The organism is Duganella caerulea (genome assembly GCF_040362985.1).
Taxonomy (GTDB): Bacteria; Pseudomonadota; Gammaproteobacteria; order Burkholderiales; family Burkholderiaceae_D; genus Rugamonas; species Rugamonas vulcania.
This window is the reverse complement of the sequence record NZ_BPWJ01000010.1, coordinates 165566-263781: the sequence shown is the minus strand read 5'-3', so window position 1 is coordinate 263781 and position 98216 is coordinate 165566. Positions and strand designations below refer to the sequence as shown.

Here is a 98216-nt window from a genome sequence, read left to right as displayed (position 1 = left end):
GCGGCGCCTCGGGCGTGCGGGGGACGGGCGGCGCGGTGCGCGCGGGGGCTTGCAGGCAGTCGAACAGGTCGCAGGCGCGCGGCGGCTTGATCAGCTGAAACGCGACGCCGGCTTCGCGCCGCTGGACGCCGTCGGCGGCGTTGCGTTCGGTGCTCAGCAGCAGCAGGCGGGCGCCGGCCAGCTCGGGCTCGGCGCGGATGGCGGCGGCCAGCGCCAGGCCGCTGGTGCGCGGCAGTTCCATGTCCAGCAGCACCACGTCGTAGGGATGGCCGGACGCCGCCGCCTGGCGCAGTCGCGGCAGGGCGTCGGTGGCGGTGGCGCTGGTGGAGGCGACGCGCCAGCTGGCCAGCAGCTGTTCCAGCTCACCTCGGCTGGAGGGGTTCTCATCGACAATCAAAGCGCGGCATTCCTGGGTGGCGTGGAAAGAAGGATCGTCGACATCGATGCGACGCTTATCAAAATTTACGGCAAACCAAAAGATCGATCCTTGAGTTAGCGCATGGTCGACGCCTATTGTGCCGCCCATCAGTTCCACCAATTGTTTCGAGATCGCCAGCCCCAGGCCGGTGCCGCCGTGCTTGCGGGTGGTGGAGCCGTCGGCCTGCGAGAAGGAGTCGAAGATGCGGGCGCGCGCGTCGTTGGAGACGCCGATGCCGGTGTCGTGCACCTCGAAGCGCAGGCCGACGGTTTGCGCGTCCTCCTGCACCACGTTGACCTTGACGGTGATCTTGCCGCTCTCGGTGAACTTGATCGCGTTGCCCAGCAGATTGAAGATGACCTGTCGCAGCCGGTTCGGATCGCCGCAGATCGCGACCGGGATGTCGTAGGCGATCGCCAGCTCCAGCTCGATGCCCTTGGCCTGGGCCTGCGGCGAGAAGACGTTGTCGATGTCGTCGAGCAGCTCGCGGAAATTGAAGTGGATGTATTCGACGGTCAGCTTGCCGGCCTCGATCTTGGAGAAGTCCAGGATGTCGTTGATGATGACCAGCAAATGCTCGCCCGAGCGCTTGACCATGCTGGTGTAGTGGCGCTGCTGTTCGGACAATCGGGTGGCCAGCAGCAGCTCGGTCATGCCCAGCACGCCGTTCATCGGCGTGCGGATCTCGTGGCTCATGGTGGCGAGGAAGGCGCTCTTGGCCTGGCTGGCGGCCTCGGCGGCGTTCTTGGCTTTTTCCAATTGCTCGGTGCGCACGCCGACCTGGCGTTCCAGCTGGTCGCGGTACTGCGCCAGCGCGCCGTCGCGCGCCTCGACCTGGGCCAGCATGTCGTTGAAGCTGTCGGTCAGCGCGCCCAGCTCGTCGCTGCGCTGATGGACGATGCGCGGCGTCGGCTGGCCGCGGCTGACCTGCTGGGCCGCGGCGATCAGCTGGCCCACCGGCTCGGCGATGCTGCCCTTGAAGCGGGCCGCCGTCAGCAGCGCCATCATGAACGACAGCATGGCGGCCACGGCGGCGGCGGCCAGGTTCTTGAACAGGTCCAGCCACATGCGGGTCTGCGCGCTCTCGATCATCACGGTGCCGACCAGCTCGTCCTTGTCGCGCACCGGACGGTACAGCCGCAGCGCGGGCGCCCACAGCCGACCGCTCTGGTAGGTGCGGATTTCCTGGACGGCGTCCTCGGCCGGTAACTGCTCGGGCGCGTCCTGCTCGGCTGGCAGGGCGGCGGACTTGTAGCGGGCCAGTTGCTTGCCGGTGCTGTCGTACAGCACGGCCTGCAGGATCTCGTCCTCGACCGCCAGCGTGGCCAGCGTCTGCCGTGCCTGCTTGCCGTCGGCGTAGCGCAGCGCCGCCGCGCTGTTGTTGCCGATCACGCCGGCCAGCGAGGACAGCTGCTTGCGCTCGTCGTCGGTGCGGCTGATCACGGACGTGGCGGCAAACGCGATGAAGACCAGCAACAGCGCGCTCCCGGTGGACAGCACCGAAAGGATGGTGAGTTTCTGGCTCAGTCCGGAACGTTCGAAATTGAACATCGCTGTAGGCGGTAGCAAACGGTGGACGCCGAAATCGTCGGCGCGGCAAGCGGGTCAATAAGTGCCAATAGGAAAAATATAGCGTTCAGTGCCGGCCGATCTTGATGTGCGTCTAATGCCCGCACCTTTGCGCCGGCTCAAACAACGCCGTGGACCGGGGCGCAAGCTGGCGCGATGGAACGCAAAAAAATCCTCTTCGTGGCCGAGGCGGTGACGCTGGCGCATGTCGGCCGGCCGCTGGCGCTCGCGCGCACGCTGTCGCCGCAGCGCTACGAGGTGCACTTCGCCTGCGCGCCTGGCTATGGGGCCTTTTTGCAGGGCAACCGGTTCAGCACCTGGCCGCTGAGCAGCATTTCCAGCGCGCGTTTCCTGGCGGCGCTGGCGGCGGGCAAACCGGTGTACGACGCCGCCACGCTGCACAATTATGTGCATGACGATCTGCGCCTGTTGCAGGCGGTGCGGCCGGACGTGGTGGTGGGCGATTTCCGGTTGTCGCTGTCGGTCAGCGCGCGCGTGGCGCAGGTGCCGTACATCGGCCTGATCAACGCCTACTGGAGTCCCTACGTGCCGCAGCGCTACACGGTGCCGGCCATCGGGCTGGCGCGGGCCTTGCCGATCGCGCTGGCGGACCGGCTGTTCCGCCTGGTGCGGCCGCTGGCGTTCGCGCTGCACAGCATGCCGCTAAACCGCGTGCGGCGCGCCTACCGGCTGCCGTCGCTGGGTTACGACCTGCGCAGCGTGTATGCCGACGCCGACTACGTGCTGTATCCCGACATTCCCGAAATGTTCCCGGCGGCCGGCCTGCCGGCCAACCATTCCTACCTGGGGCCGGTGACCTGGTCGCCGCCCACCGAGCCGCCCGGCTGGTGGGATGCGCTGCCGGCGGAGCGGCCGCTGGTGTACGTCACGCTGGGCAGCTCGGGGCAGGGCGCGCTGCTGCCGCGCATCCTGCAGGCGCTGGCGCCGCTGCCGGTGCGGGTGATGGCCGCCACCGCCGGCCAGGCCGATCCGGGCGAGCCGCCGGACAACGCCCACGTGGCGGCCTACCTGCCGGGCGAGGAGGCGGCGAGGCGCGCGCAGCTGGTGGTCTGCAACGGCGGTAGCCCCACCAGCCAGCAGGCGCTGGCGGCCGGCGTGCCGGTGCTGGGAATCGCGGGTAATCTGGACCAGTACCTGAACATGCGCGCGGTGGCGGCGATGGGCGCCGGCACGCTGCTCAGGTCGGATCGTTTGAACGAGGACGGTGTGCGCCGCGCCGTGCTGGACCTGCTGGAGCGTCCGGCCGCGCGCGGGGCGGCGGTGCAGGTGGCGCAGCTGTTTCAGCGTTACGACATGGCGCAGCGCTTCGGGGCGGCGGTGCAGCGCGCGGCCAGCCGCAGCTGAGGAAGTGGCGACGGCGGCTATCCATCCCGGCTCATGCCGGCAGCTTGCGCCGTTGGCCCAGCGCCACGCCGGCGAAGCCGATTCCGATCAAGGCCAGCGTGGCCGGCTCCGGCAGGGGCGCCAGCGCGAACGAGCCCGATCCGTCGAACTTCATCAGCGGCACGCCGCTCGCCGCCGTGCCGTCCCACATGGTCGCCGGTGAGTACGTCGAAGGCATGGTGGCGGCGCCGGTGACGTTGTTCTGGAATACGGAGCCGGTGGCGACGTCGAGATATCGGCTGTCCACAAAATCGATCTGGAAACGGATGTCGAACGCGCCGGTGGTGACGTCGCCGTTGGCGGTGACGTTGGCTTCGTTGAAGATCAAATGGCCGGACATGACCATGACGCCGTCGCCGTCCGGGTCGCCCGCGCCGCCGCAGCCCGCCGTGTTGCCGGCGCCGTAGCAGCGCACGGTGCCGGGACCGTCGCCAGGCACCGCCTGGCTGGTATTTCCCGGCCCGAAGCGGTCGAAGTAGAAGGCGATGTTTTGCACCTTGTCGTGCAGCGGGTCGACATCCATTGCGGCCGACTGGCTGTCCGGCAGCGCGAAGTGGGCGGTGGTGGCGGTCTGGCGGTCCACCAGTTCCTCGAAGCGCACCACGGCGCTCAGTTCGTAATTCGTGTTCAGGCCGGCGGGCGTGACGAGGGCGCCGCCGTTGGCCATGGTGCCGACGACCATCTGCGAACGCAACTGGCTGATGTAAGGCGTGAAGGGCGCAAACGTGTTGGCGGTCTGGAAATTGGTGGCTAGCGCGGAATTGGTGGCGTTGGTCCACAGGTCGGCATAGCTGCTGTAGACGCCGTTGCCGGTCGGGTCCAGTCCAACCGCCGGGCCGGCGTGGACTGCGGCGGGCAGGGCCAGCGCCGTGGCGATCATGGCGGCGGCCATGGCCGGTTTGTAACTGTTCATGTTTTGCTCCCTGGCTGGATGGCGTCCCCGGAATTGGAGCCGCCTGCATGTTGAGCAAAAGCCCTGCCAGCGGCGCTAAAGCACGCGGAATCAGGGACTTGGATGCGCCGAGCGGACAGCGCGGCACGCCACTGTAAAGAACGCCGTCAGTGGATCGCGCCTCAGCGCCTTCCCGACGGGCCGACCAGCAAGTCGCGTAGCGGCCGCCGCAGCGAGCGCGCCGTGGCCGGCTTGCCGGCGCCAATGCGTCCCATGCACACCGCCGTCTCCCACACCGCCGGCCCGGTCAGCGCCGCGCCCTGGCGCGACAGCGCCTCGGCCCGCTGCTGCATGCCCGGCGTGCCGGAAAACACCCGGCCCTCGCGCACGTAGCGGGCGAAGATCAGCGGCGTCATCTCCGGCTGCAGCTGCAGGCCCTGCGCGGTCGCGGTGAGCCAGAAGCGCTGCATGGCGCGGCCGGCGTCGAGGTAGTCGTCGACGCGCTGGGGCCGGCGCGGCGCGGTCAGCACGAAGTGGGCGGCGCAGGCCAGGCCGGGGATCAGGTCCATCTGCAGGCGCGGCGCCAGCGTGCCGGCCAGCCAGGTGTTGAAGAACTCGACCCGCTGCCAGCGCTGCATGATCCAGCGCATCAGCCTGGCGGTGGCGGCGTCCACGCCCAGCGCCTGGTCGGGGATGCGGTCGTCGCTGTAGCGGGCGTTCCATTCGATCACCGCCTTGTGCACCTGCCACGCCTCCGGCATCGTCAGGCGCAGCTTGGCGTTGCGAAACATCAGCCGCGCCGCCGCGCGCCGCCGGGCGCCCTCCAGCCAGTGCACGCCGTAGCCGGGCGGCAGCGACGCCTCCAGCGCCGAGCGCTCGGCCGGGGTCAGCGGCCGCCGGCTCAGCGCGCGCCGCTGCACGCTGCGCGGCAGGATGGCGTCGGCCAGCGGGTCGGGCTCCAGCAGCGGCGCCGGCGTGAACTCGACGGTGAGGGTGGGACGGCTCTCGGGCGCCTCGTTGTGGCGGGTGGCCTGCATCTCCAGCTGGTGGGCGCTGGCGGCGATGGCCATGGTCTCCAGCAGCGCGCCGATCGACATCTGGCTGGGATGGCCGTCGAGGTCGTAGACGCAGTGGTCGCGCGTGTCGTGGCCGTGCACGATCAGGCGGCGGGCGTCGAGGATTTCAAAGCGCCACGGCTGGGTGTTGTCGCCGCTGGGCGCCCAGCGCGCCAGCTCCAGGATCTGTTCCAGCGTGGCGTCGAGGTGTTGCTCCATCTTGCTCATGATTGATCTCCGCGCCGGCGCTTGACCAGCATCATGGTCAGCCGCTGGAGCGGGTGGCGATGTCCGCCCGGGCGCCAGGTGCGGACCAGTTTGTTACGATAGGCATCGAAATGGTAGCCGCGTGGCGCGGCGTCGACCGGGCCCCGGTTCAGCAGGATCTTCAGCGCCTCGGTGGCGGCCGCGCCGGCGCACAGCTGGCAGCCCATGATGGTGGACGGCCCGCGCTGCTCCCTGAGGTTGATGCTGGACGGATCGACCAGGTAGCCGGCGTGCAGCCCGGCCGGCGCCAGGCCGACCAAAAAGCGCAGCGCCTTCTCCTCGTCCGGCAGCTCGCCCCAGCCGAAATATTCCTCGAACGTCATGTGCCCCGGCAGGAAGTTCAGCACCGCCGTGCCCATGCCCAGCGGCGCCGCCGTGATGGCCGGAATGCCCAGCCGCGCGCAGGCGGCAAACGTGGCTTGGCGCGCGCCGAAGGCGAAGAAATCCAGGCCGTCCACGTACAGGTCCACGCCCTCGAAGAAGCTGGCGAGGTTGTCGCGGTTGACGCCGCCGGGGAAGCTGGTGAGCTGCAATTCCGGGTTGATGTCGCGCGCCATTTCGGCCAGCACCTCGACCTTGGGCCGGCCCAAGGTGGACATGGCGGCGCCCACCTGGCGGTTGAAGTTGGCGATGTCGAAGGTGTCGAAATCGGCGATGTGGAAGGCGCCCACGCCCAGCCGCGCCAGCGTGAGCAGGTGCACGCCGCCGACGCCGCCCATGCCGGCGATGGCGATGCGCTTGCCGCGCAGCACCGTTTGTTCCGCCGGTGTCAGCCAGCCGATGTTGCGCGCGAACGCCTCTTGGTATGAGAAAGGATGCGACATGTGTCTCCCGGAAATGGCCGGCAACGCGGCTCAGCGGAGTTAGACACGGAGGTCGGCAGGGAAGTTCCCCGCCAAAATAAAAAAAGCCGGTTCGGGGGAACCGGCCTTTTAGTTAGCAGCATATTCAGCAACAACCGCCACGCTTGCCCGCGCCGCCGTAGCGGGCTTCCTGGCGCTCGCGGAAGAACTCCTCGTAGCTCATCATCGGCTCGCCCGGATGGGTGGCTTCCCGGTGCGAGACGTAGGTGTCGTACTCGGGCAGGCCCATCATCAGGCGCATGCTTTGCCCGAGATAGCGGCCGGCCTTGGCGATCTCGCCCAGCATCACTGCACCGTCGGCATCAGGACCATCGGGCTTTCCTGCACGGTCGGCTTGGCCGAGGCGCGCGCCACCATCACGGTGCGGATGCCGAACGCCAGCACGCTGATCACGACGATCACGAAGAAGCCGGCCAGCGACGCGTCCAGGTAATCGTTGAAGATCACCTGCTGCATCTGCGCCACCGACTTGGCCGGCGCCAGCAGCTTGCCGTCGGCGTAGGCTGCCTGGTACTTGGCGGCGTGCGCCAGGAAGCCGACCTTCGGATTGGCGTCGAAGATTTTCTGGAAGCCGGCGGTCAGCGTGCAGATCAGCAGCCACGCGGTCGGCACCATGGTCACCCAGGCGTACTTGGCGCGTTTCATCTTGAACAGCACGCAGGTGCCGAGGATCAGCGCGATCGCGGCCAGCATCTGGTTGGCGATGCCGAACAGCGGCCACAGCGTGTTGATACCACCCAGCGGATCGACCACGCCCTGGTACAGGAAGTAGCCCCAGGCCGCCACGCACAGGCCGGTCGCGGTCAGGTTGGCGAACACGTTCTCGGTCTGCTTCATGGCCGGCACGAAGGCGCCCAGCAAGTCCTGCAGCATGAAGCGGCCGGCGCGGGTGCCGGCGTCGACCGCCGTCAGGATGAACAGCGCCTCGAACAGGATGGCGAAGTGGTACCAGAAGGCCATCATGACCTTGCCGCCGATGACGCCCGACAGGATCTGCGCCATGCCCACGGCCAGGGTCGGCGCGCCGCCGGCGCGCGAGATGATGGAGTGCTCGCCGACGTCCTTGGCGGTCTGGGTCAGCATTTCCGGCGTGATGTAGAAGCCCATCTGCGAGACCGCGTGTGCGGCGGACTCGGCCGTGGTGCCCAGCAGCGCGGCCGGGCTGTTCATGGCGAAGTACACGCCCGGCTCGATGGTCGAGGCGGCCACCAGCGCCATGATGGCGACGAACGATTCCATCAGCATCGCGCCGTAGCCGATGAAGCGGGCGTGGGTTTCATTCTCGATCATCTTGGGCGTGGTGCCCGACGAGATCAGCGCGTGGAAGCCGGACACGGCGCCGCAGGCGATGGTGATGAACAGGAACGGGAACAGCGAGCCGGCCCAGACCGGACCGGTGCCGTCGATGAACTTGGTCATGGCCGGCATTTTCAGGTACGGGGCGACCACCACGATGCCCAGCGCCAGGCCGACGATGGTGCCGATCTTGAGGAAGGTCGACAGGTAGTCGCGCGGGGCCAGCAGCAGCCACACCGGCAGCACCGAGGCGATGAAGCCGTAGCCGATCAGCATCCAGGTCAGCTCGGTGCCGGTGAAGGTGAACATCGGCGCCAGCGCCGGGTTTTCCTGCACCATCTGGCCGCCGAAGATGGCCGCCATCAGCAGGATGAAGCCGATGACCGACACCTCGCCGATGCGGCCGACGCGGATGTAGCGGGTGTACACGCCCATGAACAGCGCGATGGGGATGGTGGCCATGACGGTGAAGCTGCCCCACGGCGAACCGGTCAGCGCTTTCACGACGATCAGCGCCAGCACCGCCAGGATGATGACCATGATCATGAAGGTGCCCAGCAGCGCGATCATGCCGGGGATCTGGCCCAGCTCGGACTTGATCAGGTCGCCCAGCGAGCGGCCGTCGCGGCGCATGGAAATGAACAGCACGATGAAGTCCTGCACCGCGCCGGCAAACACCACGCCGGCCAGGATCCACAGCATGCCGGGCAGGTAGCCCATCTGCGCGGCCAGCACCGGGCCGACCAGCGGGCCGGCGCCGGCGATGGCGGCGAAGTGGTGGCCGAACAGCACGAACTTATTGGTCGGCACGTGGTCGAGGCCGTCGTTCAGCTTGTTGGCCGGCGTCATGCGGCGCGCGTCCAGGCCCAGCACCTTGTCGGCGATGAACAGGCTGTAGAAGCGGTAGGCGATCAGGTAGACGCAGACCGCGGCGATGACGATCCAGATGGCGCTGATCGATTCGCCGCGCTTGAGCGCGATGACGCCCAGCGCCGCGGCGCCGCACAGGGCGAGCGCGGCCCAGCCCAGGCGGCTGGCCAGGGTCGGGGGCGCGGTGTGGTGCAATGTTTTCATGCTTCCTCCAAAGTTTTGGGTGCTGCTCTCAACTGATCCAGCTCCAGCTTTCGCCAGGCTTTCAATTCTGGCAGCTTATGACCAGTATTCATGAAGCTGATATCCCCCGCAAGCGCAGCATTACGCACTATGGCTCGGTATAACTACGTAGCGGCCGCAGGCGGGGGGAGCGTAGAATCGCGCTACAGAAGAATAATTCGGGACCCACGTCATGAAGTTGCGGCAAAAAGTCATATTCCTGGCCATCACGCCGCTGATCCTGGCGCTGTGCGCGATCGCGCTGGCGGTGCGCCACCAGTCGGTGCTGCTGGCCCAGCAGCAGCGCGACACCATCCAGCAGGCCTACCTGAGCAGCAAGGAGGCCGAGCTCAGGCACTACGTGGCGCTGGCCTCGCACTCCATCGCCCACCTGTACGAATCGGGCCGCGACGACCAGGCCACGCGCGACGAGGCCAAGCGCATCCTGTCCTCGCTCAGCTATGGCGACGACGGTTATTTCTTCGTCTACGACATGCAGGGCAACACGCTGATGCATCCGCGCCAGCCCGAGCTGGTCGGCAAGAACCTGTTTGAGCTGCGCGACGAGCTGGGCCAGCCGACCATCCAGAACCTGCTGGCCCGCGCGCGCGCCGGCGGCGGGCTGGAGCGCTACCGCTGGGTCAAACCCTCGACCCACAGGTCCGGCGCCAAGCTGGGCTATGTGATCCCGATGCCGAAATGGGGCTGGATGATGGGCACCGGCATCTACCTGGACGACGTTGACCAGGCGCTGGCCAAGATCGACGTCCAGCAGTCCGGCAATATCCATAACACCATGCTGTGGATCGCCGCGATCGCCATCGCGGCCGCGGTGGCGGTGGCTAGCTCCGGGCTGGCGCTCAATATCAGCGAGCTGCGCGTGGCCGACGCCAAGCTCAAGGTGCTGGCCCAGCGCGTGGTCGAGTCGCAGGAGGAGGAGCGGGCGCGGCTGTCGCGCGACCTGCACGACGGCATCAGCCAGTGGCTGGTGTCGATCAAGCTGCAGATCGAGGCCGGCATCATCCGCCTGAGCGCGGGCAACGGCCAGCAGCCGGCCGCGCAGGCGGCCTTCGAGCACGCGGCCGAGCAGCTCAACAACGTGATGGGCGAGGTGCGCCGCATTTCGCACAACCTGCGCCCGGCCATCCTTGACGACCTGGGCCTGGCGGCCGCGCTGCACCACCTGGGCCAAGAGTACACGCTCAGCAGCGGAACCCCGGTACACTTCGAGGCGACCGGCGTCACCGACGAGCTGCCGGACGTGGCCAACACCGTGCTGTTCCGCTTGGCGCAGGAGGCGCTGACCAACATCGAGCGCCACGCCGGCGCCCACCGCATCGACATCGCGCTGACCGGCGAGCACGGCGGCGTGACGCTGCGCATCCGCGACGACGGCAACGGCTTCGACGCCGAGGGCATCGCGCTGCATCCGATGCGCGGCATCGGCCTGCGCAACATGATGGAGCGCATGGACGCCATCGGCGGCCGCTTCGACATCGCCTCGTCGGCCGACGGCACGGTGGTCACCGCCTTCGCCGGCAACAATAGCTAATACCGTTAATACCGTTAATACCGTTTATAAAGATTAAAGACATGACAGCCACCATCAAAATCCTGCTGGTCGACGACCACCCCCTGGTGCGCGACGGCCTGCGCGCGCGGCTGGAGGCGATGCCGCAATTCGAGGTCGTGGCCGAGGCCGGCGGCGCGGCCGAGGCGCTGGAGCAGGCCGCCCGCTGCGACATCGACTTGGTGCTGATGGACATCAACATGCGCGGCGCCAACGGCATCGAGGCCACCGCCCGCTTCAAGCAAGCGTTCCCGCGCATCGCCGTGCTGATCCTGTCGATGCACGACAAGCTGGAATACGTGTCGCAGGCGATCCAGGCCGGCGCGCGCGGCTACGTGCTCAAGGACGCGCCCGGCAAGGACATCGTGGTGGCGATCGAGACCGTCATGTCCGGCGGCATCTACTACAGCGCCGCGCTGGCCCGCCAGCTGGCCCAGCCGCACACCCAGGACAACCAGCTGACCTCGCGCGAGCACGAGGTGCTGCGCCACATCGCCAACGGCGAATCGAACAAGCAGATCGCCCGCGCGCTCGACCTCAGCGTGCGCACCGTGGAAACCCACCGCCTCAACATCAAGCGCAAGCTGGGCATCGAGGGGCAGGCCGAGCTGATCCGTTTTGCGGTCCAGCATGCGCAGTAAAAAGCAAGGCGAAAAACGCCGCCTGTTGTAAAACCAGAGCGGCGCTTCTAATTCCGTTAAGCAATTTCTAACAGTGCGTGTTTGTGCGGCAATATCTGCTATATTCCTGCACGGGTTGTGTATCTGCAATTGTATATAAGAAAATGTTTCCCGCGCGATAAATTGGTTCTATACTGGTCGTATCGAAAATAACAATACTTTCCTATGGTAATTGAGTTTCCACTGGTGGAATTGCAAGCGGTGTCCAACGCTCACAACGAGTGGGTGGCCCTGACTTTTGAATTGTCCACCGACTCGGGCGACGCCTTCCAGGCCGCGCTCACCCTGCTCAAGACGCCCGATGTGTTCGCCGCCCTGGCACCGCTCGACTGCATCCTGCCGGTGCCGCAACCAGCGCTGCTGGAACTGTCGCAACTGGAAACCCTGCCGCCCAACCGCGTGATCCTGCGCGTGCAGGCCGACGCCTGCGCCGATCCCGCGGTGCAAAAGAAACTGTCCGGCTACGCCGATGCCGGCTATCGCATCATGATCGAGGGCGTGGCCGGCATGGCCGCCACGCTGTGCGGCGCCAAGTCGCTGATGGTCGACGCCGCGCAGACGCTGCCGCCGGTGCTGGCGCTGGTGGCCCAGCCGGGCCCGCACCTGGCCACAGGCATGGGCAGCGAACAGCGCATCGCCGAATGCGCCAAGGCCGGCTTCAGCTGGTTCGCCGGCGACTTCGCCCTGCATCCCTCGCACGACGCCAGCGCCGGCGACGGCACCTCGCGCAAGCGCCTGCTGGCGCTGCTGGGCCTGCTGGCGCGCGACGCCGACTCGCGCGAGCTGGAAGTGCTGCTCAAGCAGGATCCGGCGCTGTCCTACCACCTGCTCAAACTGGTGAACTCTGCCGCGTTCGCGCTCAGTTCGCCGATCCACAGCTTCAGCCAGGCCATCAACGTGCTGGGCCGTCGCCAGCTGCAGCGCTGGCTGCAGCTGCTGCTGTACGCGCGCCAGCAGGACGACGGCATGGCCAACCCGCTGCTGCCGCTGGCGGCGGTGCGCGCGGCGCAGATGGAAGCGCTGAGCAAGGCGCTCGGCTGGGAACGCGACCAGCAGGACATGGCCTTCGTGGCCGGCGTGTTCTCGTTGCTGGACGTCTTGCTGGGCATGCCGATGACGGAAATCGTCGCCGCGCTCAGCCTCGACCTGGACGTGGTGATGGCGCTGCTGGACCGCGGCGGCCCGCTGGGCGAGCTGCTGGCGCTGGTGGAGCGCCACGACCGCGCCGCGCTGGACCGGGCCGGCATCGAGCACGAGACCTACTGGCAGGCGCAGCTGCAGGCCTACCACTGGGCGATCCAGGTCAGCAGGAACATCTAAGCCATGGTCGCGCATCCCGTCTCCGACTTCCTGAACAACAGCGCGGCCTTGTGCGACGCGGTGTTGCGCTTGCGCGGAGCGGCGCTGGCCGAGGAGCTGGGGCGCATCGTGCGCAGTGTCATGAACAGTCCGCTGGGCGAATTCCTGCCGGCCGACACCCACGCCATGCTGCTCAAGCCGCCGGTGGTCGAGGTGCTGGCCGCCAACGACGACGCCGTGCCCAGCCTGACGCAGGACATCGTCTTCGACGACGAATACTTCGGCCGCTTCGTGGTGTCCGGGCGCGCGCAGTACAGCGCGCTCGACCGCGAACACCTGGCCAGCCTGGCCAACCTGGCCGGCAGCGTGCTGCAGGTGCACGCGCTGGCGCAGCGCTCCACCCACGCCTACGTGCAGGTGGAATCGCAGCTGCAGCACCAGGCGCAGATCCTCGACCACATCCACGAGTCCGTGCTGACCATGGACATGAACGGCTTCATCATCAGCTGGAACAAGGGCGCTGAGCGCCTGTTCGGCTACAGCGCGGTGGAAGCGGTGGGGCGCAACATCCTGTTCCTGTACCACGACGAGGACGAAAGCTTCGACGACACCTTCCTCGAGCAGGGCGGGCGGCTGATGGAGGTGCGGCGCAAAAAGAAATCGGGCGAGGTGTTCTGGGCCAGCCTGTCGCTCTCGCCGCTGCGCGACATCAACGACCGCGCCATCGGCCTGATCGCCTACCTGACCGACATCACCGAGCGCAAGATGGCGGAGGAGCGCATCCACCACCTGGCCTACTACGACGCGCTGACCAACCTGCCGAACCGCTCGCTGCTGACCAAGCTGGTCGACCAGGCGCTGACCGTGGCCCAGCGCAGCAAGCTGCACGGCTGTGTGCTGTTCATCGACCTCAACCGATTCAAGCTGATCAACGACACCCTGGGCCGCAAGATCGGCGACGAACTGCTGTGCGAAGTGGCGCGCCGCTTCCGCGCCGTGCTGCGCGACCAGGACCTGGTGGCGCGGCTGGGCGGCGACGAATTCGCCGTCGGCCTGTTCGACATCGGCCAGCACTTCGAGGCCAGCATGGTGGCGCAAAAGCTGCTGGGCACGCTCAACACGCCGATCCTGATCGACGGCCACGATTTGCGCGTGGGCGGCAGCATCGGCATCAGCGTCTACCCGCAGGACGGCGGCGACGCCGAGACCCTGCTGCGACTGGCCGACATCGCCATGTACCGCGCCAAGCAGGAGGGCGGGGCCGAGGGCGACCACGTCGCCTTCTACAGCCAGGACATGAACCAGGGCATGCAGGAGCGCATGCGGATCGAATCGGGGCTGCGGCACGCGTTGGGCAACGGCGAACTGCTGCTGCACTACCAGCCCAAGTTCAGCATCGACAGCGGCAAGATCATCGGCGCCGAGGCGCTGGTGCGCTGGCGCCATCCGGTGCGCGGCCTGGTGCCGCCGGCCGAGTTCATCCCGCTGGCCGAAGCCACCGGGCTGGTGGTGCAGGTCGGCGAATGGGTGCTGGAAGCGGCCTGCGCACAGGCCAAGCTGTGGAAGGACGCCGGCCTGCCGCCGATCCGGCTGGCGGTCAACGTCTCCGCGCGCGAGTTCACCTCCACGCTGCCGGGGCGGGTGCAGGACACGCTGACGCGCTACGGCCTGGAGCCGTCGTGGCTGGAGCTGGAAATCACCGAGAGCACGCTGATGAACAACATCGACCGCGTGATCGGCATCATGGACCGCATCACCGCGCTGGGCGTGACCTTGTCGCTGGACGACTTCGGCACCGGGTATTCCAGCCTGTCCTATTTGAAGCGCTTCCCGATCGACACGCTGAAGATCGACCGCTCGTTCACCATCGGCATTCCTTCCGACGCCAACGACTGCGCGATCGCCAACACCATCATCAGCATCGCCCAGCAGCTCAAGCACAAGGTGATCGCCGAAGGCGTGGAGACGGTCGAGCAGCTGGCCTTCCTGAAGAACTCGGGATGCGACGAGGTGCAGGGCTACCTGTTCTCGCGGCCGCTGGAGGCCGACGCGTTCGAGCAGGCGCTGCGCGAGAACTGGACGCCGGACCAGGCCAGCCGCGCGGCCTGAGCGGGTGCGGCAGGCGAAAAAAAACAGACCTCGCGAGGTCTGTTTTTTATTGCGTGAACCGGACGCTGGGCGCCCGGCGTTGCATCATGCCTTGCGGCGGCGCGCCATGAAGCCAACCAGGCCCAGGCCGGCGATCAGCATTGCGTAGGTTTCTGGTTCCGGTACAGGCGTCACGTTCAGCGACAACGAACCGACGAAGCCCTGGGTGTTGACCAGTGGGGTGCCGGTCACGGTGATGTGGTGCACGGTGTTGCTCAGCGTTGGCAGTTGCAGCAGCCAGTAATCGAAGCCGTTGTTGCCGAAGGTTACATTGGTGATCGGAGCGAAGCTATGGCCGTCCAGGCTGACACCGGTCACGTCATAGCCGGCGCCGCCGGTGAAGTTGGCCGACACCTGGCCGACAAAATTGCTGGCGCTGGCGAACTGGCTCAGGTCCAGATCGAAGACGTTGGTGGTGGCATAACCGGCGAAGGTGCCGGAATACGAATTCGCGATAGTCGGCGATGGGGTCAGCGTGATGGCCGTGTTGGCCGAAGCCACTGCGGAGGAAATCAGCAGCGCCGCTGCCAGGATGGTGGATTTAAAGTTCATGGGATCTCGTCGGTTGTTGGGTTGGTGTTCGGTGAGTTTCCGTAAGGCATTGTTTCTTATGGAAAAATCTGTTTCACTTCGTTATTGAAACGTATAGTATCCAGACGAGCTCAACATTGCAACATGTTCTTCAAAAAACAATTGTAATGTGGTTTTGTAACTTTTTTTGATATCGCACAATAGTGCTGCGATGTGGGAAACTGGGTGTGGATAGCGCCCCAGTTGGAAGCGAAATCTGTATAATGCTGCACACTTAGGAAGCGTGGCCGAGTGGTTGAAGGCACTAGTCTTGAAAACTAGCGACGGGTTAAACTGTTCGTGAGTTCGAATCTCACCGCTTCCGCCAGAAAACGCAAAAAACCGCCCACTGGGCGGTTTTTGCATTTTCGGACGGAAGCGGTGAGATTCGAAGGACTGGGCTTGCAAGCCCAGCCCTCTCCGAATCGCCCAACTGCTGGGCGCCAAGCGCCCAGCCTCGCGCGCCGAGGGCGCGCGTGCGTGCATCTATATCTCCAAGTTCGCAGGCCAGCGGCCCTCAAGGCAAGCTCAAGTCCATGCCCAGCATCCTGACCAGGACGAAAGTGACGAGCCCCAGGCTCAGCAGCGACACCACGAAGATGCCGGCCACCTTGCCGCCCGCGCGCAGCAGCGCGCGCTTCTCCTCCAGCTTCCTGCCCTGATCGTAGTGCCACTTGATGGCGAAGAACATGCCCGTGCCCAGCACGAGCGCCTTGAACGTCACGAAGACTATCGGGATCCAATCCATCATTTTGAGTATTTCCTGGCTATTACTGATACTGTCTATCGTCAGGAGCACTACCTCATTGCCATGCAAGGATGGTATTGCTGCCCGTTCTGAAGCATACTACTTCAAAGCAATTTCCATACATTGAGACATAATGTCCCAGTTGAAACCCATACAAGATTCACCCAGCTGGTTGCCGCGAATGGCCCCGCACGGCGGGCCGCGCTTTTTGCAGATCGCCGACGCGTTGCAGGCGGCGGTAATGGACGGATCGCTGCAACCAGGCGACCGCCTGCCGCCGCAACGCCACCTGGCAGCCCGGCTGGACGTCGACCTGACGACGATCACGCGCGCGTACGACGAGGCCAGGCGCCGCAACCTGCTGGAGGGCAGGGGCGCGCGCGGCACGTATGTCGCGGCACCGAAAGTCGAAATGAGCCCGGTTCTCGACCTGAGCATGAATACCCCGCCACCGCCGGAAGGCGTGGACTTCGACGACATGTTGAAACAGGGTCTGTCGCAAGTCCTGATGAGGGCGGATAACGAGTTGCTGATGACCTACCACCTGGCCGGGGGCAGCGATTCCGACCGCAAGGCTGGCGCCCACTGGCTCGAACCGATGTTCGGACGCCTGGACCCCCGCCAGGTTGTTGTCTGCCCGGGTGCGCAAGCGGCGATCGCCGCATTGATCCTCGCGCTGACGGAGCCCGGCGATGTCATCCTGGCGGAGCCGATGAGTTATCCCGGCCTGCGTGCCGCGGCGGCCCAGTTCGGCCGGCACCTCATCGCGGTGGAAGCGGACCAGCACGGGATGCTGCCCGAGATGCTGGAGAAAGCCTGCCGCCGGCACAAGCCCGTGCTGGTCTATCTCAATCCGACATTGCAGAACCCGACCGCCATCACCATGCCGGAGCGCCGCCGCGAGGAGCTCGCCGGCGTAGCCAAGCATTGCCAGGTACGCATCATCGAGGACGATCCCTACTGGCTCCTTGCCGATGCCCCGCCGCCGCCCATCGCCACGTTCGCCCCGGAGCAGGCGTGTTACATCTCGACGCTGTCGAAATGCCTGACGCCGGGCTTGCGCGTGGCCTTCGTGCTGATACGCGACCCGCACGAGCGCGAACGTTTCCTAGCCGCGCTAAGATCCTTTGCGCTGATGGCCGCTCCCCTCGCGGCCGCGCTCGCCACCCAATGGATACTCGACGGTTCGGCCGGCCGGTTGATGGAAGGCGTGCGCAACGAGGCGCGCCTGCGTCACCGGATGGCCCGCGATATTCTGGCTGGGCGCTACCGCGGCGACGGAGACGGTCTGCATGTATGGATCGAGTTGCCGGCGTATTGGCATTCCTCCCAGCTTGCGCGCGCGGCCGACGGCGAGGGCATCGCGGTCACGCCGGCGGAGGCATTCGCAACCGGCGCGGAATCCGTGAATGCGATACGGATCTCCCTGGGCAGCATCAAGGACCAAGGACGCTTGCGGGCGGGTCTTCAACAGCTGTCCCAACTGCTGGCGCGGCGGCCCGAGGCGTTCAGCGCCGCTGTGGTTTAATCGCCCCAAGTGATGCCACGCTTCATCCGGACGGGGCGAATAAAATTTGAGGAAACAGAGGGGAACTCGTTAAGATAGCAACACGAGACTCTGGAGATGGCGGGTATGTGGTCGTTTAGAAAATGTGCTTCGCCTCTGCTGCAAGGCGTTGTGATGCTGGGCCTGGCCTGTCCCGGGCTGGCGATGTCCGCTGAAGTGAGCATGGCGTTTGGCGAGAAGATTCCGCCTTTTTGTTTTCCCGAAACCGATTCCGGCATCGAACTCGAGATCCTGCGCGAGGCATTGGCGTTCCGTGGCCACACGCTCAAGCCGAAGTACTATCCCTTCGCCCGCATCCCCACGGCGTTCAAGATGGGCAGCGTCGACGCCGCCATGACCGACCTCGGCGAAGACATGGGCAAGGCCGGTGCTTTCTACGGCGATCCCGCGGTCTTTTATGATAACGTTTTCATCACACTGGCGTCCCGGCATATCTCGATCAGGACGCCCGCGGACCTGCGCGGCCTGACCGTCATCGCCTTTGTCGGCGCGCTGAAACGCTACCCGGCCTGGCTGAACCAGGTGAAGAAGGACGGGCACTACTTCGAGCAGAACAATCAATCGCTGCAGGTGATGACGCTGGACGCCGGGCACTACGACGTCGCGCTCAGCGACAAGAACATCTACAAGTACTTCAGCCTGCTGCTCAGGGGAAGCAGGAACTTCCGTGACAAGCCGGTCACGCTGCACAACTTCGTGAAGATGAATCCGATGGATTACCGGCCGGTGTTCCGGGACCAGGGCGTGCGCGACGACTTCAACGCGGGTCTGAAGCAGCTCAAGAGTTCGGGACGCTTCAACGCGATCTATAAAAAATACCTGGGCGAGCAGCGCGACTAGCCGGGAAGGTTGTGATATTTTCATGCTTTCCATTCGGGGAGCGATCGATGAAAAGAATGCGTTGGTGGGGCGCGTGGCCTTGTTCCTGGCCGACGGCTACAACGTCGCCATCTTCGGCCTGCCCAGCGACACGCCCGCGCTCGACTACAGCGACCGCGTCAATCCCAAGCACCTGGCCGACGTGCGCGCCGCGCTGGACTTCGTGCATGGCAAGAGCCCGGTGCCGGTGTGGCTGGTCGGCACCAGCCGCGGCACGATCTCAGCCACGTACGCCGCCATCGGCAGCGTGGACGACCCCAACATCGCCGGCCTGGTGCTGACCTCCAGCGTGACCGCCTTCAAGAAGGAGGGTGCGGTGCCCACCCAGAACCTGGCCGCGCTCAAGCTGCCGGTGCTGGTGGTGCATCACGCCAGCGACGCTTGCGTGATCTGCCGCCCGCACGAGGTGGACTGGATCATGAAGGGCCTGAAAAACGCGCCGGTCAAGAAGCTGGTGATGATCACCGGCGGCGGCCCGGTCAGCGGCGATCCGTGTGAGAGCTATCACTATCACGGCTACATCGGCCAGGAAAAGGAAGTGGTCGACCAGATCGCGGCCTGGATGCATCAGCCCGCCAATTGAAAAGTCTGATGCACGCCGATCTGCCGCAGGAAGTTTTCGTCGTGAGAAATCAGCACCAGTGCGCCGGGATAGGCGCGCACCACCTCGATCACATGCTGGCGCATCCGCATGTCCAAGTTGTTGGTGATTTCATCGAGGATCAACAACGTTGGCGGCTTGGCCGCGATGCAGGCGAGCGAGAGGCGCGCGCGTTCTCCACCGGACAGGACCGCGACCCGCGCGTGCACCATGTCGTTGTGGCGAAATAAAAAATCGCTCAGATGTCCGCGCAGGGCGGTCGCGTCCCACGTGGGGACGACGCTTTGCAGCGCCTGCAAGACGGAGTGGTCCGGATCGATATTCGCGTAGTGCTGATCCAGGTAGCCTATCTCGTCCGGAGGCGGCGTGAACCAGTCGCCGCTGCGCGTCACGTCCGCCGCGCCCATGATCGCCTGCGCCAGCGTGGACTTGCCGCTGCCGTTCGCGCCTTGCAGCACCAGCCTTTCGCCGCGTTCCAGGTGCAGATGGATGCCTTGCACCACAGGCTGCGCATAGCTGGCCGCGCCGTTTGAAATTTGCAGCACGGTGTGGCGCGACGATGGCGCCGCGTCAAGGTGAAAGCGCGGCACGATGACGGGATCGGTACGCAGCGCTTCCATCTGTTCGAGCAGTTCCAGCTTGTGCTCCTTGATTTCTGCTTGCTTGCGTCCCGCCGTGGTGTTACCACGGCCGAGCTTGGTGGGAGACTTCACGGTCGGCCACCTGCGGTTCTCGATGTTTTTCACGCCGCGTTCACGGGCGCGGCTGGCGCGTTCCTGTTCCTGCATCAATGCCTGATGGGTGTTCTGCCTGGCGAGCGCGATGGCCGACAGCTGCTTCTCCAGCGAGGCATGCTGCCGCTGGCGTTCCGCCAGATAGTCGGAATATTTTCCTGTGAAGACTTCGATGGTCCCGGAGCGTATCGACCAGATCGTGTCGCAGACCTGGTCCATCAAAGCCTCGTCGTGCGTCACCAGGATCACGGCGCCGTAAAAGGCCTTGAGCATGCGCGCCAGCGAACGCTTGTTGTCGGCATCGAGGTGGTTGGTCGGCTCGTCCAACAGCAACAGGTCGGTCGCCGAGGCCAGCGCGGCACTGAGCGCGCGGTTGACGCGCTGGCCGCCGCTCAACTGTTGGTCTCCGTGCTGCACCTGCGCCAGGTAACCGATGCCCAGCCCGGGACTGGCGTGCACGCTGCCCTCCGCCGGATCGAGCAGGCCGCCGATGAGTTTCAGCAGGGACGATTTTCCGCTGCCGTTGTCGCCGACAATGGCAATGCGTTGCCCCCATTCGACGGTGGCATTGAAGGCGGAAAAACAGATTTTATGTGGGAAGGCAAGGCCCAGGCCTTGCAGCTGAATCATGGACATGAGTACGCTCGCGATAAATCGAATCAAGGGGCAGATCTGACGTGTGCCCGTAGAGGGCGATTAAGCGAGCGTGTTCATTTCGGGTAGGTCCTCATGTGTGGAGCGGGAATTATATGCCAGGAAAGCGGAAAGTGGCGACGCGTGCGCGCCACGCGGGGGCGAGACAGTACGCATTGATGATTTGACATCAAGACTGCCGCGCTCGATAATCGGCGCTCAGCCATTTGCCGAGACGAGCCATGGGTACCGCGATAGACAATACCGAAGTGTTGAAAGACTGGTTCCTGCGCAGCGGTGTCCATACGCCGCTGCACACCTGCATCGGTCCCTTGCCGAGTTCCCGGGCCTCGATCGTGCGCTGGACCAGCAACCAGCCGGACGCGATGATCCAGACCATCAGCTCGCATCCCAACGACTACCGCATCGCCATCATGCTGGAGCCGGTCGACGCCCGCATCTGGCTGCACGGCCAGCCGGTGTGGGGCGGGGTGATCGCGGCCGAGCGCTTCCGCATCTGTCCGCCCAGCGGCGCCAGCCAGTGGAGCCGGCTGAGCAGCTGCGACATCGTCAACCTATTCGTGCCGGCCGCGCTGATCGACAACCTGAACGGGCTGCGCGAAACGCCGCTGAGCCTGGGCGCCCAGCAGTTCACCTCGGACCGCCACGTGATGGAGCTGGTGCGCCGCATGCTCAACGGCGACGCCATGGCCGGGCCGCTGCAGTCGCAGTATTGCGACGGCCTGATGGTGGCGCTGCTGAGCTATCTGCTGGAACACTACAGCCGGCCGGCGGCGGCGCCGCAGTCCAGCACGCTGGGCGGCGGACGCCTGCGGCGCGTGCTGACCCACATGGGCGCCAACCTGGCCACCGGCGTCAGCAACCGCGACCTGGCGGCGCTGTGCGGCATGAGCGAGGCGCATTTCTCGCGCGAGTTCCACCTGGCGTTGGGCCTGCCGCCGCACCGCTACCTGATGAAGATGCGGCTGGAGCAGGCGCGCACGATGCTGCTGGCCGGCGGCCGGGCGATGGCCGACATTGCCGAGGCCTGCGGTTTCCACGACGCCAGCCATCTGTCGCGCACCTTCAGCCGCCACTTCGGCACGCCGCCCGCGAAGTTCCGCCAGCAGCGCGGCAACTAGAAGTCGTTTCAAAAAGACCGCAGCGTCGTTATGGCCCCTCGCCGTGCATTCGCACTGTCTTCGGCGCCACGCCTAGCTGCGCTCATTTTGAAACAACTTCTTATTGTTTTAGCAGCTGGCGCGAAAAACTCACCACCGCGCCCACCGCCGCGAAGCCGGCCGCGACCATCAGCGCGTACACGGTGCCGCGCGCATCGGACAGCGTGAAGCAGTAGGCCACCAGCGCCGCGCCGGTGGCCTGGCCGCTCAGGCGGGCGGTGGCGACGATGCCGCTGGCGCTGCCCGCCCGCGCGCGCGGCGCGCTGCCCATGATGGCCTTCATGTTCGGCGCCTGGAAGAAGCCGAAGCCCACGCCGCACAAGGCCATGCGCCAGCCGATGTCGAGCGCCGAGGCGTCGGCCGGCAACGCAACCAGCAGCAGCATGCCTCCGCTCAGCACCGCCAGGCCGATGCCGCCCAGCGTGCCGGGCGGGTAGCGGTCGCTCATCCAGCCGCCCAGCGGCCCCATCACGGCAACCAGCGCCGGCCACGGCGTGATCAGGAAGCCGGTGTCGATCGGCGAGCGGCCCAGCGTGCGCTCGAAGAAGAAGGGCAGCGACACGAAGGCCAGGCTCTGCACGGCGAAGGTGCAGAACGCCGTCAGCGCCGACAGCGCGAACATCGGCTTGCGGAACAGATCCACCGGCAGCAGCGGCGCCGCGTGGCCGCGCTGGCGGTGCAGCAGCAGCGCCCAGCACAGCGCCGCGCCGGCGATCTCTGCCGGCAGGCGCTGCGGCGCGTTGCCGTGCGCGGCGTCGCCCAGCGCCAGGATCGTCAGGCCGAAGGCGCCGACGTTGTACAGCGCGGCCAGCGCGTCAAGCCGGTGCGCTTCGCGCGGGGTCTGCGGCAGCGCCTGGCTGGCCGCGCCCAGCGCCAGCAAGCCCAGCGGGACATTGATCGCGAACAGCCACGGCCACGACGCCAGCGACAGGATCAGCGAGGCCGCGGTCGGCCCCACCGCGAACGCCACCGCCACCACCAGCGCGTTGGTGCCGAAGCCCTGGCCCTGGCGCTCGGCCGGGTAGATGGCGCGGATCAGCGCGGTGCTGACCGCCATCATCGCGCTCGCGCCCAGGCCCTGCAGCAGGCGCGCCGCCACCAGCGCCGGCAGCGACCACGCCAGCGCGCAGCCCAGCGAGGCCAGCGTGAACAGCACCAGCCCGCTCAGCGCGACACGGCGGTAGCCGGCGATCTCGCCCAGCGCGGCGCACGGCAGCAGCGTGGCCACCATCGCCAGCTGGTAGGCGTTGACGATCCACACCGACGCTGCCGGCGTGGCGTGCAGCTGCGCGGCCATCGACGGCAGCGCGGTGTTGGCGATCGCCGTGTCCAGCGAGGCCAGCGCCACGCCGGTCATCAGCGACAGCATGGCCCAGGTGCGCTCGGCCGGCGGCAAGCCCGCCTCGGCGGCGGCGCAGGCGCCCGCGCTCAATCGCGCACCACGCCGGATGGGCCAATGCGCTCGGCGTTGGGCACGTCCGACATGCGGATGCGGATCAGGTGGCGGCGCTCGTCCGTGTAGGTGGTGCGGCCGTGCAGCACGCGGTGGTTGTCGGCCCACAGCAGGGTGTCGGTGGGCAGCTGCTGCTTGAAGCGCGGCGCGCTGTGCTCGGCCACCTCGTTCAGCAATGCCAGCGCGTTCACCAGCGCCGGCGTGGCCAGGTCGGGCCGCACGGCCAGGCCTTTCTGGATCGCGTCGTAACGCCAGCGCAGCGTGAAGCGGTCGCCGTCGCGGCGCGGCGGGCCGAACACCGGCGCCACGAAATGCTCGATGGCGGCGTCGCCGGCCGCGTACACGGCCGGCACGCGGAACGGCACCGGCGTTTCGCTCAGCAGCTCGTAGGCGGCCTGGCCGGCCGCGGTTTGCTGCAGCGTCTGGTAGATCGCCTCGCCGTCGATCAGCAGCGAGTGGCCGCCCTGGCAGTCGGCCGACTGCACCACGTACAGGATGAACTGTTCCTCCGGCATCGGATAGAACGAGGAATCGGTGTGCATGTCGGCGCTGCCGACGCGCTCGGAAAAGGTGGTGAAGCGGGCGGCGTTGTGGGCCTCGGGGCGCGACTTGACGTCCCACGCCACGCGGCCGGTGCGCTGGTCGGTCGAGGTGGGGAAGCCCAGCATTAGCGTCAGCGCGTAGAGGGCGGCGTTGCGGCGGTCCTCGCTCAGGCCTTGCAGGCCGAGACCGCCCAGCACCACGCCGTTCGTGCCCTGTCCGCGCAGCTGCCGGGTCAGCCTGCCCAGCGCGCCCACCTCGCTCAATTCGGCCCGCAGCGACACCTCTTCCGGGTGGGCATAAAAGCCGTTTTCATTAAATCCATTGAAACGACGGGTTAATATTTCATAGATGGCATTTAAATCGCTTCCCCAGTTGATGTCCGCCGATGTAATAGCGACATTATTAATTGCATTGAATGAACTGGGCATAAGAATTCCTTTTTGATTAAATCGAATGTTGCTTCTAAGAAGTTCGGATATTCTAAGTCCATGCCATTCCGTTTACTGTTGTTTTTAATGAGTCAAGGAAACTATTATTTCTTCTGTTGATATTAATAAATGCTTTGAAAACAATATGTTGCGAATAGTCTACAAGGCCGTAATACCCGGCGCTTGGCCGATTCCGCTTGCGCTATGATGAATGCCGTCCACGTCCGCAAAGCGGCCAGTTACTATCAAATTAAACGTTGAAGGACTAGCATAATGAAATGGTTTAATTCGCTGCGTCTAGGACAAAAGCTGGGGTTGGCATTCTCCGCCGTATTAGCACTCACGGTGCTGGTGGGGGTTTTATCCGTCTGGGAACTGGCTCAGGTTAATAATACGTCCAAGCGGTTTTCCTCCCGCTGGATGCCCAGCATCCGCGTGATCGAGGACATCAAGTCGCAGATCGCGCGCATCCGCACCCGCGAGCTGCAATACATCATCTCGTCCAACGTGGCTGACATGGACAAATACGACCAGGTGATCGCCAAGGACCTGGTCGACCTGAAGAAAATGCAGGACGAGTTCGTGGTGCTGGCCAGCTCGCCCGAGGAGCGCGCCATGTACGGCAAGTTCGTCGACATGTGGGCGCGCTACATGGAGGAGGACGGCAAGATCCGCGCCGCCGCCCGCGCCAACAACGACGACCAGGCGCGCGCGCTGATCCGCGGCGAGTCGAACAAGCTGATCGTCGCGCTGCGCGGCCAGGTCGACCAGCTGGTCGATTACTACACTGACGGCGGCAAGGTGGAAGCGGTCGAGGGCGACCGCCGCTACAACTCGTCGCGGGTATGGATACTGGGCCTGGTGATCGGCAGCGTGGCCTTCGGCGCCACCGGCGGCCTGATGATCACACGCTGGATCACGCGCAGCCTGGGCGGCGAGCCGGACTACGCGACCGACATCGTCAGCCAGATCGCCGCCGGCGACCTGGGCGTGACGGTCGAGACCCGCTCCGGCGACACCACCAGCCTGCTGTACGGCATGCGCACCATGCGCGACAACCTGGAGAAAATCGTCGGCGAGGTGCGCGGCGCCACCGGCGTGATCACCCACGCGTCAGGCGAGATCGCGGCCGGCAACCTGGACCTGTCCTCGCGCACCGAGCAGCAGGCCAGCTCGCTGGAGGAGACCGCCGCCTCGATGGAGGAGCTGACCTCGACCGTGCGCCACAACGCCGACAACTCGGCCCAGGCCAACCAGCTGGCCAGCTCGGCCGCGAGCGTGGCGCAGAAGGGCAGCGCGGTGGTGGCGCAGGTGGTCGACACCATGGGCGCGATCAACACCTCGTCGCGCAAGATCGCCGACATCATCGCCGTCATCGACGGCATCGCCTTCCAGACCAATATCCTGGCGCTGAACGCGGCGGTGGAGGCGGCCCGCGCCGGCGAGCAGGGACGCGGCTTCGCGGTGGTGGCGACCGAGGTGCGCAACCTGGCCCAGCGCTCGGCGGCGTCGGCCAAGGAGATCAAGGACCTGATCAGCGAATCGGTCGGGCAGGTGGAGAACGGCAGCAAGCTCGTGGCCGAGGCCGGCGCGACGATGAACGAGGTGCTGGAAAGCGTGCAGAGCATGGCCGGCGTGATGGCCGAGATCAGCCACGCCAGCCGCGAGCAGAGCGCAGGCATCGAGCAGGTCAACCAGGCCATTTCGCAGATGGATACCGTGACCCAGCAGAACGCCGAGCTGGTCCAGCAGGCGGCGTCGGCCGCGCAGGGTTTGCAGGACCAGGCCGCCACGCTGTCGCAGCTGGTGAGCGTGTTCCGCCTCAAGGATGGCGGGCGCGGCGCGGCGCCGGCGGCGCGGCCGGTGCGCGACAAGCAGTGGCCGGCGCTGAGCGGCGCGGTGCGCTAGTGAACGCTAACGCCGGCGTGCTGCCGGCGTGGTCAGCGCCCCACAGTTTGCACTGCGGCATGGGAATGCCAGCAGCTTAGTACAAAAACAGCAGTCCTGTCCGTGACCTGAGCACGCCGACAAAACACACTCCGTGTCAGTTGAAGTCCTTTCATCAAACTGTCACGGAGTGTCCATGTTGCAAATTCGTCCCATCGTTCGTGCCGTCGCCCTGCTGTGCGCAGGCGCCGCCCCCTTGACCGCCGCCGCCCAGGTCAGCGCCGACGCGCCGCCGCGCGTGGAAATCACCGGCTCGCGCATCAAGCGCGTCGATGCGGAAACCGCGTCGGCGGTGCAGGTTATCACAGCCGAGCAGATCGCCCGTTCCGGCGCGGCCACCATCAGCGACGTGCTGCGCGACCTGCCGGCCGGTAACAGCGGCGCCTACACGTCGGAAGGCACGCCCGGCCAGGCCTTCGGCTCGGCCGGCATCTCGCTGCGCGGCCTGGGCGCGGGCTCGACGCTGACGCTGATCAACGGCCGCCGCGTGGCGCCGTTCGGCTTCGGCTCGGCCTCCTTCGTCGACACCAATTCGATCCCGGTCGACGCCGTCGAGCGCATCGAGGTGCTGCTGGACGGCGCCTCGGCGATCTACGGCGCCGACGCCATCGGCGGCGTCATCAACATCATCCTGCGCAAGAACTACGAGGGGCTGGCGCTGAAGGTCTCGGGCGGCACCTCGGCCTACCACGACGGCAACACCGGCGACATCGGCCTGACCTACGGCAAGGGCACGCTGGCGCAGGACGGCTACAACTGGCTGCTGAGCCTGTCCCACCGCGACACCAGCCCGGTGTTGGTCAACGCCCGTCCGCGCACCAAGGATTCCGACTTCCGCCGCTACGGCCTGGCCGACCGCCGCTCGTCGTTCTCCAGCAACGCCTACACCGCGTCCGGCACCACCGGCGGCACCTTCCTCGGCATCATCGGCGACTGCCCGGCGCTGGTGGACGCCGGCTCGCCGCTGAACGGCCGCTGCATCAACGACAACACCAGCGCCGTCACGCTGCAATCGAAGAGCCAGCGCGACAACATCTACACCGCGCTGACCTACGACCTGGGCCGTGGCTGGGAAATGTTCGGCGACGCCGCGCTCAGCCGCAGCCGCCAGATGTCCAGCATGTACAGCTACGCCACCAACTCCTACGGCGCCTACACCAACGACCTGGTCGACAAGTACGGCCTGTACGGCAACGCGCCGGGCACCACCATCAGCTACCTGCTGCTGCCGGCCAGCCATCCGCAGAACAAGTGGGGCAAGACGGTCGGCGTGCGTTACCTGTTCAACGACGTGCCGACCACCATCGCCAGCGAGAGCCGCAACATGCGCGGCACGCTGGGCGCGCGCGGCACGCTGGGCAAGTGGGACGTGGAGGCGGCCGCCATGTTCTCGCGCTCGCTGACCGACACGCGCTACCACGGCTACATCCAGGACAAGGTGCTGATCAACGACGTGCTCGACGCGGACGGCCTGGTGCGCAACAGCTTCCTGCTGCACAACCCGGGCGGCAACGATCCGTCGCTGATGGCGCGCCTGTATCCCGAGCTGAACAACCATGCCGACACCAGCACCAGCAGCGTCGACGTGCACGGCAACCGCGAGCTGTTCACGCTGCCGGGTGGGCCGCTGTCGATCGCGGTCGGCGCCGAGTACCGCCACGAGAAATTCGACGCCATGCCGGACCAGCTGTTCACCGACGGCTCGATCCAGCTGATCGGCATGACCGGCGCCAACGGCTCGCGCAGCGTGACCGCCGCGTATGGCGAATTGTCGGCGCCGGTGCTCAAGACGGTCGAGCTGAGCCTGGCCGCGCGGTCCGACCGCTACAGCGATTTCGGCTCGGCCTTCACGCCCAAGGCCGGCATCAAATGGAGCCCGATACCGCAGCTGGCCTTGCGCAGCACCTACGCCGAAGGCTTCCGCGCGCCGTCGCTGCCGGAGCTGCACGCCGGGAACACCAACGGCTACACCAAGGTGCTCGATCCCAAGCGCTGCCCGGTGTTCACCGCCGGTAACGACGACTGCGAACGCTACGTGGCCTACACCACCGGCGCCAATCCCGACATCAAGGCCGAGAAGTCCAGGAGCCTGACGGTGGGCTTCGTGGCCGAGCCGGTGCCGGGCTGGTCGCTGTCGGTAGACGCTTACCACATCAAGCGGCGCGACGAGCTGTCCACCATCAGCGCCAGTTACCTGCTGGAGAACGAGGCCAAGTTTGCCGACCGCATCGTGCGCAATCCGGTCAGCGGCAAGCTCGATCACCTGAGCCTGATCACCGCCAACCTGTCGTCGACGCAGACGCGCGGCGTGGACGTGGACGCGCGCGGCAGCTTCACCGTGGGCAACTGGGGCCGCGTGTCGCTGACCGCCAGCTACAACCGCATGAACAGCTACGAGAGCACCGACGTGCCCGGCAACGATCCGGTCGACTACGTCGGCTACTACCTGCAGCCGAAGAACCGCGGCCGCGCCGGCGTGGCCTGGGATCGTGGCCCGTGGGATGCCAGCGTCAACTGGAACTACGTGGGCGGCTACTCGGTCAAGAGCACGCCGGACACGGCCTGCTCGTTCCAGGCGGCCAACCCGCAGCTGTGCGACGTCCACTCGTGGCTGACGGCCAGCGCCTACATCGGCTACAAGGGCTTCCGCAACCTGGAGCTGTCGCTGTCGGTGCAGAACCTGGCCAACAAGGAAGCGCCGATGGACGCCAGCCAGCTGGCCTACCTGCAGGGCTACGGCACCTCCTACCATAGCCAGCTCGGCCGCTACGTGCAGCTGACCGCCAACTACAAGTTCAAGTAATCAACCCAGGCGCCGGCCCAGTGCCGGCGCCGCTCTATGAGTTTTTTCCATGTACAGAATTCTTCTTGCGTCGATTGCGCTGCTGCTGTCGGCCTGCAGCACCATCGCGCCTATCGACCACAACAACGATGCCTTGCGCGTCGAATGCCACTGGGACTTGCAATACCCGAGCGTGGCGCCGGCCGACGCCACGCTGGCGCAGCTGCGCGAGGCCGCCACGCGCCGCCTGGCCGCGCTGAACCTGAACGCGCAGTGGGAGCTCAACAGCGAAGGGGCCAGCGCCGAGGCCTTCACCGACAGCGAGCCGGACCGCCAGCGCCTGCATCGCCTGCTGAGCGTGGTGCTGCCGGGACTGGAGCGTTATCCGTCTTCGTTCTTCGCCAACGTCCGCCTGCACAACATCGTGCTGGTGAAGGAGCTGGCGGTGGGCGGCCAGCGCCGGCTGGCGATGCCGATGGCCGAGGTCGACAGCGTGGCCTACGCCGACAACAGCGCCAAGCTGTGCCCGGCCGGCATGGAGATGCGCGTGCATCACGAGTTCTACCACTTCATCGACTACCGCGAGCACAACGACTACTACCACGCCGATCCCGCGTGGCTGGCGCTCAATCCGGCGGAGCTCACCTACGGCAAGGGCGGCGCCACGTTCTACGGCAAGAACCTGCAGGACGTCGGCCACGCCAAGCCGGGCGTGGTCAGCCTGTATTCCAGCTACGGCCAGGAAGAGGACAAGGCCGAAACCTTCGGCTGGATGATGACGCCGGACTACGCCGCGCGGCTGGACCTGTACGCCATGCAGGACACCAATCTGGCGGCCAAGGTGCGCCACATGCGCGAGCAGTTCCGCAAATACAGCCAGGCGGGGGATGTGAAAAATAATTAATTGTCGGGCTTGCAATCGATGCAGGCAGCCGCAGCTTAGGTCGGTCTTTTCTTAAAAAGCGATTAAGATGAACCGTTACCCGCTGTGGAAGTACATCGTGATTGTGATCACGGTGTTGTTGGGCGCGCTCTACACCGCGCCCAATTATTTTGGACAGTCGCCGGCGCTGCAGATCAGCAGCGACAAGGCCAGCGTGCGCGTGGGCGCGGAGCTGGTTGGCAAGGTCGAGACGGTGCTCAAGCAGGCGCAGGTGCCGTTCAGCGCCGTGGCCTTCGATGGCGAGCACGCCTCGGTGCGCGCGCGCTTCGCCGATCCCGACACGCAGTTCCGCGCCAAGTCGGTGCTGGAGAAGGGCTTGAACGCCGATACCGCCGACCCCAACTATCTGGTCGCGCTGAACCTGCTGTCCGACACGCCGCAGTGGATGCAGAAACTGCACGCGTTGCCGATGTACCTGGGCCTGGACCTGCGCGGCGGCGTCCACTTCCTGATGCAGGTCGACACCAAGGCCGTGCTGGACAAGAAGCTGCAGGGCGTGCAGTCCTCGCTGCGCAGCGTGTTGCGCGACAAGTCCGTGTTCCATGGTGGGATGACACGCGTCGGCGAGACGATAGAGATCAGCTTCCGCGACGAGGCCACGCGCCAGAAGGCCCACGACCTGATCGCCGGCCAGGGTCCCGAGCTGCTGCTGGCCGATGTCGCCGATGGCGCGCAGCTGAAGACCGTTGTGCGGCTCAAACCCGAGGCGCTGCAGCAGACCATCAACGAAGGCGTGGCGCAGAATATCGCGACCTTGTCCAAGCGGGTGAACCAGTTGGGCGTTGCCGAGCCCATCATCCAGCAGCAGGGGCCGGACCGCATCGTGGTGCAACTGCCTGGCGAGCAGGACGTGGCGCGCGCCCGCGCCGTCATCGGCCGCACGGCCACGCTGGAAGTGCACATGGTCGATGAGACGATCACGCGCGGCACGGAAATGGGCGCGGAGATTCCGCTCAACTCGCAGCTGTACACGATGGGCAGGGATGCGCCGGCAGTGCTGTACAAGGACGTCGTGCTGACCGGCGACTACATCACCAGCGCCACCGCCGGCCAGGACGAGAATAACCAGCCGGCCGTGTTCATCGACCTCAACACCGCGGGCGGACGCAAGATGTCGGCCGCCACCAGCGACCGCGTTGGCAAGCACATGGCCATCGTGCTGATTGAAAAGACCGGGAAGCCGGAGGTGATCTCGGTGGCCACGCTGACCAGCGAGCTCAACGCGCACTTCCGCACTACCGGCGTCGGCACCGCGCAGAACGCGGCCGACCTGGCGCTGATGCTGCGCTCGGGCGCGTTGTCGGCGCCGATGGAGATCATCGAGGAACGCACCATCGGCCCGCAGCTGGGTGCGGAGAATGTCGCCAAGGGCCTGCATTCGACGATCTACGGCTTCGCCGCGATTGCCGTGTTCATGATCGGCTACTACATGCTGTTCGGTTTCTTCAGCGTGCTGGCGCTGGCCTGCAACTTGTTGCTGCTGCTGGCCTTGCTGTCGCTGATGCAGGCCACGCTGACCTTGCCCGGCATCGCCGCGATCGCGCTGGCGCTGGGCATGGCGATCGACGCCAACGTGCTGATCAACGAGCGCATCCGCGAGGAGCTGCGCGGCGGGGCCACGCCGCAGCAGGCCATCGCAACCGGCTTCGACCGGGCGTGGGCCACCATCCTCGATTCCAACGTCACCACCTTGATTGTCGGCGTGGCGTTGTGGGTGTTCGGCTCCGGCGCGATACGCGGCTTCGCGGTGGTGCATTGCCTGGGTATCCTGACGTCGATGTTCTCGGCGGTGTTCGTCTCGCGCGGCGTGGTCAACCTGTGGTACGGGCGGCGCAAGAAGCTGGCGTCGCTGTCCATCGGCACGGTCTGGCGCGGCAAGTAGCGGGTGAGGGATAATGGCTGTTCTTAACCTCATCAAGGAGATCACATGAAACAGCTATTGCTTGCTTGCGCGTTGCTAGGTGCGTTTGCCGCCCATGCCGATGAAGCCGCCTCGTGTTCGGCGTCCGCCGGCAGTTATCGCAGCGGTGTGGTGGTGAAGGGGCCGAAGTTTTCGCACGGCCAGTTCCGCAAGGGAGTGGAGTTGTCGCACACGCACCTGAAGATGAAATCGGACCAGGACGGCAAGGTCTACGATGTCGCTATCGATAATGTCTTCGCCAGCGGCTTCGTGCCGAACCAGAAGACCGTGCCGGCTTCGCTGAGCGGCATCCGCGTGAACGACCGGGTGGAAGCCTGCGGCCAGTTGTACACGGACGGCGGCGTGGGCATCCACTGGGTGCACACCAACTGCGGCAAGAAGCCGACGCAAGCCAAGCCCGATGGCTGGCTGAAGGTGATCTCGGCCGATGGTCAGCCGGGCCAGAATATCGAGGACAACCAGCAATACTGTTCCGTGTTCAACTAAGCCCGGTATTGCCATGCTTGCTATACTGTTGCCTGTGAGAGAAATTTTCAGGGGAATAGTTTGCAGGCTTTGAACAAACGATGGAAGCGATGGGGCGTGGGCGTGGCCGGCGCGATGGGTGTGTATGCGCTGGCGGGCGGCTGGCTGCTGCCTTATGCGATCAAGAGCCAGCTTCCAAAGTTTGTCGAGACAGAGCTGGAGCGCAAGGCCAGCATCGGTGAGGTCAGCTTCAATCCCTTCACGTTGCGGTTGGCCGTGCAGCAGTGCCAGCTGACCGAGGCCAATGGTGCGCCGTTGTTCGGCGTCGGCGGGCTGGAGGTGGAGATGCAGTGGCGCTCGCTGCTGCGCCGCGCCTGGAGTTTCGCCGATATCCGCATCGTTGCGCCGACGGTGCAACTGGCTATTGCGCCGGATGGCAAGTTCAATATCGCCGAGTTTGTCGAGACGCTTAACAAGCGCAAGCACGATGACAGCGACAGCGGCATGCCGCGCCTGATCATCGAGCATTTCGCGCTGGAGCAGGGCAAGGTCGACATGCATGACCGGCATGCGGGCTACAACGATACCTTTGCGCCTATCGCGTTCACGCTGAACAACCTGAGCACGCTGCCCGATGAGAACGGCGATTACACGCTGAGCGCGGACGCCGGCCTGGGCGGCAAGCTGCGCTGGAAGGGCACGAACGCGCTTAATCCGATTGGTGGCAGCGGCGTGTTGACGCTCGATGCCGTGGCGCTGCCGGGGATGTCGACTTACCTGAAGTCGTTTGCGCGGGTGGCGGTGGTTGATGGGCGCTTGTCGGCCAAGCTGCCGTACAAGTTCGCTTACAAGGATGGGCAGCTGGAGGCCAACCTGTCCGGCGCCGGGCTGGCGTTGAACGATCTGGTGGTCAAGCGCGATGGCGCGGCCGAGGCGTTCGTCAAGTTGAAGCAGTTCGATGTCAGCGATGTGGGCGTGGATCTGCTCAAGCGTACGGTGACCGTTGGCGGCCTTCACGTCAACGACGGGACGCTGGCGGTACGCCGCGATGCCAAGGGCGAGCTGGATGTGGCGAACCTGATGGTGCCTGCCGCGCCAGCACAGGCGGCGAAGCCCGCGCCAGCGACTGCGGCCGGGGCCGCATCTGCGGTAGCCGCCACGTCCGCACCGGCGGCGGCAGCCAAGTCCGCGTCTGCGGTGGCGGCGACGCCTGCTGCTGCGGCCAAGTCCGCATCTGCGGTGGCGGCCACGCCTGCGGCGACGGCCAAGCCTGCGCCGGCGGGTAACTGGAAAGTCCAGCTCAAGCAGCTCGCGCTGGACGATATCGCCGTGGCGGCGGTGGACGAGACTGTCAGCCCCGCGCTGAAATTCAACGCGGACAAGTTGAAACTGAACCTGCAACTGCAGGCCGAACCCACCACCGATGGCCTCAAGCTGAACATCGCCGACGCGGCCTTCTCGGTGGACAACCTGTCGCTGAGCAGTGGCGCGATGACGCCGCTCAAGCTGGCGCAACTGGGCTTCGAAGGCGGCGAGATCGACCTGGCCGCGCACCGCGCCAGCCTTGGCCGTCTGCATTTCGACGGCGGCCAGCTGGACCTGTCGCGCGACAGCAAGGGCCGGTTCCGGTTCCTGGACACCTTCCCGAAAGCGGGCAGGGGCGCGCAGCCGCCGGCCAAGAATGCGCCGGCCTCGGCACCGTGGACCGCCAATATCAAGACCGTCGAGTTCAACAAGTTTGGCGCGCGCTACGATGACGCGAGCAGCGGTATCAAGGGCAATCTGCAAGACTTCAATCTCAAGCTGACCGACGCCAGCACCGACCTGAAGAAGCCGCTGGCATTCGACGGCGCGGTGGCGCTGCGCGAAGGCGGGCAGCTGACGGCCAAGGGCAAGGTGGTGCCATCCACCGGCGCTGTCGATACCGACCTCAAGCTGACCAAGCTGGCGATCGCGCCGGTGCAGCCGCTATTGTCCAAATACGTCAAGCTGAAGATCGCCGACGGCAGCATCTCGGGCCAAGGCCGCTTGCACACCGGCGCCGGCGGTAAGGCCGATCCCGGCTTGCGCTACGACGGCTCGCTGGAAGTGGCCGAGCTCGCCCTGAACGAGGAAGACAACGACCGCTTCGCCCACTGGAAATCGGTGCGCGCCGACAAGCTGGCCTTCGGCCTGTCGCCGGATCTGCTGGACGTGGCCGAGCTGCGCGTCATCGAGCCGGACGCCACCCTCATCATCGAGAACGACCGCAGCTTCAACGCCCAGCGCTTGCTGGTGACGCAGCCTGCCGCGCCGGCGCCCGCTACCAAGCCCGCCGTCGCATCGGCGCCGGCCGCCGCGTCCGCCGGCAAGTCCGCCGCGCCGGCCGCCGATCCGTTCCCGGTGAAGGTGCGCCGCGTGCGCTTCGAGAACGCCAAGCTGGCCTTCACCGACCTGAGCTTGCGGCCGCAATTCGCCGCCAAGATTTATGAATTGGGCGGCGTGATCACCGGTCTGTCGTCCAAGCGCGACGCCAGCAGCCAGATCGAGCTGGACGGCCGCGTCGACGACTACGGCCTGGCGCGCATACGCGGCAAGCTCAACCCCTTCGTCCCGGCCGACAACACCGACATCAACGTCGTGTTCAAGAACGTCGACATGGTGTCGGCCTCGCCGTACAGCATGAAGTTCGCCGGCTACAAGATCGCGCAGGGCAAGATCTCGCTGGACCTGGAGTACAAGGTCGCCAAGGGCCAGCTCGAAGGCAACAACCACATCGTGCTCGACAATCTGACCCTGGGCGAACGCATCGACAGCCCGGACGCGCTCAAGCTGCCGCTGGAACTGGCGCTGGCCATCCTGAAGGACAGCGACGGCCGCATCGACCTCGGCGTGCCGGTCTCAGGCAACATGAACGATCCGCAGTTCAGCTACGGCTCGGTGGTGTGGAAGGCGATCGGCAACATCATGAGCAAGATCGTCACCTCGCCGTTCCGCGCGCTGGGCAATCTGTTCGGCATCAGCGGAGACAAGCTGGAGTCCATCGACTTCGATCCGGGCAGCGACACGCTGCTGCCGCCGGAGCGCGAGAAGCTCAAGCAGGTGGCGCAGATCCTGGCGAAGAAGGCGCAGCTGAAGCTGTCGGTGCCGGGCCAGTACAGCGAACAGGCGGACGGCGCGGCCCTGCGCGCGCAAGCGCTGCGCCGCGTGGTGCTGGCGCGCGCCGACATCAAGCTGGCGGCGGGCGAGCAGCCTGGCCCGCTCGACATGGGCCAGCGCAAAGTGCGCGGCGCGGTGCGAGACCTGTACGCCGAACGCTTCGGCGCGGCCGAGCTGGACAAGCAGAAGAAGGCCGCCGAAGCCGCCGCCGGTGCAGCCGCCGGCGCCGATGCGGCCGCTGCCGATGCCGCGCAAAAGAAACTGCCGATGCTGCAGCGTCTGGGCAAGCTGGTGCAGGGCGAGCCGCAAGTGGCGGACGCGACGGCCTTCTACGCCAAGCTGCAGGAGCGCCTGGAGCAGAAGCAGCCGCTGCCGGCGGACGCCTTGCCGCAACTGGGCGCGAAGCGTTCGGCCGCGATCCTGGCCGCGTTGAAGGGCGAGGGCGTCGATGCCGCCGCCGCGCAGACCACCGGGCCGGAACCGGTGGAGGGCGGCACCGGCAAGCCGGTCGCGTTGAAGCTCGGCCTGTCGGCAAAATAGGATGACCGATACCAAACAACACGCGGGCGGCAGCGCTCTGCTGGCAGGCTTCGCGCTGTTGACCAGCCAGCTGTCGCTGAACTTCGGCGCGGCGATGGCCAAGCATCTGTTCCCGCTGGTCGGCGTGGAAGGCGTGACGGCTTACCGGGTCGGCATCGCTGCGGTGCTGATGCTGCTGATCTTCCGCCCGTGGCGCACGCCGCTGACGTGGGCGCAGGGTGTCAACGTGGCGATCTACGGCAGTGTGATCGGCCTGATGAACCTGCTGATCTACCGCTCCTTCGACCGCATCCCGCTGGGCATCGCGGTGGCGATCGAAGTGGCCGGGCCGTTGACGGTGGCGGTGCTGTCGTCGCGCCGGCCGCGCGATTTCGCCGCGGTCTGCCTGGCCGCGGTGGGCTTGTATTTCCTGTTGCCGATTCATGGCAAGGTCGACCAGCTCGATCCGGTCGGCGTGCTGTACGCGGCAGGCGCGGCGGTGTGCTGGGCCTTGTACATCGTGTACGGCAAGCGGGTGTCGGTGATGCATGGCGGGCAGTCGGTGGCGTGGGCGATGCTGGCGGCGTCGCTGTTCATCGTGCCGATCGGCGGCTGGTATGGCGGCGCGGCGCTGTTGACGCCGGCGTATCTGCTGATCGGCCTGGCGATCGCGGTGATGTCCAGCGCCTTGCCGTACACGCTGGAGATGCTGTCGATGCGCACGCTGTCGTCGCGCACCTTCAGCATGTTCAGCAGCGCCGCGCCGGCGCTCAGCGCGCTGGCCGGCTTCGTGGTGCTGGGCGAACATCTGACGCTGACCCAATGGCTGGCCATCGGCAGCATCGTCCTGGCCTCGGCGCTGACCTCTTTGCGTTAAGTCAAAGCTGCTGAGCTTGCCTGCGGCGGGGACGGCGGCCTAAGATGTGAGCATGGACATCGAGACAAAACTCACTGGGCTGGAAGAATCGATCGCCGAGACGCGTGAGCGCGTGATAAAGATCGAGACCCGCCTCGATCACATGGACGCCAATATGGCTACCAAGGCGGACTTGGCTAATCTCAGCGCCACAATGATCAAGTGGATCGTTGGCATGGTAACCGGCGCTGGACTGGCAGCTATCACAGTGATGACCTTTGTGCTGAACAACGCGGTGCCGCCTAAGGCCACGTCGGCCGCCGTGCCGGCACCCATCGTCATCCAACTGCCTCCCACCAAATAACCCGCGTTGCATTTGTGACTAGTTCGTGGCAGCATAGCCGCTTACTGGAGGAGTCACCTATGCAAATCGCCCGAGCACAACAACCGATCGCCGCCGCCACTGTCTCGCTGATCGCGTGGGTGCTGTGCGTGGCCGCCTTCCTGCCGCCGCTGAACAAACATACGCTGGACTCGGTGCCGCTGATGATCTTGGCCGGCGTCGGCATCGCGGTCAGCTTCATCGTGCACCTGGTGTTCATCGGCTTGTCGGCGCAACGGCTGGGGCGTTCGCCGGTGCTGTGGGTGATCATTTGCGTGTGCGTGTTTCCGGTGGGTTCCATCGTCGGCCTGATCCTGTTCGAGTGGTTCAGCGACCAGGAAAAACAAGCCCGCGCGTAAAAAGGCTATTGCAAAAAGCCGAACCCTTCGGCTAGTATGGATACCGATGCAACATTGCATCGACGTCGCTCGGACGGTTCCGGGCGCTTACGTGAGACATCCATGACTGACACCCAAACTCCGCGCAGCTTTTCGCGCATCGATCGCCTGCCTCCCTACGTTTTCAATGTCACCGCCGAGCTCAAGCTCGCGGCGCGCCGTCGCGGCGAAGACATCATCGACATGTCGATGGGGAATCCCGATGGCGCCACGCCGGCGCACATCGTCGAAAAACTGGTCGACACCGTGCAACGTCCCGACACGCACGGCTACTCGGCCTCCAAGGGCATACCGCGCCTGCGCCGCGCGATCACCAAGTGGTACAAGAACCGCTACGAGGTCGAGTTCGATCCCGACTCGGAAGCTATCGTCACCATCGGCTCCAAGGAGGGCCTGGCGCACCTGATGCTGGCCACGCTGGACCAGGGCGACACGGTGCTGGTGCCAAATCCCAGCTACCCGATCCACATCTGGGGCGCGGTGATCGCCGGCGCCAACATCCGCTCGGTGCGCATGACGCCCGGCGTCGACTTCTTCGACGAGCTGGAGCGCGCGGTGCGCGAGAGCTATCCCAAGCCGAAGATGATGATCCTCGGCTTCCCGTCCAACCCGACCGCGCAGTGCGTTGAGCTGGAGTTCTTCGAGCGCGTGGTGGCGCTGGCCAGGCAGCACAACATCTTGGTGGTGCACGACCTGGCCTATGCCGACATCACCTTCGACGGCTGGAAGGCGCCATCCATCATGCAAGTGCCCGGCGCGCGCGACGTGGCGGTGGAATTCTTCACCATGTCCAAGAGCTACAACATGGCGGGCTGGCGCATCGGCTTCATGGTCGGCAACAAGGAGCTGGTGGCGGCGCTGGCGCGCATCAAGAGCTACCACGACTACGGCAGCTTCACGCCGGTGCAGGTGGCGGCGATCGCCGCGCTGGAAGGCGACCAGAGCTGCGTGAGCGAGATCTGCGCGATGTACCAGAGCCGCCGCGACGTGCTGCACAAGGGCTTGTGCGAGGCCGGCTGGCCGGTGGACAAGCCGAAGGCGTCGATGTACATCTGGGCGCGCATACCGGAGCAGTACCGCCACCTGGGCTCGCTGGAGTTCTCCAAGCTGCTGCTGGCCGAAGCCAAGGTGTGCGTGTCGCCCGGCATCGGCTTCGGCGACTACGGCGACGAGTATGTGCGTTTCGCGCTGATCGAAAATGAGGCGCGGATACGACAGGGCCTCCGCGGCATCAAGGCCATGTTCCGCAAGGCCGAATAAATCTGCGTGGACTTTACGCCGCATCAAACGCGAGGTTTGATGCGGCAGCTACTGTGTTCCTGAATTCCTACAGGAGCATCCACCATGTCTTCCCCTCCCGTCAGCGATAGCACGCGTCGTTTGCTCGACGCCGTCAGGAAACTTGAACGCACCCTGCAATCGGTCGGCTTGCCGCGCCTCCTGGCGCGGCTGCCGGTATGTTGGCTGTGCTGGCATTATTGCCGCACGCTGGACCAGAAGATCATCCGTATCCAGCGCATCGCCGGCAAGTTCGAGCAGTGGCTGCCCGCCATCCGCGCCTACTCGGGCGAGGGCGCGGCGCAGCTGGAACTGATCGACGTCGACCTCAGCATGCGCAACGATATCGAAGTCACCAAGAACACCATGTGGGAGCTGCGCAGCTACTGCCTGGACATCGGCCGCATGTTCGACCAGCTGGGCTACCAGTCGCCCGGCCTGCGGCGGCGTCAGGCGCTGTTCCTGCAGATACTGGAGAGTTCGTGCGTGTCGGCCTGCACCATGCAGGATGCGCTGGCCGAGCACGACAACGCGGCGCTGGCCATGTTGCGTGCGCGCCAGGCGCTGGAGCGCGCCCGCACCGGTGAAGCGCCGACCGTTTAAAAGCCTTCCAGCACGATCTTGCCCTTGGCGCGGTTGCTCTCGATGAGGGCATGCGCGCGCTTCAGGTTGGCCGCGTTGATCTTGCCGTAGCGTTCGGCCAGCGTGGTCTTGATGACGCCGGTATCGACCAGCGTGGCCACGTCGTTCAGCAGTTGATGCTGCTTCTGCATGTCGGCCGTGGCGAACATCGAACGGGTGAACATGAATTCCCAGTGCAGCGACACGCTCTTGCGCTTCAGCAGGCGCACGTCGATGGCGGCCGGATCGTCGATCAGCGCGACCTTGCCTTGTGGCGCGACCAGTTCGGCGATGGCGTTCCAGTGGTGGTCGGTCTGGTTCAGGCTGGCGACGTAGTTCACCGGCGGCAGGCCGAGGCGGGCGATCTCTTCGTTCAGCGGCTTGGTGTGGTCGATGACGTGGTGGGCGCCCAGCTCCCGCACCCAGGCCGCCGTGTCGGGGCGCGAGGCGGTGCCGATCACGGTCAGGCCCGTGAGCTGGCGCGCGAGCTGCACCAGGATGGAGCCGACGCCGCCGGCCGCGCCGATCACCAGCAGCGACTGGCCGGACGCGCCCTTGTCGCGGCTCACTTCCAGCCGTTCGAACAGCAATTCCCATGCGGTGATGGCGGTCAGCGGCAGCGCGGCGGCCTGGCCGAAGTCGAGCTTGCGCGGCTTGTGGCCGGCGATGCGCTCGTCCACCAGGTGCAGTTCGCTGTTGGTGCCGGGACGCATCAGCGCGCCGGCGTACCAGACTTCATCGCCCGGCTGGAACAGTGTGACGTCGGGACCGACCGCCTTGACCACGCCGGCAGCGTCCCAGCCGATGACTTTGCTCTCGCCTTCGGCCGGCGCCATGTTGGCGCGGATCTTCACGTCCACCGGATTGACCGAGATGGCTTTCACTTCGACCAGCAGGTCGTGGCCGGCCGCTTGCGGCGCCGGCAGGTCGACGTCGATCAGGGCGTCGTCGTGGGTGATGGGAAGGGACTTGCGGTAGGCAACGGCTTTCATGGAATACTCCGGTCGATTAAGGATGGGAGTATCATCATTTATTTCGTGGCCTTGAAAAAGAGGCTGATTAGCGAAACACTTTCAAAGGAATGAAGATAGTGCTGCGATTGGATGATTTGACGGTCTTTGTCCGCACGGCAGACCGCGGCAGCTTGTCGGCCGCCGCGCGCGAGCTGGAGATATCGCCGGCCCTGGCCAGCGCCGCCGTCAAGCGGCTGGAGGGGGAGCTGGGACTGCGGCTGTTCGCCCGCACCACGCGCTCGCTGCGGCTGACGGAGGAGGGCGAGCATTACCTGGGCAATGCGCGCGAGGCGCTGCGACTGCTGAAGGAAGGCCACGACGCGCTGATCCAGGGCCAGGAAACGCTGGGCGGCACGCTGAAGATCTCGATGCCGTCCGACCTGGGCCGCAACATGATGGTGGGCTGGCTGGACCTGTTCCAGGCCCACTACCCCAAGGTCAGCTTCCAGCTCAGCATCAGCGACCGCGTGTCGGACATGTACCGGCAGCCGGTCGACCTCGCCGTCCGCTACGGCCGGCAGGACGATTCCAGCCTGGTGGCGCTGCCGCTGGCGCCGGACAACCGCCGCGTGCTGGTGGCCTCGCCGGACTACATCCGCCAGCACGGCCGGCTCAAGGACCTGAACGATCTGCTGCGCCACAACTGCCTGCGCTTCATGGTGGACGAGGTGGTGCACGACCGCTGGACCTTCCAGCGCGACGCCGCCGCCGAGCCGATGGCCCTGCACGTCAGCGGCAACCGCAGCGCCGACGACGCCGACGTGGTGCGGCGCTGGGCGGTGGCGGGCCTGGGCATCGCCTACAAATCGCGGCTGGACCTGTCGGACGATATCCGCAGCGGGCGCCTGCAGATCCTGATGCCGGAAATACTGGGCGAACCGGCGCCGCTCAACATGCTGTGCATGCATCGCGCGCAGATCACGCCGACGGTGCTGCAGCTGCGGGATTTCTTGCGCACTTGCTGCGAGCAGGCGTCGAAACACGCTTAGAAAATAATTAAAACTTTGCTGCGGCATGTGCGGCCGGGCCAAATGCGCTTACCATAGCCCCCAATATTGACCAGGAGACACTCCGATGACCGAAACCCAGCGCGATATCCTCAGTGCCGGCTTTTCCCTGACCTTGATCGCACTGGCGGCATTCATCATGCATCGCTTCTTCCTGCCGCTGGTGTGGGCCGGCATCCTGTGCGTGGCGACGTGGCCGCTGTACAAGCGCATCCGCGCGCGCTTCGGCCGCCACCACGTGCTGGCCGCCGCCGCGCTGACCCTGATCTGCGCCGCCGTCTTCATCATCCCCGTGTCGCTGGGCGTGGCGCAGGCCGCCAAGCAGGCGCCGGAACTGGCCAACTACCTGGTCACCGCCAACACCGACGGCATCCCGGTGCCGGCCTTCATCCAGCACCTGCCCATGGTGGGCGAGTGGATCAGCGACTGGTGGCAGGCCACGCTGAGCCAGCCGCACGGCTTGTCGCACCTGCTGTCCGAGCGCGAAATCAACGGCCTGCATTCGGCCAGCGACATGATCAAGGTGGCCGGCGTGGGCTTCATGCACCGGCTGGTCGATTTCGGCCTGGCCTTCTTGTGCCTGTTCTTCTTCTACAAGGACGGCGAGGCGCTGAACCGTCAGATCACCGCCATCGGCAGCCATTGCTTCAGCGAGCAGCGCTGGGCGCGCTATGCTGAAAAAATCCCGACGGCGATCCGCGCCACCGTCAACGGCCTGGTGCTGGTGGGCCTGGCGGAGGGCGTGTTGATCGGCATCGGCTACGCGATCGCAGGCCTGCCGTCCCCCGCTCTGTGGGCGGCGGTGACGGGTATCCTGGCGATCATTCCATTTGGTGCGCCGGTCGCTTTTGTCAGCGCGGCGGCGGTGCTGGTGTTCAACGGCGCGGTGCCGGCCGCCATCGCGGTGGCGGTGTGGGGCACGATCGTGCTGTTCGTGGCGGACCACTTTGTACGGCCGGGCATGATCGGCAACGCCACGCGGCTGCCGTTCCTGGCCGTACTGTTCGGCATCCTGGGCGGGGTCGAGACCCTGGGCCTGGTCGGACTGTTTATCGGTCCTGTTGTGATGGTGCTGTTTGTGACGCTGTGGTACGAGGCGAATCTGTTTGATGACGGTACGCCAGTTGCCAAACCCAGGTGAGGAGCGCGAGCGAGGCAGCGGCGTTGGCCGGCCTGTCTTGCGACTGGATCGGGCAACTGGCACCGGCAACCATTAGTGAGCCTTCGACAGGATCAACAACCAGCGGCGGAACATCAATACTTCCAGATGGCCTGCCTGCACGCCGGTGTCGCATTCCATGATCGGGTTCACCGCGTAGTAGCGCTTGCGGAAGTCACGGCACACCAGCAGTTCGCGTTTGCCCATGCGCACCAGGAACGAGGTCGGCATGTATTCGAGACCGAAGCGGGAGCTAAAGCTGCTATGCAGTGTAGTCATGACGTTTCCTTTTGGAGGAGTAGTGTTTAACGAGGAGTTCAGAATAGCATAACTACTGTATGAATAAACAGGTACTGTGCAAATAAACAGTAAATTCGTTTTTTCGTGATTTTTCCAACAACTTGAACGGCTAGGGCCCTTGGAGCACCAAATTTTCAGCAAATTCATCCGTTTCATTGAGGCAAGACTGTCGCCGGGAGGCGAATTCGGCCTGCACCTGACCGCCGGGCTGGTCCTGCTGGTGCTGTCTGTGGCGATTTTCGGCGAACTGGCAGAGGATGTGATGGGCAAGGAGGCGATCACCGTGCTGGACGCGCAGGTGGCGCACTGGTTCCATGTGCGCGCCTTCGAACCTCTGACCAGCTTCATGCTTGGCGTGTCGCTGATGCATACCGGCGTCGGCATGGTGGTGCTGGTGGCGGCGCTGGGCTGGTATTTCTGGCGCGTGCGGGCGCGTTATTGGCTGCTGGCGCTGCTGGTGGCCGTGCCCACCGGCGCGATACTGAATGTGGCGTTGAAATATCACTTCCAGCGCGTGCGGCCGCTGTTCGACGAGCCGCTGGTGACCTTGATGACGTACAGCTTCCCCAGCGGCCATGCGTCGGTGGCGACCTTGTACTACGGCCTGCTGGCGAGCTATGTGATGATCGCCCGCCCGCACTGGCATGTGCGCTTGGGTGCGGCGGCGGCCTGTGCCATGATGGTATTGTTGGTGGCGTTGAGCCGTGTCTATCTGGGCGCGCATTACCTGAGCGACGTGCTGGCGGCGATGGCCGAGAGCGTCGCGTGGCTGGCGGTCTGCATCACGGCGATCTCGACGCTGCGCCGGCGGCGCGAAGCCAAAACCTTATAAATCGTTTACGGAGTATCCACTGGACAGCATCGTCGTCATCGTCAACGCCAGCGCGGGGCAGGGCTACTGCGGCGGCTGGACCGCCGCGTTGACGGAGAAATTCCGCCGCCACGGCGTCGAGCCCGACATCACGCTGGCCAAGAACGGCGCGGAAATGATCGCGCGCGCCGAGCGGGCCGTGGCCGAGGGCGCGCCTGTGGTGGTGGCGGGCGGCGGCGACGGCACCATCAACGCGGTGGCCTCGGTGCTGGTCGGCACCAAGACCCGGCTCGGCGTTCTGCCGCTGGGTACGCTGAATCATTTCGCCAAGGATTTGAAGATCCCGCTGGACTTGGACGCGGCTGTGGCCAACGCGGTGCGGGGCCGGGCGTGCGCGGTGGACGTGGGCGAGGTCAATGGCCGCATCTTCCTCAACAACTCGGGCCTGGGCATTTACCCCGACATCGTTCGCGACCGCGAGCAGCAGCAGCGCCATCTGGGCCGCAGCAAGTGGCCGGCGTTCGGGCGCGCGCTGTTCGCGGCGCTGCGGCGCTTTCCGTTCATGAGCGTGCGGCTGAAGATCAATGGCGAGGAGCATCTGCGCCGCACGCCCTTCGTCTTCATCGGCAACAATGAATACCAGCAGGGCCTGACGCTGGGCGCGCGCGCGGGACTCGATAGCGGCAAGCTTTGCCTGTACGTGGCGCAGAAGCCTTCGCGGCTGGGGCTGCTGCGCTACGGCGTGCGCGCCATGCTCGGCAAGCTGGGGCAGACGCGCGATTTCGACGTGCTGTCGGCGTCGGAGTTGACCATCGAGACGCGCCACCACCACATGCGCGTGGCCACCGACGGCGAAGTGTCGCTGATGAAGCCGCCGCTGTGCTACCGCTCGCGGGCGGGGGCGTTGAGCGTCATCGTTCCGGACTAGCTGAGGAGGCCAGCATGCGCACCATCGTACATTTATCCGATCTGCATTTCGGCCGTGTCGACCACAAGCTGCTGCGCCCGCTGCAAGCCTTGACGGCCAGCTTGGCGCCGGACGTGGTGGTGGTGTCCGGCGACCTGACTCAACGCGCCAGGACCGAGGAGTTCCAGGCGGCGCGGGCCTTCCTGGACACCTTGCCGGGGCCGCAGATCGTGGTGCCGGGCAATCACGACATCCCCTTGTATAACGTCGCCAGCCGTTTCCTGGCGCCGCTGCGCAAGTACACGCGCTACGTCACGCTGGACCTGACGCCGGAATATGTGGACGACGAGATCGCCGTGTTGGGCATCAACACCGCTCGGTCGCTGACCTTCAAGGACGGACGCATCAACCGCGAGCAGATCGACCAGATCCATCGCCGCATGAGCGCGGTGGATCCGCACCTGACGCGCATCGTCGTCACGCACCATCCGTTCGACATGCCGGAGACGCACGACGAGGGCGACCTGGTCGACCGCGCGCCGCTGGCGATGCAGGCGTTCGCCGAGTGCGGCGTGGACTTGCTGCTGGCGGGGCACCTGCACGTCAGCCACGCGCACAACACCGCGCAGCGTTACGAGATCAGCGGCTACGCGGCCTTGATGGTGCAGGCCGGCACGGCCACGTCCACGCGCGGGCGGGGGGAGTCGAATTCCTTCAACGTCATCCGGGTCGAGCACGACAAGGTGGAAGTGCAGCGTTACAGCTGGGTGGACGGCACCGGCAGCTTCGAAGTCTCGCACACCGAGCGCTTCCAGCGCAGCGGCGACACCTGGTCGCTGACCGCCGAAGCCTGATTTAAAGCCAATAGTTCATGAAGCGGGCGGCGAATTCGCGCAGGCGGTCGGACCAGGGACGGTGGCGCCAGCTTTCCAGCGTCACTTGCACCGAGTCGCGCAGGTCTTCCTGGAAGGCTTTCTCCATTTCGGTGCCGAAGACGTCGCCCATGACCACCACGTTGAGCTCGCTGTTGTGCAGGAAGCTGCGGGTGTCGATGTTGGTCGAGCCGACCGTCGACCAGTTGCCGTCGATGACGGCGGTCTTGGCGTGCAGGACCGCCAGCTTCAACTGGTAGATCTGCACGCCGCTCTCCAGCAAATCGTCGTAGAAGGCGTGGCCGGCGTAGAACACCAGGCCGCTGTCGGACACGCCCGGCAGCACGATCTTGACGTCCACCCCGCGCCGCGCGGCGGCCATCAGCGCGTCCACCGTCTGCCGGTCCGGCACGAAGTAGGCCGAAGTGATGTGGATGCTCTTCCTGGCTTCCTGGATCGCCAGGTTGTAGGCCTTGTAGATCTCGAACTTGCCGCCGGGGTCGCTGCCCAGCACGCGCACCACCTTGTCGCCGGCCACCACCGGCTTGGGGAAGTAGTCGGCGTCCGCCAGGTCATCCTTGTCCTGCGCCACCCAATGCCGCACGAACAGCCACTGGAAGGCTTGCACCGCCGGCCCTTCGACCTTGATGTGGGTATCGCGCCAGCCCACCTGCGATTTGTCGGTCGGCCTGGCGGAGGAGCGGAACAGCGAGCTGCGCGCGTACGTGGCGCTGATGTTGATGCCGCCGGTAAAGGCGACCTTGCCGTCGACGATCAGCACCTTGCGGTGGTCGCGGTTGTTGAGCTTCCAGCTTTCGCCGCTCAGCTTGGCCGGATTGACCGGGTTGAATTCCACCAGGTGGATGCCGGCCTTGCGCATCCGCTCGAAGAACTCGGCCGGCACGCCGATGGTGCCGACGCTGTCGTACAGGACGTTGACCGTCACACCTTGCCGCTGCTTGTCGATCAGCGCGTCGGCGAACTTCAGGCCCAGCTCGTCCTGGTCGAAGATGTAGGTTTCCAGGTTGATGTGGTTGCGCGCGGCGGTGATGGCCTTGAGCATCTCCGTCATGGTCTGCGGGCCGTCGAACAGCAGCGTGCACTTGTTGCCGGCGATGAGGGGCACGCCGGTGGCGGCTTCCTCCAGCGCGGCCTGGGCCTGCAGGTCCAGCGTCGCCTTGGGCCAGCGCTTGGCCAGCAAGGCCTTGCCGCGCTCCGGGCTCAGGCTGCCGTTGACGCCTTGCACGCTGGGCACGGCGGCCGGCTCCAGCTTGTCGCTCATCGCCGTCACGTTGGGCAGCGATGCGCATGCGCCCAGCAAGCCCCAGCACATCAGGCAGAGGGGTAACCAGAACCGCATGCGCGCGAGTTTCATTTATGTGACCTCTCCGTGGCGACCGCTGTTTCAATCAACTCAGCTTCCTCGGCCTCGGAGCCGAAGAAGAACGATACCGGCCCCTGGCGGAACCGGCGGCCCAGCGCCTTGAGCAGCTGCCAGCCCTGCTTGAAGCGCGCCTGGCGCGAGCGCAGCGCCACCCACAGCGCCAGCCCGAAGCTGACCAGCAGGTTGACCGTGCCGATGGCCAGGAAACCGGCCACCGAGGTCAGCACCAGTTGCCAGCTGACATGGTAATCCAGTCCCACCATGGCCGTCGCAAAGTTCGCCGATGAGAACGTCACGTGGCGGATGTCCAGCGGCAGCCCCAGCAGGAAGCCCAACAGCGGCATCACGCCGAGCAGGATGCCGAAGAAGAAATTGCCCATCAGGCCGCCGAGGTTGTTCTCCATGTAGACGCCGAGGCGCGCCAGGCGTTCCTGCCCCAGCAGCCAGCGCAGGCCGCGCAGCTGCGCGATGCGTTGCGACCAGCGGGTGTACAGCGCCTTGTTGTCGTAGTAGCCGGAGATCAGGCCGGCCACGAACAGGCAGACGCCGGCGATGGCGGCGTAGATCAGCGTGGGGCCGTGGATCGGGTCGATATCGCTCAGCAGGCGCATGGCTTTTTCCGGCGAGACCAGGTGGTGGCCGGTCAGCCACGGCCAGGCCAGCGCGATCAGCCAGGCGGTGGGGATGGCGGTGGCCAGGTTGCCCAGCACCGCCATGTTCTGCGTGCGGATCACCTTGACGCACAGCTCGGCCATGCTGTCGATGTCGATGTTGCGCCCGTCCTTGCTGTGCAGGCCGGCCGCGATGCGCGAGGCCGTCATCGCCGGCTGCTTGGTGGCGACCGTGAAGTGCAGCAAGTGGATGAACATGAAGCCCAGCGAGTAGTTCATGCTGAACAGGAAGGCTTCGACCAGCGGCGCGGCGCGCAGGTAGGACATCAGGATCTTGAACAGCGCCATGAAGCCGATCACCAGGCCGGCGCCGGCCGATGACACGAACATGCCGGTCAGCTCCTTGCGCTGGCTGGCCACGTAGTGCTCGCCGGTGTGGCTGGCGTTCTCGGTGACGTTGCGCGCCAGCAGGTCGATGTTATCGTGCATCAGGTCGCGCAGCTGGTACTTGTGGTTGTGCGCCTTGATCAGCTCCAGGCCCAGGCCGACGGCGGCGCTGCGGCGCGGGCTGGGCGGACCTTCCTGCTGGTGCGGCGCGTGAGTGGCGGCCAGCAGGTTGAGCTCGGCCGCGGCGGCGGCCGGCAGCTCGCCGCTGACGTCCACCAGGAACAGCAGCTTGCGCAGGCGGTCGATGCTTTGCGTCAGCGTCACCAGCAGGTAGGTGAGGGCGATGCTGGTGCCCTGGCTCAGCGCCTTCTTGCGGATCTTGGCCACCACGCCGTCGCACTGGTCCAGCATCACCAGCAGGTGGCGCGCATCTTCCAGCGCGGCTTCGTCGCCGTCCAGCATGCGCTGGTAGTTGTCGAGATAGGCGTTGACCTCGAAGTTCTGCACCATGAACGGCGATTCGTAGGTCTCCATCTCGGTGTGGAAATTGGTCAGCTTGGGTTCCAGGCCGATGGCGCACACGCGGTAGGACAGCGTGCGGATCGCCTCCAGCAGGCCGGGCAGCATCAGCTGCGGCTGCTGTTCTTCCTCGTCGTGCAGGCTGATCACGTCGATCAGGGCCAGCCAGTCGGCGGCCGGCACGGCGGCGATCCAGATGTGGTCGGTGCGCTTGTAGACCACCTGGTCGAGCGCGTCGCTCAGGTATTCGTCGCCCAGCGCGGGCGGCAGGATGCGGTAGGCGATGCGGCGCTTGAATTCGGTGAAGAAGCCATCGTTGGACAGCACGCCGATCTCGGTGTACAGGCTGGCGTGGCGGCGGCTGGACAGCAGCGTGCGGGCGTAGCGGCCCAGCGCCCGCGCGTGGGCGGGGTTGCCCTTCAGTAGCTGGCACAGGGTGCGGACGTTGGCGGTGGCGCGCGCGCCGTCGGTGGCGCGCTGCGGACGCAGGGTGTCGAACAGCTCGACCATCAGGCCGATGTCGTTGCTGTTTGCGTCGATGCGTTCAAGGATTTCGAGCATGCGTGGGGCGGACGAACCGCGTAGGTACAAAGCCGCAGTATAGTCGTATAACTCTGCCAAGTATGTACGCTGGCGAACGTTGGCTGTCCTACGGGCAACTGATGACAGGAATAAATAAACCGCCCGGAGAATTAAACATGTACAATTTACCGTACAAGTTTGAAATGGGAGAATCCTATGAGAATCGTCAATTTTTCCGATGCTCGCAACAGTCTTCGGACTGTGATCGACCAGGTCGTCGAAGATGCTGATGTCACCGTCATCTCACGCCGTGACGCGCCGGATGCGGTCATCATGTCCTTCGACTACTACAGCGGCCTGATGGAGACCGTGCATTTGTTGAGCTCGCCCGCAAACGCGGCGCACCTGGCAAAATCGATCGCGCAGGCGCGCGCAGGGCAGCTGCGGCAGCGGGAATTAATCGATATGCCGGATACTGAAGCTACGTAACATGCGCAACGTGAAGTTCACCGATGAGGCTTGGACCGGCTACCTCTATTGGCAGACGCAGGACCGGAAGACACTCAAGCGCATCAATGATCTGATCAGAGACGCGCAGAGAGATCCCTTCACGGGCATCGGGAAACCAGAGGCATTGAAGCATCACCTCTCTGGTTTATGGTCCCGGCGAATAGACGAGATAAATCGGCTGGTCTACGAAGCCACGGACGAGGACCTGGTGATCATCTCCTGCCGATATCACTACTGAGGGCGAATTTTCCGTCTACGTGGTTTCGCGCACAGAGGGGTCGCGTCCGCTGTCCTACCATGAGCCTAACGGCATACGTTTTCCAGGCTCATCATGAAATCGATTTACATCATGCTGGCAGGGTTGGCGCCGCTGGTCGCGGCGGCGCAGGCGCCATCGCAGGCGCCTTCTCAAACGCCATCGCCGGTGCAGGTCTACGGCCTGCTCGACGCCGGCGTGGTGGCCGAGGGCGGCTGCAACGGACCCTGCGCGCACACCCGGCTCGACAGCGGCGTGTCCGCCGGCTCGCGGCTCGGCGTGCGCGGCCGCGAGGACCTCGGCGGCGGCACGTCGGCCGTCTACACGCTGGAGGCGGGCATCCTCAACGACACCGGCGCCTCCGACCAGAACGGCAAGCTGTTCGGCCGCCAGGCCTACGTCGGGCTGGACGGGCCGCTGGGCGCGGTCACGCTGGGCCGGCAGTACAACCTGCTGTACGAGACGCTGACCGACGTGGCCGATCCCTTCCACGGCGGCACGGCCGGCAGCGCGGCCAACCTGGTCGGCTACACCACGCGCCGCTACGACAACACCATCAAATACCAGTCGCCGCGCAGCAAAAACGGCTGGAACGGCGCGGCCATCTACAGCGTCGGCGAGTCGCCCTACAACAGCAAGGCCAACCGCGCCTACGGCGCCACCATCGGCTACGCCGGCAGCACGGTCAACCTGCGCGTGACCCACCAGCGCAAGGAGAATGCGCTCGACGCCAGCGGCGCCGCGTCGGCGGTCGACCAGTCGGCCAGCAACACGCTGGTGGCGGCCAATGTGGACTTCGGCCGCTTCGTCGGCTATGCCGCGTACGGCCACAGCCGGGGCGCCGGCAGCTCGCCGTGGAATATGTCCAACCCCTACGGCGCGGTCGTGCAGAGCACGCCCTCCGACAACAGCCGCGACGTGCTGGTCGGCGTGGCGGTGCCGATGGGTGCCGCCACCTTCCTGGCCTCCTACATCCACAAGGACGACCGCGGCAGCGCCAACCGCGACGCCAACCAGTTCGCGGTCGGCGTCAGCTATGCGCTGTCGCGGCGCACCGAGCTGTACGGCGCCTTCGCCCGCATCCAGAACCGCAACGGCGCCGGCTACACGGTCGGCAACGCCACCGGCGCCGGCCATGGCGACCGGGCGATCAACATCGGGCTGCGCCACGCTTTCTGATCCGTGCTAAATTGCTCTTTTTAGCACTCATCAGGAACAAGCATGTATCTGACTTACTTCAACGGCGGCTGGTCCGAAGGCAACACCCCTTTGTTTGGCGCGATGGACCACAGCGTCTGGCTGGGATCGTCCGTGTTCGACGGCGCGCGCTCGATCCGCGGCCACATGCCGGACCTGCGCCTGCACCTGCAGCGCGTGATCACCTCGTCCGAGCGGCTCGGCCTGGTGTGCCCGCTGTCGGTGGACGAGATGGAAAAGCTGGTGCGCGAGGGCGTGGCCAAGTTCCCGCCTGATGCCGAGCTGTACGTGCGTCCGCTGGTGTTCGGCACCGACGGCCTGCTGGTGCCGGTGCCGGAGAAGAGCGCCTTCGCGCTGACCTTGTTCGATGCGCCGATGCCGCCGTTCACCGGCTTCTCCGCCTGCCTGACGGCGCTGCGCCGTCCCGACCCGTCGATGGCGCCAACCGACGCCAAGGCCTCCGCGCTGTACGCCAACACCAGCAAGGCGATCCGCGAGGCGCAGCAGCGCGGCTTCGACAACGCGGTGGTGTGCGACAACGCCGGCAACGTGGCCGAGTTCGCATCGGCCAACCTGTTCCTGGTCACGCCCGAAGGCAAGGTGGTGACGCCGGTGGCCAATGGCACCTTCTTGTCCGGCATCACCCGCGCGCGCGTGATCGCCTTGCTGGCCAAGGAGGGCATCGTGGTCGAGGAGCGTTCGGTGCGTCCTGAGGAGCTGGAGACGGCGGTCGAGATCTTCAACACCGGCAATTACGGCAAGGTCACGCCGTGCATCCGCTACGAGGCGCGCACCTTGCCGGTCGGTCCGATCGCCACGCTGGCCTTCCAGCGCTACATGGCGTTTTCCGACACCGAGTGATCAGTTGGGCTTGGCCGGGCAGCTGGCGCTCAGCCAGCGTCCGGTCGATTCCACCTGCACGTTCTGCGGCGTGCCGCCGGCCTCGCTGGTGACGTGCATGTCCATCACATAGGCGCTGTCGCCGTTGAAGCGCAGCGTGCCCTGGCCGCTGGAGGCCGGGTCGGTGCAGCTGAACGAGATGTTCAGGCCGCCCGCCACCGGCTCGCTTTTCGAGCTGCACTTGCCTTGTTGATTCATCGGCAGTTCCTTCTTCGCCGCCATTTCGGGCGTGACGCAGGCGGTCAGCACCATGGCGCCGTCGCCGCCGGACTTGGGCATGGAGACGCCGTTCTGCTTCATCATCGCCTCCATCTGCGCGCGCTGCTCGGGCGGCATGTTGGCCAGCTGCTTGAGCGCCATGCCCATCGCCTGGTCGGCCTGGGCATTGCCGGTCTTGACCTTGTTGTGCAGCTCCCACAGGCCGGGCTTGATGGTCTGGGCGGACGCCGGCGCGGCGGCCAGCACGGCCAGGGAAAGTATCAGTCGCTTCATGTGAGCTCCCGGGAATAAGGTAGCGACAGCATAAACCAAAACGCCGCCGTACAAATGAAAACGGCGCGCCACCGTCAAGTGGAGCGCCGCATGCGGGGCGGTACGGGCTAGACGCCGCGTCCGCTGATCAGGCGCAGCAGCACCATGATGATGGCGACCACCAGCAGGATGTGGATGAAGCCGCCGATGGTGTAGGAAGTGACCAGGCCCAGCAGCCACAGGATAAGCAGAACGACAGCAATGGTGTAAAGCATGTGATTCTCCTCGGGGTTGTTAAACTTCGTTTCGTTTTGTGTGTCCCCATTGTGCGGCAACTGTGGGCGGCATTCTGTACGCTGGCGTACTAAGATGACCTCGAATCGGCGATTGCCTGTGGCGCGTCGGCCGCGATCAGGCCGAGGAGGTGCTCGACGCGCACCGGCTTGACCAGGTGCTGCTCGAAGCCGGCCGGGGCGGCGCGCTCGCGGTCGATCGCCTGGCCGTAGCCGGTGAGCGCGAACAGGCGGCAGGGACGGCCGTTTAGCCGCTGGCGGATGTGGCCGGCCAGCGCGTAGCCGCTCATCGTCGGCAGCCCGATGTCGAGCACGGCGATCTGGGGCAGAAAGCGGTCGAGATGGGCAAGCGCGGCCAGCGGTTCGTTGAACACCTGGACGTCATGCCCGTGCAGCTCCAGCAAATTGGCCATCAGGCTGACGGCGTCGAGGTTGTCGTCCACCAGCAGGATGCGCTTGCGCTGCGCCACGCTGCTGGCGGGCTGCGCCGTGTCGCCGCCCGGCGCGGCGTCGGCCGCCTGCGTCAGGCGCGGCAGGCGCACGCGGAACTCGCTGCCCTGGCCGGGGCCGGCGCTGCGCGCCTCGATGCCGCCGCCATGCAGGCCCACCAGGTTGTTCACCAGCGCCAGGCCGACGCCCAGCCCGCCGGCGGAGCGGTCGGTGTTGGTGCGGCGGTCCTGGTAGAACAGGTCGAACACATGGGGCAGGGCGTCGGCTGCGATGCCGATGCCGTTGTCCACCACGCTGACGTAGACGTGCTCGCGATCGCCGCTGGCGGCCAGGCGGATGTCGCCGCCGGGCGGCGTGTAGCGCGCCGCGTTGGTCAGCAGGTTGGCGATGATCTGCACCAGGCGCACATGATCGCCGCGCACCGGCAGCGGCCCCTGCACGTCGACGCTGAAACGGTGCTGGCGGTTGTCCAGCAGGGGCGCGACCATTTCCACCGCCTTGTCGATGATCTGCGCCAGGTCCAGCGCTTCCGTCTTGAGCACGATGCTGCCGGTGTTGACGCGCGAGACGTCGAGCAGGTCGTCCACCAGGCGGATCAGGTGCGTGAGCTGGCGGCCGATGATGTCATGCGCGACGCTGTGGCCGCCCTGGCGGCGGATCACCTCCAGCGCGGTCAGGATCGGCGACAGCGGATTGCGCAGCTCGTGGCCCAGCATGGCGAGGAACTCGTCCTTGGCGCGGCTGCTGGCGGCCAGCTCGGCCATCAACGCCTCGCGCTGGGCCTGCGCCTCGTCACGCTGGTGGCGCTCGGTCGCGTCGCGCGTGAAGCAGCGGGTGTAGCGCAGCGTGCCGTCCTCGAAATGGCCGTTCGAACTGATCAGGACGTGCTTGATGCCGCCGTCCTTGCAGCGCAGCCGGGCCGGCATGTCGCGCACGGTGTCGCCGGCCTTGAGCCGGGCCAGGATGTCCGCGATGACGGGGGCGTCGACGTGGAAGTCGGCGATGTGGTGGCCGACATATTCCTCCCAGCGGTAGCCGAGCAGGCGCAGCTCCGCCTGGTTGGCCCAGAGGATGGTGCCGTCGGCGCCGACCTGGTGGATACTCTCGGCGGCGTTTTCAACGAAGTCGGCCAGCTCGCGTTCGCGCTGCGCCAGCGCGCTTTCGGCGGCGCGGCGGCGCGCGATCTCGGCGCTGAGCGACAGCGCCTGCTGCTCCAGTTCCAGCAGGCGTTGCTCCGGATTGTGGGATGGCGGCACTTCGGCCGCGCAATGGGCCGCGTGGTCATGCAGCGCGCAGACGTGGCGGAAGGTTTCCGCCATGGCGGCGTTGGGAAACTGGCTCCACGGATAGGCGCAGAACAGCGTGAAGCGGTTGCGCCGCGCCAGCTCGTTCCACAGCTCCTCCAGCCGGACGGCGGCGCTGTAGTTGCCGCGCTCGCACAGCAGGGCGACCATTTCGCCGAACGCGTGGATGGTCGCCGAGCCGACCTCGAGCTCGCGCACCAGTTGGCCGACCGTGGCGTCGAACAGCGTGGCGTCGGGCCAGTCGTCCAGCATGAAGGAGGACAGCGTCTGGTCGGCGTCGCGCGTCACCAGCCGGGCGCCGGGATCGCTGCCGCCCGGCTCGGCTTGCAGGCGGGCCAGGCGCCGCCGCAGCGCCGCCAGATGCTCGGCGGTGGCGATGACGATGCTGGCGCCGCCGGCGGCGAGGGCCTGGTGGACGAAAGGGGCGACCTCGTCGAGCAGCAGGCTGTCATCCTTGTAGAACCGGACGAAGTGCGAGGAACCATGGGTGGCAAGGGACAGGGGTGAGGGGTCTAGCTCCGCCATGATGGTCCTTTCGCGGTGGGGGTGGAAGGGACCTTAGAGGGAGCGCAGCTGGCCGTTGACGATCTTCACCTGGTCGCCGGAGCGCCATTGCGGTTGTGCCGATTGGTGCAGCACGCGTTTCTTGCCATTGTCCATGCGCACCACGATTTCCCAGCTGTGCGTGGTTTTCATATTGCCTTCGACCTGGTTGCCGGCCACCGCGCCGCCGACCGCGCCGGCCACCGTGGCCAGTTGACGGCCGTGGCCGCTGCCGATCTGGTTGCCCAGCAGGCCGCCCAGGATGGCGCCGCCGGCCGCGCCCACGCCGCTACCCTGGCCTCGGTGCTCGATCGAGCGCACCGATTCCACCACGCCGCAGCTGTTGCAGACGGCTGGTCCCTGTTGCGCCACGCGTTCCTGTGGCGCTGCTTGTTCCTGCTGTCGTGGCTGCTCCTGCTGTTGCGTCGGGTACGGCGCGGGCGCGGCGTTGCTGGCGTAGCCGGCTGGCTGTTGCGCGGCTTGCTGCTCTTGCGGCGGCACCGACGACAGCTGGCCCGGCATCGGCGCGGCGCCAGGCACGGTGGCGCTGGAGGTCGGCAGCCAGCCCATGATGGCGGCGCTGCCGACGCCGCAGAACAGCACCACCGCGACGGCTGCGATGACCATGAGTGGGTGGAGCTTGGGCTTGTTGGTTGGGGTGTCCATGATGTGTCCTGTTATTGATGTTTAGGGTAATGCACTGCACGCCGGATTTTCCCTGAAGACTAGGTCTGCTTCCGTGCGTCACCGTACATACACGGGAAATCGCAGCCATTACGCTGACCCCATGCATACCCATCCTTCCTATCTTTCCGACGACGACCGGGCGCCGGCCCGGCCGGCGTTGAACCGCTTGTTGTCCACCCTGGCCGACGACGACCAGGGCAAGCTGCTGGCGCTGTGCGACACGGTGCGGGTGGACGTCGGCCAGGTGCTGTACGAGCCGGGCCAGGCGATCCGCCATGTGTACTTTCCGGTCGACAGTCTGATCTCGCTGCTGGCGGTGGCCGAGGGCCGCATGACGCTGGAGGTGGGATCGGTGGGGCAGGAGGGCATGATCGGCGCGTCGGTGGCGCTGGGCCACGAGCTGGCGCTGGTGCGCGCGGTGGTGCAGCGCGCCGGCCGCGCCAGCCGCATCGAGGTGGCCGACTTCCGCGCCGAGTTCAAGCGCAACGAGGCGCTGCAGCGGCTGCTGTACCGCTATACCGACATCCTGCTGGCGCAGGCGATCCAGATCGCCGTGTGCAGCCGCTTCCACGTGCTGGAGGCGCGCCTGGCGCGCACCCTGCTGATCACGCGCGACCGTCTGCAATCGGAGAAGTTCCATCTGACCCACGAGTTCCTGGCGCATGCGCTGGGCGTGCGGCGGGTGGGCGTGACCAAGGCGGCCAGTGCGCTGCAACAGCAGAAATTGATCACCTACAGCCGCGGCAATATCGAGATCCTCGATTCCGCCGGGCTGGAGGCGGCGTCCTGCCGCTGCTATGAGCTGGTCAAGGACAAGGGGGCCATGGGCATGGCCAAGGTGTTTCTCTGAGACTTAACGCGGTGGCTTGCTGACCTGGTTGCCGATCACGCCGCCGACGGCTGCGCCGCCCACGGTGCCGACCGCGCTGCCGCCGGTCAGCACCGAGCCGGCCACGGCGCCCACGCCGGCGCCGACCGCGGTGTTACGGTCCTGGTTGGACATGCCTGCGCAAGCGCTCAGGCCCAGCGTGGCCGCCACAATGGCGGCGCTCGATACGATGCGTTTGGTATTCATGATTTTCTCCTTGCTGATTGAGGCGCGACAGTAGTGGCTTGCACCAATACCGAAAGCGTACGCAAGAATCATGGCTCGCTCCGTTCGGCAGCACACATAGAATCGCCCTAGCGCCGGGACGTTTTTTCCGGCGACTTGCCGGGCGGCGGCGCCACCGGTTTGCCGCCCTGTTGCGCCAGCAGCGTGGCGCAGCCGGTGGTCTCGCCGGGACCGGCGTTGATCAGCGGCAGGATGGCCGCCACCGGCGCCACCGCCGCCAGGGCCAGCGCGCCGCCCGCCCGGAGGGCCAGCACGCCCTTGTCGACGCTGACGGCCGGCTCCTTGAAGGTGCCGCGCACATAAATCGGCGCCCGCAGCGAGATCACCCGCACGCCCTTGGCGTCGGGCCGCAGCGTCAGGTCCATCTTCTCGTTGTCGAGGTTGACGGTGCCGGCCACGTCGATCTTGGCGTCCGAGGTGTCGACCACGAACAGCCGCGAGCGCATCAGGCCGTTGTTGACGCCGAAGTCCGTCACCATGCAGTTGAGCTTGACCTGCTTGTCGCCGATCAGCTTGGTCAACACCACGTTGCCGATGTTCAGGCCCATCTCCTCCAGCAGCAGCTTGCTGACGCTGCCCTCGTTGATCACGCCCTTCAGTTCGCCGTTGGACGTGCCCAGCAGGCCGGCCACCGAGTTGCCGGTGGCCGACAGCGAGATGTCGGCGTTGACCTCGCCCACCGTGGCCTGCATCTCCTCGATGCGCGGGAACAGCTGGCGCAGCTTGAGGTGGCGCGCGGCGGCGCTCAGCTCGGCGCGGATGGCGTCGCGGTTGACCTTGCCGCTGCCGTCCAGCTTGACCTTGGACGTGAAGCGGCCGCCAGCGATGTCGAAGTCCAGCGGCTTGAGCGACAGCACGCCGTCCTTCATGTCGATCACCGTGTCGAGGTTGGCGATCGGCAGGTCCTTGTCGCGCGTGATGCGCAGCGCCTTGAAGTTGACGTCGGCGTCCAGCGCGGTCCAGCGCTCGGTCTTGAACGGCTCGACCGGCAGCACGCGGTCGCCCGGCTGCACCGGCGCCACGCCGCGCGCCTGCTTGCTGGCGTTGGAGTCGGCGCCGATCAGCGGGCCCAGGTCGGAGAACTGCAGCAGCTTCGACTGCACCGCGCCGGTCAGCAGCGGCCGCGGCAGCGACTGGCCGTAGCGGTATTCGAGCTTGCCGGCGATGTCGGAATGGCCGACGCGGCCGGTGAACTGGTCGTAGATCCAGCGGTTCTCGCGCTCGCCCAGGTGGCCGGTCAGGTGGCCCTCGGTGGTGTAGGCCGGGGTTTCCGGCAGCAGCACGCCGGTCAGCGCGTACAGCCGCGCCATGCTGGGGCCGGACAGCTTGAGGCGCAGGTCGAGCGCGGTCAGCGCGGACGGCCGGGTCAGCGTGCCGGTCACGGCGATGCTGTTGCCGCCGACGTTGATGTTGGCCGCCAGCGGGTAGGGCGTCGATTGCTGTTGCAGCGACAGCACCGCGCCGGCCTTGCCGCCGCCGGTGACGTCCTGCTTGTTCCACTTGCCGCGCAGGGTCCACGCCACGCCGTAGTTCGGGTCGGCGTTGAGGGTGTCGATGTCGGCCACCGCGTCCACCCGCGTCAGCGCGTCGCTGTAGTGCACGGTGCCCTTGTCGAGCACCACGCGCTGCAGGTCCAGCTTCCACGGCGACGGCTTGTTGGCCGGCTTGAAGGTCCAGTTGTTGGCGCCGTCCGGCTTGCGCTGCAGCCACACCACCGGCGTGTCGAAGCGCAGCACCGGGATCGACAGGCGGTGCTCCAGCAGCGGCAGCAGGTCGATCGAGAACGAGAACTGGCCGACGCTGGCCATCTCGGCCGGCGCGGCCCAGCCGGACGGGTTGCCGACATGCACGTCGCGCGCCACCAGGTGCGGCAGCGGCAGGTAGTCGCTCCAGGTGCGGTCGGCGTCGCTTCGGCCCTGGCGTTCCCAGGTCAGCGACAAGTTGCCGCGGATGGCGAACGGGCGGTCGATGGCTTCGCTGACCTTGTCGTTGAGCCAGGGGCGGGCGCGGTTCCAGTCGTAGTTGAGCAGGACGATCACGGCGATGGCCGGCACGGCGACCACCACGCCGGCGACGGCCAGCGCGATACGGGTGCGGCGGGAAGGGGAGGAGGGCATGGTTGGCCTTTTTCTTATAGGAGTGTCGCCATTTTACTAGCCAGTGCCGGGCGCGGAATGTGCGGCACCGTACTGAAGCTGCCGCGCCATGGGCCTATAACGTCAACCTGCGATCTGAATTTTTAAGGAGAAGAATAATGACGACCATTCATCATCGTTACGCCAGCATGTGCGCGCTTGTCGCCCTGCTGGGCCTGGCCGCCTGCGCCAGCGAGAAGACCCCCGCCGTGGCCGATGTCGCCGTCTCGCGCGAGGCGGTCGCCAACGCCACCAGCGCCGGCGCGGCCGACCTGGCGCCGGCCGAGATGCAATCCGCGCGCGAGAAGCTGATGCGCGCCAACCAGGCGCTGGCGGCCAAGGATTACCGCACCGCGCAGGACCTGGCCAACCAGGCCTCGGCCGACGCCCAGCTGGCGCAGAGCAAAGCCGGCTCGACCAAGGCCACCATGGCGGCGGACGAGCTGCAGCAGAGCATCCGCGCGCTGCGTGAAGAGCTCAACCGCACCAACGCCACCAGCCAACAATAAAGGAGCCCCATCATGAAAACCCGGAGCCTGAAAACCCTGCGCCTTGTCCCGGCCGCGCTCGCGCTGGCCGTGATGGCGGCCTGCAGCACCACGCCCACCACCACCAGCCTGCTCGACCAGACCCGCGCCGACTTCATGGCCGCGCAAAGCACGCCGTCGGTGGCGGCCAACGCGCCGCTGGAGTTCAAGGCCGCGTCCGACGCGCTGGACAGCGCCAACGCCGCCGCCGCGCGGAAGGAAAGCCTGAGCGAGATCGACAAGCTGGCCTATATCGCCAAGCAGAAGATCGCCACCGCGCAGGAAGTGGCCAAGCAGAAACAGGCCGAGAGCGAGGTGGCCAACGCCGGCCGCCAGCGCGACGAGATCCGCCTGGAGCAGCGCACCGCCGAGGCCAACCAGGCCAAGTCGCAGGCCAACCAGGCCAAGGCCGACGCCGACGCGGCGCGCGCCCAGGCCGACGCCGCCGCCAACAGCGCGCGCAGCGAGGCGGCCCGCAACGCCGCGCTGCAGCAGGAGCTGGCCGACCTGCAGGCCAAGCAGACCGACCGCGGCATCGTCATCACGCTCAACGACGTGCTGTTCAACGTCGACCGCGCCGAGCTGAGCGCGGAGGGCATGCGCACCGTGCAGAAGATGGCCGACGTGCTGCTGCAGGAACCGCAAAGCGCGGTGCTGATCGAGGGCTTCACCGACAGCACCGGCAGCGCCGACCACAACCTGCAGCTGTCGCAGCGCCGCGCCGAGTCGGTGCGCAACGCGCTGATCGGGCTGGGCGTCAAGAGCGACAAGATCGCCACGCGCGGCTACGGCGAGGCCTTCCCGGTCGCCAGCAACGCCGATGCCGGCAGCCGCCAGCTGAACCGCCGCGTCGAGATCGTGCTGTCGCAGAACGGCGCGCCGATCGCCAACCGCCACTAACTTTGAAGGATGCATATCATGGCTGAATCCACCCCCACCGGCATCGACAAGGAAGCCATCCGCGCCGCCGCGCGCAACCTGCAGGACGGCCCGGTCACGGCTGGCTACCAGGGCGACCGCCAGGCCGTCATCAAGATGCTCAACGACGCGCTGGCCACCGAGCTGGTGTGCGTGCTGCGCTACCAGCGGCACTACTACACGGTCACCGGGCGCGACAACGGCCCGATCAAGGCCGAGTTCCTGGAGCACGCCACCCAGGAGCAGGAACACGCCAACTGGCTGGCCGAACGCATCATCCAGCTGAACGGCCAGCCTGATTTCAATCCAGCAACGTTGCTCGCACGTAGCCATGCCGAGTATGATGCATCTGACGACGTGCAGGCGATGATCAAGGCCAACCTGATCGCCGAGCGCGTCGCCATCGAGTCGTACCGGCAGATGATCGAGCAGATCGGCGCCAGCGATCCGACCACACGCCATTTATTGATCAAGATCATGGCGGTGGAAGAGGAACACGCCGACGATATGCGCGATTTGCTGGGATAATGCTGATTTTGCAGTTTGCTGTACAGTTTTCACTTCACACAACCATAACAGGAGCTCCATCATGCTGGAACAAAACATCAGTACCGTGAACAACGACGTGAAAACTCTGGTCAAGGATGCGCAAGCATTGTTCACCGCCGCCACCGCGCTGACCGGCGAAAAGGCCGAGGAACTGCGCGGCCGCGGCATGCGCGCGCTCGACACGGCACTGGCCAAGGCCCACGAAGCCCAGCAAAGCGCGGTCGCCGCCAGCAAGGAGATGGCCAAGCAGGCCGACGTCTACGTCAAGGAAAACCCATGGCGCTCGATCGCCGCGGCGGCCGGCGTGGGCCTGCTGATCGGCGTGATCATCGGCCGCAAGTAAGCCATCGTGTCCGATGAGATGAACCGCCCGCCGGGCCTGATCGCTTCGCTGGGCAACATCGCCCGCAACAGCATCGGCCTGGTCCTGACCCGGCTGGAGCTGGCCGCGCTGGAACTGTCGCAGGCGCGCAATCACCTGCTGCAGCTGGTGCTGGTGTTCGCGCTGGCGGTGGTGGCGTGCTGCTTCGCGCTGGCCTGCGGCACGGTGACCATCGTCTACGTGGCGTGGGACAGCATCGGCTGGAAGATCCTGCCCATCGTCACCGGCGTGTTCCTGCTGATCGCGATCGGCCTGATCGTGTACGCGCGCGGCATGATACGCAGCGGCAAACTGTCGATGCCGGCCACCATGGCCGAACTCAAGTCCGACCGCGACATGCTGTTGTAACCGGGAGAGCAGATGAGCAAAGAAGCTGAACGCGCCGCCATCGATGCGGACAAGCAGCGCCTGATCCGCGAGGGTGAGCTGTTCCGTATCAAGGTGGTGCACGCCAAGGCGCTGGTGGGCAACGCGCTGCAGCCGGACGCCTTGCTGCATGGCGCCGTCGACCAGGCCATCGGCATGGCCCAGGCCCGCCTCGGCGGCCTGTTGCAGCCGGGTGGCCTGAAGAGCGTGAACTTCAAGGCGCTGTTGCCGTATGCGTTGACGGTGGGCTCGTACATCGCCCGCAAGCGCCTGGTCAAGCCCGCCATGGGCGTGGCGCTGGCCGCCGGCCTCGGCCTGGCCTGGCTGATGCGACGCCAGCCGGCGCCGCAGGATGACCAGGAATAAACCCGAACGCCGCAGCCGCGGCGTTTTTTCATTGGAGTCAGCAGATGAGCAAGGCGATACACGAACTCAATCCCGAGCGCTTGCGCGTGGTCCTGGTGTTGCAGGGCGGCGGCGCGCTGGGCGCTTACCAGGCCGGGGTGTTCCAGGCGATGCACGAGCACGGCCTGGCGCCGGACTGGATCGTCGGCACCTCGATCGGCGCGATCAACGCCGCCATCCTGGCCGGCAATCCGCACGAGACGCGGCTGGCCCGGCTCAAGGAATTCTGGGACGGCGTGGCCCACCGCGACAGCTACGACATGGCCCGCGTGCCGGACGCGCAGCGGCGCTCCAACGTGATGCTGCAGACCTGGGACACCCTGCTGCGCGGCGTGCCGGGCTTCTTCCGGCCGCGCTTCATGAGCCTGTTCCCGACGGGGACCCCGGTCGATCCCGAGCAGGCCAGCTTCTACGATACCGCCGAGCTGGGCGAGACGCTCGAGCGCCTGATCGATTTCGATTACCTGAACGCGCCGGGCGGCATGCGGCTGACGGTCAACGCGCTCAAGGTCACCTGCGGTACCTTGCGCCGCTTCGACAACCGCGAGCTGACGCTGCACGCCGATCACATCCGCGCCAGCGGCGCGCTGCCGCCGGGCTTCCCGCCGGTGCGCATCGACGGCGACCTGTACTGGGACGGCGGCCTGTATTCCAACACGCCGCTGGAAACCGTGCTGGACGATAACGAGCATGTCGACACGCTGTGCTTCATGGTGGACCTGTGGAGCGCCGACGGCCCCGAGCCGGCCACCTTGGACCAGGTGCAGACGCGGCAGAAGGATGTGACCTTCGCCTCGCGCTCCAAGCGCCACCTGCAGGATTACGTCGCCACGCACAAGCTCAAGCAGAAATTGCGCGAGCTGTACGCGGAATTGCCGGAGCGGGCCCAGTCGGCGCAGGGCAAGGAGGAATTGGCCGGGCTGGGCGGCGACAGCACGCTGCATGTGGTGCGGCTGGCGTATTCCGGGCGCGACTGGAGCATGCCGGCCAAGGACATCAACTTCTCCAAGGGCTCGATCGAATGGCGCTGGGACCAGGGCTACCAGGACGCGCTGCGCGCCATCACGGCGGCGGGCTGGCTGAGCTTTGTGACGGAAGACACGCCACTGGTCGTGCACGAGCTGCCGCCGTTGCGGCAGCCGGTGCACGGCCAGGAGCGGGCGGCCTAGCTGGCGGCACTGCTAGTGCTGGTGGTTTTCCTCGCGGATCTGCTCGGCCTTGGCCATGTCCTGCCGGTAGGTCGCCTGGGCGTCCTGCAGGCAGCTGCGGCGTTCGGCGGCCGGCCCCTGTTTGCAGGCCAGGTTGGCCTCGGCCAGCGCGGCGCCGATCTCCTTGCGCAGCGTGCGCAATTGCGCGGCCGGGCTGGTGTCGTCCTGGTACCAGCGCGCCGGATCGCCCTTGGCGATTTCCGACTTTTGCAGCTGGGCGTTCTGCGGCGGCGTGGTGTTGCTGGCCGCTTGCGCGGCCAGCGCGGCGCCGGCCAGCGCCGCGCCGATGATGACTTGCTTGAAGTGAGCCATGATGTCCTCCTGTGTCGTTACAGCCTGCCGGTGAGCAGCATGATCAGCAGGATGACCACCACGATGCCGGTGATGCCGCTGGGCGCATAGCCCCAGTTGCGGCTGTGCGGCCAGGTGGGCAGGGCGCCGATTAATGCCAAGACCAGAATGATCAGAATGATGGTTCCCATGTCGCGCTCCTCGTGTAAACGTCAGGGTTAATAGCGGTACAAGCGGCCGTCGACCAGACGCACGCGGTCGCCCGCGCGCAGGTCGTAGACGCTGTCCTGGTTGACGATGCGGTAGTCGCCGTTATCCATGCGCACGCTGATCTGGTACTGCTCGCGTGGCTGGTTGCGGTTTTCCTCCACCTTGTTGCCGACCACCGCGCCGCCGACCGCGCCGGCCACGGTGGCGGCGGTGCGGCCGCTGCCCGAGCCGACCTGGTTGCCCAGCAAGGCGCCGACCAGGCCGCCCGTGACGGCGCCGGCGCCGCTGGTGCCGGACTTGGCCTGCACGACCTGGATCGAATCGATGGTGCCGTACGCGGCGGCGGTGTCGGACGGGTTGACGTAGGTGGTCTGCTGCGGCTGGCCGGAGCTGGCGCAACCGCCCAGCGCGGCGCTGCCGGCGATGAGCGCGGTGGCAAGTAGGATCGAGTGGTTCATGTTGTACTCCCGAAAAAGTGTGGTTCCAGAATAGTCAGCGGCCGGGTTGGGGTCTGTGCGCTCGCGCACCCAGTCCGGCGATGTTTGCGTTGTGTACGTTAGCGAACAGAGGTGAGCGGGGAAGGGGCGTAAAACGGCTGCATCGGTAGCGGGCATCGTGACCTGCTGGCTGACAAACCGCTGTTTACCAATCAAGGAGAATGCCATGAAAATCGCACATAAAATCGCCACTGCCCTGTTCACCGTATCGTTGCTGGCCACGGCCGGCTGCGCGTCGACCTCGACCAAGGAAGGCACGGGCGAATATGTCGACGATTCCGTTATCACCACCAAGGTCAAGGCCGGCATCTTCAACGAGCCCAGCCTGAAATCCACCGAGATCAATGTCGAGACTTTCAAAGGCACGGTGCAGCTGAGCGGCTTCGTGGCCCAGCCTGAAGACATCACCAAGGCCGGCGAAGTGGCACGCAGCATCAAGGGCGTGACCGCCGTGAAGAACGACATCCGCGTCAAGTAAGCCAGCCCTGCCGGCGCGGTCCTGCCGCGCCGGTTTTTTTTGCGAGCCATCATGAACCTGCCGCCCGGACTGCCCCGCATCGAACCGGCGGCCGAAGATGGTGAACTTCAGCGCATTCCGCTGCACGTCAACGCGCGCGGCCTGGCGCTCGGCGTCATTGCGACCGTGGCGTTTGTCTACGCGCTGCAATGGTCGCGCAATTTTCTGGTGCCGCTGCTGCTCGGCATCCTGATCACCTACATGCTCAGTCCCATCGTGTGCTGGCTGGAGCGCCTGCGCATTCCGCGCGCGCTCGGCGCCACGCTGATCACCGCCGCCATCCTGGGCGGCGCCTTTGTCGTGATCGACAAGGTGCAGGGCGAGTTCGAAGCCATCGTCGAGGAACTGCCAACCGTCAGCCACAAGCTGTCGCGGCTGATGGCGGAGCGCCTGCACGGCGGCCCCAGCACGCTGCAGCGCATCCAGGCGGTGGCCACCGAGCTGCAGCAGGCGACCGCCGGCGCGCAGGAACGGCGCGCCGCGCGCAAGGCCGCGCCGCCGCCGGACAGCGGCTCGCTGCCGGTGATGGACTGGCTGTGGGCCGGTTCGATGGGCGTGATGGGCTTTCTCAGCCAGGCGACCATGGTGATCTTCCTGGTGTTCTTCCTGCTGCTGTCGGGCGACACCTTCAAGCGCAAGCTGGTCAAGCTGACCGGGCCGTCGTTGAGCAAGAAGAAGATCACCGTGCACATCCTGGAGGACATCAACTCGTCGATCCAGAAATACATGCTGATGCTGTTGGTGACCAACGGCCTGCTGGCGCTGCTGATGTGGATCGCGCTGCGCTGGATCGGCCTGGAGAACGCCGGCGCCTGGGCCATCGTGGCCGGGCTGCTGCACGTGATGCCGTATTTCGGTCCCTTGCTGATCATGCTGGCCACCGGCGCGGCGGCCTTCCTGCAGTTCGAGTCGCTGCAGACCAGCCTGCTGGTGATGGGCGCCTCGCTGGCGATCGCCACCCTGGTCGGCACGCTGGTGGCGACCTGGATGACCGGGCGCTTCGCCCGCATGAACGCGGCGGCGGTGTTTGTCAGCCTGCTGTTCTGGGGCTGGTTGTGGGGCGTGTCCGGCCTGCTGCTGGGCGTGCCGCTGATCGTCATCGTCAAGGTGGTGGCCGAGCGCGTCGAGGGCATGGAAGTGGTGGCGGAATTGCTGGGCGATTAGGCTGCGGATGGGACTTGTTTCTATCCGGCAGACGGCTAACATAAGCAGAAGTACACACACACTTTGAGGAGCAAGCCATGAGTCCAGAACATGACCGCCGCCGGCGGCCGGAAACGTCAGATACCGTGGGTTGGCACTCATTGGAATTCATCGTGCGCCACGCGCTGGAAGTGCAGCGCGACATCGGCACGGCCAGCGCGGTGCAGTTCCTGCAGGGCATAGGCATCAATCCGCAAGTGATCGAGCGCGTGCTGGCGCCGGACGCCAAGGTGCGCGAGGCGGACCAGCAGGCGCTGGCGGCGTCGCTGCCGGTGGCCGACCTGCCGGTGGCCACGCCGCGCGCCTACCTGCGCCGACCGATCTGATCGCTTATTTGATCGCTTGCTGCTTGCGCAGGCTGCCCAGTTGCAGCGCGTACTGGCGCGCGAACTCGGCGCCGAGGAAGAAGATCTGCGCCGAGTAGTACACCCACAGCAGCAGCGCGATCATCGATCCGGCGGCGCCGAAGCTGCTGGTGACGCCGCTGTTGCCGATGTAGGCGCCGATCAGGTATTTCCCCAGCGTGAACAACGCGGCCGTGCCCAGCGCGCCTATCGTCACGTCATGCCAGGACAGCCGCACGCGCGGCAGCAGCTTGAAGATCACGCCGAACAAGGCGGCGATGACGAGGTAGCTGATGATGAAGTTGACGCCCGTGAGCACCCGGCCGGCGTCGCGCCAGTAGGCGTCCCACAGGTTTTCCAGCACGGTCAGCGCGGCGCTGACCACCAGCGACACCATCAGCAAAAAGGCCAGCACCAGGATCATGCCGAAGGAGAGCAGGCGGGTGCGGATCACATCCCAGACGGTGCCGTGGACCAGCGGCGGCACCTGCCAGATATCGTCCAGGCTGGCCTTGAGCTCGGCAAACACGCTGGTCGCGCCAAACAGCAGCAGCGCGCCGGCCGCCAGGGTGGCGAGGCGGCCTTCCTCCTTGTTGCGGGCGCCGGCCAGCACCAGCTGCACCGCCTCCGCCCCCTGCGCGCCGACCAGGCCGCGCAGCTCCTCGAACAGCTGGCCGCGCGCCGCCTGCGGCCCGTAGAACCAGCCGGCGATGGCCAGCACCAGCACCAGGATGGGCGCCATCGAGAACAGCGTGTAGAACGCCAGCGCCGCGCCCTTGCTGCTGGCGCGGTGTTCCAGCCATTCGGTGACGGTGCATTTCAGCACCGAGCCCAGGTTGCGTTTCATGAGAAAAAAACCCCGCCGGAGCGGGGTGGTCTTTCAGCTTATTGCACGCGCCGTTCGACGGTGATCTGTTCGACCTCGACGCGGCGGTTCGGTTCCAGGCACTTGATCAGGTCCGCGCGCTTCTTGTTGTTGCAAGTGACGACCGGATTGGCCTTGCCCTTGCCGACTGCGCTCAGGCGGTTGGCGGCCACGCCTTTGCCGACCAGGTAGTCCTTGACCGCGTTGGCGCGGCGTTCGGACAGCTTGATGTTGTACTTGTCGCTGCCCAGGCGGTCCGCGTAGCCGGAGATGACCACGTTGTCGATGCCGGGATTGGTGTTGAGCACGTTGGCGATGTCGTCCAGCTTGGGCTGGTTAGGGCCCAGCTTGGCGCTGTCGAAGCCGAACAGCTCGGTGGCCGACATCGTCACCTTCTCGAACTTCGCCGGTGGCGGCGGTGGCGGTGGCGCCGGTTGCGGCGGTGGAGGAGGAGGCTCGGCCGCGACCGGTGGTGGAGGCGGCGCCGGCGGCGCGGCTTTCGGCGGCGCGTTGAAGGCGATGTTCAGGCCGATCGTTGCGTAGTAGTTATTGCTCTTGCTGTTAGGGAACTCGCTGCCACGGATGAAGCCGTGCACGTCCCGGATGTCGGCCTGGAAGGCGACCTGGTCGCTGATGTCGGCCTGGAAGCCCAGGCCGGCGCTCAGGTAGGGCGAGGTCTTGCTGCGTTCGCCGAAGGCGTTCAGGTTGGCCTTGTCGCGCTCGGCGCCGACGCCGATCAAGAGGAAGGGTCGGAAGGATTTACGCGAGAACATATACAAGCCGTCCACGCCCAGCGTGTTCTGCTGGTAGCGCTCGCCGTTTTCGCGGGAGCGGGCGTAAGTGGTGCCGAGTTGCAGGTCCCAGTCCTGGTTCAGCGCCTTGCCGAACTTGAGGCCGGCGCCGTAGCCGCGCTTGTCCACGCCGAAGTCCGAATCGGGCTTCATGGCGTTCAGGCTGGGCTGGACATACCACGATGGATTGATGACCGCATCCTGTGCCAGGGCGGAAAACGACGCGCATAACGCTGCGGTCGCGAGGGCGATTTTCTTAGTTTTATTCAAAATGAGCTCCCGATTAATGATGAGTGTGCTGCTGCAACAGCAAAGTGAATGTCGCTGTTCGACCGGAGAATAAGCAGTTTGGTGCGGCTCTTCCGTGCGTTAGCGTACGAAGGCTTGCGCTGTATCAAATTCATCACACTTCTTGAAACTTAAATAAAACCGCCTTGTCACAGCTTAAGTGCCCAGTATTTTCGCTAATGTTCGTTGCCGCACAGACCAAAGCGCTGCGAAAAGGCATTCTTGAGTCAGATGCAGAGACCGTAGCGAGATGCCAGCCGCCCGCCACGCCATCCGCTGCCACTAATCTCGGCAATTGTTATAAGGAGTGATCCCATGCATGCAGTTAGACAACCTCAACATCTGGTCCAGAACGAGATGAAAGCCTCGCCGGAAATGCATACCACCACGGCCAAGCTGATGCTGGTGGAGCGTCCGGCCCCGGCGCCCCTGGACCGGAAGCCTGCGCTGTCGATGGCTTCCATCGAGCGTGTCCGCTCGACCTCGGCCACCCTGCGCCGCATCGAAAACATGCAAAAGCTGATCGGCGAATTGCAGCTGCACGAGATGCTGGCCGACGAAATCGCCTGGTTCCTCAAATTCTCGCCGTCCGGCGCCCGCAAATACATCCGCGACCTGCGCGAAGCCGGCGTGATCGAGCTGGCCCGCTACGTCGAGGGCACCGCCACCTACCTGGGCAAGGCCGTCTACCAGCTCACGCCGGACCCTGAACGCGTCAGCGCCTTCCTGGCCGCCATCGTCCAGCCGAAACGCGAAGGCGCGCCGCCGCGCAAGGAGCGTCCGGGCCTGCGCGAACAGGCGATGGCCGGCAGCGGCCGCCATTTCCACATCCTGGCCGACGACACGCACTACGCGATCCGCGTCAACCGCGGCCCGGTGATGCGCGATCCGCTGGTGGCCGCGCTGTTCGGCTCGGCACCGTCGATGCAAAAGGAAGAAACCGTCTGACCGCCCAGCACGGCGTATGATGAGACAGCCGGGTCACGCCCGGCTGTTTGCATATTGAAATGTCGGCAAGGCGCCCCACCTAGCCCTGACTGGACATACATCATACGGACGCGCGGCACATGGAAGCTTTGACCTGGATAGGCCTGACGGCGCTGCTGATAGCGCTGCCTTTTTACTACCCGCGCTGGCGCTTGCGCCGGGTGCTGGCGCAGCCGTTGCCGGCCGAGGCGGTAGCCGTCCTGCAGCGCAACATCCCGGTCTACCTGCGCATGGACGCCGGCCTGCGGCAGCAGCTGCAGCGGCTGGTCGTGCAGTTCCTGCACCAGAAAAAATTCATCGGCTGCGAGGGGCTGGAGGTCACCGACGAGATGGCCGTCACCATCGCCGGCCAGGCCTGCCTGCTGCTGCTGAACCGTCCCACCAAGGTCTATCCGGCGCTGCACACCATCCTGGTCTACCCCAGCGCCTTCGTGGCGCGCCGCGCTGAGGTCGGGCCGGGCGGGGTGGTCACGCCGGGCCACCAGAGCATGCTGGGCGAATCGTGGGACGACGGCCGCGTGATCCTGTCGTGGGACGACGTGCAGCGCGGCGCCGGCGACTGGACGGACGGCCACAACATCGTGCTGCACGAATTCGCCCACCAGCTCGACAGCGAGTCGGGCCGCGCCAACGGCGCCCCGTACCTCGGCAACCCGGCCAGCTACCGCGAATGGTCGGAGGTGCTGGAGCGCGATTTCCAGCACCTGCGCCACAGCGCCATGTACCGCCAGCACAGCGTGATGGACCACTACGGCGCCACCAACCCGGCCGAATTCTTCGCCGTCGCCACCGAGACCTTCTTCGAAAAGCCCTACCAGATGGCCGAGCACCACGCCGAGCTGTTCGCCGAATTCCTCAAATACTACCGGGTCGATCCGCGCGCGTGGATGTCGCCGCCGCCACCGCCGCCACCGCCCGAGCCATCGTACGAGTGGACGCCACACTGGTCGCACTGAACACCTTCCGCGCGGGAACTAGGGCATAATCAAACAACACCGCGCATGGACCGCAAAGTGCGCGTGACAGACGCCGTCGCGAGGCTACCATTATGCAATTCGAGGAATTCGACTTTTCTTCCGACACCGCCGCGCCCCGTGCCGCGCCGGTGGCCGAGGCGGCTTCGCCCCTGGTGCGGCTGCAGTACCTGGTCGACAACACGCCGGCCATCATCTACTGCACCGTGCCCAGCGGCGACTTCAAGATGACCTTCGTCAGCAACAACGCCTTGAACGTGCTGGGCTACCATCCCGAGCAGATGGTGGCCGACCCCAACTTCTGGTTCGACCACATCCATCCCGACGACGCGCCCAACATCTTCTCCAGCCTGGCGCTGGTGTTCAGCGAGGGCCAGCGCGCCTACGAGTACCGCTTCCGCATCAGCGACGGCAGCTACCTGTGGATGCACGACACGCTGCGCCTGATCCGCGACGAGAACGGTGTGCCGCTGGAGGTGATCGGCTCGCTTACCGACATCACCGAGCGCAAGCGCATGGAGGAGGCGCTGCAGGCCAAGGGCGTCGAGCAACAAGCGCTGATCGGCGAGCTGCGCAACGCCCACGAGCAGCTGCTTCAGTCGGAGAAGATGGCCTCGATCGGCCAGCTGGCGGCCGGCATCGCGCACGAGATCAACAACCCGGTGGGCTTCGTCAACTCCAACATGGGCTCGCTGAAGAACTACGTCGGCACCTTGCTGGGCGTGATCGAGCGCTACGAGCAGGCCGCCGCGCCGCACCCGGCGCTGGCGGCCCAGCTGGCCACGCTGCGCGAGCAGGCCGACCTGGAATTCCTCAAGGAGGACGTGACCGACCTGGTGCGCGAATCGATGGACGGCCTCAAGCGGGTCAAGGACATCGTACAGGCGCTCAAGGATTTTTCGCACGTCGGCGAGACCGAGTGGCAGGTGGCCGACCTGCACCACGGCCTGGACAGCACGCTCAACATCGTCAGCAACGAGATCAAGTACAAGGCCAAGGTCGAGAAGCAGTACGGCGTGCTGCCGCCGGTCACCTGCCTGGCCTCGCAGCTGAACCAGGTGTTCATGAACTTGCTGGTCAACGCCGCCCACGCGCTGCGCGAGACCGGCGTGATCACGATCCGCACCGGCGCGGCCGACGGCTGGGTATGGATCGAGGTGGGGGACAACGGCTGCGGCATCGCGCCGGAAAACCTGCACCGCATCTTCGAGCCCTTCTTCACGACCAAGCCGGTCGGCAGTGGCACGGGGCTGGGTTTGTCGCTGTCGTACGGCATCGTCAACCGCCACGGCGGCCGCATCGAGGTGGCTTCGGTGGTGGGCAAGGGCACGCGCTTCACGGTGCACCTGCCGGTGCAGCCGGCCCAGGCGGTTACAGGATAACCGCGCCGTCGTCGTCGCGCTTGACGTCCAGCAGGCCGGGCTCCTCGGCCTCCAGCCGCTGCGCCTCCAGTTCCTGCGGCGTGGGTGGAGGCGCCGCCAGCGCGGCGCGCTGGGCCAGCGCCAGCCGCACATTCTGCTCCAGCTCGGTCGCGTCCCACGGCTTGCTCATGAAGCGGAACGCCTGCGCCTGGTTGATCGCGCTGAGCACGGTGTTGTATTCGGTCGAGGCGCTGAGCATGATGCGCACCGTGTCCGGCGCCACGTCCTTGAGCGCCTGCAGCAGCTCGCCGCCGGTCATCTGCGGCATGTGGTAGTCGCAGATCACCAGGTCGAAATCGCAGTAGCAGATGCGCTTGAGCGCCTCGTAGGGATCGGTGCAGGTCTCGATCTGCGGCGGCGCGTCGCGCAGCATCTGCAGCAGCGCGCGCTGCAGCGCGTTGAGGACGTTGACCTCGTCGTCCACCAGCAGGATCTTGCTCATGCGTCCCCCTTGGGATTGCGCACCCAGATCGCCAGCCGGGCGCCGCTCTTGGTCTCGAAGTCCTGCACCTGCTGGATCATGCGCGCGTCCAGCACGTGGTCGACCGACAGCAGCATCAGGCCGTCGCGGCTGATCAGGTCGCGCGCCAGCGTCATGCCCGGCAGCAGTTCGCCCGACAGCACCTCGACCCCGGCGCCGGCGTCGGCGCCGCCGTCGACGATCTGGCGGAAGGCCGCCACCACGTTCGGATCGTAGCGCTTGCCGCTGGCGTCGAGGATCAGCGACTTGGCTTCCTCCGGCCGCAGATGGCGCTGCACCATCGCGCCCTGTTGCAGGTTGTAGTAGTCCGCCGCCAGCGCCAGGATGCGCGCGCCCAGCGGAATCGCCAGGCCGGCCAGGCCGTCCGGGAAGCCGTTGCCGTCGAAGCGCTCCAGTTGGCCGCGCAGGATGGCGGCGCTGCCGCGCAGGTCCTCCAGCGGCATCAGCAGTTCGGCAGCGCGCTGCGGGTGCTTGCGGAACAGGCCCAGCGATTCGCCGTGCAGCATGGTCAGCGGCGTCTGCAGCAGCTCGTCGGAGAAGCCGATCTTGCCGATGTCGTGCAGCAGCGCGGCGATGAAGATCTCCTGCGTCTCGCGCGTGTCCAGCTCCAGCCGCACCGCCAGCTGGCGCGCCAGCTCGGCCACCAGGCGCGCGTGGCCCGGCTTGTTGTGCGCGCGCAGCTCGATCATGCTGGAGAAGATCTTGATGGTGGTGACGAAGTTCCGCTTGAGCTTGTTGTTGGCGGCGGCGGTGGCATCGTGCTCGGCCTTGAGCTGGCGCGTGCGCGCCTCGACCTTGGCCTCCAGGCTCTGGTTGAGCGCCTTGAGCTCCTCGTTCTGGCGCAGTGTCAGCGCTTCCAGCCGCTGCTTTTCCTGCTCCAGCTGGCGCCGCTCCAACGCGTGGCGCACCACCAGCAGCATGTCGCCGTCTTCCCACGGCTTGGTGATGTAGCGGTAGATCTCGCCGCAGTTGATGGCGTCCTGGATCGACTGGATGTCCGAATAGCCGGTCAGCAGCAGGCGCATGGTGTCGGGCCAGCGGGCCCGCACCTGGGCCAGGAACTGGGCGCCGTTCATCTCCGGCATGCGCATGTCGGAGATCACCAGGTCGACCTGTTCCTTCTCCAGCACCTCCAGCCCCAGCGCGCCGCTCTCGGCGATCAGCACGCGGTAGCCGGCCGGACGGAACAGGCGGCGCAGCGAGGACAGGATGTTCGGCTCGTCGTCCACGAACAGCAGCGTGGCGGGCGCTGCCGCGGCCGGTGCGCCGGCCGGCGCCAGCGCGGCGTTCATGGCGCCTCCCCGGCGGCGGCCTCGGGCTGGTGGATCGGCAGGTGCACGCGGAAGCGGGTGCCCTTGCCCAGCTCGGTGTCGACCTCGATGTTGCCGCCGTGCTTCTGCACGATGCCGTAGGCCAGCGACAGTCCCAGCCCGGTGCCCTTGCCGACCGCCTTGGTGGTGAAGAAGGGGTCGAAGATGCGCGACAGCGTGTCCGGCGAGATGCCGCTGCCGTTGTCGGCCACGTCGATCCACACCTCTTCGCCGTCGGTGCCGGTGCGCACCGTGATGCGGCCGCGCTGCTCGCCGATGGCGTGGGCGGCGTTGACCACCAGGTTCATCACCACCTGGTTGATCTGCAGCGGCAGGCACTGGATGTCGGGGATGTCGCCGTATTCCTTGACCACGTCGGCCTTGTACTTGACCTCGTTGCCGACGATGTTGAGGGTGGAGTCGATGCCGCGGTGCAGGTTGGCCCACACCCAGTCCTGGTTGGCGTCCACCCGCGAGAAGTCCTTCAGGTCCTGGACGATGTGGCGCACCCGCACGATGCCCTCGCGCGACTCGGCCATCAGCGAGGGGATGTCCTCGCGCAGGAAGTCGAGGTCGAGCTCGGCGCGCCGCGCGCGCAGGGCGGCCGCGGCCGCGGGCGGCAGCTCGGCCTCGGCCTGCTGGTAGGCGTGCAGCATTTCAAACAGCTGGTCCAGGTAGGTTTGCAGCGTGGTGCAGTTGGAGAAGATGTAGCCGATCGGGTTGTTGATCTCGTGCGCCACGCCGGCCGCCAACTGGCCGATCGAGGCGAGCTTGTCGGCCTGCACCAGCTGCTGCTGGGCGCGCGACAGCTGGTCGTTCAGCGCGGTCAGCTCGAGGTTGCTGCGGCGCAGTTCGGCCTCGGCCAGGTGGCGCTGGCGGATGTCCTCCTGCAGCTGCTCGTTCATGTCGGCCAGCTGGGCGGTGCGCTTCTCGACCACGTGCTCGAGGTTGTCGTGCGCGCGCCGCAGCGCGTTCTCGGCCACGCGCCGCTCGGTGACGTCGCGCAGCGTTTCGATGGCGCCGACGATGCGGCCCTGGTGGTCGCGCAGCGGCGCCGCCGTGAAGTGCAGCCAGTGGCCGCTGGCGCCGATGTTGGGGAAGAAGTCCTCGGCCTCGTAGGCGCCGGGGATCAGCGACGAGGCCTGGTATTTGCCGGGGTAGTGCAGCTCCAGCAGGCGATCGTCGCCGGCCACGATCAGGTCGGCCAGCACCGGGCGCGGTTTGGGATAGAAGGCTTGCCAGTGGTTGCTGGTGCCGATCATGGCCTGCTTGCTCCAGCCCAGCAGGTGTTCGCAGGCGCGGTTCCAGTGCGTGATCACGTGCCGGGTATCGATGGCGAAGGTGGCCACCGGATGGCCGTCGAAGAATTCGGACAGCGCGATGCCGTCGTGCATGGCCACCTCGGGCGGCGGCGCTGCGGGGGCGATGGGAGTGGAGGAGGCGGCGGTCATGGGGTCAGCATCTGGCACATGGTTTCGAACAATTGCTCGCTCTCGGCGAACACGGCGGCCCAGGCGGCCTCGCCCAGGCCCAGCGACTGCCAGGCGGCCAGCGACAGCGGCGGCACCTGGTCGTCCTCCTGGCCCGACAGGTCGAGCGCGTGGGCCAGGATGTTGGCCGCGTAGATCACGGTCGACAGCGTGGCCGGGCCGGTCTCGGCGGGGTGGTGGTGGTCGGCCACGGCGGCCTGGATGGCCTCCGGGAATTTCCAGTGTTTGGCCAGCGCGCTGCCGACGCTGGCGTGGTCGATGCCGAACACGGCCATCTGGGCCGGCGCGGCCGGGCAGTCGTGCTGGCGGCGGTGGGCGATCACGCGGCGGTACTCGTCCGGGAAGCGGGTGGCCAGCACCAGCGTGCCCAGGTCGTGCAGCAGGCCGGCGGTGAAGGCGGTGTCCGGATTGACCCGCACGTGCGGCGCCAGCACGCGCGCGCACACGGCGCTGCCGATCGAGTGGCGCCAGAAGGCCTGGAAGTCGAACTCGCTGCCGGGCACGGGCGCGAAGCTGGCCGTCACCGAGCAGGCCGTCACCAGCGTGCGGATGGCGTGGAAGCCCAGCACCGACACCGCCTGCTGGATGGTGGTGACCTTGGTCGGCATGCCGTAGAACGAGGAATTGGCCAGCCGCAGCGTCTTGGCGGTGAGCGCCTGGTCCAGCGTGATCTTGGCGGCCAGCGCGTGGGTGTCGATGTCGTCCTGCTGCATGGTGGCCAGCAGCTCGTTGACCACCGCCGGCAGCGACGGCAGGTCGCGCACGGCCTTGATGATGTCGTCGGCGTTCATGGTTGCGCTCCCTCGCGGTAGGCGCGCAGCTGCGCCAGCAGCACGGCGCCGCCGTCGCTGTCGGCGCTGTGGCGGAACAGGCGCTCGAGCCGCGCCAGCTGCTGCGCGCGGGCGCGCGCCAGCGCGGCCGGATCGACCGGTTCGGCCGTGGACCAGACCACGCAGCGTTCGATGCCGCGCCGGCGCAGCGCGGCCAGCGTGGCGGCGGTCAGTGTGGCGTCCTGCGGCAGCAGCACGCCGCCGTGGGCGTCGAGCAGGGCGGCGGCCAGGACCATGCCTTCGGCCGCCTGCTGCAGGTCGATTTCATTGGGATTGGGGGTGTTGCTCATCTATCGGGCTCCACGGTGCTAAGGGTGATCAGGCTGCCGCGCGAGGCCGAGTGCTCGCCCATCGGGTAGCACATCACGGCGTAGCGCTGGCCGTCGATGTCGGCCAGGTGGCGGTGCGGCAGGCCGGCGCCGCCGTCGGCATCGGCCTCGGCCGGAAAAAGTTCGGGCAGCACGAGGCTGGCCTCGTTGCCCAGCAGGCCGCCGCTGTGCTGGAACAGGCCGGCGGCGGCGCCGTTGATGAAGGCGATCATGCCGCTGTCGTCCATGCCGATCACCGGCAGCGGCAGGTGCTGCAGCAGTTCGCGCGCCACGCTCAGGCTGATCTCGTCGCGGCTGATCTGGCGCTGCTTCTCCAGCAGCAGCTGTTCCATGCGGCGGTTGGCTGCGGCCAGCTCCTGGTTGGCGCTGCGCACCTCCAGGTGCAGGCGCAGGTTGTCGTCGGCGATTTCCTTGACGCGGAAGGCCTCGGCGATGTGGCCGCGCAGCTGCTCGTCCTCCCACGGCTTGGTCAGGAACTTGTAGATCGCGCCCTCGTTGACGGCGTCGGTCACCGACTGCAGCTCGGTGTAGCCGGACAACATGATGCGGATGGTGTCCGGCGCCAGCTCGCGCGCCTTGCGCAGGAAGTCAGCCCCCAGCATGCCGGGCATGCGCTGGTCGGAGACGATCACGTCGACCGTCTGCTGGGCCAGCAGCGCCAGGCCCTGCGGGCCGTCGCCGGCGGTGAAGATCTGGTACTGGTCGGCGCGCAGCAGGCGCTTGAGCGCGGCCAGGATGTTGGGCTCGTCGTCCACCAGCAGCAGCCGGCGCGGCGGCCGGTGCATGCGCAGCAGGTGGGCCGGCAGCGTGCGGCCGCTGGCCAGCAGCTCGTGCAGCTCGGTGGAGTCGAGCGGCGGCGCGAAGAAGTAGCCCTGGATGTGGTCGCACATGTTCCGGCGCAGGAAGTCGCACTGGCTTTCCGTCTCCACGCCCTCGGCCACCACCTTCATGCCCAGGTTGTGGCCCATGGCGATGATGCTCTTGGCCATGGCGGCGTCGTGGCTGTCGTTGACCACGTTGCGGATGTAGTCGGCGTCGATCTTGATGGCGTCGAAGGGGTAGCGCTTCAGGCTGCTGAGCGAGCCCTGGCCGGTGCCGAAGTCGTCCAGCGTGAGCGTCAGGCCGCGCGACTTGAAGGCGGCCAGCAGCTCGTCGCAGCCGTCGCCGGCCTCGGTCAGCGCGGTCTCGGTGATTTCCAGCGTCAGCGCCTCCGGGGGGATGGCGCACTCGTCGAGCATGCCGCCTACCGCCGCGCAGAAGGTGGGGTCGCGGAACTGGCTGGGCGAGACGTTGATCGCCACCCGCAGGCCGTTCTGGCCGCCGCGCCGCCAGTCCTGCAGGTCGGCGCAGGCGCGCCGCAGCACCCAGTGGCCGATGGCGGCCGTCATGCCGGCGGCGTCGGCCTGCGGCAGGAAGGCCTGGGCCGCCAGCAATCCTTGATCCGGATGCTGCCAGCGCACCAGCGCCTCCAGGCTGATCACCGCGCCGCTTTGCAGGTCGACCAGCGGCTGGTAAAGCAGGCGCAGCTGATCCTGCGCCAGCGCCTGTTCCAGCGCGGTGGTCATCGCCGGGAGATCCTTCGTTTGCGGGGCTGCTTGCATGGGCGCCTAGCGAAATGATAGCTGGTGGATATCGAAAACCCTGAATCGATTATACGACCTCGCCAGGGGCGTTGCCGCACATGCGGTGTTTTTTTTCCGCACAGCACCACGCCGGGCTTGCGCTGCGTTGTTGCTTATCGGAGACTATGCTTGCGCGGCCAGACTTTTCGGGCCCGATAGTCGCTACAATCAAAACACCTGGCAGCCGTCGGACTAACGCGTTGTAATGGGGAGATGCGGCAATGGCACACGCATGGGTAATGCTCACTCGTCCAGACGGCCGCGACGTGGCGGCGCCGTCCGAGGCCCAGATGGCGGCGGCCCTGGCCGAGGTCTACAGCGGCAAGACCGCCGCGCCCGACGGCGGACCCGGCAGCGCGGTGCTGCGCTTCGGCTATGACGACGGCTTGATGTACGAGGTCGAGGTCTCCACCGGCGGCGGCGTGCGCTTTGCCGAATGGTCGGACCGCGATTGCGAGATCGCGCTGGCCGGCCCGCGCGTGATGACGCTGGCCCAGGCCGACGCGCTGCAGCTGTGGCGCCTGCTGGCGCAGCGCCAGGTGGCCAAGATCCGCAGCCAGCCGTGGCAGGACGCCGGCTGACGCCGGCGTTGGTGTTCAGCGATCAAATTCAGCGGCGCGGCTGTTCCTGCAGCGTCTGGCAGGCGATGCACAGGCGCGCCTCCGGCCGCGCGTTGAGCCGCGAATAGCCGATCAGCTCGCCGCAACGCTCGCACAATCCATAGCTTTGATCGTCGAACTTGGCCAGCGCGTGGCGCACGATGTGCAGCTGGCGCGCCGTGTGTTCGGCCGCCTCGTGCACCAGCGCGTTGAGGGTGCGCTGGCTGGCGTTGTCGGCCGGCGAGGCCTCCACTTCGTGCGGCGCCGGCGCGCGCACGTCGGCGCTGCGGTCGAGGTCGTCCGCCAGCTGGCTGAGCAGGGCGGCGCGCGCGCGTTCCAGCCGCTCGCGCAGGGCCGTCCATTCAATGTCGTCGAGTCCGTTCATGCCGCACACTCCTTGCGGTGTTGGACCGGCGCGGCGCGATTTTGTTCAGCGGGCTCAGCCCGGCGCGGGCAGCGCGTCCAGGTGGTGCTTGAGTTTTTCCAGCGGCGCGGCCAGGTGGTCCGGCTTGCCGGTGGCGATCGCCGCGCCCAGCGACAGCAGTTCGGCGGTCAGGTCGATCATGTCCTTGACGCGGTCGATGCGGGCGATGGCGTCCTCGGCGCGCCGGGCCAGGTCCAGCAATTGCTGCTGCGCGCCGCCCAGGCCGGCGGCGGCCAGGCGGGCGCTGTCCAGGTACAGGCTGTTGGCGCGCTGGCGCAGCAGCACCTCGTTCTCGAACAGCGCCTGCGCCGTGCCCTGCGACATGGCCGGCGCGCCGCCCGGCGCCGGCTTGCGCAGCGCCCGCATCAGGTGGGCGTGCAGGGCGTCGGCGCTGGCGGACAGGCTGTCGGCCAGCGCTTCGATATCGTGTTGATCGGCCATGGCGAACTCCTTATTGCTGCGGGATCTGGTTGAACAAGGCGCGATGGGCCTGCTCGATGGCGGCCAGGTTCTGCTGGGCCTGGGTGTTGCGCACGCCGGTCAGGTGGTACTCGACCTGCTTGTCGTGTTGCAGCGACCGCGACAGCGCCAGCAGCAGCCGGTCGCGCCGCGTGTCGACGAAGGGGATCTCGCTCTCCAGCATGCCGAGCACGATTTTTTGTTCGTTGTCGCTGCTCTTGTCGTACAGGCGCAGCAGCGTGCGCATGGCGCCAAGCAGCTCCTCCATCGCCTGGTGGCCGTCGCGCAGCAGCTCCTGCACCGCGCTGTCCTGCGCCGGCCGGGTCAGCGCGCGCGTGATCAGCCGCGTCAGGCCGGCGTAGGCGTTGACGTGGCGCTCGTCGATGCCGCTGTCGGGCCAGGCCTTGATGCCGGCGCTCATGGACTTGACCTGGTCCTCCAGGTCGTACTGGTTGTCGCCGGCCAGCCGGCCCAGCGCCTGCATGTACGCCTGCACGCCGGTCTGCAGTTTGGCGAAATCCGCGCTGGAGGCCTGGCGCTGCTGGTCGAGCTGGCGCTCGCGCTGGTCGGCCGCGGGGCTCAGGAAGGGTTGTTCGCGCTGGTAGGTGGTGCGGTAGCGCTCGGTGAGCTCATGGTAGGCGCCCAAGTGCGGCGACTGGGCGGCGAAGGCGCGCACCTCCGCCATGCGCGGGCTGCTGCTGGCGCAGCCGCCAAGCAGGGCCAGGCAGCAGAGGATCAGGAATACACGGCTTAATTTCATGTTCGCTCCCTAGGTGTGAGGACATTGTTGCCTTGCGTGAATATTTCCGTATTGCGAATGCGCAGATCAGCTGGTCAGCGCCTGTCGCCAGTCCAGGCCGGCGATGGTGTCGCCGGCCGGCAGGTATTCGCAGCCCAGCCAGCCTTCGTAGCCGAGCTCGTCGATGAGGCGGAACAGGTGGCGGTAGTTGATCTCGCCGGTGCCCGGCTCGTGGCGGCCGGGGGTGTCGGCGATCTGCATGTGCTTGATCATCGGCAGGTTGGCGCGGATCGTGTTGCTCAGTTCGCCTTCCATGCGCTGCATGTGGTAGATGTCGTACTGCAGGAACAGGTTGGGGCTGCCGGTTTCGGCGATGATGTCCAGCGCCTGCCGGCTACGGTTGAGGAAGTAGCCCGGCATGTCGTAGTGGTTGATCGGCTCGATCAGCAAGTTGATGCCGTGCGGCGCCAGCTCGGCGGCGGCCCAACGCAGGCTGTCGACGTAGGTGGCGTGGGCGCGTTCCGGCGCCAGGCCGGGCGGCGTCTTGCCGGCCATGCAGTGCAGCTGCGTCGCGCCCAGTTCGGTGGCGTACTCCAGCGCGCTGTGCACGCCGGCGCGGAACTCGTCCTGGCGGCGCGGGTCGCAGGCCATGCCGCGGTCGCCCGCGTTCCAGTCGCCTGCGGGCAGGTTGAACAGCGCCAAGGTCAGCTGGTGGCGGCTCAGGCGCTCGGCCAGTTGGTGGGCATCGTAAGCGTAGGGGAACAGGAATTCGACGCCGTCGAAGCCGGCCTCGCGTGCCAGCGCGAAGCGTTCCAGGAACGGCGCTTCGGTGAACAGCATGGACAGGTTGGCGGCGAATTTGGGCATGGGCGGACTCCGGCTGAGAAGCCGCTATCGTAACCGCAAATGCCGTTGGCGCGGCGCGCCGCCACCCCGCACGGCGATCCGCCTGGGGTCCGACCCCGCCTTGCCGGGGTAAAAAAAACCACCCGAAGGTGGTTTTGAGGGGACTGCTTATCGGCCGCGGCCGCCGGAGCGGTGCTGGGCCGCCGAGCGTGGGGCGCTGGTGCCGGTGCGTGGACCGCCGCCGTTGCCGCCGCCGGTGCCCGGTGCGCGTGGCTTGTTGCCGCCACCGCCGCCGCCACCACCGCCGGTCTTGGCGCGCGCTTGGCCGCCACCGTTGCGACCGCCACCGCCGTTGCGATGGCCTGGGCCGCCGCTACGCAGCTGCACCGGTTGCGGACGCGCGTTCAGGTCCGGCTCGAAGCCTGGAATCACTGCGCGTGGCAGGGTTTGCTTGATCAGCTTTTCGATATCCTTCAGCATCTCGTGCTCGTCCACGCAGACCAGCGACACGGCCTCGCCGGTGGCGCCGGCGCGGCCGGTGCGGCCGATGCGGTGCACATAGTCTTCAGGAATGTTCGGCAGGTCGTAGTTGACCACGTGCGGCAGCTGGTCGATGTCGATCCCGCGCGCGGCGATGTCGGTGGCCACCAGCACTTGCAGCTTGTTGTCCTTGAACTCGGACAGCGCCTTGGTGCGCGCCGACTGGCTCTTGTTGCCGTGGATCGCCATCGCGCCGATGCCGTCGCCGCCCAGCTGTTCGACCAGCTTGTTGGCGCCGTGCTTGGTGCGGGTGAACACCAGCACCTGGTGCCAGTCGTTGGTCTTGATCAGGTGCGACAGCATCGGGTGCTTCTTGTCGCGGTCGACCGGGTGGATCATCTGGGCGATCACTTCCACCGCCGAATTGCGGCGCGCCACTTCGATCATGGCCGGCTTGTTCAGCAGGCCATCGGCCAGCGCCTTGATCTCGTCCGAGAAGGTGGCCGAGAACAGCAGGTTCTGGCGCTTTGGCGGCAGCGCCGCCAGCACCTTCTTGATGTCGCGGATGAAGCCCATGTCCAGCATGCGGTCGGCTTCGTCCAGGATCAGGATTTCCACGTGCGACAGGTTGACGGTGCGCTGTTCCATGTGGTCCAGCAGGCGGCCCGGGGTGGCGACCAGGATGTCGACGCCGTGCTTGAGCTGCTTGATCTGCGGGTTGATGCCGACGCCGCCGAAGATCACGGTGGAGTTGAGCTTGGTGTACTTGCCGTAGATGCGCACGCTTTCCTCGACCTGGGCCGCGAGTTCGCGGGTCGGGGTCAGGATCAGGGCGCGGATCGGGCGGGCCGTGGTGTTGCTGGTGATCGCCGCGCCTTTGGCGTCGGTCGACAGGCGGTGCAGGATCGGCAGCGTGAAACCGGCGGTCTTGCCGGTACCGGTTTGTGCGCCTGCCAGCAGGTCACCGCCGTTCAGTACGGCAGGGATGGCCTGCTGCTGGATCGGGGTGGGCGTGGTGTAGCCGGCTTCGGTAACAGCACGGACAATAGCGTCGGACAAACCGAGGGAAGAAAATGACATGATGACTTTTTGTTAAGATCGGCCTGTCGCTTTCTAGGCGCCAGTCGCAGGCAATCAGAGTGGATGACACTGCGGCTAAAGGACTGGTCAAAAGTGCCGCAGGCCTGAGTATAGCAGCTAAGTGCATTGATTATTTCGCTTAGGAAATAAAAAAACCCCTGTGCGCATAAGACGGCCAAGGCCGCCTTATGCGCACAGGGGATTTTTTTTGTAACAAATACTCTACTTTTGCTAATTCATCATGCTTTTGGCTGCTCGCCGAACTGCGCCAGCAGGCCGACCATCTGGCCGAAGATCTTCGGGCTGGCGGCGATGATGTCGCCCTTGTACAAGTAATCGGACTCGCCGTTGAATTCGCCGACGATGCCGCCGGACTCGGTCACCATCAGCGCGCCGGCCGCGATGTCCCAAGGCTTCAGGCCTTTTTCATAGAAGCCGTCCAGGCGGCCGGCGGCCACGTAGGCCAAGTCCAGCGCGGCGCTGCCCGGGCGGCGCACGCCGTGGCAGCGTTCGGCCATGATGCCGTACATCTTCAGGTATTCGTCCAGCGCCTTGGCGTTGCCGGCCACGTAGCCGGTCGACAGCAGGGCGTTGGCGATGCGGTCCAGCTTGGTCACGCGGATGCGCTTGTCGTTCAGGTAGGCGCCGGCGCCCTTGGTGGCGGTGAACAGGTCGTTGCGGACCGGGTCGTAGATCACGGCCTGCGTGATCACGCCGCGCTGCGACAGCGCGATCGAGATCGAGTATTGCGGGAAGCCGTGCATGAAGTTGGTGGTGCCATCGAGCGGGTCGATGATCCAGGTGAATTCAGTCTCGTCGTTGGCGTTCTTGGACGGGCCCGACTCTTCGCACAGGAAGGCGTGGTCGGGATAAGCTTTGGACAGCACCTCGATGATGGCCTGTTCGGCCGCCTGGTCGACGTCGGTGACGAAGTCCTTGTGGTTTTTCTCGGTGACGATGACGCGGTCGAGGTCGAACGACGCGCGGTTGATGACGGCGGCGGCGCGGCGGGCGGCTTTGATCGCCGTGTTGAGCATTGGGTGCATGTAAGCTTTTCCGTTAAAAGAACGCTAACGCCCACCGGGGGCCTCAGCCTGCCCGGCAGCACGAAAGTGTACAAGAGTGAATTAAAGAGCGGAGCGGCGACGACAGGGTAAAATCCCGGGGAATTTGTGTATCGATACCGCGCAATAGCGCTATTTTAAATGAACCTGCCCGAAATCAATACGAATCTTTTCAAACAGCTGCGATTTATTCTGGTCGAGACCAGCCGCGCGGGCAATATCGGGGCCGTGGCACGGGCCATGAAAACCATGGGTTTCAGCGACCTGGTGCTGGTCACGCCCCGTTTCGACAACGCGCTGGACGACCCCGAGGCGGTGGCCTTCGCCAGCGGCGCCGGCGACATCCTGGCCGGCGCGCGGGTGGTGGGCAGCATGGCCGAGGCCCTGGACGGCATCAACTTCGCGGCCGCCGTCTCGGCCCGGCTGCGCGAATACTCGCCGCCGGTGCTGACGCCGCGCGAGGTGGCAGGGCAGCTGGCGGCCCAGCCGGAGCTCCACGGAGCCCTCATCTTCGGCAACGAGCGCTTCGGCCTGCCGAACGAGATCGTCGAAAAGTGTAATGTGTTGATTAACATTCCGGCCAACCCGGAGTACTCGTCGCTGAACCTGTCGCAGGCGGCGCAGGTGCTGGCCTACGAGTGCCGGATGGCGGCGCTGGACGGCGCGCCGCCGTCGATGAGCGTGCGCCAGCCGGCCGGCGACGCCAACGAAATCGGCTTCCAAGGCGAGGCGGCCAGCCTGGCGCAGATCGAGGGCATGTACGAGCATCTGGAGCAGTCGCTGGTGGAGATCGGCTTCCTCGACGCCGGCAACCCGCGCAAGCTGATGCCGCGCCTCAAGCGCATGTTCGCCCGCGCGCAGCTGGAAAAAGAGGAAGTCAACATCCTGCGCGGCATCGCCCGCCATATGGTGGGCAAGCGCAAGGACTGAGTCGGGAGCGCGGCGCACCATGAAACTGGTGGCGGCGGGGGACAGGATCTGCGCCGCGAGCCAGCCTACCGCGTCAGGGACTGGATCCGCGAGGCCGCCACCGCGTTGACGAAGGCTTGGTCGAAGCCTTCGGCCATGTGCCACGGTCCGGTGGCGTCGTCGCGCTCGAACACGAAGTCGCCTTCCAGCGTGGTCGAGCCGTCGCGGCCGATCGCCGCCAGCAGCGGGTCGTTGCGTTCGACCAGCAGGCGGCAGCTGTACGCGGTGCCGGCCGCGATCTCGCGGCACGGCGCCAGCGGCTCCACTTCGGCGATCTCGCGGCTGCGCTCGGGCGAGCTGGTGGCCAGCTTGGGGATGCCGGACATGGGCGACTCTGCAGACAGCCGCCGTCCAGCCGGCAAGGCCGAGGACATCAGCCGCTCGACGCCGGCGCGGAAGGCGCGCTCGGCCGCGGCCCGCCCGATCGGCTCGGCTGTGTTGATGAACTTGCCGTCCGCGGTCAGGTGGCCGAAGCGCGCCTCGACAATGGCGGGCGAAGCGCCGACCACCGCGAAGTCCTGCTTGCCCGGCGCGCTGGGTTCGATGGTGAAGGCGTACGGCGTCTCGGTCTTGTCGATGGTCAGCGTGGCCTTGCAGCCGCGGATGCGCGGCTCGCTGGCGTAGCCCACTTCCTTGATGCCGCTGACGCGCGGCAGCATCGCGTCGGCGCCGGGGCGCATCGAGCTGATGCGCTGGTCGATGCTGGCGCGCAGCATCAGGCCGTCGAGCGTGCGGCTGATGTCCGGGTCGGTGCAGGCCGGCGCGGCCGATGGCGTCACCGTGTGCCAGATGTAGACGCTGAACGCCAGCATCGGCACGGCGATCCACATCCAGACCGGGCCGGGCAGCAAGGCGCGCAGGTAGGCGGTCTTGGCGTCGTGGTATTCGAGGTCGAGGCGTTCGACCTCCTGCAGGATGGCCGCGCGGCGCACGTCGCCGCCTGCGCCATCGCGGCGGAAGTCCTTCAGGCGCCGGCGGCTGATGTGGCCGTTGTGCGTCAGCCAGACCAGCGCCTCGCCCGGCGACTCCAGCAGCAGCTCTTGCGGCAGCTGCGGCAGTACCCGGTCCAGCTCGTCCTGCGTGATCAGCGCGGCCGACACCAGCGCGCCGAGCTTGTCGCGGTTGATCTGTTCGCGCACGCTGAGGTACTTGGCCAGCGTCTCGCTGATGATCTCGAGGTGGCGCGCGCCTTCCTCTTCGCTGTAATTGGCCTCGATGCGCGTGCAGGCGTGCGCCATGTCGTCCGGCGTGACGATGTCGCGCTGGATCATCCACACCAGCTGGTCGGACATGCTGTCCATCGCCGCCACTTCGGACGCGCCGGGATCGGCCAGCGCGCGGCGGCGCTGGCCGGCGGTGATGATGCCGATCGAGAGCAGGGTGTCGAGGCCGGTGGTGGTGGTGTCCGAGGTCATGAGTGCCTGTGGCGAAAATAAAGATTATTTATTTTATAATTTCCGCCGATCACCTGTCGCACGGCTCAGTCGGTGCGCGCGGCCTGGACCGCCTTGCGGAAGTCCTCCGCGAAACCTGGCGCCGGCCGCCACGCCTGGCCCGAGTCGTCGCGCTGGAAAGAGAATTCGCTGTCGAGCAGCGTGGAGGAGGGCTGGCCCGCCGCCGCCAGCTTCGGATCGTCGCGCTCGACCAGCATCCGGCAGCGGAACACGCCGACATGCCGCGAGGCCTGGTTGCACCTGGCGTCCGGCTGCAGATCATGGATCGCGTCGCGTTCGCGCTGGCCGTCGGCGAGCTGCATCACGCCGGCAAAAAAGACTTTGCGCAGCGCGCGCCCTTCCAAGGGGGCCTTGGCAAAGCTTGGATAACGAACGCGAATACGCCGGTTCCAGTCCCACTGCTCCAGGCGCTCTTTGATAATCTCCGGCACGCCGCTCTCCATTACAAAGGCGCCCTCGTCGCCTGTCGACTCCAGGGTGTAGCCAAATGGACGCTTGATGCGGCCGAAGGTCAGCGTACCGGCGCAGGCGCGGGTGGCGGGCGAGTCGTACTGGCTGATCTGGTGGATGCCGCTGATGGCCGGCATGCCCAGGCGCTCGTTGCCGTGGCCAAGGATGGCCGCGCGCTGCTGTGCCGGGCCGCGTACCATTTTGTCGATGCTGGCCAGTACGCGGTCGTCGCCGCAGTCCGGCAGCGACCTGGCCTTGTGTTCCTTGTTGGCGCCATAGGCGATGAACAGCACGGCCAACACCCACACCCACCAAGGCCCCGGCAACAAGCCGTTCCAGCGGACGCGGCGAGGACGCGGCGCGGTGCGCGTCAGCAGCGCATGGTCGGCGCGTCCGATCACGCCCGATGACGCCAGCGCGGCGAGCTGCGCCTGGTCGGGATCCTGGCCGCCCAGGCTGCGCCTGGCAATCGCCCGCGCCAGCACGGTGGCATAGCGTTCGCGCCGCTCGCCGCGATAGGCGGCCTGCACATGGCGGCGCGCCCGCTCCAGGTCGGCCGTGCCCAGGATCGCGCGCGATAGCAGCCACAGCAGGTGCTCCGACAGGTCGGCGGGCTGTTCGTTCCTATGAAAATCCGGATGCGCTTGCGCCGCGCGGTGTTGGGTGTCGGTGATGATGCCGGCCAGTTGCAGGGTGGCGAGGCCGTCGGCCCGTGTTTCGAATGACATGAGTGTTTGAATGTCGACGGTTTTACGGCCGCCAGCGGTGTTATAGTCTTACGATTGTAATTTAAACATGAAAATATAACCTGACCAGGAGATGGATATGCATGTTCGCGGCGTGATGGGGGTGGCGTTGGCCTTGGCTTTTCCTGCAGCATCGGCATTGGCGCAAGCGGCGTCGCCGGTGTTTGATTTCGCCACCACGCCGGGGCGGCTGCCCAAGAACGTGGTGCCGCTGGAGTACACCATCGCGCTCACGCCCAACGCCGCGGCCCACACCGTGGCCGGCACCGAGAGCATCGTGCTGGACTTCAAGGCCGCCAGCGCCGTCATCCAGTTCAACTCGCTGAACCAGAAACTGAGCAAAGTCCTGTTGGACGGCAAACCGGTGCGTTCCGTGGTGTCGGACGACAAGGCGCAGCTGACCACCATCAAGCTGGCCCGTCCGGCCGCGCCCGGGCGCCACACGCTGAGCTTTGCCTACAGCGGCAAGATCGAGAAGGAACCGCGCGGCCTGTTCCTGCAGGAGTACGTGACGCCGGCCGGCGCCAAGGACGCGATGCTGACCACCCAGTTCGAAGCCACCGACGCCCGCCGCATGTTCCCCTGCTGGGACGAGCCGGCCTTCCGCGCCGTGTTCAAGCTCAGCGTGACGGTGCCGGCCAAGTGGGCGGTGTACTCCAACATGCCCGAGAGCGAGCGCAGCGTCAAAGGCGAGCTGGCCACCACCCGCTTCGCGCCGACGCCGAAGATGCCGACCTACCTGGTCGAATTCTCCGGCGGCGACCTGGCGCACATCGCGGCCGAGAGCGGCGGCACGCGGTTCCGCGTGGTCGCGGTCAAGGGCCAGGAGCAGGGCGGCCAGCAGGCGCTGGCCAACGCCCAGCAGATCCTGGCCGACTACAACGATTACTTCGGCGTGCGCTATCCGCTGCCCAAGCTTGATTCGATCGCCGTGCCTGGCGGCTTCAGCGGCGCCATGGAAAACTGGGGCGCGATCACCTACAACGACCAGGCCCTGCTGATCACCCCGTCCAGCACCATGGGCAACCGGCAGACCGTCTACAGCATCCAGGCGCACGAGATGGCGCACCAGTGGTTCGGCGACCTGGTCACGATGGGCTGGTGGGACGAGCTGTGGCTCAACGAAAGCTTCGCCTCGTGGATGGCCGCGCGCCAGACCGACCTGCGCAACCCCAGCTGGCGCTGGTGGGAGCATCAGGACGCGACCAAGGAGGACGCGATGGGCGCCGACGCCCGCGCCACCTCGCACGCCATCGTGCAGCACGTGACCAACGAGCTGCAGGCAAGCAGCGCCTTCGACCCGGCCATCACCTACAGCAAGGGGCAGGCCGTGCTGCGCATGCTGGAGGCGCACATGGGCGCCGACAACTTCCGCAGCGGCATCCGCAGCTACATGAAGACGCACGCCTACTCGAACACCCTCAGCGGCGACCTGTGGCAGGCATTGGACGGCGCCGGTGCCGGCCAGGTCAGCGGGATCGCCCGCGCTTGGACCTCGCAGCCGGGCTTCCCGCTGGTGTCGGTGACGGCCAGCTGCGACGCCGCCGGCGAGCGCACGATCGCCCTGACGCAGCAGCGCTTCCTGTTGCAGGGGCTGGGCAGCGGCAAGGGCCATTGGCCGGTGCCGTTGCAGGTGCGCAGCGGCGCCGGCGCGCCCAAGCCGGTGCTGTTCGACGGCGACCGCCAGAGCGTGCCAGCCGGCCGCTGCGACGAGACGCTGAGCATCAACGCCGGCGCGGTCGGCTACTTCCGCGTGGCCTATGACGACGCCACGCTGGCCCGCATCACCCAGTCCTTCGCCAGCGTGCCGGAAGCGGACCGCATCGCGCTGCTGGACGACCAGTGGGCGCTGGTGGGCGCCGGCGCGCAGCCGCTGGCGAGCTACCTGGCGCTGGCCTCGGCCATGGGCGACACGGCCAACCAGCGCGCCTGGGAGCAGATCACCGGCGCGCTCGACACCATCGAGACAGCCGAGCGCGGAACCCCTGGCCACGCCGCCTTCGCCGCGTATGCGCGCTCCATCGTCAAGCCGCTGTCGGTCAAGCTGGGCTGGGACGCGCGCGCGGACGAGTCGCCGGGCATGCAGAAGCTGCGCCGCTCGCTGCTGGCCGACCTGGGCGGCTGGGGCGATCCGGACGTGCTGGCCGAGGCGCGCAAGCGCTTCGCCGCCTTCGTCGCCGACCGCGCCGCCCTCTCCGCCGACGACCAGCTGATGGTGCTGGCCATGGTGGCCGAGCACGCCACGGCGGCCGAGTTCGAACAGCTGCACGCGATCGCCAAGTCGGCCAAAAACGAGACGGAGTTGCGCCGTTACTACACGGCGCTGATGCAGGTGCGCGATCCGGCGCTGGCGGAGAAAGCCGCCGCGATCGCGCTGTCGGACGAGATCCCCAAGCAGGCCGACATGGCGCGCATCGGCCTGGTGGGCGTGCTGGGCGGCGAGCATCCGCAGCTGTCCTGGTCGGTGTTCACGCAGAACTCCGAGCGCCTGATCGCGCCGCACCAGCCGTTCGGCCCGATGATACTGGCGCAGTACACGCCGGAGATGTTCTGGCGCGCGCTGCCGCCCGAGCAGCTGGAGGCCTGGATCAAGGGCAGGGTGCCGGCCGACCTGCTGCCCAACCTGGCGCGCGGCATGGAGGTGGCGCGCTTCAAGCTGGCCGAGAAGGCCATGCTGGTCAAGGCCACCGACGCCTACCTGGCCAGCAAGCAGGCGCGGGCCGACTAGACGCGGCACTCTATTTTTTGCGGAGAAGCTTGTCCGTCCGTTCACGTACACTAGCTGGATTATAAAAACGAGACGGACGGAGACATGACCACCCGCAGATCTTTCCTCAAGATCGGCGCGGCCGGCGCGCTATTGCTCGCAGCCGGCGGCGCCGCCTATCGCCTGACCCATCCCCCCGCGGCGCCGCAGGCGTTCGTCCTCGACGGCGAGGCCGGCGCGGTGCTGGCCGCCATCGTGCCCGCGATGCTGGGGCCGGTGCTGCCGGCCGACGCCGCCGCCCGCCGGGCCGCGCTGGACGCCGCCACCGCGCGCACGCTGGCCGCCATCCACGGCCTGCCGCTGGCCACCCAAAAGGAAGTGCAGGACCTGTTCGGCCTGCTCGCGCTGGCGCCCGCGCGGCGCTGGCTGGCCGGCGTGTCCGGCAGCTGGCGGGAGGCCGCGCCGCAGGAGGTGGCCGCCTTCCTGGAGAGCTGGCGCCATCACCGCCTCGCCATGCTGCAGACGGCCTACCTGGCGCTGCATGACCTGATCCTCGGCTCGTGGTACGCGGAGCCGTCGACCTGGGCCGGCATCGGCTATCCCGGCCCGCTGAAGGAGCTGCAAAAATGACGAATTTGGGCAATACGACGAATATCCCGATCGCCGCCGCCAAGGGCCCGATCCCCGATCCGATCCAGGCCGGCCTGGCCGCCGGCTGGCGCGTGACCGACTGCGCGCGGCTGGACGCCGACCTGACGCTGGAGGCCGACGTGGTCATCGTCGGCAGCGGCGCCGGCGGCGGTGTCAGCGCCGAGATCCTGGCGCTGTCCGGCCTGCGCGTGCTGATCGTCGAGGAGGGCGCGCTGCGCTCCTCGTCCGACTTCAACATGAAGGAGGCCGAGGCCTATCCGCAGCTGTACCAGGAATCGGCCGCGCGCAAGACGCGCGACAAGGGCATCAACATCCTGCAGGGCCGCACCGTGGGCGGCAGCACCACCGTCAACTGGACCAGCAGCTTCCGCACGCCCGACATCACGCTGGCGTATTGGAATAAACAGTATGGTTTAAAGGACTACACGCCGGAACAGCTGGCGCCGTGGTTCGGCATGATGGAGCAGCGCCTCAACGTCATGGACTGGCCGGCCGCGCCCAACGAGAACAACGACCTGCTGCGCCGTGGCGCCGCCAAGCTGGGCATCCCGACCGCGCTGATACGGCGCAACGTCAACGGCTGCTGGAACCTGGGCTACTGCGGCATGGGCTGTCCGACCAACGCCAAGCAGTCGATGCTGGTCACCACCATCCCGTCGGCGCTGACCCAGGGCGCCACGCTGCTGACGCGCGCCCGCGCCGAGCGCTTCGTGCTCCAGGGCGACAAGGTGGCGCAGCTCGACTGCGTGGCGCTGGACGCCTCCGGCCACGCGCCAACCGGGCGCCGCATCACCTTGCGCGCGCGGCACTTCATCGCCGCCGGTGGCGCCATCAACACGCCGGCGCTGCTGCTGCGCTCGGGCGCGCCCGATCCGCACGGCCTGCTGGGCAAGCGCACCTTTTTGCATCCGGTGGTGATCTCGGCCGCCACCTTCGAGCAGCGCGTGGACGGCTACGCCGGCGCGCCGCAGACCGTGTACTCCGACCACTTCCTGCACAACGCGCCGATCGACGGGCCGATGGGTTACAAGCTGGAAGTGCCGCCGCTGCATCCGCTGCTGCTGGCCACCACGGTGGCCGGCTTCGGCGCGCAGCACGCGGCCGAGATGGCGCAGTTCCCGCACAAGCAGGTGATCCTGGCGCTGCTGCGCGACGGCTTCCATGCCGATGCGCCCGGCGGCAGCGTGGCGCTGGACGGCGCCGGCGCGCCGGTGCTCGATTACCCGATCAGCGACTTCATCTGGGACGGCGCGCGGCGCGCGCTGCTGACCATGGCCGAGATCCAGTTCGCGGCCGGCGCCAGGGACGTGTCGCCGGTGCACGAGTCGGCGCCGCGCTACACCAGCTGGGCGCAGGCGCGGGACGGCATCGCCGCGTTGCCGCTCAAGCTGCTGGCCACGCGCGTGGTGTCGGCGCACGTGATGGGCGGCTGCGCCATGTCCGGCGACGAGCGCCAGGGCCTGACCGGCGCCGACGGCCGCTACCACGGCCTGGCCAACCTGTCGGTGCACGACGGCTCGCTGTTCCCGACCTCGATCGGCGCCAATCCGCAACTGTCGATCTACGGCATCGTGGCGCGCCTGGCCAGCAACCTGGCGCAGCAGCTGACCGGCAAGCCGGCGGCCATCCCGGTGCGCGCCTGACCGGCCGGACCGGGGTATGATGGCGGCATGATCAAACGCTGGATTATCCTGCTGTTGCTGGTGCAGGCCGGCGCCGCGCTGGCGCTGGCGGCCGGCCTGCATCTGGTGTGGCGGCCGGCGTGGGAAGCCCCGCTCAACCCGCCGCTGACCGCGCTGGCCTATGGCGCGCTCGGCCTGGCCTGTGTGCTGCTGGTGCGGATGGCGCTGTCGGCCAACAACTTCCTGCTCAGCTCGCGCGCGGGCAAGGGCGCGCCCACGCCGGCCGACCACGCGCTCAACCCGGCCCGCGCCGCCGGCCTGTTCCTGCATGAATTCCGCGCCTCGATGCTGGCCTCCAGCTTCGACATGCTGCGTCCGCTCGGCATGCAATTGCAGCCGCAGGCGCGCGGCCTGCCGGTGCTGCTGATCCACGGCTATGCCTGCAACAGCGGCTACTGGCGGCCGCTGAGCGCGCGCCTGGCGCGGGCCGGCATCAGCCACTACGGCATCGACCTGGAACCGCCGGGCGCCTCGATCGACGCCTACGTGCCGCAGGTGCAGGCCGCCATCGAGCGGCTGTGCGCGGAGACTGGCAGCAAGCAAGTCATCATTGTCGGCCACAGCATGGGCGGGCTGGTGGCGCGCGCCTGGCTGCGCCGCCACGGCGCGGACGCGGTGGCGCGCGTCATCACGCTGGGCACGCCGCACCACGGCACCGCGCTGGCCCACTTCGGGCCGGGCGGCAACGCGGTGCAGATGCGCTACCGCAGCGAATGGCTGGCGGCGCTGGCGGCGTCTGAGGCAAATTTGCAACGCGGGCTGATCAGCTCCATCTACTCTGTCCACGACAACATCGTGGCGCCGCAGGATTCCGGCGCCTTGCCGGGCGCGCGCAACCTGGTGTTCGGGGCGATCGGCCATGTGGCGCTGGGCCGCCATCCCGCCATCCTGCGCTGCGCGATGGAGGAAATCGCCGCCGCCGCGCGATTGTGACTTTGTGTGAATTTTCGCGTTGCCGCTTACTGTATGTTTATTGTCATGTAACGGCGGACAAGGAGGGACACCATGGCGACTGACTTCGGCACTCTGATCCTCAACGAAACACCGGACGCCGTTGTGCTGACTTCGCTGGAAGGCGAAGTCGTCTGTTGGACCAATGGCGCGCGGGCGATGTTCGGCTACAGCAGCGACGAGGCGCTGGGCTGCCGCCTGGCCGAACTGATCGCGCCGGCCGCCGGGGATGGCGCCGAGGACGACGTGGTGCGCGAGACCCTGGCCAGCGGCGTCGCCAACTATGAAACCATGCGCCGCGCCAAGGACGGCACGCTGGTGTACATCGACAGCTCGTCCAAGCTGGTGCGCGACGACGACGGCCAGCCCGAGTATATTTTGTGGACCAAAAAAGACGTCACCGCGCTCAAGGTGCTGCGCGACGCCAAGCTGGTGCAGGCGCGCTTCGGCGACCTGCTCGAATCGCTGCCGGACGCCATCGTGCTGGCCAACGCCGGCGGCCGCGTGGTGCTGGTCAACGAGCAGGCCGCGGCCCTGTTCGGTTATCCGCGCGAGGCCATGCGGGGCATGGCGCTGGAGCAGCTGATGCCGGCGCGTTTCCGCGAGCGCCACGTGCGCCACCGGCGCGACTTTCATCAGCAACCGGTGGTGCGTCCCATGGGCGGCGGCCGCGAGCTGTTCGGCCTGCGCAAGGACGGCGTGGAATTCCCAGTCGAGATCAGCCTGAGCCCCATCGCCTCGGAGGAGGGCACGCTGGTGATGAGCGCGATCCGCGACACCAGCGAGCGCAAGCGGATCGAGCGTTCGTTGCAGGAAAAGAACGCCGAGCTGGCGCGCGCCAACGCCGCCAAGGACCGTTTTTTGAACGGCATGTCCCATGAATTGCGCACGCCGCTGAACGCGATCATCGGTTTTACGGGTACTATGTTGATGAAGTTGCCTGGCCCCATTAATGACGATCAGGAAAAACAACTGCGCACGGTGCAACACAGCGCCCGCCATCTGTTATCCTTGATCAATGACTTGCTGGAACTGACCCAGATCGAGACCGGCAGCCTGAAGCTGGACATGGCGCCGCTGCCGTGCCGCCCGCTGATCGACGAGGTGTTGTTACTGTTTAAGCCGCAGGCCGAGCACAAGGGGCTGGCGCTGGATTTCGTCAGCGTGCCCGACGAGCTGGTGGTGATGGCCGACCGCCGCGCGCTGCAACAGATACTGATGAATTTGCTCCACAACGCGCTCAAGTTCACCGACCGGGGCGCGGTCACGGTGCGGCTGGACCAGGGCGTGTGCCACGAGCGCCCCTGCGCCATGATCAGCATCAGCGACACCGGCATCGGCATCGCCGACGAGGACCGCGCCACGCTGTTCCAGGCGTTTTCGCAGCTGGAGGCCGGCAAGCTGCGGGAACTGGAGGGAACCGGGCTGGGCTTGCATCTGAGCCAGCGCCTGGCCGCCATGCTGCATGGCGAAATTTTGTTTGACAGCACATCCGGCGCCGGGAGCTGTTTCACCCTGGCGCTACCGCTGGAACGATGAAGAAGGGGAGCCCAACGTGTCGGCACGCATCCTGATCATAGAAGACAATGCCACCAACATGGAGTTGATGGTGTACCTGCTGCGCGCGTTCGGCTACGAGCCGCTGTCGGCCGCCGACGGCGAGGCCGGTGTGGCGGCGGCGCGGCGCGAGGTGCCGGACCTGATCATCTGCGACGTCCACCTGCCCAAGCTGGACGGCTACGGCGTGGTGGCCGAGCTCAAGGCCGACCCCGCGCTGCGCCACATCCCGACCCTGGCCGTGACCGCGCTGGCGATGGCGGGCGACCGCGAGAAACTGCTGGAGGCCGGCTTCGACGGCTACATCGGCAAGCCGGTCGAGCCGGACACCTTCGTGACCCAGATCGAGTCTTTCTTGCGCGGGGCCGTGTCGTCCCCGGTTAAAAGCGACACCGCCACCATCCTGATCGTGGACGACCACGTGCTGAACCGCGAGTTCCTGATCACCCTGCTGGGCTACGGCGGCCACCGGCTGCTGGAGGCCGCCAACGGCGCCGAGGGCCTGACCATGGTGCGCGCCGAGAAGCCCGACCTGGTGATCTCCGACATCCTGATGCCCAACATGGACGGCTACGAGTTCGTCACCCGCCTGCACAGCGATCCGCAGACGGCCGACGTGCCGGTGATCTTCTACACCGCCACCTACCGCGAGCGCGAGGCGATGGCGGTGGCGCAGTCGTGCGGCGTGCGCTGGGTGCTGCCCAAGCCTTCCGATCCGGAAGTGATCCTGCGCACCGTGCACGAGGCGCTGGGCCTGGCCGAGGCGGACGCGCGCGAGCCGCTGCCGGCGTTCGCGCCGGAGCCGCCGCAGGAGGGGCGCTTCCACAACATCGACGACAAGGTGGCCGAGTACCTGGACGAACTGGAGTCGAGCAGCCAGCAGCTGTCCCAGCTGGCCCAGGAGACCGATGAGCGCGGGCCGCAAAACCTGACCCGCATGACGCAGCGCCTGACCAGCTCGCTCTCCAGCCTGCAGGCGGTGAGCCTGCGGCTGACCGCGCTGATCGAGCTGGGCATCGAACTGGGCGCCGAGCGCGACCCCGGCGCGCTGGTCGAGATCGGCTGCCGGGTGGCGCAGAACATCTGCGTGTCCAAGTACGCGTGCATCGGCGTGCTGCAGGCGGACGCGGCCGAACTGTCGTATTTCGCCAGCTGCGGCGCCGGCGTGCCGGGCCGGCAGATCGCGCAGGCGCCGCGCGCCGGCGTGCTGCGCGGCCTGCTGGAGCAGCGCCAGCCTTGCCGCATCAACGACCTCGACGGCGACCCGGCCGCCATCGGCCTGCCGGCCAGCCATCCGCCGGTGCATTCCTTCCTGGGCGTGCCGATCGCCTCGCGCGAGCGCGTGCACGGCTGGCTCTACCTGGTCGACAAGCTGGGCGCGGACGGCTTCTCCGAGGTCGACGAGCGGGTCGCCGCCACGGTGGCGGCGCAGATCTCGGTGGCCTACGAGAACCTGCTGCTGTACGAGGAGATCAAGCGCCACCACGCCCAGCTGACCCTGGACATGAACGCCCGCATCCGCCTGGACGAGGACCTGCGCCGCTTCCGCCTGGCGATGGACGCCACCGCCGACGCCATCTTCCTGGTCGACCGCGCCGGCATGTGCTTTGTCGACGTCAACGTCACCGCCTGCCGCATGCTGGGCTATGAGCGCGAGGACTTCCTCAAGGTCGGCCCCGGCAAGCCGGGCGACGCCGAGTTGAACCGGCTCGAGGAGCTGTACGAGAAACTGCTGTCCGGCGACCAGAGCGGCGCCATGACCGAGCTGCTGCTGTACCGCAAGGACGGCTCGCCGCTGTCGGTGGAAGTGCAGCGGCGCACGCTGCGCTCCGGCCCCAGCTGGATCCTGGTGGCGGTGGCGCGCGACATCACCGAGCGCAAGGAGGCCGAGCAGCGCCTGCTCAAGCTGGCCCACTTCGACACGCTGACCGGCCTGCCCAACCGCAGCCAGTTCTACGATTCGCTGAGCCACTCGCTGCGCCAGGCCAACGATCACAAGTGGTCGCTGGCGGTGCTGTTCCTCGACGTCGACCGCTTCAAGAACGTCAACGACACGCTGGGCCACACCATCGGCGACGAGCTGCTGCGGCAGTTCTCCAGCCGGCTGGTCGATTGCCTGCGGGTGCGCGACACCATCGGCCGCTTCGGCGGCGACGAGTTCGCCGCGATCCTGATGCTGCCCGAGGGCGCGCAGAACGCCATCGCCGTGGTCGACAAGATCCGCGAATCGATGCGCCGGCCGTTCGACCTGAAGGGCCACGAGGTGACGGTCACGGCCAGCATCGGCATCTCGGTTTACCCGGACGACGGCGCCGACCCCGACACGCTGATCCAGTACGCCGACACCGCCATGTACCGCGCCAAGGAGGCCGGGCGCGACGCCTTCCGCTTCTTCACCTCGGAGATGAACGCGCAGTCGCTGGCGCGGCTGGACCTGGAGAACGCGCTGCGGCGCGCCATCGACAACGAGGAGTTCGTGCTGCACTTCCAGCCCAAGGTGCACATCGGCACCGGCCGCATCAGCGGCGCCGAGGCGCTGATCCGCTGGCGGCGCCCCGGCCACGGCATGGTGTCGCCGGCGCTGTTCATCCCCATCCTCGAGGAGACCGGGCTGATTGTGCGGGTCGGCACCTGGGTGCTGCACGAGGCCTGCCGCAAGATCGCGCTGTGGGGCAAGTCCGGCGTGGGCGCGGTGCACCTGTCGGTCAACGTCTCGGGCATCCAGTTCTTCGTCGGCGGGCTGGAGGAGGAGGTGCTCAAGGCCATCAAGAAACACGACATCGCGCCCGAGCTGCTGGAGCTGGAGCTGACCGAAAGCTCGCTGATGTCCAACGCCGAAGAGACCATCACCGTGCTGCAGAATTTGAAGGCGCTGGGCATCAAGATCTCGATCGACGACTTCGGCACCGGTTATTCCTCGCTGGCCTATTTGAAGCGCTTCCCGATCGACAAGCTGAAGATCGACATCGCCTTCGTGCGCGAGGTGACCAGCAACCCGGACGACGCCGCCATCGTGCTGGCCATCATCAACATGGCGCACAGCATGAAGCTGGAGGTGATCGCCGAGGGCGTGGAGAAGGACGCGCAACTGGCCTACCTGCGCCGCCACGGCTGCGACGAGATGCAGGGCTACTACTTCAGCCGTCCGCTGCCGGAGGAGGAGTTCGAGCAGATGCTGCGCGAGGGCCGCTTCCTGCAGACGCCGGCCGAGGAAAACGTGGTCGAGCAGCAGACCCTGCTGATCGTCGACGACGACGCCTTCATGCTCGACGTGCTGACCGATTTTCTGTCGCAGGACGGCTACCGCATCCTGACCGCGCAGACCGCGGCCGAGGGCTTCGATGTGCTGGCGCAGAACCGGGTGCAGGTGATCCTGTGCGACCAGTGCATGCCGCTGATGAGCGGCACCGAGTTCATGGAGCGGGTCAAGAACCTGGCGCCGGACACCTTCCGCATCATGCTGTCGGCCTACGCCGACCTGACGCCGATCATGGCCGCCATCAACCACGGCGCCATCGACCGCTTCTACACCAAGCCGTGGAAGGGCGCGGTGCTGCGCGAGAACATCCGCGAAGGCTTCCGCCTGCACGCGCAAGTGCACGGCGGCCCGCCGGCGCGGCTGGCGCAGCCGGTCGTCGAGGACGTCAAGGAGTAGTGCCTCCGAAAAAAAATTAATTCCCTTTGGTATTTTCTGCCACAATGCCGTATTGATAACTTTTGCGGGGTGGGCATGAAGGGGATGTCGGTTGCGATACTGGCGTTGTTGGTGGCGTCGCGCGCCGCGCTGGGCGGGCCGCTGACGGTCGAGCAGGCGGTCGAGCCGTTGTCGACCTATGCACTCAGCTTGTCGCCGGATGGCAAGCACATCGCCGGCATCGGCTACAACATCAACAACAGCGGCCTGATTCTTTACGATACCGCGACTTTAACGCCGCGCATGATCTACGAGGGCAAGGAAGTCGAGGAAGGGTATTGGAGTTTTCAAAAGGCGCCGGTCGCCGTCACGTGGGTCGATAACGACCTGCTGGCGGTGGATTACGGCATCAGGGCCGAATCGATAC

General features: G+C 66.5%; 92 protein-coding genes and 1 tRNA gene (1 of these 93 cut by a window edge). 53 read left to right on the top strand and 40 right to left on the bottom strand.

Annotated elements, in window-relative coordinates; translation table 11 throughout:
- On the bottom strand, positions 1 to 1969 hold a 1969-nt coding region (locus ACUJB0_RS26905), incomplete at its 3' end, for a hybrid sensor histidine kinase/response regulator (RefSeq protein WP_444847915.1).
- 174 nt (positions 1970 to 2143) lie between these two features.
- On the opposite strand from ACUJB0_RS26905, the gene ACUJB0_RS26900 reads away from it, so the two are divergent.
- Entirely contained in the window at positions 2144 to 3352 is a 1209-nt protein-coding gene (locus tag ACUJB0_RS26900) for a glycosyltransferase (protein ID WP_444847914.1), read from the top strand.
- Between the two features lie 31 nt (positions 3353 to 3383).
- Here ACUJB0_RS26900 and ACUJB0_RS26895 read toward each other — a convergent pair whose 3' ends face one another.
- The 5 genes from ACUJB0_RS26895 to ACUJB0_RS26875 all read right to left on the bottom strand — a co-directional run bounded on the left by ACUJB0_RS26895 (position 3384) and on the right by ACUJB0_RS26875 (position 8838).
- A complete protein-coding gene (locus ACUJB0_RS26895; RefSeq protein WP_444847913.1) occupies positions 3384 to 4304 on the bottom strand; it encodes a PEP-CTERM sorting domain-containing protein in 921 nt (306 codons plus the stop codon).
- A gap of 161 nt (positions 4305 to 4465) precedes the next feature.
- A complete protein-coding gene (locus ACUJB0_RS26890; protein WP_444847912.1) occupies positions 4466 to 5566 on the bottom strand; it encodes a nitroreductase family protein in 1101 nt (366 codons plus the stop codon).
- Positions 5563 to 6429, bottom strand: coding sequence for a ThiF family adenylyltransferase (locus ACUJB0_RS26885; RefSeq protein WP_444847911.1), 867 nt, complete (start codon positions 6427 to 6429; stop codon positions 5563 to 5565). The genes ACUJB0_RS26890 and ACUJB0_RS26885 overlap by 4 nt, the downstream gene beginning before the upstream one ends.
- 124 nt (positions 6430 to 6553) lie before the next feature.
- On the bottom strand, positions 6554 to 6754 hold the full coding sequence (locus tag ACUJB0_RS26880) for a YbdD/YjiX family protein (RefSeq protein WP_117015217.1): 201 nt from the start codon (positions 6752 to 6754) through the stop codon (positions 6554 to 6556).
- On the bottom strand, positions 6754 to 8838 hold the full coding sequence (locus ACUJB0_RS26875; protein WP_444847910.1) for a carbon starvation CstA family protein: 2085 nt from the start codon (positions 8836 to 8838) through the stop codon (positions 6754 to 6756). The genes ACUJB0_RS26880 and ACUJB0_RS26875 overlap by 1 nt, the downstream gene beginning before the upstream one ends.
- A gap of 211 nt (positions 8839 to 9049) precedes the next feature.
- Here ACUJB0_RS26875 and ACUJB0_RS26870 point away from each other — a divergent pair, with 211 nt between their 5' ends.
- The 4 genes from ACUJB0_RS26870 to ACUJB0_RS26855 all read left to right on the top strand — a co-directional run bounded on the left by ACUJB0_RS26870 (position 9050) and on the right by ACUJB0_RS26855 (position 14514).
- Positions 9050 to 10408: a cache domain-containing protein gene (locus tag ACUJB0_RS26870; protein WP_444847909.1), complete on the top strand. Its 1359-nt coding sequence runs from the start codon at positions 9050 to 9052 to the stop codon at positions 10406 to 10408.
- 41 nt (positions 10409 to 10449) lie between these two features.
- Positions 10450 to 11067: a response regulator gene (locus ACUJB0_RS26865; protein WP_117015214.1), complete on the top strand. Its 618-nt coding sequence runs from the start codon at positions 10450 to 10452 to the stop codon at positions 11065 to 11067.
- Between the two features lie 204 nt (positions 11068 to 11271).
- Positions 11272 to 12426 carry an EAL and HDOD domain-containing protein gene (locus tag ACUJB0_RS26860; protein WP_444847908.1) on the top strand — a complete coding sequence of 385 codons (1155 nt, stop codon included), beginning with the start codon at positions 11272 to 11274 and terminating at the stop codon, positions 12424 to 12426.
- Positions 12427 to 12429: 3 nt separating this feature from the next.
- On the top strand, positions 12430 to 14514 hold the full coding sequence (locus ACUJB0_RS26855) for a putative bifunctional diguanylate cyclase/phosphodiesterase (protein WP_444847907.1): 2085 nt from the start codon (positions 12430 to 12432) through the stop codon (positions 14512 to 14514).
- Between the two features lie 84 nt (positions 14515 to 14598).
- On the opposite strand, the gene ACUJB0_RS26850 is transcribed toward ACUJB0_RS26855, so the two are convergent.
- The gene (locus tag ACUJB0_RS26850) at positions 14599 to 15105 is read right to left on the bottom strand and encodes an FxDxF family PEP-CTERM protein (RefSeq protein WP_444847906.1); all 507 of its coding nucleotides are present in this window, start codon (positions 15103 to 15105) and stop codon (positions 14599 to 14601) included.
- A 256-nt stretch (positions 15106 to 15361) separates the two neighbouring features.
- On the opposite strand from ACUJB0_RS26850, the gene ACUJB0_RS26845 reads away from it, so the two are divergent.
- Positions 15362 to 15451, top strand: a tRNA-Ser gene (locus ACUJB0_RS26845).
- Between the two features lie 189 nt (positions 15452 to 15640).
- Here ACUJB0_RS26845 and ACUJB0_RS26840 read toward each other — a convergent pair.
- Positions 15641 to 15874, bottom strand: coding sequence for a hypothetical protein (locus ACUJB0_RS26840; RefSeq protein WP_444847905.1), 234 nt, complete (start codon positions 15872 to 15874; stop codon positions 15641 to 15643).
- A 130-nt stretch (positions 15875 to 16004) separates the two neighbouring features.
- On the opposite strand from ACUJB0_RS26840, the gene ACUJB0_RS26835 reads away from it, so the two are divergent.
- From ACUJB0_RS26835 to ACUJB0_RS26825, 3 genes are all read left to right on the top strand, one after another.
- Entirely contained in the window at positions 16005 to 17399 is a 1395-nt protein-coding gene (locus ACUJB0_RS26835) for an aminotransferase-like domain-containing protein (protein ID WP_444847904.1), read from the top strand.
- Positions 17400 to 17504: 105 nt separating this feature from the next.
- Positions 17505 to 18278 carry a substrate-binding periplasmic protein gene (locus ACUJB0_RS26830; RefSeq protein ID WP_444847903.1) on the top strand — a complete coding sequence of 258 codons (774 nt, stop codon included), beginning with the start codon at positions 17505 to 17507 and terminating at the stop codon, positions 18276 to 18278.
- A gap of 22 nt (positions 18279 to 18300) precedes the next feature.
- Entirely contained in the window at positions 18301 to 18900 is a 600-nt protein-coding gene (locus ACUJB0_RS26825) for an alpha/beta hydrolase (RefSeq protein ID WP_444847902.1), read from the top strand.
- On the opposite strand, the gene ACUJB0_RS26820 is transcribed toward ACUJB0_RS26825, so the two are convergent.
- Positions 18885 to 20288: an ABC-F family ATP-binding cassette domain-containing protein gene (locus ACUJB0_RS26820; protein WP_444847901.1), complete on the bottom strand. Its 1404-nt coding sequence runs from the start codon at positions 20286 to 20288 to the stop codon at positions 18885 to 18887. The two genes, ACUJB0_RS26825 and ACUJB0_RS26820, sit on opposite strands and share 16 nt — an antisense overlap.
- Before the next feature lie 239 nt (positions 20289 to 20527).
- Between ACUJB0_RS26820 and ACUJB0_RS26815 the strand changes: the two genes are divergently transcribed.
- Positions 20528 to 21427, top strand: coding sequence for a helix-turn-helix domain-containing protein (locus tag ACUJB0_RS26815; RefSeq protein ID WP_444847900.1), 900 nt, complete (start codon positions 20528 to 20530; stop codon positions 21425 to 21427).
- A gap of 100 nt (positions 21428 to 21527) precedes the next feature.
- Here the strand turns inward: ACUJB0_RS26815 and ACUJB0_RS26810 are convergent, their stop codons facing one another.
- Both ACUJB0_RS26810 and ACUJB0_RS26805 read right to left on the bottom strand, forming a co-directional pair.
- A complete protein-coding gene (locus ACUJB0_RS26810; protein WP_444847921.1) occupies positions 21528 to 22835 on the bottom strand; it encodes an MFS transporter in 1308 nt (435 codons plus the stop codon).
- Between the two features lie 59 nt (positions 22836 to 22894).
- Positions 22895 to 23743: a TauD/TfdA family dioxygenase gene (locus tag ACUJB0_RS26805; protein WP_444847899.1), complete on the bottom strand. Its 849-nt coding sequence runs from the start codon at positions 23741 to 23743 to the stop codon at positions 22895 to 22897.
- Positions 23744 to 24163: 420 nt separating this feature from the next.
- Between ACUJB0_RS26805 and ACUJB0_RS26800 the strand changes: the two genes are divergently transcribed.
- From ACUJB0_RS26800 to ACUJB0_RS26750, 11 genes are all read left to right on the top strand, one after another.
- Positions 24164 to 25798: a methyl-accepting chemotaxis protein gene (locus tag ACUJB0_RS26800; RefSeq protein ID WP_444847898.1), complete on the top strand. Its 1635-nt coding sequence runs from the start codon at positions 24164 to 24166 to the stop codon at positions 25796 to 25798.
- 175 nt (positions 25799 to 25973) lie between these two features.
- Complete coding sequence (locus ACUJB0_RS26795; RefSeq protein ID WP_444847897.1) at positions 25974 to 28640, top strand: TonB-dependent receptor; 2667 nt, start codon at positions 25974 to 25976, stop codon at positions 28638 to 28640.
- A 49-nt stretch (positions 28641 to 28689) separates the two neighbouring features.
- Positions 28690 to 29523, top strand: a complete 834-nt coding sequence (locus tag ACUJB0_RS26790; protein WP_444847896.1) for a hypothetical protein — start codon at positions 28690 to 28692, stop codon at positions 29521 to 29523.
- Between the two features lie 67 nt (positions 29524 to 29590).
- The gene (gene secD, locus ACUJB0_RS26785; RefSeq protein ID WP_444847895.1) at positions 29591 to 31444 is read left to right on the top strand and encodes a protein translocase subunit SecD; all 1854 of its coding nucleotides are present in this window, start codon (positions 29591 to 29593) and stop codon (positions 31442 to 31444) included.
- A 45-nt stretch (positions 31445 to 31489) separates the two neighbouring features.
- Complete coding sequence (locus ACUJB0_RS26780) at positions 31490 to 31969, top strand: hypothetical protein (protein WP_444847894.1); 480 nt, start codon at positions 31490 to 31492, stop codon at positions 31967 to 31969.
- A 69-nt stretch (positions 31970 to 32038) separates the two neighbouring features.
- The gene (locus tag ACUJB0_RS26775; RefSeq protein WP_444847893.1) at positions 32039 to 35626 is read left to right on the top strand and encodes a DUF748 domain-containing protein; all 3588 of its coding nucleotides are present in this window, start codon (positions 32039 to 32041) and stop codon (positions 35624 to 35626) included.
- 1 nt (position 35627) lies between these two features.
- A complete protein-coding gene (locus ACUJB0_RS26770) occupies positions 35628 to 36482 on the top strand; it encodes an EamA family transporter (protein WP_444847892.1) in 855 nt (284 codons plus the stop codon).
- Between the two features lie 52 nt (positions 36483 to 36534).
- Positions 36535 to 36825, top strand: coding sequence for a hypothetical protein (locus tag ACUJB0_RS26765; RefSeq protein WP_444847891.1), 291 nt, complete (start codon positions 36535 to 36537; stop codon positions 36823 to 36825).
- A gap of 59 nt (positions 36826 to 36884) precedes the next feature.
- The gene (locus tag ACUJB0_RS26760) at positions 36885 to 37202 is read left to right on the top strand and encodes a hypothetical protein (protein WP_444847890.1); all 318 of its coding nucleotides are present in this window, start codon (positions 36885 to 36887) and stop codon (positions 37200 to 37202) included.
- Positions 37203 to 37304: 102 nt separating this feature from the next.
- Positions 37305 to 38501 (top strand): alanine transaminase, encoded by a 1197-nt coding sequence (gene alaC / locus ACUJB0_RS26755; RefSeq protein ID WP_444847889.1) that lies wholly within the window; start codon positions 37305 to 37307, stop codon positions 38499 to 38501.
- An 84-nt stretch (positions 38502 to 38585) separates the two neighbouring features.
- Positions 38586 to 39122 carry a hypothetical protein gene (locus ACUJB0_RS26750; RefSeq protein ID WP_444847888.1) on the top strand — a complete coding sequence of 179 codons (537 nt, stop codon included), beginning with the start codon at positions 38586 to 38588 and terminating at the stop codon, positions 39120 to 39122.
- Here the strand turns inward: ACUJB0_RS26750 and ACUJB0_RS26745 are convergent.
- Positions 39119 to 40132 (bottom strand): zinc-binding alcohol dehydrogenase family protein, encoded by a 1014-nt coding sequence (locus ACUJB0_RS26745; RefSeq protein ID WP_444847887.1) that lies wholly within the window; start codon positions 40130 to 40132, stop codon positions 39119 to 39121. The genes ACUJB0_RS26750 and ACUJB0_RS26745 overlap by 4 nt on opposite strands.
- A gap of 89 nt (positions 40133 to 40221) precedes the next feature.
- On the opposite strand from ACUJB0_RS26745, the gene ACUJB0_RS26740 reads away from it, so the two are divergent.
- Positions 40222 to 41142 (top strand): LysR family transcriptional regulator, encoded by a 921-nt coding sequence (locus ACUJB0_RS26740; RefSeq protein ID WP_444847886.1) that lies wholly within the window; start codon positions 40222 to 40224, stop codon positions 41140 to 41142.
- Positions 41143 to 41227: 85 nt separating this feature from the next.
- Positions 41228 to 42301, top strand: coding sequence for an AI-2E family transporter (locus ACUJB0_RS26735; RefSeq protein WP_444847885.1), 1074 nt, complete (start codon positions 41228 to 41230; stop codon positions 42299 to 42301).
- A 72-nt stretch (positions 42302 to 42373) separates the two neighbouring features.
- Here the strand turns inward: ACUJB0_RS26735 and ACUJB0_RS26730 are convergent, their stop codons facing one another.
- Entirely contained in the window at positions 42374 to 42598 is a 225-nt protein-coding gene (locus tag ACUJB0_RS26730) for a hypothetical protein (protein ID WP_117015194.1), read from the bottom strand.
- A gap of 139 nt (positions 42599 to 42737) precedes the next feature.
- Here ACUJB0_RS26730 and ACUJB0_RS26725 point away from each other — a divergent pair, with 139 nt between their 5' ends.
- The 3 genes from ACUJB0_RS26725 to ACUJB0_RS26715 all read left to right on the top strand — a co-directional run bounded on the left by ACUJB0_RS26725 (position 42738) and on the right by ACUJB0_RS26715 (position 45191).
- Positions 42738 to 43451, top strand: coding sequence for a phosphatase PAP2 family protein (locus tag ACUJB0_RS26725; protein WP_444847884.1), 714 nt, complete (start codon positions 42738 to 42740; stop codon positions 43449 to 43451).
- Between the two features lie 88 nt (positions 43452 to 43539).
- Positions 43540 to 44358, top strand: coding sequence for a diacylglycerol/lipid kinase family protein (locus tag ACUJB0_RS26720; RefSeq protein WP_444847883.1), 819 nt, complete (start codon positions 43540 to 43542; stop codon positions 44356 to 44358).
- Between the two features lie 14 nt (positions 44359 to 44372).
- On the top strand, positions 44373 to 45191 hold the full coding sequence (locus tag ACUJB0_RS26715) for a metallophosphoesterase family protein (RefSeq protein WP_444847882.1): 819 nt from the start codon (positions 44373 to 44375) through the stop codon (positions 45189 to 45191).
- A 1-nt stretch (position 45192) separates the two neighbouring features.
- On the opposite strand, the gene cls is transcribed toward ACUJB0_RS26715, so the two are convergent.
- The gene (gene cls, locus ACUJB0_RS26710) at positions 45193 to 46584 is read right to left on the bottom strand and encodes a cardiolipin synthase (RefSeq protein WP_444847881.1); all 1392 of its coding nucleotides are present in this window, start codon (positions 46582 to 46584) and stop codon (positions 45193 to 45195) included.
- The gene (locus tag ACUJB0_RS26705) at positions 46581 to 48671 is read right to left on the bottom strand and encodes a site-specific recombinase (RefSeq protein WP_444847880.1); all 2091 of its coding nucleotides are present in this window, start codon (positions 48669 to 48671) and stop codon (positions 46581 to 46583) included. Before ACUJB0_RS26705 ends, cls begins: the two co-directional genes overlap by 4 nt.
- 177 nt (positions 48672 to 48848) lie before the next feature.
- Here ACUJB0_RS26705 and ACUJB0_RS26700 point away from each other — a divergent pair, with 177 nt between their 5' ends.
- From ACUJB0_RS26700 to ACUJB0_RS26685, 4 genes are all read left to right on the top strand, one after another.
- Positions 48849 to 49121, top strand: coding sequence for a type II toxin-antitoxin system Phd/YefM family antitoxin (locus ACUJB0_RS26700; protein WP_444847879.1), 273 nt, complete (start codon positions 48849 to 48851; stop codon positions 49119 to 49121).
- Position 49122: 1 nt separating this feature from the next.
- A complete protein-coding gene (locus ACUJB0_RS26695) occupies positions 49123 to 49380 on the top strand; it encodes a Txe/YoeB family addiction module toxin (RefSeq protein ID WP_444847878.1) in 258 nt (85 codons plus the stop codon).
- A 93-nt stretch (positions 49381 to 49473) separates the two neighbouring features.
- Complete coding sequence (locus tag ACUJB0_RS26690; protein ID WP_444847877.1) at positions 49474 to 50577, top strand: porin; 1104 nt, start codon at positions 49474 to 49476, stop codon at positions 50575 to 50577.
- A 42-nt stretch (positions 50578 to 50619) separates the two neighbouring features.
- On the top strand, positions 50620 to 51456 hold the full coding sequence (locus ACUJB0_RS26685) for a branched-chain amino acid aminotransferase (protein WP_444847876.1): 837 nt from the start codon (positions 50620 to 50622) through the stop codon (positions 51454 to 51456).
- Here the strand turns inward: ACUJB0_RS26685 and ACUJB0_RS26680 are convergent, their stop codons facing one another.
- The 4 genes from ACUJB0_RS26680 to ACUJB0_RS26665 all read right to left on the bottom strand — a co-directional run bounded on the left by ACUJB0_RS26680 (position 51457) and on the right by ACUJB0_RS26665 (position 55222).
- Entirely contained in the window at positions 51457 to 51987 is a 531-nt protein-coding gene (locus ACUJB0_RS26680; protein ID WP_444847875.1) for a DUF3617 domain-containing protein, read from the bottom strand. It abuts the gene before it with no gap.
- 107 nt (positions 51988 to 52094) lie between these two features.
- A complete protein-coding gene (locus ACUJB0_RS26675; RefSeq protein ID WP_008446864.1) occupies positions 52095 to 52241 on the bottom strand; it encodes a lmo0937 family membrane protein in 147 nt (48 codons plus the stop codon).
- Positions 52242 to 52330: 89 nt separating this feature from the next.
- The gene (locus ACUJB0_RS26670) at positions 52331 to 54538 is read right to left on the bottom strand and encodes an ATP-binding protein (RefSeq protein ID WP_444847874.1); all 2208 of its coding nucleotides are present in this window, start codon (positions 54536 to 54538) and stop codon (positions 52331 to 52333) included.
- A 33-nt stretch (positions 54539 to 54571) separates the two neighbouring features.
- Complete coding sequence (locus ACUJB0_RS26665; protein WP_444847873.1) at positions 54572 to 55222, bottom strand: glycine zipper 2TM domain-containing protein; 651 nt, start codon at positions 55220 to 55222, stop codon at positions 54572 to 54574.
- Positions 55223 to 55343: 121 nt separating this feature from the next.
- Between ACUJB0_RS26665 and ACUJB0_RS26660 the strand changes: the two genes are divergently transcribed.
- On the top strand, positions 55344 to 56093 hold the full coding sequence (locus tag ACUJB0_RS26660; protein ID WP_444847872.1) for a Crp/Fnr family transcriptional regulator: 750 nt from the start codon (positions 55344 to 55346) through the stop codon (positions 56091 to 56093).
- 3 nt (positions 56094 to 56096) lie between these two features.
- Here the strand turns inward: ACUJB0_RS26660 and ACUJB0_RS26655 are convergent, their stop codons facing one another.
- Both ACUJB0_RS26655 and ACUJB0_RS26650 read right to left on the bottom strand, forming a co-directional pair.
- Positions 56097 to 56318 carry a YMGG-like glycine zipper-containing protein gene (locus tag ACUJB0_RS26655; RefSeq protein WP_117010519.1) on the bottom strand — a complete coding sequence of 74 codons (222 nt, stop codon included), beginning with the start codon at positions 56316 to 56318 and terminating at the stop codon, positions 56097 to 56099.
- A 107-nt stretch (positions 56319 to 56425) separates the two neighbouring features.
- Positions 56426 to 58474: an AsmA family protein gene (locus tag ACUJB0_RS26650; RefSeq protein WP_444847871.1), complete on the bottom strand. Its 2049-nt coding sequence runs from the start codon at positions 58472 to 58474 to the stop codon at positions 56426 to 56428.
- A gap of 137 nt (positions 58475 to 58611) precedes the next feature.
- Between ACUJB0_RS26650 and ACUJB0_RS26645 the strand changes: the two genes are divergently transcribed.
- The 7 genes from ACUJB0_RS26645 to ACUJB0_RS26615 all read left to right on the top strand — a co-directional run bounded on the left by ACUJB0_RS26645 (position 58612) and on the right by ACUJB0_RS26615 (position 62808).
- Positions 58612 to 59001, top strand: a complete 390-nt coding sequence (locus tag ACUJB0_RS26645; protein WP_444847870.1) for a DUF4398 domain-containing protein — start codon at positions 58612 to 58614, stop codon at positions 58999 to 59001.
- Positions 59002 to 59013: 12 nt separating this feature from the next.
- Entirely contained in the window at positions 59014 to 59919 is a 906-nt protein-coding gene (locus tag ACUJB0_RS26640) for an OmpA family protein (protein WP_444847869.1), read from the top strand.
- Positions 59920 to 59937: 18 nt separating this feature from the next.
- A complete protein-coding gene (locus tag ACUJB0_RS26635) occupies positions 59938 to 60465 on the top strand; it encodes a ferritin-like domain-containing protein (protein WP_161092895.1) in 528 nt (175 codons plus the stop codon).
- A gap of 61 nt (positions 60466 to 60526) precedes the next feature.
- On the top strand, positions 60527 to 60829 hold the full coding sequence (locus ACUJB0_RS26630) for an ElaB/YgaM/YqjD family protein (RefSeq protein ID WP_008446875.1): 303 nt from the start codon (positions 60527 to 60529) through the stop codon (positions 60827 to 60829).
- 18 nt (positions 60830 to 60847) lie between these two features.
- Entirely contained in the window at positions 60848 to 61216 is a 369-nt protein-coding gene (locus tag ACUJB0_RS26625; protein ID WP_161092903.1) for a phage holin family protein, read from the top strand.
- Between the two features lie 12 nt (positions 61217 to 61228).
- Positions 61229 to 61600, top strand: a complete 372-nt coding sequence (locus ACUJB0_RS26620) for a hypothetical protein (protein ID WP_444847868.1) — start codon at positions 61229 to 61231, stop codon at positions 61598 to 61600.
- Positions 61601 to 61644: 44 nt separating this feature from the next.
- Positions 61645 to 62808 (top strand): patatin-like phospholipase family protein, encoded by a 1164-nt coding sequence (locus ACUJB0_RS26615; protein WP_444847867.1) that lies wholly within the window; start codon positions 61645 to 61647, stop codon positions 62806 to 62808.
- A gap of 12 nt (positions 62809 to 62820) precedes the next feature.
- Here ACUJB0_RS26615 and ACUJB0_RS26610 read toward each other — a convergent pair whose 3' ends face one another.
- Genes ACUJB0_RS26610 through ACUJB0_RS26600 form a run of 3 tightly spaced genes read right to left on the bottom strand, consistent with a single transcriptional unit; the run spans position 62821 to position 63806 of the window.
- On the bottom strand, positions 62821 to 63159 hold the full coding sequence (locus ACUJB0_RS26610) for a hypothetical protein (RefSeq protein WP_444847866.1): 339 nt from the start codon (positions 63157 to 63159) through the stop codon (positions 62821 to 62823).
- Positions 63160 to 63176: 17 nt separating this feature from the next.
- Positions 63177 to 63329, bottom strand: a complete 153-nt coding sequence (locus ACUJB0_RS26605; RefSeq protein WP_161086963.1) for a DUF3309 domain-containing protein — start codon at positions 63327 to 63329, stop codon at positions 63177 to 63179.
- Positions 63330 to 63356: 27 nt separating this feature from the next.
- The gene (locus tag ACUJB0_RS26600) at positions 63357 to 63806 is read right to left on the bottom strand and encodes an outer membrane lipoprotein (RefSeq protein ID WP_444847865.1); all 450 of its coding nucleotides are present in this window, start codon (positions 63804 to 63806) and stop codon (positions 63357 to 63359) included.
- A gap of 205 nt (positions 63807 to 64011) precedes the next feature.
- Here ACUJB0_RS26600 and ACUJB0_RS26595 point away from each other — a divergent pair, with 205 nt between their 5' ends.
- The 3 genes from ACUJB0_RS26595 to ACUJB0_RS26585 all read left to right on the top strand — a co-directional run bounded on the left by ACUJB0_RS26595 (position 64012) and on the right by ACUJB0_RS26585 (position 65891).
- On the top strand, positions 64012 to 64323 hold the full coding sequence (locus ACUJB0_RS26595) for a BON domain-containing protein (RefSeq protein ID WP_444847864.1): 312 nt from the start codon (positions 64012 to 64014) through the stop codon (positions 64321 to 64323).
- Positions 64324 to 64374: 51 nt separating this feature from the next.
- On the top strand, positions 64375 to 65526 hold the full coding sequence (locus ACUJB0_RS26590) for an AI-2E family transporter (RefSeq protein WP_444847863.1): 1152 nt from the start codon (positions 64375 to 64377) through the stop codon (positions 65524 to 65526).
- 77 nt (positions 65527 to 65603) lie between these two features.
- Positions 65604 to 65891 carry a hypothetical protein gene (locus ACUJB0_RS26585; RefSeq protein ID WP_161086967.1) on the top strand — a complete coding sequence of 96 codons (288 nt, stop codon included), beginning with the start codon at positions 65604 to 65606 and terminating at the stop codon, positions 65889 to 65891.
- 4 nt (positions 65892 to 65895) lie between these two features.
- Here the strand turns inward: ACUJB0_RS26585 and ACUJB0_RS26580 are convergent, their stop codons facing one another.
- Both ACUJB0_RS26580 and ACUJB0_RS26575 read right to left on the bottom strand, forming a co-directional pair.
- Complete coding sequence (locus ACUJB0_RS26580; protein ID WP_444847862.1) at positions 65896 to 66756, bottom strand: YihY/virulence factor BrkB family protein; 861 nt, start codon at positions 66754 to 66756, stop codon at positions 65896 to 65898.
- Positions 66757 to 66794: 38 nt separating this feature from the next.
- The gene (locus ACUJB0_RS26575) at positions 66795 to 67835 is read right to left on the bottom strand and encodes an OmpA family protein (protein ID WP_444847861.1); all 1041 of its coding nucleotides are present in this window, start codon (positions 67833 to 67835) and stop codon (positions 66795 to 66797) included.
- Positions 67836 to 68210: 375 nt separating this feature from the next.
- Between ACUJB0_RS26575 and ACUJB0_RS26570 the strand changes: the two genes are divergently transcribed.
- The 3 genes from ACUJB0_RS26570 to ACUJB0_RS26560 all read left to right on the top strand — a co-directional run bounded on the left by ACUJB0_RS26570 (position 68211) and on the right by ACUJB0_RS26560 (position 71196).
- Positions 68211 to 68801 (top strand): winged helix-turn-helix domain-containing protein, encoded by a 591-nt coding sequence (locus tag ACUJB0_RS26570; protein WP_117009657.1) that lies wholly within the window; start codon positions 68211 to 68213, stop codon positions 68799 to 68801.
- Between the two features lie 119 nt (positions 68802 to 68920).
- Positions 68921 to 69796: a M90 family metallopeptidase gene (locus tag ACUJB0_RS26565; RefSeq protein ID WP_444847860.1), complete on the top strand. Its 876-nt coding sequence runs from the start codon at positions 68921 to 68923 to the stop codon at positions 69794 to 69796.
- Positions 69797 to 69888: 92 nt separating this feature from the next.
- On the top strand, positions 69889 to 71196 hold the full coding sequence (locus ACUJB0_RS26560) for an ATP-binding protein (RefSeq protein WP_444847859.1): 1308 nt from the start codon (positions 69889 to 69891) through the stop codon (positions 71194 to 71196).
- On the opposite strand, the gene ACUJB0_RS26555 is transcribed toward ACUJB0_RS26560, so the two are convergent.
- From ACUJB0_RS26555 to ACUJB0_RS26530, 6 genes are read right to left on the bottom strand one after another with little or no spacing between them, the layout of a single operon-like run.
- Positions 71186 to 71677, bottom strand: coding sequence for a response regulator (locus ACUJB0_RS26555; RefSeq protein WP_444847858.1), 492 nt, complete (start codon positions 71675 to 71677; stop codon positions 71186 to 71188). The genes ACUJB0_RS26560 and ACUJB0_RS26555 overlap by 11 nt on opposite strands.
- Positions 71674 to 73008 (bottom strand): response regulator c-di-GMP phosphodiesterase, NosR family, encoded by a 1335-nt coding sequence (gene nosR, locus ACUJB0_RS26550; protein WP_444847857.1) that lies wholly within the window; start codon positions 73006 to 73008, stop codon positions 71674 to 71676. Before nosR ends, ACUJB0_RS26555 begins: the two co-directional genes overlap by 4 nt.
- On the bottom strand, positions 73005 to 74477 hold the full coding sequence (locus tag ACUJB0_RS26545) for a PAS domain-containing sensor histidine kinase (protein WP_444847856.1): 1473 nt from the start codon (positions 74475 to 74477) through the stop codon (positions 73005 to 73007). Before ACUJB0_RS26545 ends, nosR begins: the two co-directional genes overlap by 4 nt.
- The gene (locus ACUJB0_RS26540; RefSeq protein ID WP_444847855.1) at positions 74474 to 75307 is read right to left on the bottom strand and encodes an HDOD domain-containing protein; all 834 of its coding nucleotides are present in this window, start codon (positions 75305 to 75307) and stop codon (positions 74474 to 74476) included. Before ACUJB0_RS26540 ends, ACUJB0_RS26545 begins: the two co-directional genes overlap by 4 nt.
- On the bottom strand, positions 75304 to 75636 hold the full coding sequence (locus ACUJB0_RS26535; protein WP_444847854.1) for a hypothetical protein: 333 nt from the start codon (positions 75634 to 75636) through the stop codon (positions 75304 to 75306). The genes ACUJB0_RS26540 and ACUJB0_RS26535 overlap by 4 nt, the downstream gene beginning before the upstream one ends.
- On the bottom strand, positions 75633 to 77276 hold the full coding sequence (locus ACUJB0_RS26530; RefSeq protein WP_444847853.1) for an EAL domain-containing protein: 1644 nt from the start codon (positions 77274 to 77276) through the stop codon (positions 75633 to 75635). Before ACUJB0_RS26530 ends, ACUJB0_RS26535 begins: the two co-directional genes overlap by 4 nt.
- A gap of 242 nt (positions 77277 to 77518) precedes the next feature.
- Here ACUJB0_RS26530 and ACUJB0_RS26525 point away from each other — a divergent pair, with 242 nt between their 5' ends.
- A complete protein-coding gene (locus ACUJB0_RS26525) occupies positions 77519 to 77878 on the top strand; it encodes a hypothetical protein (protein WP_444847852.1) in 360 nt (119 codons plus the stop codon).
- Positions 77879 to 77906: 28 nt separating this feature from the next.
- Here the strand turns inward: ACUJB0_RS26525 and ACUJB0_RS26520 are convergent, their stop codons facing one another.
- The 6 genes from ACUJB0_RS26520 to ACUJB0_RS26495 form a co-directional block, all read right to left on the bottom strand.
- A complete protein-coding gene (locus tag ACUJB0_RS26520) occupies positions 77907 to 78281 on the bottom strand; it encodes a TraR/DksA family transcriptional regulator (RefSeq protein WP_444847851.1) in 375 nt (124 codons plus the stop codon).
- Positions 78282 to 78335: 54 nt separating this feature from the next.
- Positions 78336 to 78761 carry a hypothetical protein gene (locus tag ACUJB0_RS26515; RefSeq protein WP_444847850.1) on the bottom strand — a complete coding sequence of 142 codons (426 nt, stop codon included), beginning with the start codon at positions 78759 to 78761 and terminating at the stop codon, positions 78336 to 78338.
- Positions 78762 to 78771: 10 nt separating this feature from the next.
- A complete protein-coding gene (locus ACUJB0_RS26510) occupies positions 78772 to 79539 on the bottom strand; it encodes a hypothetical protein (protein WP_444847849.1) in 768 nt (255 codons plus the stop codon).
- A gap of 66 nt (positions 79540 to 79605) precedes the next feature.
- A complete protein-coding gene (gene otnI / locus ACUJB0_RS26505) occupies positions 79606 to 80385 on the bottom strand; it encodes a 2-oxo-tetronate isomerase (RefSeq protein WP_444847848.1) in 780 nt (259 codons plus the stop codon).
- A gap of 147 nt (positions 80386 to 80532) precedes the next feature.
- Complete coding sequence (locus tag ACUJB0_RS26500) at positions 80533 to 81924, bottom strand: DEAD/DEAH box helicase (protein ID WP_444847847.1); 1392 nt, start codon at positions 81922 to 81924, stop codon at positions 80533 to 80535.
- Positions 81925 to 82163: 239 nt separating this feature from the next.
- The gene (locus tag ACUJB0_RS26495) at positions 82164 to 82961 is read right to left on the bottom strand and encodes an inositol monophosphatase family protein (RefSeq protein WP_161087462.1); all 798 of its coding nucleotides are present in this window, start codon (positions 82959 to 82961) and stop codon (positions 82164 to 82166) included.
- 168 nt (positions 82962 to 83129) lie between these two features.
- On the opposite strand from ACUJB0_RS26495, the gene ACUJB0_RS26490 reads away from it, so the two are divergent.
- Positions 83130 to 83918, top strand: a complete 789-nt coding sequence (locus tag ACUJB0_RS26490; protein WP_444847846.1) for an RNA methyltransferase — start codon at positions 83130 to 83132, stop codon at positions 83916 to 83918.
- Positions 83919 to 83983: 65 nt separating this feature from the next.
- Here ACUJB0_RS26490 and ACUJB0_RS26485 read toward each other — a convergent pair whose 3' ends face one another.
- The gene (locus tag ACUJB0_RS26485; protein ID WP_444847845.1) at positions 83984 to 85372 is read right to left on the bottom strand and encodes a hypothetical protein; all 1389 of its coding nucleotides are present in this window, start codon (positions 85370 to 85372) and stop codon (positions 83984 to 83986) included.
- Between the two features lie 65 nt (positions 85373 to 85437).
- The gene (locus ACUJB0_RS26480; protein ID WP_444847844.1) at positions 85438 to 86589 is read right to left on the bottom strand and encodes a hypothetical protein; all 1152 of its coding nucleotides are present in this window, start codon (positions 86587 to 86589) and stop codon (positions 85438 to 85440) included.
- Between the two features lie 97 nt (positions 86590 to 86686).
- On the opposite strand from ACUJB0_RS26480, the gene ACUJB0_RS26475 reads away from it, so the two are divergent.
- The 7 genes from ACUJB0_RS26475 to ACUJB0_RS26445 form a co-directional block, all read left to right on the top strand.
- Positions 86687 to 89335, top strand: coding sequence for a M1 family metallopeptidase (locus ACUJB0_RS26475; RefSeq protein ID WP_444847843.1), 2649 nt, complete (start codon positions 86687 to 86689; stop codon positions 89333 to 89335).
- A gap of 84 nt (positions 89336 to 89419) precedes the next feature.
- A complete protein-coding gene (locus ACUJB0_RS26470; RefSeq protein ID WP_444847842.1) occupies positions 89420 to 89944 on the top strand; it encodes a twin-arginine translocation signal domain-containing protein in 525 nt (174 codons plus the stop codon).
- Positions 89941 to 91608, top strand: coding sequence for a GMC family oxidoreductase N-terminal domain-containing protein (locus tag ACUJB0_RS26465; protein ID WP_444847841.1), 1668 nt, complete (start codon positions 89941 to 89943; stop codon positions 91606 to 91608). Before ACUJB0_RS26470 ends, ACUJB0_RS26465 begins: the two co-directional genes overlap by 4 nt.
- A 27-nt stretch (positions 91609 to 91635) precedes the next feature.
- A complete protein-coding gene (locus ACUJB0_RS26460; RefSeq protein WP_444847840.1) occupies positions 91636 to 92580 on the top strand; it encodes an esterase/lipase family protein in 945 nt (314 codons plus the stop codon).
- A 72-nt stretch (positions 92581 to 92652) separates the two neighbouring features.
- Positions 92653 to 94137, top strand: coding sequence for a PAS domain-containing sensor histidine kinase (locus tag ACUJB0_RS26455; RefSeq protein ID WP_444847839.1), 1485 nt, complete (start codon positions 92653 to 92655; stop codon positions 94135 to 94137).
- Positions 94138 to 94153: 16 nt separating this feature from the next.
- The gene (locus ACUJB0_RS26450) at positions 94154 to 97810 is read left to right on the top strand and encodes an EAL domain-containing protein (protein ID WP_444847838.1); all 3657 of its coding nucleotides are present in this window, start codon (positions 94154 to 94156) and stop codon (positions 97808 to 97810) included.
- 75 nt (positions 97811 to 97885) lie between these two features.
- Positions 97886 to 98216, top strand: partial view of an alpha/beta hydrolase family protein gene (locus tag ACUJB0_RS26445; protein WP_444847837.1) — the 5' portion only. 1565 nt of this gene lie beyond the right edge of the window; the window shows 331 of its 1896 coding nt (coding positions 1-331); its start codon is at positions 97886 to 97888; the stop codon falls past the right edge of the window.

Excerpts from the sequence above, each read along its gene's own strand:
- ACUJB0_RS26480 (WP_444847844.1), bottom strand. The coding sequence starts at position 86,589 with ATGTCATTCGAAACACGGGCCGACGGCCTCGCCACCCTGCAACTGGCC.
- ACUJB0_RS26750 (WP_444847888.1), top strand. The coding sequence starts at position 38,586 with ATGTCTTCCCCTCCCGTCAGCGATAGCACGCGTCGTTTGCTCGACGCC.
- ACUJB0_RS26585 (WP_161086967.1), top strand. The coding sequence starts at position 65,604 with ATGAGTCCAGAACATGACCGCCGCCGGCGGCCGGAAACGTCAGATACC.
- ACUJB0_RS26485 (WP_444847845.1), bottom strand. The coding sequence starts at position 85,372 with ATGACCTCGGACACCACCACCACCGGCCTCGACACCCTGCTCTCGATC.
- ACUJB0_RS26565 (WP_444847860.1), top strand. The coding sequence starts at position 68,921 with ATGGAAGCTTTGACCTGGATAGGCCTGACGGCGCTGCTGATAGCGCTG.
- ACUJB0_RS26475 (WP_444847843.1), top strand. The coding sequence starts at position 86,687 with ATGCATGTTCGCGGCGTGATGGGGGTGGCGTTGGCCTTGGCTTTTCCT.
- ACUJB0_RS26635 (WP_161092895.1), top strand. The coding sequence starts at position 59,938 with ATGGCTGAATCCACCCCCACCGGCATCGACAAGGAAGCCATCCGCGCC.
- ACUJB0_RS26685 (WP_444847876.1), top strand. The coding sequence starts at position 50,620 with ATGTATCTGACTTACTTCAACGGCGGCTGGTCCGAAGGCAACACCCCT.
- ACUJB0_RS26715 (WP_444847882.1), top strand. The coding sequence starts at position 44,373 with ATGCGCACCATCGTACATTTATCCGATCTGCATTTCGGCCGTGTCGAC.
- ACUJB0_RS26520 (WP_444847851.1), bottom strand. The coding sequence starts at position 78,281 with ATGAACGGACTCGACGACATTGAATGGACGGCCCTGCGCGAGCGGCTG.
- ACUJB0_RS26530 (WP_444847853.1), bottom strand. The coding sequence starts at position 77,276 with ATGCAAGCAGCCCCGCAAACGAAGGATCTCCCGGCGATGACCACCGCG.
- ACUJB0_RS26795 (WP_444847897.1), top strand. The coding sequence starts at position 25,974 with ATGTTGCAAATTCGTCCCATCGTTCGTGCCGTCGCCCTGCTGTGCGCA.
- ACUJB0_RS26835 (WP_444847904.1), top strand. The coding sequence starts at position 16,005 with ATGTCCCAGTTGAAACCCATACAAGATTCACCCAGCTGGTTGCCGCGA.
- ACUJB0_RS26800 (WP_444847898.1), top strand. The coding sequence starts at position 24,164 with ATGAAATGGTTTAATTCGCTGCGTCTAGGACAAAAGCTGGGGTTGGCA.
- ACUJB0_RS26815 (WP_444847900.1), top strand. The coding sequence starts at position 20,528 with ATGGGTACCGCGATAGACAATACCGAAGTGTTGAAAGACTGGTTCCTG.
- ACUJB0_RS26500 (WP_444847847.1), bottom strand. The coding sequence starts at position 81,924 with ATGTCATTTTCTTCCCTCGGTTTGTCCGACGCTATTGTCCGTGCTGTT.
- ACUJB0_RS26630 (WP_008446875.1), top strand. The coding sequence starts at position 60,527 with ATGCTGGAACAAAACATCAGTACCGTGAACAACGACGTGAAAACTCTG.
- ACUJB0_RS26745 (WP_444847887.1), bottom strand. The coding sequence starts at position 40,132 with ATGAAAGCCGTTGCCTACCGCAAGTCCCTTCCCATCACCCACGACGAC.
- ACUJB0_RS26900 (WP_444847914.1), top strand. The coding sequence starts at position 2,144 with ATGGAACGCAAAAAAATCCTCTTCGTGGCCGAGGCGGTGACGCTGGCG.
- ACUJB0_RS26655 (WP_117010519.1), bottom strand. The coding sequence starts at position 56,318 with ATGAATACCAAACGCATCGTATCGAGCGCCGCCATTGTGGCGGCCACG.
- ACUJB0_RS26860 (WP_444847908.1), top strand. The coding sequence starts at position 11,272 with ATGGTAATTGAGTTTCCACTGGTGGAATTGCAAGCGGTGTCCAACGCT.
- secD (WP_444847895.1), top strand. The coding sequence starts at position 29,591 with ATGAACCGTTACCCGCTGTGGAAGTACATCGTGATTGTGATCACGGTG.
- ACUJB0_RS26670 (WP_444847874.1), bottom strand. The coding sequence starts at position 54,538 with ATGGCGGAGCTAGACCCCTCACCCCTGTCCCTTGCCACCCATGGTTCC.
- ACUJB0_RS26735 (WP_444847885.1), top strand. The coding sequence starts at position 41,228 with ATGACCGAAACCCAGCGCGATATCCTCAGTGCCGGCTTTTCCCTGACC.
- ACUJB0_RS26840 (WP_444847905.1), bottom strand. The coding sequence starts at position 15,874 with ATGATGGATTGGATCCCGATAGTCTTCGTGACGTTCAAGGCGCTCGTG.
- ACUJB0_RS26515 (WP_444847850.1), bottom strand. The coding sequence starts at position 78,761 with ATGGCCGATCAACACGATATCGAAGCGCTGGCCGACAGCCTGTCCGCC.
- ACUJB0_RS26760 (WP_444847890.1), top strand. The coding sequence starts at position 36,885 with ATGCAAATCGCCCGAGCACAACAACCGATCGCCGCCGCCACTGTCTCG.
- ACUJB0_RS26780 (WP_444847894.1), top strand. The coding sequence starts at position 31,490 with ATGAAACAGCTATTGCTTGCTTGCGCGTTGCTAGGTGCGTTTGCCGCC.
- ACUJB0_RS26645 (WP_444847870.1), top strand. The coding sequence starts at position 58,612 with ATGACGACCATTCATCATCGTTACGCCAGCATGTGCGCGCTTGTCGCC.
- nosR (WP_444847857.1), bottom strand. The coding sequence starts at position 73,008 with ATGAACGCCGCGCTGGCGCCGGCCGGCGCACCGGCCGCGGCAGCGCCC.
- ACUJB0_RS26660 (WP_444847872.1), top strand. The coding sequence starts at position 55,344 with ATGCATACCCATCCTTCCTATCTTTCCGACGACGACCGGGCGCCGGCC.
- ACUJB0_RS26615 (WP_444847867.1), top strand. The coding sequence starts at position 61,645 with ATGAGCAAGGCGATACACGAACTCAATCCCGAGCGCTTGCGCGTGGTC.
- cls (WP_444847881.1), bottom strand. The coding sequence starts at position 46,584 with ATGAAACTCGCGCGCATGCGGTTCTGGTTACCCCTCTGCCTGATGTGC.
- ACUJB0_RS26605 (WP_161086963.1), bottom strand. The coding sequence starts at position 63,329 with ATGGGAACCATCATTCTGATCATTCTGGTCTTGGCATTAATCGGCGCC.
- ACUJB0_RS26545 (WP_444847856.1), bottom strand. The coding sequence starts at position 74,477 with ATGACCGCCGCCTCCTCCACTCCCATCGCCCCCGCAGCGCCGCCGCCC.
- ACUJB0_RS26675 (WP_008446864.1), bottom strand. The coding sequence starts at position 52,241 with ATGCTTTACACCATTGCTGTCGTTCTGCTTATCCTGTGGCTGCTGGGC.
- ACUJB0_RS26690 (WP_444847877.1), top strand. The coding sequence starts at position 49,474 with ATGAAATCGATTTACATCATGCTGGCAGGGTTGGCGCCGCTGGTCGCG.
- ACUJB0_RS26700 (WP_444847879.1), top strand. The coding sequence starts at position 48,849 with ATGAGAATCGTCAATTTTTCCGATGCTCGCAACAGTCTTCGGACTGTG.
- ACUJB0_RS26470 (WP_444847842.1), top strand. The coding sequence starts at position 89,420 with ATGACCACCCGCAGATCTTTCCTCAAGATCGGCGCGGCCGGCGCGCTA.
- ACUJB0_RS26665 (WP_444847873.1), bottom strand. The coding sequence starts at position 55,222 with ATGGACACCCCAACCAACAAGCCCAAGCTCCACCCACTCATGGTCATC.
- ACUJB0_RS26870 (WP_444847909.1), top strand. The coding sequence starts at position 9,050 with ATGAAGTTGCGGCAAAAAGTCATATTCCTGGCCATCACGCCGCTGATC.
- ACUJB0_RS26730 (WP_117015194.1), bottom strand. The coding sequence starts at position 42,598 with ATGACTACACTGCATAGCAGCTTTAGCTCCCGCTTCGGTCTCGAATAC.
- ACUJB0_RS26830 (WP_444847903.1), top strand. The coding sequence starts at position 17,505 with ATGTGGTCGTTTAGAAAATGTGCTTCGCCTCTGCTGCAAGGCGTTGTG.
- ACUJB0_RS26535 (WP_444847854.1), bottom strand. The coding sequence starts at position 75,636 with ATGAGCAACACCCCCAATCCCAATGAAATCGACCTGCAGCAGGCGGCC.
- ACUJB0_RS26600 (WP_444847865.1), bottom strand. The coding sequence starts at position 63,806 with ATGAACCACTCGATCCTACTTGCCACCGCGCTCATCGCCGGCAGCGCC.
- ACUJB0_RS26555 (WP_444847858.1), bottom strand. The coding sequence starts at position 71,677 with ATGAGCAAGATCCTGCTGGTGGACGACGAGGTCAACGTCCTCAACGCG.
- ACUJB0_RS26640 (WP_444847869.1), top strand. The coding sequence starts at position 59,014 with ATGAAAACCCGGAGCCTGAAAACCCTGCGCCTTGTCCCGGCCGCGCTC.
- ACUJB0_RS26560 (WP_444847859.1), top strand. The coding sequence starts at position 69,889 with ATGCAATTCGAGGAATTCGACTTTTCTTCCGACACCGCCGCGCCCCGT.
- ACUJB0_RS26890 (WP_444847912.1), bottom strand. The coding sequence starts at position 5,566 with ATGAGCAAGATGGAGCAACACCTCGACGCCACGCTGGAACAGATCCTG.
- ACUJB0_RS26695 (WP_444847878.1), top strand. The coding sequence starts at position 49,123 with ATGCGCAACGTGAAGTTCACCGATGAGGCTTGGACCGGCTACCTCTAT.
- ACUJB0_RS26465 (WP_444847841.1), top strand. The coding sequence starts at position 89,941 with ATGACGAATTTGGGCAATACGACGAATATCCCGATCGCCGCCGCCAAG.
- ACUJB0_RS26610 (WP_444847866.1), bottom strand. The coding sequence starts at position 63,159 with ATGGCTCACTTCAAGCAAGTCATCATCGGCGCGGCGCTGGCCGGCGCC.
- ACUJB0_RS26820 (WP_444847901.1), bottom strand. The coding sequence starts at position 20,288 with ATGTCCATGATTCAGCTGCAAGGCCTGGGCCTTGCCTTCCCACATAAA.
- ACUJB0_RS26570 (WP_117009657.1), top strand. The coding sequence starts at position 68,211 with ATGAAAGCCTCGCCGGAAATGCATACCACCACGGCCAAGCTGATGCTG.
- ACUJB0_RS26740 (WP_444847886.1), top strand. The coding sequence starts at position 40,222 with ATGAAGATAGTGCTGCGATTGGATGATTTGACGGTCTTTGTCCGCACG.
- ACUJB0_RS26455 (WP_444847839.1), top strand. The coding sequence starts at position 92,653 with ATGGCGACTGACTTCGGCACTCTGATCCTCAACGAAACACCGGACGCC.
- ACUJB0_RS26895 (WP_444847913.1), bottom strand. The coding sequence starts at position 4,304 with ATGAACAGTTACAAACCGGCCATGGCCGCCGCCATGATCGCCACGGCG.
- ACUJB0_RS26770 (WP_444847892.1), top strand. The coding sequence starts at position 35,628 with ATGACCGATACCAAACAACACGCGGGCGGCAGCGCTCTGCTGGCAGGC.
- ACUJB0_RS26705 (WP_444847880.1), bottom strand. The coding sequence starts at position 48,671 with ATGCTCGAAATCCTTGAACGCATCGACGCAAACAGCAACGACATCGGC.
- ACUJB0_RS26650 (WP_444847871.1), bottom strand. The coding sequence starts at position 58,474 with ATGCCCTCCTCCCCTTCCCGCCGCACCCGTATCGCGCTGGCCGTCGCC.
- ACUJB0_RS26875 (WP_444847910.1), bottom strand. The coding sequence starts at position 8,838 with ATGAAAACATTGCACCACACCGCGCCCCCGACCCTGGCCAGCCGCCTG.
- ACUJB0_RS26580 (WP_444847862.1), bottom strand. The coding sequence starts at position 66,756 with ATGAAACGCAACCTGGGCTCGGTGCTGAAATGCACCGTCACCGAATGG.
- ACUJB0_RS26460 (WP_444847840.1), top strand. The coding sequence starts at position 91,636 with ATGATCAAACGCTGGATTATCCTGCTGTTGCTGGTGCAGGCCGGCGCC.
- ACUJB0_RS26880 (WP_117015217.1), bottom strand. The coding sequence starts at position 6,754 with ATGCTGGGCGAGATCGCCAAGGCCGGCCGCTATCTCGGGCAAAGCATG.
- ACUJB0_RS26495 (WP_161087462.1), bottom strand. The coding sequence starts at position 82,961 with ATGCTCAACACGGCGATCAAAGCCGCCCGCCGCGCCGCCGCCGTCATC.
- ACUJB0_RS26525 (WP_444847852.1), top strand. The coding sequence starts at position 77,519 with ATGGCACACGCATGGGTAATGCTCACTCGTCCAGACGGCCGCGACGTG.
- ACUJB0_RS26595 (WP_444847864.1), top strand. The coding sequence starts at position 64,012 with ATGAAAATCGCACATAAAATCGCCACTGCCCTGTTCACCGTATCGTTG.
- otnI (WP_444847848.1), bottom strand. The coding sequence starts at position 80,385 with ATGCCCAAATTCGCCGCCAACCTGTCCATGCTGTTCACCGAAGCGCCG.
- ACUJB0_RS26540 (WP_444847855.1), bottom strand. The coding sequence starts at position 75,307 with ATGAACGCCGACGACATCATCAAGGCCGTGCGCGACCTGCCGTCGCTG.
- ACUJB0_RS26885 (WP_444847911.1), bottom strand. The coding sequence starts at position 6,429 with ATGTCGCATCCTTTCTCATACCAAGAGGCGTTCGCGCGCAACATCGGC.
- ACUJB0_RS26865 (WP_117015214.1), top strand. The coding sequence starts at position 10,450 with ATGACAGCCACCATCAAAATCCTGCTGGTCGACGACCACCCCCTGGTG.
- ACUJB0_RS26680 (WP_444847875.1), bottom strand. The coding sequence starts at position 51,987 with ATGAAGCGACTGATACTTTCCCTGGCCGTGCTGGCCGCCGCGCCGGCG.
- ACUJB0_RS26625 (WP_161092903.1), top strand. The coding sequence starts at position 60,848 with ATGAACCGCCCGCCGGGCCTGATCGCTTCGCTGGGCAACATCGCCCGC.
- ACUJB0_RS26790 (WP_444847896.1), top strand. The coding sequence starts at position 28,690 with ATGTACAGAATTCTTCTTGCGTCGATTGCGCTGCTGCTGTCGGCCTGC.
- ACUJB0_RS26765 (WP_444847891.1), top strand. The coding sequence starts at position 36,535 with ATGGACATCGAGACAAAACTCACTGGGCTGGAAGAATCGATCGCCGAG.
- ACUJB0_RS26510 (WP_444847849.1), bottom strand. The coding sequence starts at position 79,539 with ATGAAATTAAGCCGTGTATTCCTGATCCTCTGCTGCCTGGCCCTGCTT.
- ACUJB0_RS26850 (WP_444847906.1), bottom strand. The coding sequence starts at position 15,105 with ATGAACTTTAAATCCACCATCCTGGCAGCGGCGCTGCTGATTTCCTCC.
- alaC (WP_444847889.1), top strand. The coding sequence starts at position 37,305 with ATGACTGACACCCAAACTCCGCGCAGCTTTTCGCGCATCGATCGCCTG.
- ACUJB0_RS26490 (WP_444847846.1), top strand. The coding sequence starts at position 83,130 with ATGAACCTGCCCGAAATCAATACGAATCTTTTCAAACAGCTGCGATTT.
- ACUJB0_RS26855 (WP_444847907.1), top strand. The coding sequence starts at position 12,430 with ATGGTCGCGCATCCCGTCTCCGACTTCCTGAACAACAGCGCGGCCTTG.
- ACUJB0_RS26825 (WP_444847902.1), top strand. The coding sequence starts at position 18,301 with ATGCTTTCCATTCGGGGAGCGATCGATGAAAAGAATGCGTTGGTGGGG.
- ACUJB0_RS26590 (WP_444847863.1), top strand. The coding sequence starts at position 64,375 with ATGAACCTGCCGCCCGGACTGCCCCGCATCGAACCGGCGGCCGAAGAT.
- ACUJB0_RS26620 (WP_444847868.1), top strand. The coding sequence starts at position 61,229 with ATGAGCAAAGAAGCTGAACGCGCCGCCATCGATGCGGACAAGCAGCGC.
- ACUJB0_RS26810 (WP_444847921.1), bottom strand. The coding sequence starts at position 22,835 with ATGCTGTCGCTGATGACCGGCGTGGCGCTGGCCTCGCTGGACACGGCG.